Here is a 114,861-nt window from a genome sequence, read left to right as displayed (position 1 = left end):
CACTGCCCTCGGGCATGCCCGAACTGCTGGATCTGGACAACCGAGCGGCCGACACGACCTTTCCAACCCCAAAACCGCCCCCACACACAGCCCCACCCACCCTGGGGGCCTGCCCTGCTCCAGTCTATCGGTGGTGGGGCAGGTGGGGGGTGGTGGCGCGAAAGCTGTGGATGGCTGCGCGGGATGTGGACAAAGTGCGGTCACCGGCGGTGGGGCGACTGTCAGGTCGGCGGCCACGCTGGCGCACGGTCAGCCTGGTCGTCAGGGATGGCAACCGGCCTCCCCGCCACAGACTCGCGCCATAGGCAGGGTGCGGCCAGGTCAGCCTTCGCGGCGGGCGCGGAGTTTGGCCAGCGCTTCGGCCAAGATGGCCTCGCCGTCGGCGTCGGAGCGGCGTTCCTTGACGTAGGCCAAGTGCGTCTTGTACGGCTCGTTGCGCGGCGCCTTCGGGGGGGCTTGTTCGTCCAGCCCGGCGGGCAGGCCGCAGCGAGGGCAGTCCCACGACTCCGGCTTCTCCGCTTCCAGGGCGAACGAGGGCCGGGACTCGTGCCCGTTCGCGCACCAGTACGACACCCGCTGCCGGGGCGCGGACTCGCCGCGCTCGGACTCACCCATGGGACCAGCACCGACCCGGGTACCTCGGATCGCGTTACCACCGGCCATCGAAGTTCACACCCCCACCACGTGGTTCGACACGACGCCGCGCTCGGGCCGTGCCACCTTGTTCGAAGCCATCGTCGGCGGACGCCGGGTCAGACGACCTTGACCAGCAGGCCGAGCCCGACGACGCAGATGATCCAGATCGCGCCGATGAACAGGGTCGCCCGGTCGAGGTTCTTCTCGACGACGCTGGACCCCGACAGGCTGGACTGCATCCCGCCGCCGAACAGGGAGGACAGACCGCCGCCGCGGCCGCGGTGCAGCAGCACCAGCAGGATCAGCAGAAGACTGGTGACGATCAGCGTGATCTGCAGGGTCAGAACGACGTTCATGTCATCCTCATTGTCGAACGATGGAAGCCACAGGCTACCCGGTGCCGCGCCCAGGTTCGACCACCGCCCCGGGTTGCGCGCGTCCGCTCGCTTACCAGAGTTCCCACGGTCCCGCATCTGCACGTGCACATGCATGGCCACCTGCGCCAACGCCGGTCGGGGTGATCGACAGCGGGCCGCGGAACGATCTTCCGCGGCACCGCTGTCGACCTGGTGGTTCGAACCAATTCCGGGACAGATCAGCTACGGCAGCGGGCCGCCCGCGGCCAGCGCGCAGAGCTTGGTGAACTCGTCGGCCTGCAGGCTCGCGCCGCCGACGAGGGCGCCGTCGACGTCGTCCTGCGCGACCAGCTCGCCGATGCTGCCGGACTTCACCGAACCGCCGTAGAGCACCCGGACCGTGCCCGCGACCTCGTCCCCGTACTTCTCGGCGAGGTGCGCGCGCAGCGCCCCGCACACCTGCTGGGCGTCCGCGGGAGTGGCGACCCGGCCGGTGCCGATCGCCCAGACCGGCTCGTAGGCGACGACCACCTTCGCGACCTGCTCGGCCTTGAGGCCCTTGAGCCCGGCGGCGAGCTGCGCGGTGCAGTGCTCGACGTGCGTACCCGCCTCGCGGACCTCGATCCGCTCGCCGAGGCACAGGATCGGCGTGATGCCGTGCTTGAGCGCGGCCTTGCCCTTGGCGTTGACCAGCTCGTCGGTCTCCGCGTGGTACTCGCGGCGCTCGGAGTGGCCGACGGTGACATAGCTGCAGCCGAGCTTGGCGAGCATCAGACCGGACACCTCGCCGGTGTAGGCGCCCGAGTCGTACCGGGACACGTCCTGCGCGCCGTAGCGGAGCAGGAGTCTGTCGCCGTCGACCATGGTCTGGATCGACCGGATGTCGGTGAACGGCGGCAGCACGGCCACCTCCACCTTCGCGTAGTACTTCTCCGGCAGCGCGAAGGCGATCTTCTGCACCAGGGCGATGGCCTCCAGGTGGTTGAGGTTCATCTTCCAGTTGCCCGCGATGAGAACTTTGCGCGCCATCAGTGGTCCAACACCGCGATGCCGGGGAGGTCCTTGCCCTCCAGGTATTCCAGCGACGCGCCGCCGCCGGTGGAGATGTGCGAGAACCCATCCTCGGGCAGCCCGAGCAGCCGCACGGCCGCCGCCGAGTCGCCGCCGCCGACCACGCTGAACGCCTCGGAATCCACAATGGACTGCGCGATACCCCTTGTCCCTTCGGCAAAGGGGGCCAGCTCGAACACGCCCATCGGGCCGTTCCAGAAGACCGTGCCCGCCCCGCGCAGCACGTCGCTGTAGCGCTCGACGGTGATCGGGCCGATGTCCAGGCCCTTCCAGTGTTCGCGGATCTGCGCCACCAGCACCGTGTGGGTGTTGGCGTCGGCGGAGAACTCGTCGGCGATGACCACGTCGGCCGGGAGCATGATCTTGTCCGCGTGCTCGGCCAGCAGCCGCTTGCACGTGTCGATCATGTCGGCCTCCAGCAGCGAGTCGCCGATGCCGAGGCCCTCGGCGGCCAGGAAGGTGAAGCACATCGCGCCGCCGACCAGGATCGCGTCGACCTTGGGCAGCAGGGACTCGATCACCGCGAGCTTGTCGGAGACCTTCGAGCCGCCCAGTGCCACCACGTAGGGCCGCGGGGGTTCGCCCGTGAGCCGCCGCAGCACCGCGAGCTCGGCGAGCACCAGGTCGCCCGCGTACGCCGGGAGTTCCTTCGCGATCTCGACCACCGACGCCTGCTTCCGGTGCACCACACCGAAACCGTCGGAGACGAACGCACCCTCCGGCCCCATGAACTGGGCGATCTCCAGCGCCATCATGCCCCGCGCGGCGGTGACCTTGTGCGTCTCGCGCTCGTCGAAGCGCACGTTCTCCAGCATCGCGACGGCGCCGTCGACCAGTCCGTCCACAGTGGACTTGGCGGACGGGCCGACCACGTCGGCCGCGAGCGCGACCTCGGCGCCGAGCAGCTCGCCGAGCCGCGCGGCCACCGGGGCCAGGGACAGCGACGGGTCCGGCACGCCTTTGGGCCTGCCCAGGTGGGCCGCGACCACGACTTGCGCGCCCGCCGCGGCGAGCCTGGCGATGGTCGGCAAGGACGCGCGGATGCGGCCGTCGTCGGTGATGGTGTCGCCGTCGAGCGGGACGTTGAGGTCGGCGCGCACGAGGACGGGCCGACCGGCGACCCCTTCGGCGAACAGGTCGTCCAGGGTGTTCACAGGAGTCCTCAGAGCTTGGCGGCGACGAGCGCGGTCAGGTCGGCGAGGCGGTTGGAGTAGCCCCATTCGTTGTCGTACCAGCCGACAACCTTGACCTGGTTGCCGTTGACCTTGGTCAGCGGCGCGTCGTAGACGCAGGACGCCGGGTCGGTGACGATGTCGCTGGACACGATCGGCGCGTCGCTGTAGCGCAGGATGCCCGCGAGCGGGCCATCGGCGGCCGCGCGGTAGGCGGCGTTGACCTCGTCGAGGGACGCCTCGCGGCCCAGGGTGACGGTGAGGTCGGTGGCCGAGCCGGTCGGCACCGGCACGCGCAGCGCGTAACCGTCGAGCTTGCCGTTCAGTTCGGGCAGCACGAGGCCGATGGCCTTCGCGGCGCCGGTCGAGGTGGGCACGATGTTGATCGCGGCGGCGCGGGCGCGGCGCAGGTCGCTGTGCGGGGCGTCCTGCAGGTTCTGGTCCTGGGTGTAGGCGTGGATCGTGGTCATCAGCCCGCGCTCGATGGTGAACGCGTCGTGCAGCACCTTCGCCAGCGGCGCCAGGCAGTTGGTGGTGCAGGAGGCGTTGGAGATCACGGTCTGCGAGCCGTCGTAGCGGTCCTCGTTCGCGCCCAGCACGATGGTCAGGTCCTCGCCCTTGGCGGGCGCGGAGATGATGACCTTCTTGGCGCCGCCCTCGTCGACGTGCCTGCGGGCGTCCTCGGCGTTGGTGAAGAACCCGGTGGACTCGATCACCACGTCGACGCCGAGGTCCTTCCAGGGCAGCTTGCCCGGGTCGCGCTCGGCGAGCGCCTTGATGGTCTGGTCGCCGACCTGGATGCCCTCGGCGGTCGCGGTCACCTCCTGCGGGAGGCGGCCCAGCACGCTGTCGTACTTGAGCAGGTGGGCCATCGTGGCCACGTCGCCGAGGTCGTTGAAGGCCACGATCTCGATGTCGTGGTCGCCGGCCTGCACGGCCCGCCAGAAGTTGCGACCGATGCGACCGAAACCGTTGACACCTACGCGAACCGTCACCGTACGTCTCCTTGTGTGTGCGCCTGCCGCGGGATGGGGAGTCACCGCGTCACCCCGGACCCTAGCGTCAGCGAAACCAGCCGCAGGTCACGAGGTCAGCGGTCGCACTGTATCGAATCAGGTCATGGGAGTGATCGCCAGAGCGGCGTGCCAGAGTGTGGACAGGTGCGCCTGACAGCGCAAAACAGCGCAGTGGAGTCCGCCTGCCCCCACGCCGGGCGGACTCCACCGCGCTTCCCCCCGCGGATGCTCCTCCCCCAAGCAGCACCCGCGCTCCCGAGGGAGAAGAGCGCGCGGCCGCGGCCCCGATACATGATGCGACGCAGGTCACATCCGCGAGTCCGAATTCGGTGGTGCGGCCGCCGGTGTGGTCAGGCGGTGTGGGTCAGGCGTCGGCTTCCAGCATGTCCGCGGTGACCGCGGACTCCGTGTCGGGCAGGCCGAGTTCCTTGGCGCGCTTGTCGGCCATGGCGAGCAGCCTGCGGATGCGGCCCGCGACGGCGTCCTTGGTCATCGGCGGCTCGGAGAGTTGGCCGAGTTCCTCCAGCGACGCCTGCTTGTTCTTGAGCCGCAACTCCCCGGCCGCCGTGAGGTGGTCGGGGGCCTGCGGGCCGAGGATCTCCATCGCCCGCTGCACGCGCGCGGCGGCGGCCACGGCGGCGCGGGCCGAGCGGCGCAGGTTGGCGTCGTCGAAGTTGGCCAGGCGGTTGGCGGTGGCCCGGACCTCGCGCCGCATCCGGCGCTCCTCCCAGGCCAGCACGCTGGAGTGGGCGCCGAGCCGGGTGAGCAGGGCGCCGATGGCGTCGCCGTCGCGGACCACGACCCGGTCGGCGCCGCGGACCTCGCGGGACTTGGCCTGGATACCCATCCGGCGGGCCGCGCCGACGATCGCCAGGGCGGCCTCGGGGCCGGGACAGGTGATCTCCAGGGCCGAGGACCGGCCCGGTTCGGTGAGCGAGCCGTGGGCCAGGAAAGCGCCCCGCCACGCGGCTTCCGCGTCGCAGACGCCGCCGGAGACCACGGGGGCGGGCAGGCCGCGCACCGGCCTGCCGCGCAGGTCGAGCAGGCCGGTCTGTCTGGCCAGGCCGTCGCCGTCCTTGACCACGCGGACCACGTAGCGGGTGCCCTTGCGCAGGCCGCCGGAGGTCATCACGAGCACTTCGGCGTGGTGGCCGTAGAGGTCGTGGATGTCCTTGCGCAGCCTGCGCGCGGCCGACCCGGTGTCCAGCTCGGCCTCGACCACGACCCGACCCGCCACGATGTGCAGCCCGCCTGCGAACCGCAGCAGCGAGGACACTTCGGCGCGCCGACAACAGGTCTTGGTCACGGCCAGCCTGCTCAGCTCGTCCTTGACGGCGGCGGTCATCGCCACGGGTCCTCCTCTCCCGGCCCGGCAGCGGGCCCCCCGACGTACGATCCCACCTCGACCGCGTCGGGCGCTCAACGGCCCCTAACTGAACCGATCGCCCGGCGCAGGCTCTCCGCGAGGGCCGCCGGGTCGTGCCGGTCGCGCGGGCCGCCCGCGGTGATGTCGTCGAGCCGCAGGTCGGCGCCGAGTACCCGGGCCGCCTGGCGGAGCCGGTCGGGCGTGGGCACCGAATCGGCGTCGGCGATCACGGCGTCGACCCGCAGCCGCGGCGCGTGTTCGCACAGGACGTCGAGGTGGCGTTCCGGCGAGAACCCGGCGGTTTCACCCGGTTGGGGGACAAGGTTGAGCACCACGACCCGGGTGGCCGCCGACTGCACCAGCGCGTCGTGCAGCTCGGGCACCAGCAGGTGGGGCAGCACGCTGGTGAACCAGGACCCCGGGCCGAGCAGCACCACGTCGGCCCCGCGCACCGCGGCGACGGCCTCCGGGCACGCGACCAGCGGGCCATCGCGGCGCACCGCGCTGTGCAGCCGGATGCGCCGCACCCGGCCCGGCGTGGTGGCCACCGCGACCTGCCCGCGGATGCGGCGGACCGTGGTCGGGTCCTCCTCCAGGCCGGTCACGTCGGCCTCGATGTCGAGCGGTTCGGTGGACATCGGCAGCACCCGGCCGGTGACCCCGAGCAGCCGCGCGGCCTCGGCGAGCGCGGCCACCGGGTTGCCCAGCACCTCGATGAGCCCGGCGAGCACCAGGTTGCCCACGGCGTGGCCCGCGAGCGCGCCCGTGCCGCCGAAGCGGTGCTCGAACACCGTCGGCCACTCGTCCGACCCGGCGAGCGCGGTGAGCGCCTTGCGCAGGTCGCCGGGCGGGAGCAGGCCGAGTTCGCGGCGCAACCTGCCCGACGAGCCGCCGTCGTCGGCGACGGTGACCACGGCTGTCACGTCGGCGGTGAGCCGCCGCAGCGCGCTGAGCGTGGCGTGCAGGCCGCGGCCGCCGCCGAGGGCCACGGCCCGCAGCGGTCGGTCGGCGTCCGCAGCCGTCACTCGCGCCCCAGGTCGCGGTGCACGACCTTGACCGCCATGCCGTCCTCGTCGGACAGCCTGCGGGACAGTTCCTCGGAGATCGCGACGCTGCGGTGCTTGCCGCCCGTGCAGCCGATCGCCAGGGTCAGGTAGCGCTTGCCCTCGCGGCGGTATCCGGCGCCGATGAGGCGCAGCAGCTCGTGGTAGCGGTCGAGGAACTCGTCCGCGCCCTCCTGGCTGAGCACGTAGTTGCGCACGTCGACGTCGCGGCCGGTCTGGTCTTTGAGCTCGGGGATCCAGAACGGGTTGGGCAGGAAGCGCACGTCCATCACCAGGTCGGCGTCCATCGGCAGGCCGTACTTGTAGCCGAAGGACAGCACGGTGACCCGGGTGGCGGTGGCCGCCTCGGTGCCGAACGCGTCCTCGATCTTCGCGCGGAGCTGGTGCACCGACAGCGTCGAGGTGTCCAGGACGAGGTCGGCCTCCTCGCGCAGCGGCATGAGCAGCGCGCGTTCGTCGCCGATGCCCTCGGTGAGCCTGCCCCCGCCCTGCAGCGGGTGGCCGCGGCGGACCGCCTCGAACCGGCGGACCAGCACGTCGTCGGTGGCCTCCAGGAACAGCACCCGGGGCTTGTACCCGCGCGCGTCGAGATCCTTGATGATCGCCGACAGGTCCTCGGTGAACGCCCGGCTGCGCACGTCCATCACGACCGCGACCTTGGTGATCGCGCCGCGCGCCTGCGAGCCGAGCTCGACCATGGTGGAGATCAGCTCCGGCGGCAGGTTGTCCACCACGAACCAGCCGAGGTCCTCCAGGCATTTGGCGGCCGTACTGCGCCCGGCGCCGGAGAGTCCGGTCACCACCGCGACCTCGATACCCGGGCCGCCCTGTTCGCTGCTCACTGGTTCCCTTTGCCCTTCTCCGCGCCCGCGGTGTCGCCCGCCAGCGCCGTGTGCACTACCTGCGCGGTGCCGCGGCCGATGCCGGGCACTTCGCCGATCTCCTCGATGCTCGCCGCCCGCAGTCGCTTGAGCGAGCCGAAATGCTTGATCAGCACGGCTTTCCGGTGCTGGCCGAGGCCAGGGATGTCGTCAAGGACAGACGCGGTCAGCCGCTTGGAGCGCTTCTGCCGGTGGTAGGCGATGGCGAAGCGGTGGGCCTCGTCGCGCACCCGCTGCAGCAGGTAGAGCGCCTCGCTGGTGCGCGGCAGGATCGACGGCTCCGGCTCGGCGGGCAACCAGACCTCCTCCAGCCGCTTGGCCAGGCCGACCACCGCGACGTCGGTGACGCCGAGATCGGCGAGCACGTCGGCGGCGGCGTCGGCCTGCGGGCCCGCGCCGTCGACCACCAGCAGGTTCGGCGGGTAGGCGAAGCGGCGCGGCTTGCCGGTGTCCGGGTCGATGCCCGGGGTGGACTCCTGCCCGCCGGACTCCCCCGCGTACTTGGCGAACCGGCGGCGCACCACCTCGGCGATGGCCGCCACGTCGCCCTCGGTGGCCGCCTCCCGGATGGCGAAGCGCCGGTACTCCGACTTGCGCGCCAGGCCGTCCTCGAACACCACCAGCGAGGCCACCACGTCGCTGCCCTGGATGTGGCTGATGTCGACACACTCGATCCGCAGCGGCGCGGTGTCGAGACCGAGCGCGTCCTGCAACTCCTGCAACGCCGCCGACCGGGCCGTCAGGTCGCCCGCGCGGCGCAGCTTGTGCTGCGTGAACGCCTCCTTGGCATTGCGCTCGACCGTCTCCATGAGCGCGCGCTTGTCGCCGCGCTGCGGGATGCGCAACTGCACCCGGGAGCCGCGCAACTCGGTGAGCCAGTCGGCGATCGCGGGGGCGTCCTCGGGCAGTTCGGGCACCAGCACCTCGCGCGGCACCGCGCTGCCCGCGGTGTCCTCGAACTCGACCTGGTCGCCGTAGAACTGGCTGAGGAACCGGTCGACCAGCCCGGACACCGGGGTCTGCTCGTCGGCGTCCTCCAGCCGGTCGATCACCCAGCCGCGCTGCCCACGCACCCGGCCGCCGCGCACGTGGAAGACCTGCACGGCCGCTTCCAGTTCGTCGTAGGCGAAGGCCACCACATCGGCGTCGGTGCCATCACCGAGGACGACGGCCTGCTTCTCCATCGCCCGCCGCAGCGCGCCGACGTCGTCGCGCAGCCGGGCGGCCCGCTCGAACTCCAACTCGGCCGAGGCCGCGGCCATCTCCTTCTCCAGCCTGCGCACCATCGCGTCGGTCTTGCCGGAGAGGAAGTCGCAGAAGTCCAACACGATCGCGCGGTGCTCATCGGCGCTCACCTTGGCCACGCACGGCGCGGAGCACTTGTCGATGTAGCCGAGCAGGCACGGGCGCCCGATCTGGCCGTGCCGCTTGAACACCCCAGCCGAGCACGTGCGCGCCGGGAACACCCGCAGCAGCAGGTCGAGCGTCTCCCGGATCGCCCACGCGTGCGCGTACGGGCCGAAGTAGCGCACACCCTTCTTGCGGGCGCCGCGGTAGATGTGCAGCCGCGGGTACTCGTCGTCGAGGGTGACGGCGAGCACCGGGTAGGACTTGTCGTCGCGGTAGCGGACGTTGAACCGCGGGTCGAACTCCTTGATCCAGTTGTATTCGAGCTGCAGCGCCTCGACCTCGGTGGACACCACGGTCCACTCGACCGAGCCCGCCGTGGTCACCATCTGGCGGGTGCGCGGGTGCAGGGAGGAGACGTCGGCGAAGTACGAGTTCAGCCTGCCGCGCAGGCTTTTCGCCTTGCCGACGTAGATGACCCGGCCACCAGGATCACGGAACTTGTACACGCCGGGCGCGTCCGGGATGGTGCCGGGAGAGGGTCGGTAGGTGGACGGGTCGGCCACATCCACCACCCTACGGCCGACCACCGACACGGGGACGGACCGGGCTCACCGGTCAATCGCGGCATGAACGGTGGCGGTACCGGCCTGGGCCGAGGTTCACCGTTCCTATGACACGTCGCACACGCGTTGGTACCGTGCGTGTGCGGAACGTCGGCGAGTGACATGGGGAGAGTCGATGACGGGCGACACCGGGGCGGTCGGATCAGGGCTGGCCGCGCAGATAAGCCAGTTCCAACAGGGCGCACAACGCTTCGTCGACTCCGCGACTGCGGGCGGCTTCGGCATCAGCGACAACGCGGGCAAAGCCATGCTTGCCGCCGTCCACTCCGTCCTCGACGGCCTCGACGCCGCCCGCGAAAGTTTTGAGCGAATCAAACAGGACACCATGCTCGGCACCAGCCCGGACGCACAGGTGATCATCGCGTTCAACAGGGAGGTCGCCGCGGGCGACAACTCGGCCAGGAGCAGCCTGCTGGCACTGCGCGACTCCCTCACCCAGATCGAAGCAGGCATCACCGAAGCCATGCGCCAGTACCGCAACACCGACGACGACAACGCCGCGGGCATAACCCGAGCAGACCAGTGAGGACGAGGACACCGTGACCGTCAAGCAGACGATTCGCCGGACTCTGCTGCCGTCCACCACGATGTTGCTCATCGGGTTGATTTCGTCGTGTTCGGAGACACCAGGCCAGGCCGTGCCAATGGACAACAGAACATCCCCGACCGTCTCGGCGCCGGTCCGCACCAGCACGAAACCCCCCGACGGGAACGCGCTCAAGAATCTCGACCCCTGCACGCTTCTGACCGAGGCCGAGGTGAGTCTGTTCGGCGCGCAGACCGGAGTCCGCGACGACACCGCGGCACCTGCCTGCCAGTGGACCGTCCGCGGCCAGGGAGTGTTCAGCGTCGCGATCCGCGCCGAGCAGGGACTCCAGGACATCGTGATCGACAAGGGAACACTCGTTGACCACCCGCTCGCCAGCCACCAGGGCCGCAGGCTGGAGGAAAACAGCGGGGCAGGTGGCTGCATGGTCTCGATCAGGATAAGCGAATCCTCGCGCGTGGACGCGAACAGTGTTGCGCGGTCGGATACGGCGAAGGCGTGTGAGTTTGCGGGGAAGGTCGCGGAGTTGATCGAGCCGAGGCTCCCGAAGGGGGAATGACTATGCCACCGCGTGACGCGTCGGGACAGACTCCGGGCACCAGGACATATGAGGGCACCGTCGACGCCGAACTCCGGGAACAGGCACTCGAACGGGCCCGGCAGGGCCAAGGCGGCACCGTCTTCCACACCGCGCGCGAACTGGGCCAGGCCGACAAGGCCGCCGACCAGTACAGCAACCAACAGCAGCAACCCTGCGCGTGAGCCCCGACAATCAGCCAGGTCAGATCGGTGCCGGTGTGCGCGTGGACCTCATAACGGCATCGGCGGGAACCAACCCGGCCAGGGCGAATCTCACCATTCCTATGACACTCCCGCACGCCGTTCGGTACGGTGTGTACCGGCGGGCCGCCAGCGAGTGACACAGGGGGAGAGTCGATGACGGGCGACACCCGGGCCATCGGATCAGGGCTGGCCGCGCAGACAAGCCAGTTCCAACAAGGCGCACAACGCTTCGTCGACACCGCCAAAGCGGGCGGCTTCGGCATCAGCGACAACGCCGGCAAAGCCATGCTCACCGCCCTCCACTCCGTCCTCGACGGCCTCGACGCCGCCCGAGAAACGCAAAGGCTTATCCAGCAGGACACAAAGCTCGGAACCAGCCCGGACGCACAGGTGATCATCGCGTTCAACAAAGATGTTGTCGTGGGCGACAACTCCGCCGCGACCAGCTTACAGGGACTCCGCGACGCCCTGACCCAAATCGAGGCCGGGATCAACGAAGCTATGCGCCACTACCGCAACACCGACGACGACAACGCAAGTGGCGTCACCAAAGCCAGCCGCTGAGGAAGGACGCGACTGCACCGTGGCCACGGTACCGAATGCCCATCCAACAGCATGGCTAGTCACCGCGACAATTCTCACCCTCGGGCTGACCTCGTGTGCGGAAACCGCAGGTCAGGCCACACCACAACCTGGATCAACGACGGCAACAACCACGCGATCGAGCGATCCAACGCCACCAAGCACAAAGCCCGCCAGCTCCAACGAGCTGGACAAGCTCGACCCTTGCATCCTGTTGTCCGAGTCTGACGTCGCGCAATTCGGCGCAGGAATTGGAGTCCCCAAGAACACCACTCGTTCGCGGGCATGTCAATGGACAGTATCCGGGCAAGGTGTCTTCACCGTCGCGCTCCGCGCGGAACAAGGGCTGGATGACATTGTGGTCTCCCGAGGAACGGTTGCAGACCATCCTGTCGGCGATCATGACGGCCGTAAACTTGAAGCGGACGACGGTCCCGGCGGGTGCATGATCTCAATCGGTATCAGCGAATCTGCGCGGGTGGACACAAGCAGCAGCACACGGTCGGATACCGCGAAGGCGTGTGAGTTCGCGGGCAGGGTCGCGGAATTGATCGAGCCGAAGTTGCCCAAGGGGGAATGACTATGCCACCGCGTGACGCGTCGGGACAGACGCCGGGCACCAGGACATATGAGGGCACGGTCGACGCCGAACTCCGGGAGCAGGCACTCGAACGGGCCCGGCAGGGCCGAGGCGGCACCGTCTTCCACACCGCGCGCGAACTAGGCCAGGCTGACAGGGCCGCCGACCAGTACAGCACCCAGCAGCAGCAAACCCTGCAGGACGCGGGCGTCGAGACGCGGGACGCACCAGCCATGCCTGGCACCTACTACCAGGGATTCGACCATCCGTCGTTGAAAGGGATGGTCAACGACGACATGGACCCCGCCCAGGTCGACGAGACGGGCGCGGCGTGGAATGACCTGGGCAACAGGTTCGTCGAGTTCCGCGAGGCGATGAAGTCAGCCGTCAGCCAGAGCACCGAGGACTGGTCGGGCGAGTCCGGTGACGCCGCCCGTACCTACCTCACCGGTGTCGGCGAATGGATGGGCAGCACCGGTAACGGATTCCAGTTGGCCGCCAACCGCATGCACGCGCAGTCCGAAGCGGCAGGCTCGGCTCGAAATGCGATGCCGGAGCCGGTCGACTTCAGTATGGACGATGCCTTCGCCATGCTCGAACGCGAGCGGAACCCGTTCAACCTGAGCGACGTGGTGGGTCAGATCAATCAGAAGTTCGCCGAGAAGCAGCAGGCGCATGAGCGGGCCGCCGAGGTGATGACCGTGTTCTCGGGTTCGCTGACCGAATCCGGTGCCGGAATGCCCTCATTCGCGCCCGTGCCGACCATGGCCGCCGCAGGCGGTGGGGAGACCGGAGGCACCGAGGACGGTTCCGACGGCCCGCGAGGGTTCGGCGAGCGCGGTGGGTTCGGCCCGTTGGAGCCGACTTCGATGCCACCGACCGCGGTGCCGCCAGGCTGGACGACGCCGGGCGCGGCACCGGATGGCGGCTGGACCGCCGGCCAGGGTTTCCAACCAGGGCCGGGCGGACCGCAGCCGGGCGGGGCGGGTGGTCCTGGCGGGGCAGGTGGCGGGCCGGGTTCGGGTGGACTCGTGGGCGGTGGTCTCCCGGGCGGCTTCGGACCTGGCGGACTCCCGGCCGGGAGCGAGCGTGGCGGTGTGCGAGCGGGCGGACCGGGTTCCGGCCGGGCGGGTTTCGGGCCGGGCGGCGGCGGTCCTGGTGCGGGGCGAGCGGGTTTCGGGCCGGGCGGGGGGAATCCCGGGACGGGCGGACCCGCGACGGGTGCCCGTCCGCCGGGGGCGATGGCGGCCGAGCACGCTGCCGGGCGGGCCGGAGCGGGCGCGGGCAAGGGCGCGGGCGGCGCTCCGATGGGCGGTATGGGCGGCGGCAGGGGCCAGGGCGGCGAGGATTCCGAGCACCAGCGGCCGAGCTACCTTGTCGAGGCGGACCCGGACGACCTGTTCGGCACCGACGAGATCACCGCGCCGCCAGTGATCGGCCAATGACGGTCCGTTCGTTCACCCTGTCCTTCGCGGCGCTGGACATCCTGTCCGAGCGGCTGCGGCTCGGCCGCTCGCCGTTCCCGTTCGAAATCCCCGGCCACGGGCACACCCACGATGAACGGGCAGGCATCCGCCGCGCCGTGTTCGACGACCTGGAACGGCGGGGCCTGGCCAGTCGCGGCCATCCTGAACCGGTGGTGGCGGAAGCGCTCGCCATGCTCGCGCGCCCACAGGTCGCGATCACGGCGTTCGCCTCGCTGGAGGGCGGTCGCAGACTGTTCGCTCGACTCGGCGCGATCGGTGGTCGGGGCATCCTCGCCGTACAACAGCGGCAGGCGCTCTGTTTCGACCACGTCCGGCCCACCGCGCTCATCGACACCGCGGCCGGCCTGCTTCCCGAGCACCGGCCGGGAGTCGGCCAGTCGGTGACCGTCGAGCTCGACACGCCGGCCGGGTCGTCCACCGAGTCCCGGGTCGCCACCGTCGTCCGTCCACCCCGGACAGGGCGCTCTGGCCAGTTGCGGGCGGTGGAAACGATGTTGGCGCCGCCCAGGCTCCGGTTCGGGCAGTTCCGGGTGCTCGCCCGCGACCGGCACGGGACCGAGCGGAACGCGCCTGACCTGTTCTGGTTCGACACCGCGATGGGCCGGTACCTCTCGGTCGGCAGCACGCGCGCGGACGGCACCCGGTGGACCACCTACTCCCCCGCCGACACCCGGCGGATCGGACAGCATCTCGACGGTCAACTGACCGCGTTGGGCGGCTGAGTCTCAGAACGCGTCCGGGTCGCCGGTGTCGAAGAAGTCCTCCACCGACACGAAGTGCTCGGCGAGCAGGCCGACCTGCTTCGGGTCGATGACCGTCTCCGGGCCGTCGCCGCAGCGGATGGTCACCGCGGGCCGGTAGACGGACAGGGTGATCGGCACCTCGCCCTCGACCGTCCAGGTTCGCAGGGGCTCCATCACAGCCGACTTCTCAGTGGTTGTCATGGCGATAATTATGGCATGCCACAATCCGCCACCGCATCGCCCGATCTGGTGAATACGCTGGACAAGCTTGGTGCCAGCAGGTATGACAGTCTGAACCGACGAGACCGAGGTGACCACTCGCATGCGCCCAGGTAGACCCACGATCAAGTCCCGCCAGGTGGCGACCGAGCTACGCCGGTACCGCATAGACGCCGGGCTTTCCACCACCAAGGCGGGCGAACTGCTCGGTATCTCGCAGAGCCAGGTGAGCCGCGTCGAGACCGGCTCGCGCGGTCTCAAGCCGGACGAGATCGCCGCGATGCTCGGCCTCTACCAGGTTCCCGCCGCCCGCCGCGAGGAGATCATGGAGCTTGTCCGGCAGTCCGCCGAGCCGGGCTGGTGGGTGTCGCGGTTCGGCACCCAGCTTCCGCAGCAGTGGCAGGCACTGATCGACTACGAGAAGCGAGCCACCACCATCTCCGACTACGAGATGAGCGGGGTGCCGGGGCTGCTCCAGACCACGGACTACGCCCGCGCCATCATCGAGGGCACCGCCGAGAGACCGCTACCCAGCGCCGAACTGGACGCGAAGGTCTCGGCACGGCTGGGGCGGCAAAGCATCCTGAGTAGATCTACCCCGCCAACGCTTTCCGTGCTGATCCATGAGTCCGCGCTGCGACTTCCGGTGGGTGGGCCGGGAGTGATGCGCCGCCAACTGCTACACCTTTGCGACATGTCAGACCGGCCTGCGGTCTCGATCCAAGTGGTACTGCTGGCGGCAGGCCCACACGCCGGTCTCGACGGCTCGTTTCGGCTGATGGACATCCCCGACGAACCGTCGGTGGTCTATCAGGAAAGCAAGACCCGCAACGCCTTCCTCGAACAGGAAGACGTCGATATCTATAGGCTTGCATGGCAACAGATCGGCTCGGTCGCGCTCCTGCCTGGTCAGTCCAGGGAGATGCTCGCCACGATGGCCGAGGACTATGCCTAGACGTCATGGAGCGATCATGAATCCCCCCGGTCCCACCGCACCCCGCTGGCGCAAGAGCAGCAGGAGCGGAAACACGACCAACTGTGTCGAGGTCGCGCCGCTCGACCGCACCATCGGCGTGCGCGACTCCAAGAACCCCGGCCCCGCGCTCTCCTTCACCCGCGCGTCCTTCGCCACCTTCCTGGCTGCTCGCTGAGGCTGGCACCGCGACTTTCAGGGTAGACCGGACCCGTCCGCGCCTGGGATGATGATCAACCGGATCGCCGAACCCTGGGAGCACGCCGTGGACCGCCGACGCCGCCCGTTGTCCGGCAGGCGAAGGGCCATCGGCATCACGGTCGGCGCCGCGGTGCTGGGTGCGGGGCTCATCGGGCTCGGCGTGGTCCTGCTCCGGCAGGGACTCGACACCGCGGACAAGATCGCCAGCGTGGCCGGCCTGGTCATCGGCGCGGCGAGCCTGGTGGTGGCACTGTTGTCCCTGCGCGGCGGGCGGAAAGCCGGAACGTCGATCTCCGCGGAGACCAAGGTCGGCACGGTGGCGGGCGAAGTCGTCGGGCTGAAGACAAGCCGCACGGCCGACAACATCGTCGGCAAGACCGAGGCTGGCGACGTGGCGGCGGGCGGCTCGGTGATCGGCGTGCACCTGGTCGACGGCACCGACCGGGACCCCAGGGATGCCTGACCCCGAACTGCTCCAGGCGTCCGTGCTCGACCAGTACCTCCAGCGGCGCCCGTTCGTCCGGCGGCGCTGGCTCGCCGCCACCGTCGACCGGCACCTGGACGACGACTCGTGCAGGCACGTGCTGATCACCGCCGAGGCCGGTATGGGCAAGTCGTCGCTGATGGCGTGGCTCACCACCTGGCATCGGCTCAGCCCGCGCTACTTCATCCGGCTCGACAGCCTGGCCCCGTTCGGCAGCGGCGACGCGACCACCCTGCTGGTGGCGATCGGCAGGCAGTTGGCCCACCTGTGTCCCGAGGCGATGACCGACCGACCGCTGCGGATCGAGGTGACCCAGGAGACCGGGCGGGTCGGCGCGGGCGGGCGCTCGGTCGGGCTGCGCACGGGGCGGCTGATCGCGAATCCCTTCCGCCGCACCGAGATCACCGTCAGCCAGCACACCGACCGGGTCGACGGCGTGCAGGTCGCGATCGACGCCGACGAGGTCGTCGACACCGAGTGGCGGCTTGATCCCGCGCTGCTGCAACAGCTCGCGCTGCTCGACCCGGCCCGCAAGCTCGCCGAGCTGGACCCGACCGCGAAAATCATCGTGCTGGTGGACGGGCTGGACGAGCTGCGCCATCAGCCGCCGAGTCCGAGCTGGGACATCGTGGACTGGCTCGTGCACTGCCCGCAGCTCCCGCCGAACGTGCGTGTGGTCGTGGCGAGCCGCCCGGACCCGGAGTTGCTCGGCCGCTACCGGCTGCGCCAGCGCGGACGGCTGCGGGAGATCGCGATCGATCCCGCGGACCGGCACGTCCTGGACGACGTCAAGGACTACGCCGACAGCTTCGCCGACGACCGCAAGCTGCGCCGGACCCTGGAGGGTCGCGGCCTTTCCCTGCGCGACTCGGCGCGGGCCGCCGCGGCGCGCGCGGCGGGCAACTTCCTGTACCTGGTGTCGTGGGCGCGGGCACTCGAACACGCGGTGTCGGCGCGGCGCTGGACCGACGTCGCCCGGCTCGCCGAGCAGGACGGGTTGCCGGGCAGTCTCACCGACCTCTACGACCTGTTCGTGCTGATGCTGCGCGACACGGCGCGGCGCCAGTGGGTGTCGGTGCATCGGCGGGTGCTCGGCGTGTTCACGGTCTCGCGCGGTCCACTGTCGACAGACCAGCTCGCCGTCATGGCGGGGCTGCCCGTGGACATCGTGGACCGCGCGGTCGGTGACATGCTGCAATTCCTGACGGTCTCGGCCGGCCGGGCGGCTATCTTCCACATCAGCCTGGCCGACTACCTGACCGCGGAGGAAACCCGTGTCCGTTCGCCCCTGTCCTGGATCGACGCGGCGGTGAGCAACCGGGAGGTCGCCGCCGAGCTGATCGCGGCCCACGGCGCGGACTGGAGCGCGTGCGCCGACGAGTACGCGCTGGCCAATGTCGTGGCGCACCTGGTGTCCGCGCTGACCGGCGAGCAGAACGACCGGCAGTGGTGCGCCGACGCGGTGGTCGCGGTGCTGGCGGACGAAGGTTTCGTCACGCGCAAGGCGGCCGTGGTCGGGTCGGTGCGCACGGTGGTGGACTTCGTGGACGCCTTCGAGGCGGTGCGCGCGGCCTTCCCCGAACCGGCCGAGCGGATTCCCCGCGCACTGGCGATCCACTGCGTGCGCGGCGCGGAGGCGGCGTTCCCCGCCGACGTCCTGCACGCCGGTCTGGGCTATCGCGCGGAGTTCGACGAGTTCCACGGGCTGGTGCTGACGTACCTGGCCGACCTCGATTTCGTCACGGAGCACGCGCCCGGCGGGTCCGATGTGGACTTGGCGCCGGTGTCGATCTGGGCGGACTTCGCCGAGATCACCGCGTCCCGCCACCGACGGCACAACGACCTCGACGCGGCGCAGGAACTGCTGGAACAGATCACCCACCTGCGCGGCGACCAGTCGCGGGCGCTCTACGAGCGCGGCTACCTGCACCACCTGCACGGCCGGGTGGACGAGGCGCTCGACCACCTCGACGAGAGCGCGGAGGCCGCCGACCAGGCGGGGCGCGGGGTGTCGCGGTGGATCAGCGCCGTCGTCCGCGACGAGATCAAGCTGTTCGCGGGCCGCCTCGACCCGAACGAGTACCGCGGGCAGCTCGACCAGGCGCTGGAGTTCTTCGTCGGCGAGGCCGAGACCGGCAACCCGCACGCCGAGCGCTGGGTCACCAACGTGCACGACAAGCGAATGACCCTCGCCTGCCTCCTCGGCGACGCCCCCGCCGCCGAGCGCGAGTGGGAGGTGCTGCGCGAGGACGGGTGGGCGCGCCGGGAGCGCCCGCTGATGCACGCCCAGTGGCAAGCCCGCCTCGCCCTGGTCCGCGGCGAGTTCGCGCGGGCGAGGTCGCTGTTCGAGACCGTGCTCGGCCCCGACCCGCTGACCGCCGAACCCGCGGCGACCGAGGGTGTCGCGCGGACCCTGTTGGACTACGGGCGCGCACTGGCGGGCGCGGGCGACCGCCGATCCGCCACCCTGGCCTGGCGGCAGGTACTGCGCTGTTCGGACACCAGCGGGGCGTGGCCGTGGAAGGCCCGCGCCCAGGAGCTACTCGGCGATTCCTGACCGGGCGAGTGATCTGTAACGCCCACGCACGCCACCCGGTACCGTGAGTGCCGGGAGCGTGTCAGTGAGTGCGAAACGGGGGGGGCGGCGATGACGGACGCTGTGGGGTCGATCGGGCAGGGCTGGCCGCCCAGATCGGCCAGTTCCACCAGGGGGCACAGGGTTTCCTCAAAGCGGCCAACTCAGGCGAGTTCGGCGTCAACGACCGCGCGGGCAAAGCCATACTCACCGCCCTGCACACCATCCTCGACGGCCTTGAGGACGCCCGAGACAGAGCAACTCGGATCAAACAAGACACGAAACTTGGCACAAGCCCCGACGCCAAGGTGATAATCGCGTTCAACAAGGACGTCGCCGCGGGCGACAACTCGGCCGCGACCAGCCTGCAGGGACTCCGCGACGCCCTGATCCAGATCGAAGCCGGGATCAACGAGGCCATGCGGCACTACCGCAACACCGACGACAACAACGCAGGCGGCATCACCAGAGCAAGCCAGTGAACAAGGACACGAGCGCTGTGACCACCATGCGGAAGGCCCACTCGATCGCGTTGCTTGTCACCGCGACGATGCTCCTCGTCGGAGTGACCTCGTGCTCGGAGACCGCAGGCCAGGCAATACCACAGCCTGAGTCCACCACGGCCACACGATCAACCGAATCGGCCCCACCGGGGACCACGCCGTCGAGCCCCAACGAACTGGACAAACTCGACCCATGCGCGCTCCTGACCGCGGCCGAGGTAGCCCAGTTCGGAGCCGAGGTCGGAGAACGTGATGACACCACCCAGTCCACCGGGTGCCAATGGACGATTCGCGGACAAGCAGTCTTCAGCATCGCCCTGCGCGCGAAACAGGGCCTCGACGACATCGTGGTCGACAGGGGAACCGTGGTCGATCACCGAGTCGGCACCCGCGACGGGCGCAAGCTTGAAGCGAACGACGGTCCAGGCGCGTGCATGATTTCGATCAGCATCACCAGGTCATCGCGGGTGGACGCGAGCAGCAACGCGCGGTCGGACACCGCGAAGGCATGTGGGTTCGCGAGCAAGGTCGCCGAGTTGATCGAGCCGAGACTACCCAAAGGGGAGTAACGGCAACACCGCCCTCGGTACTCCGCGACGACGCCTGATCGGCACGCACGCGACTGCGCCCTCGACGGAGGGCGCGGTGAGTGGTCGGGCATCGCGACCACGAATCGCAGGCACCTGGCCGATCAGCGAAGCGCGAGGACGCCACGACGTCGGCGTGAGTCGCTCCACGGCACCCACTCGGTCAGGGAAGGGCGAGCAGGGTGGCGACGACCTCGTCCAGGGTCTCGGCGACGGCGTGCGGGCGGGCGACCAGGTCGGTGAGGCCGCCTTCGTGGCGGGTGGCGAAGCCCGCGAGAAGGCCGGCGCGGAGGGCGCCGTGGGTGTCCCAAGAGTGGACGGCGACGAGCGCGGTCCGCTCCGGGGCGCTGCCGGTCTGCGCGCAGGCCCAGTGGTAGACGCGGGCGGGCGGCTTGAACGAGGCCAGTGCCTCGGTCGAGAGGACGGGCAGGTCGATGCCCGCCGCGGCCAGGGCCGCGACCGCGACCTCGGCGACGCCGTGGGTGAACGCGTACGCGGGCACCTCGGCGGCGGCCAGCAGCCGCAGCGCGGGGGCGACGTCGGGTTGGGCGGGTAGCTCGCGGAAGCCCGCCAGGATGTGGTCGGCCCGCTCCCCCACCAGGCCGCACGTGGTGCGCAACTGGGCGCGGGCGACATCCGGGAACGGCGGTGCCGCACCCGCCAGGGTGTAGGCCATGCCGTCGCGCAGGGTGCGGGCGAAGAACAGTTCGAGCTCGTGACCGGGCCGACCCACGGCCTCGAAGCGCGGACGCAGCGCTTCGAGTTGGAGCATGGTCTCGAACACGTCGAACAGCACGACCTTAGGCCGGGCGGCGGGCACTGGACTCGTCATGGGCCAAGCATGTCCGCGATGACCCGGCCCCGCAGCCGCAGGGCGGGTGTGTTCGTGTGTCTGGGGTTTCGGATCAGGCCAGGATGACCTGGTCTCCGTCGACGGTTACCGGGATCTCGGTGAGGCCGGTCTTGGCGGGGCCGCCCTTGAGGGCGCCGGTGCCCCCGTCGAAGGTGCTGCCGTGGTTGGGGCAGGCGATGGTGCCGTTCTTGGGCAGGTCGACCTGGGTGCCCTGGTGGGGGCAGGCGGGGTCGAAGGCCCGGACGGTGTCGGCGGCGGGGCGGACGAGCAGGATCTTGCCGCCGCCGCCCGGGTTGTCGACCAGGAGGCCGCTGCCCACCGGGACGTCGTTGAGGGCCGCCAGGGGGCCGGTGGTCGACCCGCCGCCGGGTGCGCCGCCGCCGGTGGTGGTGGAACCCCCACCGCCGCTGGTGCCGCCGGAGCCGCCGGTACCGGTGTCACTACAGGCGGCGACCAGGGCGCCCGGGGCGACGAGCGCCACCATGAGGCCGCACAGGACCTGGCGCCGGGACCGGGCTTCGGGATTCGCGACGGGGGTCGGTTCGAACGTGATGGGGTCGACGGCGGTCACGCCAGTCCTCCTCGGGGGGTGGTGGGAGTAAAGGGTTACACCGTCAGGTACGTCCTCGCCTACCCAAGGGTTCACCCGACTGCCGTACTCACAGGTTCCGCTCAGCTTCTACAACCCCAGATGCGTGCGCAAGGCGTCGTCCAGGCGGGTGAGGACGGCCGGGGGGAGCCTGCCGACGCGGCGGCGCAGCCGGGCCGTGGCCACCGAGCGCACCTGCTCGGCCTGGGCCTTGGAGTCGGACACCAGCCCGCACGCGGCCTTCGGCAGCAGCACCTGGAAGGGGTAGACGCGGTCGGTATTGGACGTGACGGGCACGACCGTCACCACACCGCGGCCGGTGCGCGCGGCGACCTGGTTGGCCGCGTCGTTGCTGACGATCACCGCGGGGCGGACCTTGTCGGCCTCGGAGCCGAGCGCCGGGTCGAGATCGACCAGGTGGACGTCACCTCGACGCATCGGCCGCGCCGTCTTCCGCCGGGCCGACCGGCACCAGCCCGGCCGCCGGACCGTCCGCCACCGGGCCGTCCAGCGCTGTCGCGTCCCACAGCGCGGCCTCGCCCGAGGCGTCCCACTCGGCGAAGGCGTCCGCGTACTCCTGTTCCATCGAGGAATGGCGCAGCAGGCCGATGGCGATCTGGATCACCGAGGACCGCGAGGTCACGTCGACCCGTGCGGAGTACTCGTCGATGAACCGGACGTCGTCCTCCGGGAGGCTCACGCTGAGTTTCATACTGTTGATGCTACCTTAGGTGGTACTGGGGGTGCTACTGACGGGTCGCCGCCCTGTGGAGGCGGCGCAGTTCGCGGATGGCGGCGACCGCGCGGTCGCCGTCGATCGCCTGCACGGCCATCACCGGCACGTACTCGTCGTCGGGCAGTTCGAGCCGGGCGAAGGCGGCGCCGTCCGGGAAGCTGACCGAGCGCACGACCTCCCACGGGTAGCGGGTGGTGCCCAGCAGGTTGCGCACGTCGATACCCGCGGCATCGGCGGACACCTTCGGCCGGGTGAACCACAGCGCCCCGCAGGCCAGCAGCACGCCGATGCCCACCATCGCGATCTGGTCGGAGACCTGGAAGAACACGCCGGTCGGGGTGTTGCGCAGCAGCACGGCCACGACCGTGAACACCCCGACGAACACCACGGCCATGCCACCGGTCAGGTACCGCACCTTGCGCGGACGCGCGGTCACCGGAAGTCCCGCTCGGTCCACGGCTGCCGCAGCCCGCGCACCACCAGCGCGGTCTCCAGCGCCGCGGCGCACGCCTCGTAGCCCTTGTCCTCGGCGGAGCCGGGCAGCCCGGACCGGTCATGTGCCTGCTCCTCGGTGTCCACCGTCAGCACACCGTTGCCGACCGGGGTGGACTCGTCGAGAGAGACCCGGGTGAGACCCGCGGTCACCGCGTCGCACACGTACTCGAAGTGCGGTGTCCCGCCGCGCACGACCACGCCGAGCGCCACGACCGCGTCATGGTGCTTGGCCAGCTCCTGGCAGACGATCGGCAGCTCGATCGCCCCCGGCACGTGCACCACCGTCGGCTCCTCGATGCCCGCCTCCGCGGCCGCGACCAGGGCGCGCTCCAGCAGCTTGTCGGTGATCGCCGCGTGCCACCTGGTCGCCGCGATCGCCAGCCGGATGCCCGCGCACCGCGGCACCCCGATTGTCGGCCTGCCCTCGCCACTCACGCGAGCTCCTCGCCCGCGCTCGCGGGGAGCGTTCGCGGAAAACCTGTGTTCGGTGGTTCGCTCACGCCTTGTCCTCCCCAGCGCCCGCGGCGCTGCCCTCGTAGTGCTCCAGGTTGGTCAGCTCGTGGCCCATCCGGTCGCGCTTGGTGCGCAGGTAGTGCAGGTTCTCCGGGTTCGGCCACACCGACAGCGGCACCCGGTCGATCACCGTGAGCCCGTAGCCCTCCAGGCCGACCCGCTTGGCCGGGTTGTTGGTCAGCAGCCGCATCGTGTGCACGCCGAGGTCGACCAGGATCTGCGCGCCCGTGCCGTAGTCGCGGGCGTCGGCGGGGACGCCGAGGGCGAGGTTGGCGTCGACGGTGTCGTGGCCGTCGTCCTGGAGCTGGTAGGCCTGCAGTTTGTGCATCAGGCCGATGCCGCGGCCCTCGTGCCCGCGCATGTAGAGCACGATGCCGCGGCCCGCGGCGGCGACCGCCTCCAGCGCCGCGTCGAGCTGCGGGCCGCAGTCGCAGCGCAGCGAGCCGAACACGTCGCCGGTGAGGCACTCGGAGTGCACCCGCACCAGCACGTCGGTGCCGTCACCGATGTCGCCGTAGACCAGCGCGACGTGCTCGATGCCGTCGAGCAGGCTGTCGTAGCCGACCGCGCGGAACGTGCCGTGCGCGGTGGGGATGCGCGCCTCGGCGACCCGGGCGACCTGCTTCTCGGTGCGCCTGCGGTAGGCGATCAGGTCGGCGATGGTGATGATCTCCAGGTCGTGCTCGGCCGCGAAGATCTCCAGCTCCTCGTAGCGGGCCATGTCGCCCTCGTCCTTCTGCGACACGATCTCGCAGAGCACGCCCGCGGGCCCGAGCCCGGCCATCCGGGCCAGGTCGACCGCGGCCTCGGTGTGGCCGGGGCGCCGCAGCACGCCGCCCTCCTTGGCGCGCAGCGGCACCACGTGGCCGGGCCGGTTGAAGTCCTTCGCGGTGGACGTCTCGTCGGCCAGCAGGCGGATCGTGTGCGCGCGGTCGGCCGCGGAGATGCCCGTGCTGACGCCGTCCTTGGCGTCCACCGTCACCGTGTACGCGGTGCCGCGGACGTCCTGGTTGGTGTGGAACATCGGCGGCAGGTCCAGCCGGTCGCACACGGACTCGGGCAGCGGCACACAGATGTAGCCGGAGGTGTAGCGGACCATGAAGGCCATCAGCTCCGGGGTGGCCTTCTCCGCGGCGAAGATCAGGTCGCCCTCGTTCTCGCGGTCCTTGGCGTCGACCACGACGACGGCCTTGCCTGCCGCGATGTCGGCGATGGCGCGCTCGATGGCGGCGAAGTCACTCACCAGGGGTCTCCTCTGCGGTGCCGCGCCCGGTGGCTCCGAGATGCGGTGAGGCCAATTTCTCCACATATTTGGCGATGACGTCCACCTCAAGGTTGACCTTGTCGCCGGGCCTGCGGACGCCGAGCGTGGTGGCCCGCAGCGTCTCCGGGATCAGACTGACGGTGAACCAGTCGGGGCCGACGTCGACGACGGTCAGCGAGACGCCGTCGACGGTGATCGAGCCCTTCTCCACCACGTAGCGGGTCAGGTGCGCGGGCAGGCTGACCCGCACCAGGTCCCAGTGCTCGGACGGCTCGCGGGAGACCAGCGCGCCCGTGCCGTCGACGTGGCCCTGCACGATGTGCCCGCCGAAGCGCTGCCCGACCGCGGCGGCACGCTCCAGGTTGACCGCGTCGCCCGCGGCCACCTTGTCGAGGCTGCTGCGCACCAGGGTCTCGCGCATGACGTCGGCGGTGAACGTGCCGCCGGTCAGCTCGACCACAGTCAGACAGACCCCGTTGACCGCGATCGAGTCGCCCTGCTTGGCGTCGCTGGTGACCAGCGGCCCCGCGATGGTGACCCGCGCGGCGTCCGCGAGGTCCCGTACGGCGACGACCTCGCCGCGCTCCTCGACGATCCCGGTGAACACCGTGTCCTCCTCAGTTCCGCGCGGGCGTGGCGGAGATGCGCACGTCCGGTCCGCTCATGGTGACCTGGTCGACCACCAGCCGGTGGGCCGCGGTGACGGTCGACACGCCTGCCGCGCCCAGCGCCACCGGCCCCGCGCCGAGCAGCTTGGGGGCCACGTAGGCGAGGACCCGGTCGACCGCGCCCGCCGCGATGAACGCACCGGCCAGGGTCGGGCCGCCCTCCAACAGCACGTCGACCACGCCGCGGTCGGCCAGCGCGGCCAGCACCTCGGCGGGGTCGCGGGTGCGCAGGTGCAGCGTCTCGGCCGCGCTGTCGCGCACCCGTGCGCCGGCGGGCAGGTCTTCCAGTCCCACGACAACCCGCAACGGCTGTCGGGCGCTCAGTGTTCCGTCTTCGGCGCGGGCGGTCAGCGCGGGGTCGTCGGCGAGCACCGTGCCGCGGCCGACCATGATCGCGTCGACCTTGCGGCGCAGTTCGTGCACCTCGGCGCGCGACTCGGGCGAGCTGATCCACCGGCTGGTGCCGTCGGCCGCGGCGACCCGGCCGTCGAGCGTGGCGGCGTACTTCCAGGTGACGTGCGGACGCCCGGTGCGGGCATGGTGCAGCCACGCGCGCAGCGGGCCGGTGGCCACCTCGTGGGCGAGCAGGCCGCCCTCGACGGCGACGCCCGCGGCGGCGAGCACCCGGGCGCCGCCCGCGGCCACGGCAGTGGGGTCGGCCACCGCGTACACCACGCGCGTGACGCCCGCCGCCAGCAGCGCGTCGGTGCAGGGCGGGGTGCGGCCGTGGTGGGCGCACGGCTCCAGGGTGACCACGGCGGTGCCGCCGCGCGCCCGCTCCCCCGCCTCGGCCAAGGCCACGACCTCGGCGTGCGGACCGCCCGGCGGCCGGGTGCCGCCCGCGCCGACCTGGTGTCCGTCCGCGGCCAGGATCACGCAGCCGACCGGCGGGTTCGGGCTGGTCGTGCCGCGCACGGCCGCAGCGCGCGCGACGGCCGCCCGCATCGCGGCCGTCAGCGTGTCCTCCACGCGCACAGTTTCGCAGCCTCCCGGCTCAGGTCAGGTGGTGGGCGGCGTTCGCGGCCTGGGTGCGCAGCGCGCGCACGGCCATGGCCGGGTCGGCGGCGCTGTAGACCGCGGAGCCCGCCACAAAACAGTCGACGCCCGCCTCGGCGGCCTGCTCGATGGTGTCGGCGTTGATCCCGCCGTCGATCTCGACCAGCAGGTTCAGGTGGCCGGTGTCGATCATGGTGCGCACCATGCGAACCTTGTCGAGCACGTGCGCAATGAACTTCTGGCCGCCGAACCCGGGCTCCACCGACATCACCAGCAGCGTGTCGAACTCCCTTAGCACCTCCAGATACGGCTCCAGCGGGGTGTCCGGCTTGACCGACAGCCCGGCCTTGGCGCCCGCGGCCCGCAGGTCGCGCGCGATGCGCACCGGCTCCCGGGCCGCCTCGGCGTGCACGGTGACGTTGTGCGCGCCCGCCTCCGCGTACCCGATGGCCCAGCGTTCCGGGTTCTCGATCATCAGGTGGCAGTCCATCGGGATGTCGGTGACCTTGAGCAGCGCCTCGACGATCGGCAGGCCGAGGGTCAGGTTGGGCACGAAGTGCGCGTCCATCACGTCGACGTGGAGCCAGTCCGAGCCCGCGACGGCGGCGACCTCGTCGGCGAGGCGGGCGAAGTCGGCGGACAGGATGCTGGGGGCGATCATCGGTGCTCTCGACACAGGTCAGCAGCCTATGCCCAAGCGTCCCGGGTAAGTTCGCGACGTGAGCAGCGAGCAGTCTGGAGCCCCTGTCCTGTCGGTCGACGACCTGCCCGAGGGGCGCACGGCAGGCGTTCGACACCGAGTGACCCGGTGAAGCGCACGACGCGGGTCGCCGCGTACGTGGTGTGCGTCGAGGACGGGAAGGTGCTGCTGGCCCGCTGGGTCAGCGAGCAGGGCAGGCGCTGGACGCTGCCGGGCGGCGGCATCGATCACGGCGAGGACCCGCTCGACGCCGCGGTGCGCGAGGCCGCCGAGGAGACCGGGTACCAGGTCGAGATCGAGGCGCTGCTGGGCATCGACTCCCTTCGCCGGACGTTCGGCTCGGGCACCGACTGGCACGGCGTGCGCGTGGTCTACGCGGCCCGGGTCAGCGGCGGCGAGCTGCGGTTCGAGGAGCACGGCTCCACGGACATGGCCGCGTGGATCGACCTGGCCGAGGTGGCCGCGCTCGACCGCACCGACCTGGTGGACGCCGCGCTCACCCTCGCCAGGATCCGGCCGCCGACCGGGCGCGCCGGAACTGTCGGTGTCCGCGAGTAGCTTGCCGCCCGTGGACACTGGACTCGTCGATGCGGTGCGCGCCGGGCTGGCCGAGGTCGCCGACCCGACCCGCGCGCCGGACATGCGGCGCTACATGAAGTCGGACATGCCGTTCCGCGGCGTGCCCAAGCCCGCGCGGGCCGCGCTGGTGCGCGCGGTGTTCGCCGAGCACGTGCTGACCGACCGCGCCGCGTGGATAGCCACGGTGGCGGAGCTGTGGCACGGCGCGCGGTACCGGGAGGAGCGCTACGTGGCGCTCGACCTGTCCGGGCACCGGCGGTACGCGGACTGGCAGGACGTGGATCTGCTGTCGCTCTACGAAGACCTCGTCGTCACGGGGGCGTGGTGGGACTTCGTGGACGAGATCGCCGCCCGAAGGGTCGGCCCGCTGCTGCGCGCGCACCCGGCCGAGCTGACGCCGACGATGCGCGCGTGGGCCCGCGACGCCGACCGGTGGAAGCGGCGCACCGCGGTGATCTGCCAGCTCGGCGCGAAGGCCGCGACCGACACCGACCTGCTGACCGCCGTCATTGAGTCCACTGTGGACGATCCAGACTTCTTCCTGCGCAAGGGGATCGGCTGGGCGCTGCGCGAGTTCGGGAAGACCGAGCCGGGGTGGGTGCGCCAGTTCGTGCACACCCACCCCGACCTGTCACCGCTCTCGCGGCGGGAGGCGCTCAAGCACCTCTGAACCGCACCGTCACAAGGTGTTCACCCGCCGTGTCCGATTAGGGGTTCTCGGCCCGCCCGCGGACTGCTACCTGTAGATCAAGTGCAGTCCGACTCCCGGGAGAATCTCGATGCGCACGTTGGGGACCCTGCTTTCGCTGATCCTGTCACTGGCCGCGTGCACCGCGTTCGCGGGCACGGCACAGGCCGCCGCGGGCAAGTACGTCGCCCTCGGCGACTCGTACGCGGTGGCGCCCGGCACGTGGACCTATGACAACCCGAACGACCCGTGCAGGCGCGGACCGCTGACCTACCCGCGGCTGTGGGCCGCGGCCCACCCGTCGGTCGCCTTCACCGAGGCGTCCTGCTCCGGGGCCACCACCACCGACGTGCTCACCACCCAGCTTCCGCAGGTCACCCCGGACACCACCCTGGTCACGCTGCAGGTGGGCGGCAACGACGTGGGCTTCGTCGACGTGCTGGTGCACTGCGTGCTGACGATCTCCGACCAGGACTGCGTGAACCGGGTCGCCCAGGCCAAGCAGCAGGCGCAGACCGTGCTGTCGCCCAAGCTGGCGCAGCTCTACGCGGCGGTCCGGCAGGCGGCGCCGAGCGCGCGGATCATCGTGGTCGGCTACCCGCGGCTGTACAAGATCGGCGGCAACTGCTGGCTCGGCCTGAGCGACACCGAGCGCGCCGCGCTCAACTCGGCCGCCGACACGCTGGCCTCGATCATGTCCCGCCGCGCCGCCGCGGCAGGCGTCACCTTCCTCGACGCGCGGCCCGCCTTCGACCCGCACACGCACTGCTCCGGCGGAACGCCCTGGGTGACCAGCCTGGAGTGGAGCAAGCTCAACGAGAGCTACCACCCGAACGCGGCGGGCCACCGGGACGGCTACCTCGCCCGGCTCAACGCCCTGACCAGCGGTCTCCTGGCCTGACCCGACGCTGCCGGGTGCCCAGCGGGCACCCGGCAGCGGGGCTCTTGATGGTGTGGTCCGTTCGGCTCAGCCGCGCAGCGCGGCCCCGTGCCGATCGGCGGCGGCCGCGACCGCCGCGTCCCGCGCCGCCGTGGCCTCCTCGACCGTGAGCGTGCGATCGGGCGCGCGGAACCGCAGCGAGTACGCCAGGGAGCGCTTGCCCTCGCCCACCTGCTCCCCGGTGAACACGTCGAACAGGCTCAACTCCTCCAGCAGCTCCCCGCCGCCCACGCGCAGCGTGTTCGACAGGTCGGCGGCGGGCACCGCGCTGTCGACCACCAACGCCACATCGAGCAGCACCGGCGGGTACGGCGACACCTGGGGCACCGGCCTGCGCTCGACCAGCGGCAGCGCGTCGAGGTCGAGTTCCATCGCACAGGTGCGCTTGGGCAGGCCGAGGGCCTCGGTGACCTTCGGGTGCAGCTCACCCGCGTGCCCGACCGGGAAGTCGCCGACGCGCAGTTGCGCGCACCGGCCAGGGTGCCAGGGCGCCAGGTCCCACGCGCGCACGGTCAGCTCGACGCCCGCGGCGGCGGCGGCGGTGCGAGCCGCCTGCACGGCGTCGGCCCAGCTCGCGGGTTCCGCCGGACCCCACCAGCCCTGCCGCTGCCGGTTGCCCGCGAGGACCGCGGCCACGTGCACCGGCTGGTGGGGCAGGGCGGCGTCGAGGTTCGCGATCTCCGCGTCGCTCGGCCTGCCCGCGACCCCCACCTCGGGCATCGGCACCGGCTGGGCGCGCGGCAGCACGACCTGTCCGATGTGGAACAGCGCCAGGTCGCGCGCGCCGCGGGACACGTTGCGCACCAAGGTGTCCAGCAGGCCGGGCAGCAGCGTGGTGGCCAACTCGCCGCGGTCGGCCTCCATCGGGTTGAGCACCTTGACCGTGCGCCTGCGCACGTCGTCGGCGGCCAGACCGAAGGCGTCCCACACGGTGGGGGCGACGAACGGGAACGGCAGCACCTCGACGTAGCCGTGCTCGGCCATGGCGCGGGACACCGTCCGGCGGCGCCGCTGCTTCGCCGTAGGCCCGCGGCCGGCGTGTGCGGCGGGCAGTACCGCCGGGATAGTGTCATAACCCTGTAGCCGCAACACTTCCTCGACGAGGTCGGCGGGCTGGTTCAGGTCGGTGCGCCAGGTCGGCGGGGTCGCGGTGACCGTCGGCGTGCCGTCGTCGGCCGTGCCGACATCGACGTCGCAGCCGATCTGCTGCAACCGCTGGACCGTGACGCCGCGGTTGTAGCGCACCCCGGCCACCCGGTCGGGCAGATCCATCGACATGACCACCCGACCGGGCAGCACGGGCCGCCCGACGTCGGTGCGGCCGGGCCGGATGCTGCCCTCGCCGTACTCGCGCAGGAGCCGCGCGGCCCGCTCCAGCGCCGCGGGCGGCAGCGCCGGGTCGACCCCGCGCTCGAACCGCTTCGACGCCTCACTGGGCAGCTTGTGCCTGCGTACCGCGCGGGCGATCGAGGCCGGGTCCCAGATGGCGGCTTCGAGCAGGATGTCGGTGCTGTCGGGGCGCACCTCGGTGCTCGCCCCGCCCATGACGCCCGCCATCGAGATCGGGCCGGACTCGTCGCAGACGACGATGTCGTCCGGGTCCAGGGTGCGCTCCGCGCCGTCCAGGGTGACCAGGGTCTCCCCCACCTTCGCCCGGCGGACGGTGATGCCGCCGCTGAGCCGCGCGGTGTCGAAGGCGTGCATCGGCTGGCCCATCTCCAGCATCACGTAGTTCGTGACGTCGACGGCCAGCGAGATCGACCGGATGCCCGCGAGCATCAGCCGCCTGCGCATCCACCACGGCGTCGGCGAGGTCGGGTCGACCCCGGTGACCCGGCGCACGACGAACCGCGGGCACGCCTGCTCGTCCTCGATGTGCACCGGCACGGACTCGCCGTCCGCGGCGGGCACGTCGATGCCCGCCGGGTCGATCAGCCGCAGGTCGAGCGCGCAGGACAGCTCGCGGGCCAGGCCGCGCACCGAGAAGCAGTAGCCCCGGTCGGGGGTCAGCGACAGGTCGATGACCGAGTCGGTCAGGCCGAGCAACTCGATCGCGTCGTCACCGGGGGCGGCCTCGCCGGTGGGCACCACCATGATCCCGGCGTGCTCGTCGCCCAGACCCAGCTCGCGTGCGGAGCAGATCATGCCGTTGCTGACCCGGCCGTAGGTCTTGCGCGCGGCGATGGCGAACCCGCCGGGCAGCACGGCACCGGGCAGCGCCACCACGACCAGGTCGCCCTCGGCGAAGTTCGTCGCGCCGCAGACGACCTGGGTGGTCCCGCCGGGGAACGTGTCGGCGGTGTCGGCGGTGTTCTCGGTGTCCTCGGTGTCCTCGTCCAGGTCGCCGATCTCGACCGTGCAGAACCGGATCGGCTTCTTGAACTCGGCGAGCTCCTCGATCTCGGCGACCCGGCCGATCACCAGCGGGCCCGTGACCGGGCCGAGCGGGATGACCTCCTCGACCTCCATGCCGACCCGCACGAACGCGTCGGCGATCTGCTCCGGCGTGAGTTCCCGGTAGTCCACCGCGAGATCGAGCTGCTGCGTGAGCCAGCTTGCGGGAATCCTCAACTACGCCTCCGTGCCGAAGGGAAGGGTGAACCGGACGTCGCCCTCGACCATGTCGCGCATGTCCGGGATGCCGTTGCGGAACTGCAGGGTGCGCTCCAGGCCCATGCCGAAGGCAAACCCCGAGTACACGTCCGGGTCGACGCCGCACGCGCGCAGCACGTTCGGGTTGACCATGCCGCAGCCGCCCCACTCGACCCAGCCGGGGCCGCCCTTCTTCTCGGTGAACCACACGTCGGGCTCGGCCGACGGCTCGGTGAACGGGAAGTACGACGGGCGCAGCCGGATACGGGCCTCGGCGCCGAACATGGCCTTGGCGAACGCGTCCAGGGTGCCCTTGAGGTGGGCCATGGTGAGGCCCTTGTCGATGGCCAGCCCCTCGACCTGGTGGAACACCGGGGTGTGGGTGGAGTCCAGCTCGTCGGTGCGGAACGTGCGGCCGGGACACACCACGTAGACCGGCAGGTCGCGCTCCAGCAGCGCGCGGATCTGCACCGGCGAGGTGTGCGTGCGCAGCACCATCCCGGCCCCCTCGGGCGCCAGGTAGAACGTGTCCTGCATGGTGCGCGCCGGGTGGTCCTTCTTGAAGTTGAGCGCGTCGTAGTTGAACCACTCGGCCTCGACCTCGGGGCCCTCGGCGATCTCCCAGCCCATGCCGACGAACACGTCGGAGATGCGCTCGGACAGCGTCGTGAGCGGGTGCCGCGCGCCGCGGGGCGTGCGGTCCCACGAGAGGGTGACGTCGACGCCCTCGTCGCGCAGCACGTGCTCGTCGCGCTCGGCCTGGAGCTGCGCGCGGCGCTCGTCGAAGGCGGATTTGACCAGGTTCTGGGCCTCGTTCACCCGCTTGCCCGCCGCGGACCGCGCCTGCGGCGCCAGCGCGCCGATCTCCCGGCGGGCCTGCAGCAGGGGCGACTTGTCACCGAGGTGCGCGGGCTTGACCGCGGCGAGCGCGGCCAGGTCGGCGGCGGCGGAGAACTCCTCGCGGGCCTTCTCGACGGCGGCCTGCAGGGTCTCCGGCGACAGCGCCGCGACTTCCTTCGGGTCGTACGGGTCGTTGACTCCGGACATGGTGGGTGGACAGCTCCCGGGTGCTAGGGCAGGCATTCACCCGATCGGCCGGGTGAGCAGGTCGATCCTAGGTGATCGCCCGTTCGGCCCCACACCGAGTTCGGCACTCGGCGCGGCGCGGCCGGTCACGCGGGGTGATCCGTCCGGTGCGCCGCGCGTCCGGCGGGTGAACGCGGCCGGGCCACGCGGGACACCTGTACTGTCACAGCCGCCGTCCCGCTCCCCCGCACCAGAGGTTCCACTTGGCCCAGACATTCGGCGTCAACCTGCGCGGCGTCATCGATCTGCTCAGCCACCACCTCTACAGCAGTCCCCGGGTGTACCTGCGCGAGTTGCTGCAGAACGCGGTCGACGCGGTGACCGCGCGCAGGCTGCTCGACCCGGCCGCGCCAGGGCGGATCCTGGTGGAGGCGGTCGAGCGGACCGGCGACGGCACCCTGCGGATCAGCGACACCGGCATCGGGCTCGGCGAGGACGAGGTGCACAGCCTGCTGTCCACGCTGGGCGGAACGTCCAAACGCGACGAACTGGGGTTCGCCAGGCAGGACTTCCTCGGCCAGTTCGGCGTCGGGCTGCTGTCCTGCTTCCTGATCGCCGACGAGGTGCGGCTGGTGAGCCGGTCGGCGGCGGGCGGGCCCGCGGTGCGCTGGGTGGCCCACGGCGACGGCACCTACGAGGTCGCGGTCGACGAGTCGGCGCGCGCCGAGGTCGGCACCACGGTGGAACTGGTGCCCCGGCGCGACTGCGACCACTGGATCGAGTACGACACGGTCGCGCCGCTGGCCGCGGAGTTCGGCTCGCTGCTGCCGATCGAGGTGCGGGTCGCGGGCGGCGGCAGTCAGACGCTGGTCACCGACGACGGGTTGCCGTGGACCCGGCGCGGCGCCGAATCCGTCGCCGAGCACCACGAGCGGCTGGCCGAGTACTGCCGCGACACGCTCGGGTTCGAGCCGTTCGACGTGGTGCCGCTGGAGTTCGGCGCCGTCGGCCTGACCGGCGCGGCGTTCGTGCTGCCCGCGGGCGCCCACCCGGGCAACCGGCAGGCGCACCGGGTCTACCTGAAGCGGATGCTCGTCGGCACGGCCATCGAGGGTCTGCTGCCCGACTGGGCCTACTTCGTGCGGTGTGTGGTGGACACCTCCGCGCTGCGGCCGACCGCGAGCCGCGAGGCGCTCTACGAGGACGAGACGCTGCTCGCCGTGCGCGACGCGCTGGGCGCCAAGCTGCGGGAGTGGCTGTTGCGCCTGGACGCCACCGACCCGGAGCGCGCGGGCGCGCTGCTCTCCGCGCACCACATGGGGATCAAGTCCCTCGCGCTGATCGACGACGAGCTGCTGCGGCTCGCCGAGCGCTGGCTGCCGTTCGAGACCACCCGGGGACCGATGCCGCTGCGCCAGTTCCGCCGCGGTCACCCCACCGTGCTGTTCACCCCGGACGTCGACGAGTTCCGCCAGCTCGCCCCGGTGGCCAGGGCGCAGGGCATCGGGCTGGTCAACGCGGGCTACGCCTACGACGTCGAACTGCTGCGCAGGCTCACCGATCTCGACGGCCCGGACACCGCGCGCCGGGTCGAGCCGACCGAGCTGCTGGCCGCGCTGGGCAGGCCGGCCGCGGACACCGAGGCGGCACTGAACCGGACCATGGCGGTGGCGCGCGGCATGCTGGCGGGCCACGACTGCGAGCCGATGCTGCGCGAGTTCGACCCGGTGTCGCTGCCCGCGCTGCTGGTGGCCGACGCCGAGGGCGCCCGGCGGCGCGACACCGCGGACGCCCGGGAACTCAGCGATCCACTGTGGAGCGACCTGCTCGGCAGGCTGGCCGACGAGGGTTCCGGTGCGGCGCAACAGCTTGTGCTCAACACACGCAACCCGCTGGTCGCCCGGCTGGCCGGGATCACGGACGAGGCACTGCTGGCGTCGGCGGTCCAGGCGCTCTACGTGCACGCCCTGCTGCAGTCGCATCGGCCGCTGCGCCCCAAGGACACCGCGACACTGAACGGGTCGTTCCTCGACCTGCTCGACCGCGCCATCGGACACTGAACCCTTTCCCTGGAGGACATCCCCCGTGTCGGAGCCGACCCCGGACGACCCGCGCGCGCAGTTGGCGCACCTTGTGCACGAGGCCGACGCGATGCCCGCCGGGCAGGCCAAGTGCGAGGCCCTGGAGCGGGCGGCGCGCGCCGCCGACGGCGCCGGGCACACCGACCTCGGGGTGACCGCGCGACTGGTCCTGGTGAACGCCCACCGCGAGATCCGCCGCTACGACCTGATGCTGACGCCGTTCGCGTGGCTGCGCGCGACCGAGAAGGCCAGTCCGCAGAGCTTCGACGAGTGGGCGCTGTACCAGTTCACCTGGATGCACAAGTGGCTGCCGACCGGCCTGCTGGGCGACCCGCGGTTCAGCCTGGCCCAGATCGAGTCCGTTGTGGACGAACTCGGCGAGCGCTACCGGTTGCAGGGCTATTCGCCGCACCCCGTGCACGACAAGCGGCGCACGCTCGCGCAGCACATCGGCGACACCGCGGCCGCGGACAGGCACTTCGCCGCGTGGCGGGCCGCCGAGCCCGACGACATGAGCGACTGCCCGGCGTGCGTGGTGGACAGCCAGGTCGCCTACTTCGTCTCCCGCGACCGGCACGAGGAGGCCATCGCCGCCGCGCACCAGGTGCTCACCGAGGAGTCGGACTGCACCGAGCAGCCGCACGGCGTGATGACCGCCCTGCTCGACGCCTACCTCGCCACCGGCAGGCTCGACGACGCCGCGAGCGCGCACCTGGTGTCCTACCGGGTTGTGCGCGACACCCCGCAGGCCCGCTCCGCGCTGCACGCGCACCTGCGGTTCTGCGCCGTCACCGGGAACGCGTCGCGCGGCCTGGACATCCTGGCGCGCAACCTGGACGTGCTCACCGACCCGCCGAGCCCCAAGGTGCTCCAGGACTTCGCGGCGGCCGCGGCGGTGCTGCTCGACCGGGTGGCCGACCGCGCCGAGCGGACCTTTACCCTCGGCGACCGAACGCTGACCGGCGAAGAACTGCGCGCGCACTGCGTCGACACCGCGCGCCGGACCGCGCGGGCGTTCGACCGTCGCAATGGGACGGACGCGGTGTCCACGCGGGTCGAGCGGGCCCTGGCGCTGCCCGACGCCGAGCCCGTGCTGCTGGCGGTGCCGGGGTCCGCGGTGCCCGCCACCCCGCTCGTCGCGGCACCGGCCGACCCTGCCGACCTGGCGCTGCGCGCGTGCGCGGCGATGGACGAGGGCGCCCTGTTCACCGGCGCGCGCCTGCTCGCCGGACTCCCGGCCGACCTCGACGCCACCCTGCCGGAGGGCCTCGCCGCCCGCGTCGCCGTGCACCGGGTGTGGCTGGCCTACGCCAGCGCGCCGGAGGAGCTGATCGACCGGCTGCGCGGCGTGCTGGCCCGGCTCGCGGTGGCCGGCGAGGACGCGGCGGTGGCCCGGCTGCACGCGTTCCTCGCCGACCTGCTGTCCTCGGCCAACGAGCCGGAGGAAGCCGCCGAACACGCCCGGCTCGCGCTGAGCGAGGCCGAGCGGCTCGGCGACGTGCTGGCCGTCATCCGCGCCCGACTCGCGACCGCGGACCTGGTCTCGACCACCGACCCGGTCGCCGCGCAGTCCGAAGTGGACGCCGCGGAGCTGGTCGCGGCGGAGCTGGCGCCGGACCGGTTGGGCAGCGTGCGCAAGGCCCGCGCGGAGTCGCTGGAACGCGCGGGCGACCGCGCGGGCGCGCTCGCGATCATCGAGGAGCTCACCGCCGAGGCCGACCGCTGGACCGAGTCGACCCGGCTCGCCGTGGCGGGCCAGCGGGCCCGGCTGCTCGCGGCGGCGGGCCGGGTCGAGGAGGCGGTCGAGCAGTTCGCGCGGTTCGTGGCGCTGGCCAAGACCTATCCGGGGCCGTGGGTCGCCGAGGCGCTGATGCAGTCGGCCAGCCTGGTCGACCAGGCCGATCTCGCGGGCGAGCACCTCCCGGTCCTGCTCGACACCGTCGCGGCGGCGCGGAGGTACCTGCCCGCCGCCGGCGTGGCGCAGGCGTGTCTGCACCTGTCGTCGGGGTATCTCGCCGCCGGTCGGGACGTGGAGGCCGCGGAGACGCTGGAAGAGGCCCTGCGGCTGATGCCCGCGGCGTACGAGGGCCCGGTCGCCGACATCCGCTACCGGCTCGGGATCGCGTGCCGAAATCTGGGTGAGACCGACACCGCGGCGGAGCACTTCGCCGCGGTGCTCGACGCCACCGAGGAGTCCGACCACGCCGTCCGCGGCCACGTCCTCTTCCAACTCGGCGACGCCCGCCTGGAATCCGGCGACTATCCGGGCGCCGCCGCCGCGTTCGAGGAGTCGGCCACGCTGTGGCGCGCCGCCGAGAACCCGATCGGCGCGGGCGAGGCCCTGGTCAAGCTCGCCCACGCGGTGGGCATGGCGGACATGCCCGCGGGCCTCAAAGCCCTGGACGACGCGGCCGCCCTGGTCGCCGACGAGTCGGCGCCTGGCGCGCTCGACCAGCTCGCCGACGTCATCGGCTTCCGGGTCGCTTTGCTTGCCCACCACGAACATTACGCGGACGCGCTCGCAGACAACCTGCGCGCCGAGGAGTACGCCGTGCGCCTCGGCAACAGCGAATGGCACGCCTTCCTCGCGGGCCGCGCCGCCCGGCTGCGGCTCGACCTGGGCGACCCGGCGGCCGCGGAGTCCGACGCCCGGCGCGCGGCGGCGCTGCTGCCGCAGGACGCGGAGCAGGACACGGTCGGCGCGGTGTTGGGGACGTTGGCGCGGACGTTGGAGGAACAGGGAAGGCCGGTCGACAGCGATCCCCTGGTCCGCACCCTGACGGCCCGCCTCGACGACTGACCGGGGCCCGCCGGTCACCGTGGCAAGGTGGCTGCCGCCACCTCGTTCACCGGACAAGGACGAGACCGCACGGGGCGCGACCACGTTCCCGACCGGGCAGGCTTGAGCACTACTCACCCGGCAGCTCGGAGCCTGGTCCGATCGGGGCATTGTGACCGAACGTGCCCGGACGACTACCCGGTAGCGGTATCGTTTGTTCGGGCGCTTGGGGCGAAAGGGGAACGGGCATGGGGATGCCGGACGTGGCGGGGGCGCCTGAGCCGACCGAGGTGGTGCCGGGCGTCGCCGCCGAGCGGCAGGTCGAGGTGCAGATCGCGCTCGGCAGGGTCAAGAACTGGGTGGGCGGGCTGTTCGGCCGCGAGTGGGACACCACGGTCGGCGGCGGCGGCGCGGGCGGGGAGTACCAGTTCGCCGACCTCGCCGAACTCGACGAGATCACCACCCTCTGGCGACACGAGTACGACGCCATCTACGCCGACGGCCTGCGGATACGCCAGGCGATCCAGCTCGTGCGGGCACCGGCCGAGGACGAGATGAGCACTGGCCAAGCCCGTGCCTTCGCCGACTCGCTCGAGCGACTGTACGAACACAACAAGGCGATGCTCGCCTACGCAGACGGCTACCTGACCAAGCTCCGGGCGGCGCGGGAGCAGATGGCCGCGACCGAGGACGCCAACACCTCGGCACTGCGCACCATCGACGGGATCGGCCAGTGAGCACCAGCCGACACCGCGACCGGATCCGATACCGCGACCGGGTCCTCGCCCTCGCCGCGGGAGTCGTGCTCGTCTCGACGGCGTGTTCGACCATCGCGACCGGCACCGCCGTGCCCGCACCGGGACCAACCACCCGCCCGAACAGCGACACGACCGGACCCGGGTCGACCACGTCAGCCGGTGCGAACAAGCGTTACGGCGCTCCCCCGGTGACCGTCCCACTCGACGCGAACCGATACCTGGCCGAACCCTGCGCCCTGCTCACCCCCGCGCAGATGGCCACCTTCAACATCACCAACCCCGGCATACCCGTCACCACCGGCGCGGTCGCCGAGTACGTCGGCCCGTACTGCAGTTGGCGAAGCGACGACACCCCCCGATCCCGGGGCTTCGTTGTCGGGCTGCTGCCCGGCAACAAGAACGGCCTTGCCGACACCTACCGCGGCCGCGGCCAGTTCGAACACTTCGAACCCACCACCGTCGACGACTACCCGGCGGTATTCAACAACTCCCCCGACCTGCGCAGCAAAGGCGACTGCAACATCACCGTGGGCATCTCGGAGACGTTGACCTTCAACGCGGCACAGAATTCCACTTTCGATACCGCCCAAACGGCGTGTGACGGGGCCAAGAAGTTGGCGTCCGCGGTGATCGCGACACTGAAAGCGGGGGGCTGAGGTGACGATGTCGGCGGAGCAGATCTACCGGAACTTCCGCGACGGGGCGGGCGGAACCGGGCTGGAACAGGCCGCCGCCATCGTGCGGGAACTGGCCGAGGCCTACGAGCGGCGGGCGGACTCGATCACCAGGTTGACCGGGCGGATGGAGTCGGTATGGCAGGGCGACGCGGCCGGTGCCGCGCAGCGCGGCGCGGGGCCGCTCGCCGTGGAACACGCCTTGGCGGCGCCGGACATGACCACCGCGCAGGACCTGACCAGCAGGCAGGTCGGCTCGTTCGACCACGCGCGCAACTCGGTGGTGCCCGTGCCGCCGATGCCGGACAAGCCCAGCCCGTGGGAGAACCTGCGCACTCTCGGCGGCGCGAACGACACATACGAGGACAAACTCGGCGAGCACAACGCCGCCGCCGAGCACAACGTCGCCGTGATGCGCGGCTACGCCGACGCCAGCGACCACAACACCGGCGCCATCCCGACGTCCTACGGAAGCCTGCTGGCCGACGAGGCCAGTGTTGCGGTGGCCGCACCGGCCACTTCGGACGGTCGAGTGGGCGGATTCCTCAACGAATCCACCGAATCCCGCTCCCCTGGCGACGACAGCCGACCGCGCGGCGCCGACACCGACCAGACCGTCACACCGTCCTACACGGACTCACCCAGCACGGTCACCCCCGCACCCGGCGCGACGGCGCCGAGCAGTCACACACCAACACCCGGCACTGGACCGAGTCCACACCAGCCCGCCGGGCCAGGCGGTGGAACCGCCGCCGGTTTCGTGCCCGGCGCGGGTCAACGCCCGGACGGCGGCGCGGCCGCGAAACCGCGCCCAGGCAGCGGACCCGGTGGCGGCAGGCCACCGGGATCAGCGGCTCCGGGCGAGGGTCGCGGCGCTGCCGGTGGTCCGCCGCAGGGCATCCGCACACCGGATTCGGGCCGCGGTACGGGAACCGGCGGGCCGGGCGCACGCGGCGGGTTCGGCCCCGGCCCGATCGGGGACGACGGCGCGCGTGTGGGCGGTCCGCGCGCGGGAGTCGCACCGTTGCCGACCGCGGGCGGCACGGAGAACACCGCGAGCCGGGGTGCGGCGGTGAACCGGGGCGGTACCGGTGTCGGTGTCGGTGGGATGGGCGCCGCGAGTGGGCGTCCGCCCGGCGGCGAGGACGCCGAGCACGAGCGGGCGCCGTTCCTGTTGGCGCGCGACCCGCACGAACTGTTCGGCACCGACGAGATCACCGCCCCACCGGTCATCGGCGCGTGACTGTCCACAATGGTGCTCGCGCGCAGGCTGGAACTGTCGGTGGATGTCCTGGCGTGGCTGGTCGCCTGGGCGAATCTGGGTGAACTGCACCGCACACTCGCCCCGACGCACAGGTGGCACCCGAAGTCCACCGGCCACGAGACTGCCGAGTTCGCCCGCGCCACCGTGGCCGAACTCGGGCTGGTGGACCGGCGTGACCGGTTGGACGTGGAGACAGCGGCTTCGCTGAGCGTGCTGTGCCGACCGCGAGTCGAGTTCTACGGCTGGATACACGACGGAGCGCGCACCGCCGGGGTGCTCGCCGCCGCGATCGGCGGGGAGGCCGTGTTCGCCGTCCGCGCAGGCGGCACCGTGTGGATCGGTCGAGCGCAGCCGAACCGGCTCGCGAAAACCCTGGTCGACCAGACTCCCGACGTGCGCGCCGGTCGCGGCGAGCCGGTGACCGTGTCGCGGCTCGACGCGGTGGCCGGGATCGGCGGCACGCGGCGCACCGCGAGCGGGATCGGCACTCGACCGGCGAGCGCCGAGGTCCGGCTCGCGCACCGGATCGCCGAACTGCCGTTGACCGGGTCCGGCGAACTGCATGTCGCGGTCCGCGACGACACGGGACGGCGGCGGCAGGCACCCCGCCCGTTGCGCTTCGGCGACACCGCGCACGGCCGGTGGCTCAACTTCGCCGTCGCCGGGCCCGGTGGGGACGACCGGATTCTGCTCGCCCCCGCGGGCAGGCCCGAGCTGGCCGCGAAGCTGATGGACATGCGCCGGGCACTCAGGTAGCCGCCTGTTCGTCGAGCAGGTGCAGGCACGATGAGCACGCACGCACCCTGGTGGAGTCGGTCGGGTCTGGTCCGGGCGCGATCAGCCAGGTGCCGCACAGCGCGAAGCCCGCGCCGCCGTCGGACACCGCACCCGCCGACCAGGCGTGCACCACGTCTCGTTGCAGCACACCGGTTCCCCACTGTCCACTGGGGATCGTTCGAGCTGGAACGGACGCGGCGCAGTCAGCACAGTTCGGCCAGCGTGCCCAGATCCGGCGCACGTCGGGAGCGTGCAGACAGGGCGAGCCGCACACCGCGTAGTAGGTGACGCCGAACTGGTGCGAAGTGGACCGCGCGTCGGGTTCGACCCAGTGCCGCAACTGTCGAAACACTCCCGCCATCCAGCCAACGGGCGGTTCGGCGAGGATGCGATCTAGCTCCGCCATGTCGGGTCTCCCCGGCGGTCGGCCAGTCGGTCGCCGACGATGAGCTGGCAGGCGAGGCAGCGCGGTCCGTCGTCTGCGCACATCACCCGGGTGTTGGGCGCGGTGTGCGAGCACTCCGCCCAGTGCGCGATCTCGGTGTCGAGGTTGCGGTAGAACGCCTGCCGCCGCCGGTAGCCGCGCGCCCAGGCCGCCAGCACCGCGCCGACACCCGTGCCCGCGACCAGGCCGAGGAAGCCGACCACCAGCCAACTTTGCGTCATCGAGGTGCCCTTTCGTCGTATCGGCGGACAGGGCGGCGCCGGGACGCCGGTTTCGGGGGCAACCGTCCCGATGGAGGAGGACTGCCCTGTCCGCTCAGGGCCGACCGGGCCACGGGCCGCTTCACCACCAAGCGGAGGGCCGTCCCGTGAGGGGTGTGACCCGGTCGACCTACACACGGGTACATCTATGCAACTGCACACTTCCATATCTCGAAAGAGTGAATCGCGCGAGCACGCGTCTTCGGTAGGCTGCTTGCATGGCAACTCCGACGCGAGCCAAGAAACGCCTGGGCCAGTTCCTCGGCGAACTGCGCAACCACGCGGGAAAGACGCTGCTGGACGCGGCGCGCGAACTGAAGACCTCCGACAGCACGGTGAGCCGGTACGAGTCCGGCGACGTCCTGCCGGTCTGGTCCTCGGTCAAGGCGCTGATCGACTACTACAAGGCCGACGACGAGGCACGCCTGGCGGCGGTCCGGCTGTGGGAGACCGCCGACGACGAACCCGCGCCGGTGCGGCTGCCACTGGGCACCTCACGAGCGTTCCGTCGATTCGTCAACGCGGAGCGCGAAGGCACCACCGAGCGGATCATCGCCCCGGTGGTGGTGCCCGGCCTGTTGCAGACCGAGCGCTACGTGCGCGCGATCAACGCCAACATCCCTCGATACCACAATCCAGACGCTCGCATCGAAGGACATGTCACCTCAAGACTCAACCGTCAGCGGCAACTCGAAGGCCCGGACGCGCTTGTCCTGCACGCGGTGATCGACGAAGCCGTCATCCGGCGCGAGGTCGGCGGCCGGGATGTCATGCACGAGCAACTGGCCCGACTGCTCGTGCTCGGTGCCCGGCCGAACATCACCGTGCAGGTCCTGCTGTTCGGCGCGGGTGTCTACGGCACCATGTCCGGGCCGTGCATGATCATCGACTTTCCCGAGCCCGACGATCTCGCGGGCGTGTACCTCGAATACCCGGCCGGTGGCGCGTGGGTGGAGAATGACGACGATGTCAGACGCTTCACCACCATGTTCGAGGACGCGTCCGCCGCCGCGCTGTCACCAGGCGACACGGCGGACCTGATACGTCAGAAGATGAGGGCATTCGAGAACCATGACCAACCGCACTACGAGGTGGCGAACGAGTAGCAAGTCAGGCAGCGCGAACGAGTGCGTCGAACTGGACCGCGGGGCGGAACGCACGGCGATCCGGGACAGCAAGGCACCCGGAGCGGGTCTGCTGGCCTTCGGCGACCAACCGTTCCAAGCGTTCCTGCACACCGTGCGGGCCGCCGTCGCGAACCGCTGACCACGTGCCCTGGTGGTGCCCGTCGAGACCGTGAGTTGTCCTGGCGGGCACCATCAGGCAGCACCGCCCCGGCCTGCCTGCTCAGTGCCTGCGCTGGGCTCTGGCCCCCGCGTAGAGGCAGACGGCGGCGGCAGCGGCCAAGTTGAGGCTCTCGGCGGCCCCGTACAGCGGGACCCTCAGCACGGAGTCCATGTCCCCCAACACTTCCGCGGTCAACCCGTGCGCCTCGCTGCCGAACACCCAGGCCGTCGGCTGGGCCAACTCCCCGGTGTCCTGCGCCTCGTCGAGATCACGCGCCACGTGTCCATCGGCCGCGACGAGGCGTAGGCCCGCCGCCCGGCAGGCGGTGAGAACTGTTGGCACGTCACGGGATCGGGCCAGCGGCAGGTGGAAGACACTGCCGGTGGACGCGCGGACGCACTTGCCGTTGTGCGGATCGACGGTGTCGCCCGCGAAGATCACCGCGCCCGCTCCCGCCGCGTCGGCCACCCGGGTGACGGTGCCCGCGTTGCCGGGGTCGGCGACGCCAACGAGGACGGCGACCAGCCTCGGTGCAGCCGACAGCGCGTCGGCGAGTGGTCGGTCGATGAGGTCGCAGACGGCGACGATGCCTTGCGGGGTAATGGTTTCCGACAGACCGGAGGCGGCCTTGTCGGTCACGAACGACACGGTGACGCGGGCGCGCTCGGCTTCGGCGAGCAGGTCGGCGTTGCGCTCGGCGGCGGCCTCGGTGACGAACAAGTCGTGCACGTGCCCGTGGAGCAGGGCCTCGCGAACCGCCTGGGCGCCCTCGGCGAGGAAGCGGCCCGCCTTCTCCCGGCCCGCGCGGCGGGTCAGGTGTCGAGCGGCAGCGACCCGGGGCGTTCGTTCGGTGAACGCCCCGGGTCGCTGAACCGTGCTCAGGAAGCGGCCTTGCCCTGGGTGCCCGCGTTGCCCCGGGCCAGGTCGACCAGCGCGGCGAACGCGGTCGGGTCGCTCACGGCGAGTTCGGCGAGGATCTTGCGGTCCACCTCGACCTCGGCGACGCGCAGTCCCTCGATGAACCGGTTGTAGCTCATGCCGTTCTGGCGCGCCGCGGCGTTGATCCGCTGGATCCACAGCTTGCGGAAGTCGCCCGTGCGGGCGCGACGGTCCCGGTAGGCGTAGTTGAGCGAGTGGAGCACCTGCTCCTTGGCCTTGCGGTAGAGCCGCGAGCGCTGGCCGCGGTAACCGCTGGCGAGCTCAAGAGTCGTGCGGCGCTTCTTTTGGGCGTTGACCGCCCGCTTGACGCGTGCCACGGTTCCGTCCTGTCGATCTAGTGGGCGGGGGTGACCCCACCCGGGTGGTCATCGGGTCTGGGTGGCCTCAGCGGCCGAGCAGCTTCTTGAGCCGCTTGACGTCCGGCTTCGCGACCTCTTCGGTGCCGGAGAGCCTGCGGGTCAGCGACGTCGGCTTCTTCTCCAGCTTGTGCCGGAGACCGGCCTGCTGACGGCGAAGCTTGCCCGTGCCGGTGACGCGAACGCGCTTGGCGGTCCCGGAATGGGTCTTCATCTTCGGCATGATCAATCCTCGTCTCGTGCCGCCATCGAGCCCACTCGTGGCGACCTTCGGGGTGTTCTCCGACCGGGTCTCCCCGGTCACTCCTCGGTGGAGCTCGCGCTCGGTTCTTCGGAGTCCGCGCTCGCCGGGGTCGCCTTCGGCTTCGGCTTCACGTTCTTGTGGGGTGCCAGCACCATGATCATGTTGCGGCCGTCCTGCTTGGCGGACGACTCGACGAAGCCCAGCTCCTGCACATCGTCGGCGAGCCGCTGCAGCAGTCGGAAGCCCAACTCGGGGCGGGACTGCTCGCGGCCGCGGAACATGATGGTGACCTTGACCTTGTTCCCGTGTTCGAGGAAGCGCACGACATTGCGCTTCTTGGTCTCGTAGTCGTGGGAGTCGATCTTCGGTCGGAGCTTCTGCTCCTTGATGACGGTGAGCACCTGATTACGCCGAGACTCGCGGGCCTTCTGCGCGCTCTCGTACTTGAACTTCCCGAAGTCCATGAGCTTGCAGACGGGCGGGCGAGCCTGGGGTGCGACCTCGACGAGATCAAGATCCGCTTCCTGCGCCAGTCGGAGCGCGTCCTCGATGCGGACGATTCCGACCTGCTCGCCGTTGGGTCCGACGAGTCGGACCTCCGGCACGCGAATGCGGTCGTTGATGCGTGTCTCCGTGCTGATGGGGCCTCCTAGGTCCGTTGCGATCCCCGCCTGCCTGTCGGAGGCAGACGCGTCACCCGAATGCGGTCATTCGCGTGACGTGCGCGCGGCGCGTGAGGTCCCCTGAACTGCGTCGGGCCCCGTCGCCGCACTGGCGTGACGAGGCCCGCTTCCTACCGATCCCCGGCTTGACGCCGAGACACCACAGCCCCCACCGGAAATCCGGGGGGTCGTGGCGACCGGACCCGGCCGCCTCGCGGTGACTCGGGTGGGAGCGGGGGCTCCACTTTGCCGCCCCCGCGCATACGGGGGCTGGTCGCGCATGGAATGGTAGCAGACCGTGAACAACACCTCCGCCACCACCGGGGACAACCACCGTGACCTGGTCGACATTCCCAGCGTGGAGGTGATCAGCCGGGCGGCAGTGCTGCTCATGTCGGCCGCCGCCGAGCGGCTCGGCCTGTCCGACGCCGATCCCGACACCAGCCCGCACCGCGACCTGGACGAGGCGCGCAGGCTCATCACCGCGCTCGCGGGGCTGGTCACGGCGTCGGTGGAGTACCTCGGCCCGCACGCGGCCCCGATCCGCGACGGGCTGCAGTCGCTGCAGCGGGCGTTCCGCGAGGCGTCCGCGTTCCCCGACGACCCCGGCCAGGGCCCCGGCGAGAAGTTCACCGGCCCGGTGCACACGGCCTAGCCCAGCGGTACCAGACCTCGGGGCGCCCGACCGTGCCGTACTGCGGCTTGCGCACCGCGAGGCCGTTGTCGGCCAGGTACTCCAGGTACCGCCGCGCGGTGACCCGGGAGACGCCGACCACGTCGGCCGCGGCGCCCGCGGACAGGCCATCGCCCGCCGCGCACACGGCGGCCCGCACCGCGTCCAGGGTCTGGCCGCTCATCCCCTTGGGCAGGGCGAGGCCCTCGGAGCCGCGCAGCGCGCCGAACGCCTCGTCCACCTCGGCCTGCCCGGCGACCTCGCGCCTGCCGCTGACCCGGTCGCGGAACTTCGCGTAGCCGTCCAGCTTGTTCCGCAGGCCGGCGAAGGTGAACGGCTTGAGCAGGTACTGCACCACGCCCGCGGACACCGCGGCCCGCACGACGGCGAGGTCGCGCGCGGAGGTCACCGTGATCACGTCGGCGGTGCGGCCTGCGGCGCGCAGTGCCCGAACGACCTCCAGGCCATGCGTGTCGGGCAGGTAGAGGTCGAGCAGCACGAGGTCGACCGGGTTCGCGTCGAGAAAGCGCAGCGCGTCGCGGCCGGAGTGCACGACGCCCGCCACGGTGAACCCGGGCACCCGCTCGACGTAGTTCCGGTGCGCGTCGGCCGCGACCGGGTTGTCCTCGACCACCAGCACCGTGATCACGCGGGCAGCCGCACCGTGAACACCGCGCCGACGTCGCGGCCGACCTCGATCGCGCCGCCCGCGCGCCGCACGGCCTGGCCGACGAGCGCGAGGCCCAGCCCCCGGTCGCCGCCCTGCTTGGTGGACCAGCCGCGGCGGAACACCTGGTCGACCGCGTTCGGCTGCAGACCGCGACCGGTGTCGGACACCCGCAGCACCAGCTCGCGGGCCTCGATCCGCGCGGACACGAATACCTGCGGACGGCCCTGGTCCGCACCGTCGACGGCCGCGTCGACGGCCGCGTCGACGGCATTGTCGATCAGGTTGCCCAGGATGGTGACCAGGTCGCGGGCGCCGATCGCGGTGTCGGCGATCTCGGTGTCGGGCGACACGACCAACTCGACGCCGCGCTCGCTGGCCGCGGCGGCCTTGCCCAGCAGCAGGGCGGCGAGGACCGGCTCGGACACCGCGGCCACCACCTGGTCGGTGAGCCGCTGCGCGATCGCCAGCTCGCCGGTCGCGAACTCGACGGCCTCGTCCGGGCGGCCCAGCTCCACCAGCGACACCACGGTGTGCAGCCGGTTCGCCGCCTCGTGCGCCTGCGACCGCAGCGACTCGGCGAACCCGCGCACCGAGTCCAGCTCGCCGGTCAGCGCCTGCAGATCAGTTCGATCACGCAGGGTCACCACGGTACCCAACGCGCGGCCGTCGAACCGCACGGTCGAGGAGTTCACCACCAGCACGCGGGTGTCGGTCAGGTGCAGCTCGTCGCGCATCTCTGTGCCCGCGAGCAAGCTCTCCACCAGCGCTTCCGGTAGGCCGAGGTCCTCGATACGCCTGCCATCGGCGTCCGGCGGCAGGTCGAGCAGGGCGCGCACGCCGTCGTTGCACAGCGTCACCCGGTGGTTCGGGTCGACCAGCACCAGGCCCTCGCGCACGGCGTGCAGGATCGACTCGTGGTACTTGATCATCCGGGTGAGCTGGGCCGGGGCGAGGCCGCCGGTCTGCCTGCGCAGCCGCCTGCTCACCAGGTAGGTGCCGAGCGCGCCGACAGCCAGCGCCAGGACCGCGATCCCGATCAGCGGCAGCACCCGGTCGGCCACCTGCGCGCTGATCGCCGAGAGCGTGATCCCCGCGCTGACCAGCCCGACCACCCGGCGGTCGGCGCCGAACACCGGGACCACCGCGCGCACCGACGGGCCGAGCGTGCCCGTATAGGTCTCGGTGAACGCCCGGCCCGCCAGCGCCTCGCGGGTGTTGCCGAGGAACCGGCCGCCGATCATCGCCGGGTTGGGATGGGTGTAGCGCACGCCGTCCGGGCTCATGATCGTGATGAAGTCGACGCCGGTGTCGGCGAGCACGGTCTGCGCGTAGGGCTGCAGCATCGCGCTCGGGTCGGGCCCGGTGACCGCGTCGACCACCGACGGCGCGTCGGCGATCGCCCTGGCCAGCGCGGTGACATTGGCCGCGCTGGCCTCCTGCGCCCGGTCGGCGACGTCGACCCAGGCCAGCGCCGCGCCACCGGCCACCAGCAGGCCCACGATGACCACCTGGAGCACGAGCAACTGCCGCGCCAGGCTCCACTGCTTGCGCCCGTTCATGCCGACAGTGTGACCGTAATGAACGCAATGGTGACCGGGGCCACACCAGCGGGGATGGTCATCGCCATTCCCCCGGACCGAGTCCCCACCGGGTCCGCCCCAGAGAGGCAGGACTGTGTCGACACCGCACTCCGACCGCGCCGCGCCCCGGCGCAAAGACCGGACGCACTACCTCTACATCGCTGTCATAGCCGCTGTCGTGCTCGGTATCGTCGTCGGCTTCGCCGCGCCCGAGTTCGCCAAGTCGCTCAAGCCGCTGGGCACCGGCTTCGTCAACCTGATCAAGATGATGATCAGCCCGATCATCTTCTGCACCATCGTGCTCGGCGTCGGCTCGGTGGCCAAGGCCAAGCAGGTCGGCCGGGTCGGCGGGATGGCGCTGGGCTACTTCCTGGTGATGTCGACAGTCGCACTTGCCATCGGCCTGATGGTGGGCAACCTGCTGCACCCCGGCGACGGCCTGCAGCTCACCGACGCGCTGCGTGCCAAGGGCGAGGCGCAGGTCAAGACGGCCGAGAGCACGACCGAGTTCATCCTCGGCATCATCCCGACCACGCTGGTCTCGGCGTTCACCGAGGGCGAGGTGCTGCAGACGCTGCTGATCGCGCTGCTGGCGGGCTTCGCGCTGCAGACACTGGGCACCAAGGGCGAGCCGGTGCTGCGCGGCATCGGACACCTCCAGCGGCTGATCTTCCGCATCCTGGCGATGATCATGTGGGTGGCGCCGATCGGCGCGTTCGGCGCGATCGCGGCGGTGGTCGGCGAGACCGGCGGCGCCGCGCTCAAGAGCCTCGCGGTAATCATGCTCGGCTTCTATGCCACTTGCATAGTCTTCGTCGTCGGCGTGCTCGGCGTGCTGCTGTGGGTGGTCGCGCGGGTCAACCTGTTCGCGCTGCTGCGCTATCTCGGCCGCGAGTTCCTGCTGATCCTGTCGACGTCGTCCTCGGAGGTGGCGCTGCCCCGGCTGATCGCCAAGATGGAGCACCTGGGCGTGAGCAAGCCGGTCGTGGGCATCACGGTGCCGACCGGGTACTCGTTCAACCTCGACGGGACCGCGATCTACCTGACCATGGCCACCCTGTTCGTGGCCAACGCGATGGGCACGCCGCTCTCGGCGGGCGAACAGATCTCGCTGATGGTGTTCATGGTGATCGCGTCCAAGGGCGCGGCGGGCGTCACCGGGGCCGGCCTGGCCACCCTGGCGGGCGGACTGCAGTCGCACCGGCCGGAACTGGTCGACGGCGTCGGCCTGATCGTCGGGATCGACCGGTTCATGTCCGAGGCGCGGGCGCTGACCAACTTCGCGGGCAACGCCGTGGCCACCGTGCTGATCGGCACCTGGACCAAGGAATTCGACCGCGATCAGGCCGACCGGGTACTCGGCGGCGATGACCCGTTCGACGAGTCCGCACTGGCCGACGACGAGCACGGCACGGTGCCCGGACCCCGCCCGGAGGGCGAGAACCAGAAACCCGCACAGCCCGCGGTGCAAGGTGCACATTAGGGCGTAGCCTGCCCGCACAGCGATCGTTGAACGAAGCGAACCGCCCGCGTCCGATGCCCCCGGACCGGGCGGTTCGGCATTTCCGCGCCCCGTGGTGATAGAACTGAGTGAGCATCGCTCGAAAAACAGAGCAGTGATCTCCCGCTCGGCCTGGCAGGCGTCCGGGCGGCACTGGGCGGCACCCGCGCGGCCACGGCAGGCTTCGTCCTGGCCCACCTCGGCGCGGGCCTGATGCTGCCCTATTACGGGGCCGAGACGTTCGGGCTGAACGCGGTCGGGCAGCAGGCCGTGCGCTCCGGCGACGTCGGCGTGCTCGACCTCACGGGCCTGATCCGGGACGGCGGCGTGCAGCTCGGCCTGTTCGGCGCGGGCCTGCTGGTCTTCGCCGCCGCCGGGGTGCTGGTCGCGGTCGCGCTGTGGCACTCGGGTGCGGCTGCCCGGTGGTCGGGCGTGGTGTTCGCGGCGGGCCCGGTCCTGTACCTGCCGCAGTTCTTCGGCCCGCCCGCGCTGCGGATGGCGCACGGCGTACTCTTCGCGGTCGGGTGCGTGCTGGTCGCGTGGGCTACAGCCGCACGGACACGATCTTCTGCCCGTCGGTAGTCACCACGTCGACAGCGGCGACTTCGGCCGGGTCCACCAGGGCGGCGCCGTCGAGGGTGGTGCCCTCGCGGGAGCCCTTCTCCGACACCAGCCAGCTCCCCGCGACCACCGGATCGCCCGTGCGCGGCACCACGCGCAGCAGGCAGCGGGCGCCAGTGGGCGCGCCCTTGACCGTGACGTTGACCCGGACCCAGCCCCCCTGTGGGACGAGCCGGACGGCCATTACCGCACCGGAGTCGGGGTCGGTGGCCTCGGCGATCCGGGCGTTCGACGGCACCGGCGCCGCGATGCCCGTGTCCGGGGCGGTGCCGCGGCCGACGACGAAGCCACCGCCGAGGGTGATCGCGGCGAGCACCGCGACTCCGGCGGCCACCAGTGCCCGCGAGCGGCGCGGCGGCGCCTGCGCGCTCATCCGCCGCAGCGTGCGCTGTAGCACCAGGTCGTTGTCGGGCGGGCCGTCGAGGAACGCCTCGGGCGGGATCTCGTCGAGCGCGCCGCGCAGCGCGGCCAGGTCGGCCACTTCGCGGCGGCAGTCGGGGCAGTTCGCGAGGTGCGCCCGCACCGCCTGGGCCTCGCGCGGGTCGAGGGCACCGAGGACGTAGGCGCCCAACTGCTCGCGGTTGTGCTGGGGCGCGCTCATCTGGTCACCTCCGTCTCGCCTGGACCCATGACGCCGCGGAGGGCGCGCAGGGCGTGGTACGACCTCGATTTCACGGTACCCGGCGGTATCCCCAGGACCCGGGCGGCTTCGGCGACCGACCGGCCCCGGTAGTACAGCTCCACCAGCACCGCTCGGTGCTCCGGGGAGAGGTGGTCCATGGCGCCGAGGACGGCCATCGAGTCGACCACGTCCTGGGCGTGGTCGCGCTCGACACCGGGCACGTCCAGCGGCTCCCCGACCTCCTGGGGCCGCGCCGCCCGGGCGCGAACCCGGTCGGTGACGATGTTGCGGGCCACGGTGAGCAGCCAGCCGCGCACCGAGCCCTTGCCGTCGTCGGCGAGCTTGTCCGCGTGCTTCCAGGCCCGCAACAGCGTCTCCTGCACGACGTCCTCCGCGGCGGCCCGGTCGCCGGTCAGCCGGGTGGCGTAGGCCAGCAGGGCCCGGCCGTGCTCGGCGTAGAGGAATCGGACCAGGTCCTCGCCCGCCACCGGCTTGCGGCGGCGCGGCCGCAATCCTGGGAACGTCACCCCTGCCCTCACCTGCCCCCGGCACTCGGCTCGTCGGAACGCGCCGAAGGGTAGCGGAGCGGGCAGGGCAACCATGGTCAGTAGCCCGATTCCGCTGCCGCGACGGCCTTCTTGCCCTCCGGGGTCGCCGCGAACCAGGTGCCGCCGACGCCCTGGCCCTTCGCGTCGCCGGGCGCCTTGTCCTTGGCGAACCGGTAGAGCGGCCACCCGTTGAGGGTGAGCTGCTGGGCGCCGTCCGCGCGGGTGACGGTGCCCACCAGGGTGCGGTCGATGCCGGTGAGCGACACCTGGCCCGTGCCCGCGAGCGCGGGCGGCCACGCCTTGGCGCAGTCACCGTCGCAAGTGGACTTCGACGGCTTGGCCCTGTCCTTGTCGAACCGGTAGAGGGTGTAGCCCTTGGCGTCGGTGACGATCGTCCCGAGCGAGCCGACCTCCTTGGCGGACAAGCGAACCGCCGCTTGGTCGCCCGCCTTCTTGCCCTCGGGCGTCGCGGCGAACCAGGTGCCGCCGACGCCTTGGCCCTTGGCCTGCCCCGCGGCCTGGTCCTTGGCGAACCGGTACAGCGGCCACCCGTCGAGGGTGAGCTGTCTGGCGCCGTCCGCGCGCTCGACCGTCCCGATGAGACTGTCGTCCACCCCCCTGACGGCGACCTCGGTGTCGCCCGCCAGCGCGGGCGGCCACGCCGTCGCGCACTCGGCGACACAGGTGGACGTCGGCGGCTTCGCCTTGTCCTTGTCGAAGCGGTAGAGCGTGCGGCCGTCCTGGTCGGTGACGACCGTGCCCAGCCCGTCGATCTCGGCCGCGGCGAGCCGCACCTGAGCGACCTCCGTCTCGGTGGTGGGCAGGGCGGACCCGTCGGTGCTTTGGGCCACGCACGCGGTCAGCGCCATCACGCTGAAGACGGCGGACGCGGCGAGAACGGTGGCGCGGGTGCGGTTCATCTGAGACCTCCTGTTGTGGTTGCGACACCACACACACGGGCCCGGACCCGCGCCGGTTCAGCCGTCGCGGGATTTTCGGTCGACGGCGTCGCGGCGACGGATCACCAGATCGGGTGCACGTTTCGCCGGTTCGGCGGCACCAGGGCCGAGCGCAGCCTGCCGACCGGCGAGCGGTCGTAGCCGTGGCCGTAGCTGATCCCCTGCAGATCGGGGCTGACCGCGCGGACCACCCGGAACGGCCCCATGGCCACGTCCGCGCTGGTCACGTCGACCACGGCGACCCGGATGCCCGCCGCGCCCAGCACGTCGGCGAGATCCTCCACCGACACCTCGGGGATCGGCTCGACCAGGTCGCGAAGCTGCGAGGTGCCGCCGCAGCGCAGCCGGTCGAACGCGGCGACCCGGTGCGGCGGGAAGTAGTAGGCGGCGTGGTCGAGCATCTCGCGCACGGCGTCGGCATGGGGCGGCACCGGGTGGGCCCGCTCACGCAGCAGGACGGCCAGGTGCGGCGCGGTCTGAGCCAACTCCACCAGCGCGGTGCGGATCGCGCCCCGCGGCGACCGATCGGCGCCGAGGCCGAGGACGGCCCCGGGCCAGCGTCTGCCGTCGCCGATGGCCAGTGCGGCGGCGGTGGTGCCGTAGGTGCTGGTGGGCAGCAGGTAGACCTCGACGGTCGGCCCCCGCTCGGTCAGCGCGGCGACAATGGCGCGCAAGTCGTCGTCCAGGGTGTCGTCCAGTTCGACGTAGCGCCCCTTCGCCCCGGTGAGCCACGCCGCCATCATCGCGTCCCGCTCGACGAGTTCGAGGGTCGCGCGGGCGGTCGCCGAATCGGCGTCGCCGCCCGCGGCCAGGCCGTTGGAGGTGCCCTGGCAGATCAGGTGCTCGGGGAGCACGGTCAGCGCCAGGTAGCTGAACACCGCGGGCACCCAGACCGGCTGCTCGGTGCCCAGCCACGAGCCCCGCACCCACGGGTGGTCGACGCGCCGGTCGAAGGGGACGAGCCCGAAACCGTCGGCGGCGTACTGCTCGGGTTCGTAGAGGGCGAACTCGCGCGGGTCGAGCACCTCGCCGTCCAGATCGGCGGGCCGCGCCCAGACCAGCCGCGCGGCGTCCGGGATGGACGGCGCGTACCGCTCGATGGCCTCCCCCACCGCGGAGATGATCGCCGTACACCGCGTGGTCCCCTTCCCCCACCCGATCGGCGACGGCACCGGCACCCCGTCGGCACCGAGCCGGTGCGGCGGCGCGGCGCCTGCGACGTAGGGCAGGCCGGGGCCCTCGCCGAGGGGCTGTCGCAGGGTGATCCAGGGGATGACGCCGGTCAGCGGGTCCACCCAGCCCGCGAGGGCTTCGAGCAACTCCGCCGGGTCGTCGCCGGTGGGCAGGCCGACCGTGCCGATGCCGTCCGCGCCGCCGCACACGGCGCAGGTGGGCAGGGGGATCACCCGGTGCCACACGGTCCGCCCCTGCACCACCTCGGCGAGGTGGTCCAACAGCCCCCGGCCACCGTCGCGCAGCAACTCCACCACCCGGTCGACGTCGACCCCGCGAGCCACCCCGTCCCGCCCACCTGCCTGTCCCGCGACTCCCGCCTCGGTCCCGCTTACGGCTCGGGCCACCCCCGGCGACCCACCTTCCACCCCACGACCCGCGCGCTCGACCCCGCGGGGTGCGCCTTCTGGCCCCGGCAACCCGCCGACATCGGTCCGACCCACCACACCCGGCACCCGCGACCCGCCGACCACCTCGGCAGCCGCCCGACCCACCACACCCGGGCCCGGCGGCGCGCCTTCGGTTCCCGGAACCCGACCGTCCGGGGACAACGCCTGGCCACTCGCCGCCGCGGCGGCGAGTCGGCGGGTGCGGGCGCACTCGGCGCAGCCGGGGCGGCCCGGGGTCGCGAGTGGACCGACAAAGGCCGTGGCGCCGTGCAGTTCCACCACCACCGCGGGCAGCCGCGCGGCGCGCGCCCAGCGGGCGAACTCCACGACCTCCACCCGCAGGCCGACCGCCACCCGCACGGCGAGACGAGCGGCGGGGGGCACCGGGCCGCCGTGGATCGCGATCGTGTCGCCGAATTCCGCGCGCAGCCGCTCGCTCAGCGCGGTCGCGATCAACGGGCGGGTCGCGTCGACCGTCCGGTTCACCTCGGCCACCGGCTCAGCCGGCACGTACCGCCCCCATCTCCCGGGCACGACTGTCCGCTTCCCGACCGCCGCGGCCCGCCACCCAGGCACGACCATCCGCCCCCCGGACACCACGGCCCGCCCCACCACCATCACGACCCGCCACCCAGGCACGGCCATCCGCTTCCCGACCACCGCGGCCCACCTCCGGGACACGACCATCCGCCTCCCGGACACCACGGCCCGCCCCACCACCATCGCGACCCGCCACCCAGGCACGGCCATCCGCCACCCAGGCACCACGGCCCGCGTCCCAGGCGTGGCCATCCATCCCCCTGGCACCGTGGCCCATCTCCGGGGGACGACCGTCCGGCTGCCGGGCACCGCGGCCCATCGCCCGCGGGTCGTGCTCGGCCAGGGTGAAATCCGCGGGCGTGGTGATCCCCTTGCGGATCTCCAAGCAGCGTTCCTCATCCCCGCCGACCAGGGACTGGGCGGCGGCGGTCGACCGGCGCGGCGAAACCACCCTGGCCGCCAGCACCTGCCCTGGGTCCCCGGGTCCGGGCATGTCGTCCTCCTCGTCGCGTCGGGCAGCTATGAGGAAAGAGTCGCCTGGGGCTCGGCGGATACATTCCGCCGCAGGTCACATCACATGCGCCAGGAACTCCCCCGTGTAGCTGCCCTCGGTCTTCACCACGTCCTCCGGCGTGCCCTCGGCGATGACGATGCCACCGCCGGAGCCGCCCTCGGGCCCCATGTCCACGATCCAGTCCGATGTCTTGATCACGTCGAGGTTGTGCTCGATGACGATCACCGTGTTTCCCTTGTCCACCAAGCCGTTGATCACGCCGAGCAGCTTGCGGATGTCCTCGAAGTGCAGGCCGGTGGTCGGCTCGTCGAGGATGTAGACCGTCTTGCCGGTCGACCGCTTCTGCAGCTCGCTCGCGAGCTTGACCCGCTGCGCCTCGCCGCCGGACAGGGTCGGCGCGGGCTGGCCGAGTCGCACGTAGCCGAGGCCGACCTCCACCAGCGTCTTGAGGTGCCGGTGGATCGACTTGATCGGCTCGAAGAAGTCCGCGGCCTCCTCGATCGGCATGTCGAGGATCTCGGCGATCGTCTTGCCCTTGTAGTGCACCTCCAGCGTCTCCCGGTTGTACCGGGCGCCCTTGCACACCTCGCAGGGCACGTAGACGTCCGGCAGGAAGTTCATCTCGATCTTGATGGTGCCGTCGCCCGCGCACGCCTCGCAGCGGCCGCCCTTGACGTTGAACGAGAAGCGGCCGGGCAGATAGCCGCGGACCTTCGCCTCGGTGGTCGAGGCGAACAGCTTGCGGACGTGGTCGAACACGCCGGTGTAGGTGGCCGCGTTGGACCGCGGGGTGCGGCCGATGGGCGACTGGTCGACCTGGACGAGCTTGTCCACCTGTTCGAGCCCGCGCACCCTGGTGTGCCGCCCGGGCACCTGGCGGGCGCCGTTGAGCTTGTTCGCCAGCACGGTCGCCAGGATGTCGTTGACCAGCGTCGACTTGCCCGAACCGGACACGCCCGTGACCGCCACCAGGCAGCCCAGCGGGAACGACACGTCGATGCCGCGCAGGTTGTGCTCGCGCGCGCCGACGACGGTGAGCTGGCGCTTCTTGTCCGTGGCCCGGCGCACCGCGGGCAGCGGGATCTCGCTGCGGCCCGCGAGGTAGGCCCCGGTCAGCGACTCCTTGTTCTTCAACAGGTCCTTGAACGTGCCGCTGTGCACGACCCTGCCGCCGTGCTCGCCCGCGCCCGGTCCGATGTCGACCACCCAGTCCGACGAGCGGATGGTGTCCTCGTCGTGCTCGACGACGATCAGCGTGTTGCCGAGGTCGCGCAGCCGCGTCAGGGTCTCGATGAGCCGGTGGTTGTCGCGCTGGTGCAGGCCGATCGAGGGCTCGTCCAGCACGTAGAGCACCCCGACCAGCCCGGAGCCGATCTGCGTGGCCAGCCGGATGCGCTGCGCCTCGCCGCCGGACAGCGTGCCGGACGGGCGGTCGAGGGAGAGGTAGTCGAGGCCGACGTCGAGCAGGAACCGCAGCCGCGCCTGGATCTCGCGCAGCACCGCGCCCGCGATCATGGTCTCGCGCTTGCCGAGGGTGAGGCCGTCGAGGAAGCCCGAGCACTCGCTGATCGACATCGCGGAGACCTCGGCGATCGACCGGTCGCCCTGGTCGCGGTGGGCGAGGGTGACCGCGAGGATCTCCGGTTTGAGCCTGCTGCCCTTGCACTCGGGGCACGGGACCTCGCGCATGTACCCCTCGTACTTCTCCCGCATGTACTCCGAGTCGGTCTGCTCCTGGCGGCGTTCCAGGAACGGGATCACGCCCTCGTAGGCGGCGTAGTACGAGCGCTCCCGGCCGTAGCGGTTCTTGTAGCGGACGTGCACCTGCTCGGCGACGCCGTGCAGCACGGCCTTCTGCGCCTTCGCGGGCAGCCGCCGCCACGGGGTGTCGATCCGAAACCCGATCGTCTCGGCCAGCGCGCCGAGCAGCCGGACGAAGTACTCCGCGGTCTGCCCGCCCGCCCACGGCGCGATGGCGCCGTCGGCCAGGGACAGCTCGTCGTCGGGGACGACCAGCTCCGGGTCGACCTCTTTCTTGACCCCGATGCCGGTGCACACCGGGCAGGCGCCGTAGGGCGAGTTGAAGGAGAACGACCGCGGCTCCAGGTCCTCCACGCCCAACGGGTGGCCGTTGGGGCAGGCCAGGTTCTCGGAGAAGCCGCGCACCCGGTGCGGGTCGCCATCGGGCAGGTCGACGAACTCCAGCTCGACCAGGCCGTCGGCCAGGCGCAGCGCGGTCTCCACCGAGTCGGTGAGCCGCTGCTTGGCGCTCGACTTCACCGCCAGCCGGTCGATGATGACCGCGATCTCGTGCTTCTCCTGCTTCTTCAGCTTGGGCGGCTCGGTCAGCGGATGCACCGTGCCGTCGACCAGGACGCGCGAGTAGCCCTGGCTCTGGAGCTGGGCGAACAGGTCGACGTACTCGCCCTTGCGGCCGCGGATGACCGGCGCGAGCACCTGGAAGCGGACGCCGTTGTCCATCGCGAGCACCTGGTCCACGATCTGCTGTGGCGTCTGCTTGCTGATCGGCTCGCCGCAGGTGGGGCAGTGCGGTTTGCCCGCGCGCGCGTAGAGCAGCCGCAGGTAGTCGTAGACCTCGGTGATCGTGCCGACCGTCGAGCGCGGGTTGCGGCTGGTCGACTTCTGGTCGATCGAGACCGCGGGCGAGAGACCCTCGATGAAGTCGACGTCTGGCTTGTCCATCTGGCCGAGGAACTGGCGGGCGTAGGCCGACAACGACTCGACGTAGCGGCGCTGGCCCTCGGCGAAGATGGTGTCGAACGCGAGGCTGGACTTGCCGGAGCCGGACAGCCCGGTGAACACGATCAGGCTGTCGCGGGGCAGGTCGATGTCCACGCCACGCAGGTTGTGCTCCCGGGCGCCGCGAACGACGAGGCGGTCGGCCACTGAGATCCCTTCGGTAGTGCGCTGAGCTGGGCGGGGGTCGGGCGGTGATGCGTGCTGGCAGGTCCAGGGCAGCGCGTCATCCGGGTGGGTCGCGCGCGACGATGGGTGGCCACGGGGCGGCCACGAGTGGCCGGGGTCCATGCTAAAGCGGGGCACCGACAATTCTCGCGGAGTGCCCGCCGCGATGCACCCGCCAAGTGGTACCCGCTGGTAACGCGGCTCCCCTACGCTGGGTGGCGGGAGCCGCACTGCTCCGTTCACACCAACCCGAGTCGCCAACACAGTCAGGGGTCGGGATGACCTGGTCGAGCACGTCCGCGAACAGCACGGTGAGCCACGGCGACCTGCCCGGCCAGCGTACGTCCGGCGGACCCACCCCCGAAGCGCGCGCCGCCACGGTGCTGGTGCTGGTCGACGAGGCCACGGCGGTCCTCGCCGAGGTGGTGAACGGGTTCCGCGAGGGCGACTGGGCCGCGCCGAGCCTGCTGCCCGGCTGGACCCGCGGCCACGTGGTCAGCCACCTCGCGCGCAACGCCGACGCCCTGGTCAACCTGCTGACCTGGGCGCGGACCGGGATCGAGCACCCCGCGTACCCGAGCCGCGCCGACCGCGACGCGGACATCGACGCCGGGGCGCGGCGGATGGGCCAGATCCAGCGCGAGGACCTGCTGGCCGCGGGCGACCGGTTCCACGCCGAATCCACCCGAATGAGTGACGCCGACTGGGCGGCCAGGATCGTGCACCCCTCCGGCAGGCCGATGTCCGCGGCGGAGATCCCCGAGGCGCGGCTGTTCGAGGTGTGGACGCACCTGGTCGACCTCGACGCGGGCCGGGATTTCGGCGCCGTCATCCCCGCCCACCTGGACCACCTGCTGGACACCGCCCTGCGCGGGGCGCTCGCCCGCACCGACGGCGAACCGCTGCGCCTGCTGGTCGAGCTGCCCGACGGCCGTCAGCGGACTTGGGAGCCCGCCATCGCGACCCACTCCAGTTCCCGCGAGCTGAGCGGGCCCGCCGCCGCCGTGCTGGCGTGGCTGACCGGCCGCGGCGACGCGTCGGGGATCACCGGGACGCCGCCGGAGCTGGGCGCCTGGGGCTGAGCGGGCACCTGGGGCAGGTCGCGGACGGCGTCCACGACCGCCGCGGCCGTGCCGCGCGTCCGCGTCCACAGGTCTGGGGCGGAGACCGTGAGCCAGCGGTGCGCGGGCCGCTCCACCAGGCGCGTCATGCCCCAGCCGAGCGCGATGGCCATCGCCACGCAGGCCACCAGCCTGCCCCACGGGCCGACGCCCGCGTCGAGCAGGAATCTGGCCAGCACGAACCCGAGTTCCTGGTGCACCAGGTAGACGCCGAACGAGATGCCGCCCAGCCAGGTGATCGGCCGCGCCAACCGGCGCAGACCGGGCAGGGTCCAGTCGGGACCGCCCGCGGCGGCCACGATGCCCGCCAGGATCACCCCGAAGGCGATGGTGGACGGGGTGTCGGCGAAGGACGAGTGCGCGTCCTGCGCGATCAGCACGGCACCGGCATAGCAGGCGAGATGCTTGCCGGACAGGCGTTTGCGCGTCCACAGCCAGATCGCGGCGCCCACACCGAACAGCGCCACCCGGTGCAGCGCGAGCCCGTCGAACAGCGACTTCACCCACTGCGCCGCGTCGTCGTGGCGCCACGCGAACCGGATCACCAGCGGCACCACGACGAGTGTCCACAGCAGAATCGGCAGCGCCGGGCCGCGGTGCCTGCCGCGTGGCCAGAGCAGTGCGGCCGCGACGAACGCCATGACCTGCACGGGAAGCGTCCAGTACGAGGCGTCGATCCAGTGGAAGCCCGGCGACCAGGCTTGGACGAGGAACAGGTTCGCGGCCAGGTCGGTGATGTTCGGCACATACCAGCCGAACGCGGGCGCCACGGCCCGCGAGACGCCGTAGGTCACCACGACCGCGAGCAGGTACGCGGGCAGCAGCCGCGCGAGCCGACTCCACAGCCAGCGGCCCGTGTCGCCGCGGCGCACGGTGTGGCAGACGAAGAACGCGGAGATCACCAGCAGCGTGCTCGCGCCGAACTGCAACGGCAGCACGAACGGGTAAGGCCCCAGCTCAGGGTGGTTGATCGGGGACTGGTGGGTGACGTGCTGGACGACCACGGAGTAGACGGCCAGCACGCGCAGGAGGTCCCAACTGATCTTGCGCGGGGACCGTTTCGGGTTAGCTGTCTCAGTGGTCTGCACGAGCTCACAGGTGTCGGCGACAGGGATCGGTTTCAGGTCTCGCTCAGGTAACAGGATAGGTCGCGCGCCGACGGTCCGCTCGCGGAGGTGGAACCGGGGGTGGTCCGGGAGCTACCGTCAGCGACCGTGGACCCAGTCGACGAATACACCGGCCATGTCGAGCCGGGCGGCCCCGCGGCGCGCCGCACCCTGGACGCGCTGACGATCACCAAGGTGTCCGTCGGGCCGATGGACAACAACGCCTACCTGCTGACCTGCCGCGCCACCAGCGAAGCCCTGCTGATCGACGCCGCGAACGACCCGGAGCGGCTCTCCGACGTCATCGGCCACGGCCAGGACCGCCCGACGCTGCGCACCATCGTGACGACGCACCAGCATGGCGACCACTGGCAGGCGCTGGGCGCGATCGCGGGCGCGTTCGGCGCAGGCACCATCGCCCACCCCGCCGACGCCGCGCCCCTGCCCGTCCCCCCGGACCGACTGGTGGAGCACGGGGACACGATCGAGGTGGGTGAGATCACGCTGGAGGTCATCCACCTGCGCGGCCACACGCCGGGTTCGGTGGCGCTGCTCTACCGCGACCCCACCGGCCACCCCCACCTCTTCACCGGCGATTCACTGTTCCCGGGCGGTCCTGGACGAACAACCGATCCCCAGGACTTCACCAGCCTCATGAACGACCTGGAATCCCATGTTTTCGGCGAACTGCCTGATGACACGTGGTTCTACCCCGGCCACGGGGACGACTCGACCTTGGGCGACGAACGCCCCAAGTTGAGCGAGTGGCGCGAGCGTGGCTGGTAGCCACTCATCGAGCGGGCGCCATCGTCAGGAAACCGACGTAGGTGCGGAGGTGTCGGGCGGTCAGGGAATCTCCGTGGGCGACGAGATCGGCGGGGGTGCCGGTGAAGACGACCCGGCCGCCGTCCTGGCCCGCGCCGGGGCCGAGGTCGATGAGCCAGTCGGCGTGGGCCATGACGGCCTGGTGGTGTTCGATGACCACGACGGTGTTCCCGTCGTCCACCAAGCGGTCCAGTAGGGCCAGGAGTTGGTCCACATCGGCGAGGTGCAGGCCGGTGGTCGGCTCGTCCAGGACGTAGGTCGTGGCCTTCTCCGCCATCCTGATGGCCAGCTTGACCCGCTGCCGCTCACCGCCGGACAGGGTGGTGAGCGGCTGGCCCAGTCCGAGGTAACCCAGCCCGACGTCGGCGAGCCGGTCGAGGATGGCGCGGGCGGGCCGGGCGGTGAAGAAGTCGCGGGCCTCGGTGACGGACATGGCCAGGACCTCGCTGATGTCCTTGCCGTGCAGCTTGTGCGTGAGCACCTCGGGGGTGAACCGCTTGCCCTCGCACTCCTCGCACACCGACGCCACCCCGGCCATCATCGCGAGGTCGGTGTAGACGAGGCCGATGCCCTTGCAGTTCGGGCAGGCGCCCTCGGAGTTCGCGCTGAACAGCGCCGCCTTGACGCCGTTGGCCTTGGCGAACGCGGTCCGAATCGGGTCGAGCAACCCGGTGTAGGTGGCCGGGTTGCTGCGCCGCGACCCGCGGATCGGGGACTGGTCGACCACGCTCACGCCGTCGCGGCCGGGCAGCGAGCCGTGGATCAGCGAGCTCTTGCCCGACCCGGCGACGCCCGTGACCACCGTGAGCACCCCGAGCGGGATGTCGACGTCGACGTCCTTGAGGTTGTGCCGGTTGGCGCCCTTGATCGACAACTGGCCCTGGGGCGACCGGACCTTGTCGCGCAGGCGGGCACGGTGGCCGAGGTGCCGCCCGGTGAGCGTGCCGGACGCCCGGAGGCCGGGCACGTCGCCCGCGAAGCACACGTGGCCGCCGGACGGGCCAGCCCCGGGGCCAAGGTCGACCACGTGGTCCGCGATCTCGATCACCTCGGGCTTGTGCTCGACGACGAGCACCGTGTTTCCCTTGTCCCGCAAGAGGACCAGCAGGTTGTTCATCCGCTGGATGTCGTGCGGGTGCAACCCGACCGTCGGTTCATCGAAGACGTAGGTGACATCGGTCAGGCTGGAACCGAGGTGCCGCACCATCTTCACCCGCTGGGCCTCGCCGCCGGACAGCGTGCCGGACTCGCGGTTCAGGCTCAGGTAGCCGAGGCCGATCTCGACCAGTGAGTCGAGGGTGGCGCACAGGGTGGCCAGCAGCGGCGCCGCCGAGGGTTCCTCGATGTCGCGGACGAACTCCGCCAGGTCGCTGATCTGCATGGCCGAGCACTCGGCGATGGTGCGGCCGCCGACCTTGCAGGACAGCGCGGCCGGATTGAGCCGGGCACCCTCGCACGCGGTGCACTCGGCGAACGCCACCGCCCGGTCCACGAACGCCCGGATGTGCGGCTGCATCGACTCGCGGTCCTTGCCGAGGAAGAGCCGCTGCACCTTCACCACGAGGCCCTCGTAGGTGGTGTTCATCTTGCCGATCTTGACCTTGGTGGCGGGCTTGTGCAGCAACGCCTCCCACTGCTCGGGGGTGTAGTCCCGCAGCTTGACGTCGGGGTCGACGAAGCCGGACTGGGTGAATCCCTGCACGTACCAGGCGTCGACGGTGAAGCCGGGGACGGTGATCGCGCCCTCGTTGAGCGAGAGGTCGACGTCCACGAGCTGGTCGACGTCGATCGCCGAGACCCGCCCGAGCCCCTCGCAGTCGGGGCACATGCCCTCGGGGCTGTTGAAGCTGAACGCGAGCGACGACCCGACATGCGGGGTGCCGAGCCTGCTGAACAGGATCCGCAGCATCGTGTGCGCGTCGGTCGCGGTGCCGACGGTGGAGCGCGAGTTGGCGCCCATCCGCTCCTGGTCGACGATGATCGCCGCGCTCAGGTTGTGCAGTGCGTCGACGTCCGGCCTGCCCTGGCTGGGCATGAACGACTGGATGAACGCCGTGTAGGTCTCGTTGATCAGCCGCTGGGACTCCGCGGCGATGGTGCCGAACACGAGCGAGGATTTCCCGGACCCGGAGACGCCGGTGAACACGGTCAGCCTGCGTTTGGGGATGTCGAGGGAGATGTCGGCCAGGTTGTTCTCCCTGGCGCCGCGCACCTGGATCACGTCGTGACTGTCGGCCGCGGACCGCGGACCAGCCGTCATCGGAAACTCTTCCACCCCAGTACCACCCCTTCGGACGCCTTCGGCGAGAGAACCTTAGGCCATCCGAGGTCGGCGCAGCTCCCGCTGGACCCGCTCGATGAACGCGGGCGGGAGTTCTTCCGGGGGCGTGAGGTGGAGCCTGGCCTGCACGGCGAGGGCGTTGCCGGTGAGGTGCGCCTCGGCGTAGCAGGTGACGCCGACCTCCTGCAGCGGCCGGACCAGCGACATCACCTTCAGCGAGGTCTGCCTGGTCAGCTCGCCGATCTCCTGCCCGTCGACGCGGACCGCGACCACGTGGCTGGTCGAGCGGGGCCGGACCCGTTCGGTCACCAGCAGGCTGGCGAACGCCAGCGCCCGGCCTGGCAGGTAGGCCCGGTCCATCAGCGGGCCAAGGACGTCCATGTGCTCGTTCTCGTGGGTGACCTGGAAGAACCGGCCCACCGGGACGAGCAGGTGCGGCGAGTCCTCGTCCACGGTGTTGATCGGCAGCAGGACGGCCGGGTCGGCCAGGTCGAGCGACACACTGGCGATGAAGTCGTCGCGGTCGTGGGACCACCAGAGCCGCGCGCGGCAGGTGGCCGTCCGCCCGGTCCGCGTCACCCGGTCGAGGGCGACGTGGTACTCCCCGGCGACCTCGCGCGGCAGGTAGCCGACGGTTCGGCCCTCGACCACCACCTGCACGGCGTTGCCGTCGTGGCGGTTCTCTGGCTCGCGGCGCAGTTCGGCCGTCGTCTCCCGTTCGCCGGAGGACGCCCGGCCCGCCAGGATCCGCAGCGCGCGGAAGTACTGCGACTCGCCGACCACGTCGCGGTTGAAGTAGCCGCTGCCACGCAACAGGATCTCCGCCGCCCGCGGTTCCGCCGCCGGACCAGCGGCGGCGCCATCCGCGCGGGCGGCGAGCAGACCTTGGCTCAGTTGGGCGAAAGCGGGCTGCTGCGCGCGGGTGAAGTGCAGGTGATAGCTCAGCCCGGTGCGCACCACGAGGTCGAGCCTGCCGTTGCGGAGGAGCCCGGCATCGTGCAGCGAGACCGACGAGACGTCGCCCGCCGCCACGACGAGCCTGCTGATGCCGAGGGCGACCTCGGCCGAGGCGTTGGTGGGCAGGACGACGAGCCGGTGGCCGTCGAACTCGACGGAGATGCCGAAACCGTCCACCGCGCACTCCCCTGCGACCATGGACTTTCCATTGTCCCACCCGTCCGGCGTTCGGGCACTGATCGCAACGGGTGAACTCAGCCGGTGAGCGTGGCCAGATCCTCCTGACCGGACACGGCGTCGTCGCCCGCCAGAAGTTGGGTGGCGGCGAGTTCGCGGTAGAGGTCGTCGGACCTGACGAGTTCCGAGTGGGTGCCCAGGGCGCGGACGCGGCCGTGTTCGAGCATGACGATCTGGTCCACGGCGGTCACTGTGGACAGTCGGTGGGCGATGAGGACGACCGTGCAGTACTCGGCCGCCTGGGTGATCGTGTCCCGCAGCGCCTGCTCGTTGCGGGCGTCGAGTTGGGCGGTGGCCTCGTCCAGCAGGAGAACCTCCGGTTTGCGCAGCAGCGCCCGGGCGATCACGAGCCGCTGACGTTCACCGCCGGACAGCGCCACGCCGCGGGTGCCGACCTCGGTGTCGAGGCCCGCGTCGAGGCGGTCGACCAGGGTGTCGAGGTAGGTGACGCGCAGCGCCTGCGCGATCTCGGCGTCGGTGGCTTCCGGCGCGGCGTAGCGCAGGTTGTCGCGGATCGTGCCCGCCATCACCGGGGTGTCCTGCTCGACGTAGGCGATGCGCCTGCGGACCTCGGCGCGGGTCAGCGTGGCGATGTCGACGCCGTCGATGCGAATCGTGCCCGCCGAGGGCTCGTAGAACTTCTGCAGCAGGGCGAACATCGTCGTCTTGCCCGCGCCGGAGAGGCCGACGAGCGCGGTCTGCGTGCCGCCGGGCACGGTGTAGGAGATGCCGCGCAGCGCCGGGGAACGACCGAAGTAGGAGAACTCGACGCCGTCGAACTCGATGGTCGGCGCGACCTTGCGGCCCGCGGGGGGCAGCAGCGTGGCGTCGACGTCGTCCTCGGTCCGCATGTCGGCGACCTCGGCGATCCGGCCGACCGCGCCGAGCCCCTGCTGGAGCTGGCTCAGCCCGGACACCAGCGAGGCGATCGGGTTCGCGAGGAAGAACACGTAGAGCAGGAACGCGATCAGCGCGGGCGCCGAGAGGTCGCCCGCGGCGACGAGCGCGCCACCGAAGCCGAGCACGACGAGAAACGCCGCCTGGATCGACATCCCGGACAGGATCTGCACCACCGCGCGGTACCGGGCGCCGACGAGCCCGGCCTCGTAGGCGTCCTCGACGGCGAGGTCGGCGAGCGCGGTCTCCCGGCCCTCCGCGCCGTTCGCCTTGACCGTGCGGGCGGCGCCGAGAGTCCGGTCGAGTGCCGCGCCGATCGCGCCGACCGACTCCTGCGCGCGGGCCACGGCCGCGCGGATTCGGGGCAGCACCAGGGTCATCACCACGGCGACGACCACCAGCACGGTGAGCGTCACGGCCAGAAGTCCGAAATGGACAGTTCCCATCAGCACGACCGCGCCGACGAAGGTGAGCGACCCGTTGGCCACCAGGATCAGGCCGTCGGTCGCGGCGTTCTGCAGCAGCGTGCTGTCCGCGGTGACCCGCGCGATGAGGTCACCGGGCGGTCGACGGTCCAATTCGGACACTCGGAGCCGGATCAGCCGGTCGATCAGGCCGCGGCGCACCTGCCGCACCACGCGCTCCGACGTGCGCTGCTGCAGCCACGACTGCATCCCGGTGAGCACGGCCCCGGCGACCACCAGCGCGCCGAGCAGCAGGATCGGCCCGAGCAGGCTCGCGTCCGAGCCGAGCGCCTCCAGCACGTCCTGCGCCACCAGCGGCTGCACCAGCCCGGACGCGCTGGCCGCGAGGGTCAGCACCAGGGTGAGCGCCAATACGGCCCGGTGCGGCCGGGCGTACCCGAGCAGCACGCGCAGCGTGCCGCTCCCGGCCTTGGCGGTGGGCGGACCTGCGGGTGAATCGGGTGTCATGTGTAGTCCAGACGCTGATCAGTCGGCCGATATTCCGATGTTCTCACGGACGGCGAGGTGGTCGAGGAGATCGGCGGCGGCGGTGACCCCCGCCGCGGCCCGGAAGGACCGGCCGACTGCCTCGGCGGCGGCCCGGAACCCCGCGGTGTCGTCCAGGACCGTGTCGATCGCGGCGGCGAGCTGGGTGGCGGTGACGCGGCCGAACCGGACCCGCACGCCCGCGCCCGCGGCGACGACCTGGCCCGCGATGATCGGCTGGTCGTCGCGGATGGGCGCGACCACCAGCGGAACGCCGTGCCACAGCGACTCGCACACGGTGTTGTGTCCGCCGTGGCACACCACCGCGGCGACGTGGCCGAGCAGGTCGAGCTGCGGGACGTGCGCGCGCACCAGGACGCCGTCCGGCACGTCGGTCAGGGTGTGGCCCGGGTCGAGCACGATGCCCTGGACCCGGTCCGCCGATGCGGCCAGCGCGGCGACCGCCTCGCGCAGGAACCGGGCGCCCGCGTCCATGTTGACGGTGCCGAGGGTGACCAGCACGGTCGGCCGCGCCGGGTCGAGCAGCTCCCACGGGAAGTCCGATGTGGACGGTCGGGACGAGATCACCGGCCCGACCAGGTGCACGCGGTCGTGCGCCGGCTCGGCGGCGCCGAACAGCTCGCGGGTGGTGAACGCGAGCACGCCGTGCGGGGAGAACCGCGGGTCCGCGGTGCCCGCCGGGTCACCGATCCGCGCCCGCAGCTCGCCGAGCCGGGTCCGCACCCAGTCGGCGACCTTCGGCAGCGTGGCGAGCGGGTCGACCAGTTCCGCCGACGTCGTCGCCGAGGTGACATGGGGGACGCCGTAGCGCTCGGCGACCAGCGCGCCCGCCACCGCCTGCTGGTCGGCGACGACGACGTCGGGCTCGAACGCCTCGATCGCCGCCGCCACCCCGGGCGCCATCAGGTCGGCAAGCGGAATCAGGAATTCCGCCCACAGGAACTGGAACGCCGCGGGCCCCTTGAGATCGGCGGTGCGCCGGAGGCCGCCCTCCGGGATCGGACACGGGAACACCACCGCGTCGGCGCCGGCGTGCTGGCGGATCTGCTCGGCGTAGCCCGCCCAGGCGACGTCGTGGCCGCGGCGGGCCAGTTCACCGGCCACCCCGACCGCGGGGTTGAGGTGTCCGACGAGTGGCGGGACCACGAACAGGAACCGGCTCACCCTCGGGTCCCGACCAACTCCGTGGCGGTGTGGTCGCGCAGCCAGGCCAGGATGATGTCGCGGGTCTCGTCGGTCCGCTCGACCAGCACCGAGTGGCCCTGGTCCGGCAGCACGACCGTCCGGCAGCGGTCCAGTTTGGACTCCAGGTCGGGCACCTGCGCGGCCAGACCGGACTCGTCGCCGAAGATCGCGAGCACCGGGCAGGTGATCTCGGCCAAGCTGTCGTCGATCACCCGGCTGTGCGCGACGTCCTCGGCCATGGTGGTCGTCTGCAGGATGCGGATCGCCCCCTTGGACAGCCGGGCGGTGTGCGCGCCGTGGTTCGCCGCGATCCAGCCGATCGCGTCGTCGTGGGCGAGTTTGGCCTTGGCGTCGGCGAGACCGACGGCCATGTGATGAGTCCAGGCCGCGACCGGCGGCTCGGCCTCGATCATCGTCACCGTCGCCGTGTGGTGCGGGAACCAGGCCGCGAGTCCACTCGCGACACTGCCGCCGAAGGAGTTGCCGATCACGTGCACCGGCTGCCCGAGGTCCAGCTCGTCGAGCAGCGCGGCGAGGTCGGCCACGAACCGTTCGAGCTGGTAGCCGGTGCGCGGCCGGTCGGTGCGACCGTGCCCGCGCAGGTCGTACATGATCACCTCGACACCCGCGGCGGCGAACGCGGGACCGAGGGTGAAGTAGTAGCTGGCCAGGCTGTCGGTGAGCAGCCCGTGCACGAACACCACGACCGGCGGCGGCCCGACCCGGTCCGGCACGGGCGCGGCGGGCAGCCGCTGCACGTGGGTCGTCAGGTCACCAGTGCGGATCTTGGTCATGGTCAGCCTCGTTCGGCTTCGCGCAGGGACGCCGACACGTGGTCGACCAGCCTGCCGACGGTCAGTTCGATGATCTCGTCCAGTTCCAGCTCCGCGATGAACATCGCGAAGTTGACCCGGTCGCCGTAGCGCTCGCGCAGCGTCCCGGACAGCCCGACGAGGTCGATGCTCTCCAGCTCCAGGTCGTCGTGGAAGGTGGTGTCCCTGGTGATGTCGACGTCGTCGAGGCCGTGTTCGTCGAGCAGGGCGCGCAGCATCGCGGTGATGTCGGCGAACACGTCCGCGCTGTCGGACTGCACGGGGGCGGTCAACTCGGTGCTCACAGATTCTCCTGTTCCTCGTTGGGGACGGCGGAACCGTCCTCGGCTGTCCACGCGACCACGTACTCCCGCACGGGAAGGCCGGGCGGGTTGGCGACCTGTCGGACCAGCACGTCCGACACCGTGCCGTCGACCCGCACGCGCAGCCGGTCGCCGTCCGCCGCGATCACCTGGTAGTCGGTCGGCCTGCCGCGCAGCCCGGTGCCCCTGGCCTTGGCGACGGCCTCCTTCGCGGCCCAGAACCTGGTGAACCACAAGGCTTCGGGGTCGTCGGTGGCGGCCACGAGGTCGCGCAGCAGGGCCTGTTCGGCCGGGCCGAGCGCCACGTCGAGGGTGCTCCGCGGCCGGTCGGTGATCTCCTCGATGTCGATGCCGCACACCCCGCGCCTGGCCAGCGCGACGCCGGCCTCGCCGCGGTGGGCGATCGAGACCGTCAGGTCACCGACCTCGCACCCGTGCTGACCGCCGACGTGCGGCTTGCCGTGTTCGTCGTTGTGCACCAGCAGTTCGGCCGGATAGACCTCGCCTGCGCCCTCTGTCCACAGCAGACCGCGCACGGCGTCCTTCGCCGCGATGCGGCCGAGCAGCCACTGGCGTTTCCCGTTGGGCCGCAGGCCCGCGTAGCGCACCCGCTCGGCGCTGCCCAGCATGTTGCGCATGATCAGCTCACGGGAGGCGAGGTCCGGCCAGCGCTCGTGCACCAGCGTCCAGCCCTCCGGCTGCCTGGTCGAGAGCGTGTTGCTGCCCGGAAACCGGTCCACCGCGCGGATTCCGGGGTCGGTGTCGAACCGGCGGTCGCTCCAGCCGGTGAACTCCGCCCACACCGTGCCGTCGCGGACGAGCTGCATGTCGGCGGTGAGCGTCGTGTCGGTGACGCCGGTGATCCTGATGAGACAGTCCACTCGCGAGCCCGCGGCGGGATGTGGCCCGTGAAAGGCGATCCGCGCCATGTGCACCGGGAACACCGTGGTGCGCTCGGGCAGCACCGCCATGATCCAGTACCCGAGGAGCTGGCCGACGTTGTCCAGCAGCGCGCCGGGCGCGGGCGGGGTGGTGAGCACGCCGCGGACGTGCCGGTCGCCGATCGCGGTCAGCTCGGTGACCCCTTGGAATCGGGGGCCGTGGAACATCCAGCGCTCGCCGTAGAGCTGGTGGGCGGCCAGTTCCGGGGTACGCTCGGTCGCCGGGTCGAACCGCCACGGCCGCGGCGGCGCGGCGTAGCCGGACGCCAGTTCGACCACCGCGCGCGAATACCCGACGAGCGCCACCTCGACCCGGTCCGGGCCCTGCGGTGTGATCGACACCGGCACGTCGACCGACGGGATAGCGGTGATCCACTTGGTGAGCCGGACGTCGTGCACCGCGACGGCGCGCCTGCCGGGGACGGCGCGTTCGGCGATGTCCATCAGGTGGCCGATCACCGTGGTGGCGGGCACGATCGGCCAGCGGTCCACGTCGTCGGGCCAGTCCGGGCGCTGCCGGAAGAAGCAGTGGTCGAGCAGGTACGGCATCTCCTCGACGGAGATCCGCAGCACATCGGGCCGCTCGACCGGCGGCGGCGGCCCGACCGGCCTCGACGGCGGGGCTGTCCGCCGCCCGGCGCCCGCGGTGATCAGCTCCGCCGCGACGCTCGCGGTGTCGTGCAGCAGCGCGGACAGCTCCGCGGCGACCGGGAACCGGGTGCCGACCTCGCCGAGCCGCGCCAGCACCGAGCCGTCGCCCGCGGGCACGAGCCCCCGGCCGGGACGCAACCCGGCGGCCAGGGTCGACCGGGTCGACGCGTCCAGTGAGACGAGCGCGCCGCCGAGATCCACGCGCACCCGTGAGTCCACAGTGGACCTCTTGGGCAGCAGCGGAGCCACGTCGGGTTCGAGACCCTCGGCCCACAGCGCGGTGACGACTCGGCGAAGCTGGGTGAGCCCGTCGCGCACGGTCGAGTGCGCCGAGACGACGAGGTGGTCCCGGCCGGTGAGCGTGTCGCCGATCAGCGAGCCGAGCTGACCGGCGCCGAGCTGCACGAACGCGCGGAACCCGGTCGCGTGCATGGCCTCGACCATCGGCCGGAACCGAACCGGTTCGAGCAGGTGCCGCACGAACAGGGTGCGCACCGCGGCGCTGTCGGCCGGGTACCGCGCGGCGAGCGTCGCCGACCAGACCGGCACGGTCTGCGGGTGCAGCGTGAAACCCTCGGCCGCGCGCCGAATCGGGTCGAGGTAGGGCGCGAGCATCGGGGTGTGGAAGCCGGACCGGAACGGCAGCACCTGCGCGATCACGCCCGCCGCGCGCATCCGCAGCACGATCTCCTCGACGGCCCCGTCCGGCCCGCAGATCATCGCCTGGTTGGGCGCGTTGTCGTGCGACAGCACCACATCCGTCTGCCCGGACAGCTCGTCGAGCACCTGGGCGGCCGGTGCGCCGAGCACGGCGAACACCGCTCCGGGCACCCGCAGCGCGTCCGGGTCGAACGTGGCGAGGAACGCGTCGAGGTCGCCCGCGGCGTGGATGCCGCCGCACGCCATCGCGGTCCACTCCCCCACGCTGTGCCCGGCGACCGCGTCCGGGACCACACCGAGCCTGCGCAACGCGGTGTCGAGGAGTCGGCCGAGTTGGAACACCGCGGTGCCGTGCCTGCCGATGTCGCCGACCTCGGCGCCATCGGGCGACCAGTCGAGCCCGAAGCGCTCGGCCAACGCGGCGACCTGGGGGTCGAACTCGGCTTCGAGGCCGGGGAAGACGAACGCGGTGCGGCCGCCGCCCGGGCCGAGCAGCGGGCGCGGCGCGAACCAGACGTCGTTGCGGCCGCGCCAAGCCTGGCCCCGGGCGACCGCTTTTCGTGCCAGGGTAAGGCGTCTGGCGGTGGGGTCGACGATGCCGAGCCTGGTCGCCCCGACCGCGGGCGCACGCTCGTCGAGTCCGGTGGCGAGCACGGCGGAATCCTCGGCGTCGAGCAGGACGGCGAGCGCGGTCGGGTCCGGCGCGGCGAGTCGCAGCACGCGTTCGGGTTCGCGCACAACGGTTCCGGCGACCAGCGACGTCGGCCCTTGTTCGAGCACCACGTGGGCGTTGATGCCGCCGAACCCGAAAGCGTTGACGCCCGCCCGGCGAACCGGCTGTGCGGCGGTCGTTTCCCAGGGGCGGGCGGTGGCCGTGGGCGCGAACCGGGTCAGCGCCAGCGCCGGATTCGGCTCGTCACAGTGCAGAGTGGGCGGCAGGACGCCGTGGTAGATCGCGAGGGCGGCCTTGACCAGACTGGCCACGCCCGCGGCGGGCATCGCGTGTCCGATCATGGATTTCACCGAGCCGATCACGGCCCGCTCGCCGGTCGCCTCGCCGAAAACCGTGGCCAGAGTGGACAGTTCGGCGGCGTCACCGGCCGGTGTCGCGGTGCCGTGGGCCTCCAGCAGTCCGATGGAGTCGGCGGCGGCCGGGTCGAGGCCCGCGGCGTCCCACGCCTGGCGCACGGCCCGCACCTGGCCGCCGGGGTCGGGGTTGAGCAGGCTCGCGGTGCGGCCGTCGCTGGCCACGCCGGTCCCGGTGACGACCGCGTACACCCGGTCGCCGTCGCGCTCGGCGTCGGCCAGCCGCTTGAGCACGACCGCGCCGGTGCCCTCGCCGATCAGCACGCCGTCGGCCCGGCGGTCGAACGGCCGGATCCGTTGGCTCGGCGACAAAGCGCCGAGCTGGCTGAAGACGCTCCACAGTGTCACGTCGTGGCAGTGGTGCACCCCGCCCGCGAGCATCACGTCGCACCGCCCGGAATCCAGCTCCCGCACGGCGTGGTCGACCGCGACGAGCGACGACGCGCACGCCGCGTCGAGGGTGTAGGCGGGGCCGCGCAGGTCGAGCCGGTTGGCCACGCGCGAGGCCGCCAGGTTCGGGACCAGCCCGATCGCCGACTCCGGCTGCTCGGGGCCGAGCTGGTCGGTGAACGCCCGGCGGACCTGGTCGAGCCGCTCGTCGTCCAGTTCGGGCAGCAGTTCGCCGAGGGTGCGCACGAGTTGCGTCGCGGTGCGCACCCGCTGGTCGAGCCGGACGAGCCCGGGCGTGAGGTACCCGCCCCGGCCGAGCACGATGCCGACCCGCTGCCGGTCGGCGGGCAGCACCCGGTCGCCGCCCGCGTCCTGGACCGCTTGCGCCGCGACGTGCAGCGCGATCAACTGGTCCGGCTCGGTGCCCGCCACCGAACTCGGCATGATGCCGAACCGGGTGACGTCCACTTCGGTCCGCTGGTCGACGAAACCGCCGCGCCTGCAATAGATCCGGTCGGCCCGCCGCTCGCCAGAGGGGGCGTAGTGCGCCTCGTCCCAGCGCCCCGACGGCACGTCGGTGATCGAGTCCACGCCGCCGACGATGTTGCGCCAGTAGGTCGGCAGATCCGGTGCGCCGGGCAGCAGCACCGCCATGCCGACGATCGCGACCGGGGTGGTCGTGGCCATCCCCGTCACCACCCTGACGCGGTGTAGACCACCGCGTGCACCGACCGCGGGCCCCAGGCCAGCTCGCGCAGCAGGCTCAGCACGCCCTCCTCGGGGTCGATCAGCGCGATGCCGCGCGCGGCATAGGAGCGCATCAGTTCCGGGGTCACCATGCCGTCGTTGGTGCCGGTGGGCGCCCACGGTCCCCAGTGCACAGTCAGTCCGCGACGGTCCACAGTGGACCAATCCTGCGCCAGCTCCTCCAGCGCGTCGTTGGCCGCGGCGTAGTCGACCTGCCCGCGGTTGCCCAGCGCGGCGGCGATGCTGCCGAACAGCACCGCGAACCGGGGGCCGTCGGGCAGCGCGTCGACCGTGTCCAGCAGCGTGCGCGCACCGTCCACTTTGGTCCGGTAGACCCGGCCGAAGGAGTCCGCGGACTTCTCGGCGATCAGCTTGTCCTCGATGACGCCCGCGGCGTAGACGATCCCGTCGAGCCTGCCGTGCTCGGTGTGGATCTCCTTGACCGTGGTGCGCACGGCTTCCTCGTCGAGCATGTCGACCGAGTGGTACCGCACGGCGCTGCCCAGGTCTCGCACCCGGGCCAGCGTTTCGCGCACCTCCCGCTCGGCGAGCACGGCAGTGGCCGCCCGCTCGATCGCGGCGGGCGAGGTCAGGCCCTGTGCGATGAACGCGGCCCGCAACTCGGCCCGGCCCGCGGCCGAAGCGGTGGCCGGGTCTTCGACAGCGGGGGGCACGGGCGTGCGGCCGAGCAACTCGATCCGGCAGCGGCTGCTCGCGGCGATGGCCAGCGCGAACCGGGCCGTGATCCCCCGGGCGCCGCCCGCCAGCAGCACGACCGAGTCGCGGTCGAGTCCGATGGCGGCCGCCTCGGCGACGCCGTCGCCCGCCGGACCCGCGCCCGTGCTGCCGAGCAGCCCGAGGTCGGTGATTTCCAGCCGCAGGCCGCGCCTGCCGCCGTCCGCCAGCACGACCGGCTCGGTGTCGCCCGCGGTGAGTTCGGCGAGCACCGCGTCGGCAACCGTTGCCGCGTCGGCGTTCGCGCCGACCTCGACCAGGGCCGCGACGGTGTCCGGGTACTCGCGCGCGACGGTCCGAAAGAACCCGCGCAGGCCGCTCGGCTGCCCGGTGCCGCGCCGATCGGCGGCGATCAGCCACTTCGGACTGTGCGCGAGCACGGCCTGGAACACCGGGAACGCGCCGGGGAGCACGGATTCCGTCGCGTCGAGCGCGTCCAGGAACACCACGCCGCTGCTCGGGCCGACCTCGGCGGGAACCTGGCCGCTCGGCACGAGAACGGGCACGGCACCAGCCGACCGCAGCCGCTCGGCGACGGTCTCGGCGGTGCCGCCACCGCCGAGGAGCAGCATGGTCACGCCGGTCAACGCGGTGCCGTCGGCCGACGCGGGCAGGTCGAACTCGGCGAACTCCAGCCGTTGCGGCGCGATGATGCTCGGTGGACTGCCGGTGTCCACTGCACCGGTTTCCACTGCTGCAACACTTTCGACGGACGAGGTGGGCGCCAGCCTGCCGACGATCAGGTCGGCTATCCCGGCAGCGGTCCGCGCCTTCGACAACTCCTCCACATCGGCGTCATCGACCGACGGCAAACCCAACCGCACCGCCAACTCACCCGCGATCTCCGCCCGCTTGATCGAATCCACACTCAGATCCGCTTCCAGATCCAACTCCGGCTCGATCATGTCCACCGGATACCCGGTCCGCTCCGCGATGATCCCCAACACCGCGGCCAACACTCCAGCCGGGTCCACTATGGACTTCGACGGGACGGGCGCGGGTTCGACCGCGGCGGGGAGCGCCGTCTGGACGTACCGCGGCGCGGCACCAATATGTCCATTGTAGACATGTGCGGTCGGCGCGGTCGCGGTCGCGCCGAGGTAGGAGAGCAGCACGTCGCGCTGCGCGGCGATCATCTCCCGGCTGGTGCGCAGGAACTCGGCGACGAGGGCGTCGGCGCCACCCGCGGCGTCGACAGGGTTCCCGTTGGACACAGTCAACTCCTGGATGCGGCGGGCGGGACGCAGGGCGGTGGCCGGGATGGTGCCGTCGGCGAGACGGACCAGGTGGCCGTCGACGGTCCAGCCGATGGGCTTGGCGGCGGCAGCGGTGGCCGGGTCCGCGGCGTCCCGGCCGCGGAAGAGCCAGCCGGTGCGCAGTTCGACGCCCGCGACGGCGAGGCGGGCCAGCGCGGCGAGGAAGCCGGGCAGGCCGGTCCGCCGGTCGCCCTCTAGCGCCACTGTCTGGTATGGACGGTCGCCGAGCACGTCGGACACCAGCCGGGTCAGCACCGTGCCGGGTCCCACCTCGACGAACGTCCGGGCACCCGCGGCGTACATCGCCTCGATCTGGTCGGCGAACCGCACGGGGGCGCCGACCTGGGCGGCGAGTTCGGTCCGCACCTCGTCGGGCCCGGTCGGATACGTGCCCGCCGTGCGGTTGGACCACACCGGCACCTCGGGAGCGCGCACGGCCAGTCCACCGAGCACGTCGGCGAAGGCGGCGGACGCGCCCGCGACCAACGGACTGTGGAACGCGCACGCCACGGGGATCGACTTGGCGCCGAATCCGGCGTCGCGCAGTTGGCGCACCGCGGCGGCCACCGCGTCGGTCGGCCCGGAGATCACGGTCTGCTTGGGCGAGTTGCGGTTCGCGGTGACCACGCATCCGTCCAATTCGGACAGTCGGAGCACCTCGTCGACCTGGTCGGCCCCGGTGTTGATCGCCGCCATCGCGCCCGCGTCGCCGTCGCGCACCTCGGCGAGGATCGCCTCGGCCCGCGCGCTGCTGGCCGTCAGCAAGGTGTCGGCGTCGAGCGCCCCGACCGCCGCCAGCGCCACGAGTTCGCCGTAGCTGTGCCCGGCGACCATGTCCGGCCGCACGCCCGCCTTGCCGAGCAGGTCGGCCGCGGCGAGTCCGACGATGCCGAGCGCGGGCTGGGCGACCGTGGTGTCGGTGATGCGGGCGAGCTGGTCCGCGCGGGATCGCTCGTCGAACGCGGCGGGCGGGTACAGCACGTCGGCCCAACGGGCGCCGAGCTGCAAGTAGTGCTGCAACTCGGGGAAGGTCACGAGCAGCTCGGCCAGCATCCCCGGACGCTGACTTCCCTGACCGGGGAACAGGAACGCGACCTCGCCGCCGTCGGGTTCCGTGCCGGGGGCGAAGATCCCGGCCGCCGGGTCGTGCGCGCCGTCGATCGCGCGGCGCAGCAGGCCGGGCAGCTCCGCGAGATCAGCGGCGACGACCGCGATCCGCACCGCCTCACCGCGGCCCGCGGCACCGTCGCTGCGCCGGGCCGCGCTGTGCGCGAAGTCGCGCAGCCGCCACCCTCCCCCGGCCTCGACCAGGTCCAGAAGGTGTTGCGCCGCACGGCTTGCCGCCGCCAGGTCCGCGCCGCGGAAGGTGAACAGCTCCACCGGCCACTCGTCGAGGGTGTGCTCCGGCGGCGCCTGGTCGTAGGCACGCAGCACGACGTGGAAGTTGGTGCCGCCGAAGCCGAACGCGCTGACCCCGGCGACGCGGCCCGCGGGCTCGGCGGCCCACGGTCGGGCAGCGGTGTGGAAGACGAACGGGCTGGTGGCGCGGTCCCAGGCCGAGTTCGGCCGCTCGATGTGCAGCGTCGGCGGCTTGACCCCGGTGTGCAGCGCCAGCACGGTCTTGATCAGCCCGGCGAGCCCCGCCGCGCACTTGGTGTGCCCGATCTGCGACTTCACCGAGCCGACCGTGCAGCTCTCCGGCGCCGCGCCCGCCTCGATGAAGACGTCGGTCAGCGTCTGCAACTCCGTGCGGTCGCCCACAACCGTGCCGGTGCCGTGCGCCTCGACCAGACCGACCTGCGCCGGGGACACGCCCGCGTTGCGGTAGGCCCGGGTGAGCGCGGCCCGCTGCCCCTCCGGCCGCGGCGCGGTGAGCCCGAGCGACCGCCCGTCGCTCGCGCTGCCGACGCCGTCGATGACCGCGTAGATCCGGTCGCCGTCGCGCTCGGCGTCGGCGAGTCGTTTGAGGGCAACGCAGGCGACGCCTTCACCGAGGGCGATGCCGTCGGCGGCGGTGTCGAACGTCGCGGACCGCCCGGTCGGCGAGAGCGCGTGCACCGAGGAGAACAGCAGGTAGTCGTTGATGCCGTTGTGCAGGTCCGCGCCGCCGCAGAGCACCAGGTCGCTGGTGCCGGTGACGAGTTCCTTGCACGCGACGTCGACCGCGGCCAGCGAGGACGCGCACGCCGCGTCGACGGTGTAGTTCGCGCCGCCGAGGTCGAGCCGGTTGGCGACCCGGCCCGCGATGACGTTGGCGAGCATGCCGGGGAACGAGTCCTCGGTCAGCTTCGGCAACTGCTCGTCCAGCGCGGCGGGCACCGCGCCGAGGTACGCGGGCAGCACGGTGCGCAGCGTCGTCGCGTTGGACAGGTCGCTGCCCGCCTCCGCGCCGAAGACGACCGACGTGCGGGAGCGGTCGGCATCGGGTCCGGCGTAGCCCGCGTCGGCCAGGGCGCGGCGCGCGGCCTCCAAAGCCAGCAACTGCACGGGTTCGATGCTCGCCAGCGAGGCGGGCGGGATGCCGTAGCGCAGCGGGTCGAACGGGATCTGGGGCAGGAACCCGCCCCAGCGCGACGCCGTGCGCTCGCCCGAACCGTCCGGCGCGTAATAGATCTCCGGGTCCCACCGGTCGGCGGGCACCTCGGTCACACTGTCCTTTCCTGACAGGATGTTGGCCCAGAAGGTACCGAGGTCGGGCGCGCCGGGGAACATGGCGGACATGCCGACCACGGCGATCCGCAGCGGCTCGGGGGCGGGCGCTTCCGCGACCCGGACGCCGAGTTCGGCACGCAGTTCGGCGGCCCGCGCGGTGAGCAGCCGCGCGGCGCCCGCGGTCACCGACTCGTGCAGGGCGCCGATGGTGGTGATCGCGTCGCGCAGCACCGCGACCTCGCCCGCCATGAACATGCCCTCGGTGAGCTGGCGGTCCTCGCCGACCGCCAGCAAGTCGTCGCCGACCCGCTCGATCCCCTTGCTCGCCAACCGCAGCCTGCCGACGTTGAGCTTCTCCAGCCGCTCCCAGACTTCCCGGTCGGGCACACCGTCGGCGCGGAAATCACCCTTGAGCTGGGCGAACTCCGCAGTGAATCCACTGTGGACACAGCGGGTGGCGTGCCCGGGCGCGGTCTCCAGCAGGTCGGTGCGTTCGGCGGCGACAACCTGCCGCTGGAACAGCGGGGTGATCGCGCCCGCGCGCACGGCCTCCTCGGTGAACAGGTACGCGGTGCCCATCAGCGAGCCGACCGCGACGCCGCGCGCGGTCAGCGGCGCGGCCATCGCGGCCACCATCGCCGACGAACGCTCGTCGTGCACGCCGCCGGCGAACAGCACGGTCAGCCCGGTCGCGTCGGCGGCACCCGCGAGGAACTCGGCCAGCACCGCGATCTGGGCCTCCCAGAGCGGAAAGCTGTTGCGGGGACCGACATGGCCGCCGCACTCGGAGCCCTCGAAGATGAACCGGCGCGCGCCCGCGGCGAGGAACTGGCGCAGCAGCCCGGGCGAGGGCACGTGCAGGAACGTGACGATGCCCGCCGCCTCCAGCGCCGCGGCCTGCGCGGGCCGCCCGCCCGCGATGATCGCGTGCGTCGGGCGGATCTCGGCGATCAGCTCCAACTGCGCGGCCTTGATCTCCTCGGCCGCGAAGCCGAGCACGCCCACGCCCCAGGACGCCGCGCCGAGGCTGTCCCTGGTGCGTTCGAGGACGGTCCTGGTCTGCTCGCGGCCGGACAGGGCGAGCGCGATGAAGGGCAGCGCACCCTCCGCGGCGACGGCGGCGGCGAACTCGGCCTGGTCGCTGACCCGGGTCATCGGCCCCTGCGCCAGCGGCAGCGCGGTGCCCAGCGCCCGCGCCGCGAGCGAGTCGGCCCCGAGCGCCGCGGTGGCGTCGTCGGTGCGGATCGCGGCCACCACGGCGGCCCGAATCCCTTGTACGGCGGCGCTTACCGTGCCCCAGCGGTCGGCGAACCAGCGGGCGAGGAAGCCGTCCTGGCCCACCGGGACGAACTGGGCGCGCAGGTCGGTGCCGCCGATCATGGCCAGGAACTCGGCCCGGTCCGCGGGCAGCGCGGGGACTCCGGGGCCGCGGCGCAGCAGGACGCGGTGGCCGTGGTGCACGACGCTCTCGGACCCGTCGAGGCCCGCGAGGGTCTCCGCGACCTCGACCGGCAGGTCAGCCTCGGCCAGCAGCGCGAGTTGCGTGTCCAGCACGACGCCCGCCGCCCCGCCCGCGACGGCCGCGGCGGCGGTGTGCGGGCCGATGCCGCCCGCGGCCCAGACCGGCACCGCGACGTCCGGGTCGGCGAGGAGTTGCTGCAGCAGGATGAACGTGCTCAGGTCGCCGACCCGGCCGCCGCACTCGGAGCCGCGCGCGATAAGGCCATGCGCGCCCGCGGCCACCGCCCGCACCGCCTCGGCGCGATCGGTGACCTCCACCAGCACGCGGCGTCCGTCGAACTCGGCGGCGGACCGGGCCGGGTCGGCGAGCAGGACCGCGCGCACCTGGTCGGGCAGGTCCGCGACCGCGCAGCCGGGACCGATTCGCACCCCGAACGGGCCGGTCGACCAGCGCACCGTCCGGGCGAGCGCGGCCTCGACGCCGCGGCGGTCGCCCGCGCCGAGGTCGAGTACGCCCAGCGCGCCCGCCCGGACCGCCGCCGCAGTCAGCCGTGGGGACGGGCGGTGCACGGGGTTCAGCGCGATGACCAGCTCCGCACCCGCGGGCCCAGCGGGCATGCCAAGTCCCGACACATGCATTTAACTCTCCCCGACTGACAACGAAACAAATGTGGGCGTCGAGTTCCCAGTTTGTCGACTACTGGTCCCAACTCGCGTCAGCCGACTCAAACAGAACGACACGGCACTGCCAACCCCTACCTGTGTCACCCCCTACCCGACAGATAGGGGGTGAACTGGTATGTGGCTTCTGGCCAGTGGTCCAAATCACGTCCAGCGGGCCGGATTCGACCGCCGATGAAACGTATTCGCAATACCCGTTTGGCTACCCCGACCCAGGTGGAGCCCCTGGCAGGGGGTCTGCGAAACTGTCCCGCGCGAGGCCGCGTCGCGGACCTACCGGTGTATTTTCGCGTACTTTTGATTTGCCATCGGCGAAACCCGGGGGTTCGTCGGCCGCCCTTTTCGGTGTCAAGAGTTCATTGGTGTGCACTCCACCACGACAAAGGCTAGTCGGGCCATACTTTAGTAGTGCCCGGCCGATCGGAAGTCGCGGCCCCGGCGTGGTGATCAGTTTCACGTTCACGTACCGAAATGCCCCCGTGATCGGCGCTCCAGGGGACGGCGACACGCCGCGCATCGCGGGCACGACCGCCGGTCAGATGCCGATCACGGTGACCAAGTCGTCCAGGCCCGCGAAGTCGGCCGCGTTGCGCGTGTAGAGCGGCAGATCCCGCGAGGAGGCCACGGCGGCGATCATCAGATCCATCCTGCGCGGCCGGGGATCGCGGTTGGCGGACACCGTCAACGCGACCAGGGTTCCGTAGCGGGCCGCGGCGGCGCGGTCGAACGGGAGGGGGTCGAACTCGACGATCGCGGCACCCAGCTTCTCCGTCCGCGCCGCGCGGATCGCGACGTCCTTGGCCATGGCCACCCCCTGGTACAGCTCCGCCATGCTCACGGCGGTGATCTCGGGGATCGCGGGCAGCATCGCCGGATCTATCAGGTCGAGATCGATGTAGGCGCACGTGTCGAGCACCCCGGACTCGTGCCGCTCAGCCACGCGCGCGCTCCCAGGGGTCGTCTTCGCCGACTCGGTCCGCGGTGCCGAAGAACTCGTCCGCCTCGGCTCGCATCGGCGCGTATTCGACCCGAGGGAGCCCGCGGTGCCGCTCCACCAACTCTTCGGCGGTGAGCCTGCGCCTGCGCGAGAGGGGGCGGAGTTCGGCGACTTCGACGCCGTTGCGGGTGACGTGGTAGACCTCGCCCGCCTCGACGGCGTCCATGACCGCCGCGGAGTTGTTGCGGAACTCCCGCTGCGTGATGATCTTCACAACCCATTGTAGCCCGCCGTAGCGCCATGCGCTACGGGCGAGTCCGGCGACCGGGAGCCCGCGCGGGCGGACTCCCGGTCGTCCGCGTCAGTTCCAGATGGCCGAGGCCCACTCCGGGTGGTCGATGAACGGGTTCCGGTTGCGCTGGTAGGAGTCGAAGATGACCTGGTTGCGGCGCCGCTCGAAGGTGTCCGGCGGGTCCTGGGCGTGCCACGCCAGCAGCACGGACCGCCTGCCGTGGAAGGGGTTGGTGCCGTTGTTGACGCTGTCGTTGAGCTCCAGGTCGGCGAACCCGTCGCCGCCTTCGTAGCGCACGGCCATGTAGAAGATCATCCGGGCGACGTCGCCCTTCACCGCGGCGCGCGGCTCCCACGAGTCGGCGTCGGTGAAGTTGCCCGGGGCCTCCCCGACCGGCGAGCCGCCGTTGTCGAAGTCCTTGTTGCCGCGCTCGGCGTTGACCGACACGTCGGTCGGGCGCAGGTGGTGGATGTCGGTGCCGGGCCCGGTCGCGGTGCCGAAGTCGCCGTGCGACTTGGCCCAGACGTGCTCGCGGTTCCAGTCGTTCGGGTCACCGCCGTTGCTGGTCTTGCTTTGCGAGCGGCCGGTGTAGAGCAGGATGACGTTGGCGGAGTTGTTCGGGTCCTGGTCGGTGACCTTGAGCGCCTCCCACACCTGCGCGTACGACAGCTTGGTGTTGGTCCTGATGATCTGGTGCAGGGCGGCCTCCAGCTGCGGGCCGGTCTTGCCGATGGCGTCGCGGTAGTAGTCGTCGCCCGGCGGCGGGGGTGGGGGCGGCGGCGGCGTGCTGCCCGCCGGGGCGAACGCGGTCGGCGCGGTGAGCCCGGCGTGCGAGAAGTACGCGCTGAGCTTGCCGGTGACGTCGAGCAGTTGCCCCATCCGGCTCGGGTTGGTGCGCAGGCCGTAGCCGGACCGGAACGCCGAGGGCACCTGGACGTAGATCATCCGGGTGGTGTTGGTCTCGGCGGCCGTGTCGGCGAGGGCGATGGCGTAGTCGGACGGGAAGTTCGACCGGACCACGGTGCTGGTGGCGGTCGGCTGGCCCACGACGTAGCCGCGCACGGTCGCCGACGCGCCGGTCTGCTGACCGATGGCCTGGGCGACGGTGAGCGGCGCGGCCGCCCCGGCGGGCACGTGGAGCGCGAAGACGACCGTTAACAGACTGATGAGCAGGGCTAATGGTTTCCAGCGACGGATCTGCACGGGCATGTCCTTCCCCGACGGCCGACGCCCTGGAGTGACGTCGACACAGCGTGACAAAAACTCACGATCGAGTGAAGAATGCCAGATGATCACGCACTGTGGAGTGAACGGCGTGGAGCGTTTTCCGGTCCGTCACATGGCCGCGCATGGCCAGACGGGGGTGCGCCGGAGTTCTCCGGCGGACGCGGCGAGCAGGGCGGGCGGTCCCGGGAACGAGAACGCGGCCCTGCCGTCGGGGGGGACAGGGCCGCGATGATGAATTCGCCGCAGCCCCGTCCAGCGTTACCGCCGATCCGCCGCCGGGCGGGTCGCCGCGCGTCGTCCGGCGGGTCGGGAGAGGATGACCCCGATCGTTTCGTCGAAGCAGCGAGGAGTGCAGCATGGCTTTGCAGAAGCCCGAGGTCGACCCGATCGAGGGTGCCCCGCCCACCGACCTGGTGGTCGAGGACATCACCGTCGGCGACGGCGAAGAGGCCACGCCGGGTCAGCAGGTGACGGTGCACTACGTCGGCGTCGCGCACTCCACCGGCGCGGAGTTCGACGCGTCGTGGAACCGCAACGACACGTTCAGCTTCCCCCTCGGCGGCGGCCGGGTCATCGCGGGGTGGGACCGGGGCGTCGCGGGCATGAAGGTCGGCGGCAGGCGCAAGCTCGTCATCCCGCCGCACCTGGGCTACGGCGACCGCGGCGCGGGCGGCGCCATCAAGCCGGGCGAGACGCTGATCTTCGTGGTGGACCTCGTCAGCGTGCGGTGACAGTCGGATCTGCCCCTCACCCGATCGGGTGAGGGGCAGATCCGGCCCGACCTACCAGGCCGCGCGCAGCCGCTCGACCAGCGCAAGCAGCGCGGCCGGGTCGTCGACGTGCGCGTTGTGCCCCAGTCCGGCCAGGATCACCGGGTCCGGCACGAGCGCGCGCAAGTGCTCTCCCTGGCTCATCGGGTCGGTCTCCCCCGCCGCCAGCGTCACCTCCGCGCGAGCCGCCGCGAGCAGGCCGGGCAAGTCCGGCCTGCCGACCGCGAACGCGCCGGGGTCGAGCGCGAGCCGCCAGCCGTCGCCGTCAGCGGCGATGAGCCGGGCGTCCGGTGAAGCCGTGGGCAGGCCTGCGACCCTGGCCGCGCGGTCCAGCGCCTCGGCGGCGGTGCCGAACACCCGCGCGGGCTTGGCGGCCAACGCCGCGGCCTTGGCCAGCTCGGCGGGCGCCCAGCTCACCTTGATTCCCACCCCGCACGCCGCCACCACCCGCACGCCGAACCAGCCACTGGCCAGCGTCAGGCCGACGACACCGCCGAGCGAGTGCCCGAGCACCGCCACCGGACCCGGCCCCACCGCGCGGGCCACTTCGGCGGCCAGCGCCCCGAAGGAGTACCCCGGCAGCGCGGACGAGCGGCCGTGGCCGGGCAGGTCCGGGATCACCCAGCCGCCGGGCCACGCGTCGGCCAGCAGGTCGCGCAGGCCCGACCAGACGTCACCGGTGGCGCCGAGGCCGTGCAGCAGCACGAGCGTGGGGCCAGGGGTGCCGCCGCGCTCGACGAAGAGTCCGTTGTCCACGGACCCGATCTTGCCGCACCAGGCTCCGGCGGGAGCAGAATGCCGCCATGGCCACCGACGCCGCACCGATCCTCGACCCCGACACCTACCTCGACGGCGTCCCGCACGACCTGCTGGCCGCGCTGCGCGCCGAGGCCGCGGTGCGCTGGGTCGAGGAGCCGGACGGGCCTGGCTTCTGGGCGGTGCTGCGGCACGCCGAGGTGCGCCGCGTGCTGCGTTCGCCCGAGGTGTTCTCCTCCCGGCTCGGCGCCACCCAGATCCGCGACCCGGCGACGCCCGCGGCGCTGGCGTTCGTGCGCGAGATGATGCTCAACCAGGACCCGCCCGACCACGCGCGGCTGCGCGGGCTGCTGACCAAGGCGTTCACCCCGCGTGCGGTGGCCAGACTGGCCGACCGGATCACCGGCTGGGCGCGCGAGCTGGTGCGCGCGGGCGCCGAGCGCGGCCAGGTCGACTTCGCCAAGGACGTGGCGGCCGACCTGCCGCTGCTGACCCTGGCCGAGGTGTTCGGCGTCCCCGCGGCCGACCGGTGGCTGATGTTCGACTGGAGCAACCGGGTGATCGGCTTCCAGGACGCCGAGTACGCGGTGAGCCAGGCCGCGGGCGCGGGCGTCACCGACCTGGCGCGCCGCGCGCTGGCCCTGCGCCCCTGCCCCGGGCCTGACGGCCGGATGCCCGACCCGCGCACCCGCGAGGGCATGCCCGACCTCTACGCCTATGCCCGCGACCTCGGCGAGGTCAAGCGGGCCACCCCCGGCGACGACGTGATGAGCGTGCTCATGTCGCATGTGGACGGTGCGGGCGGGCGGGTGTCGATCGCCGAGTTCGAGAACCTGTTCTGGCTGTTTTCCGTGGCGGGCAACGAGACCCTGCGCAACGGCATCCCCGGCGGGATGGCCGCGCTGATGTCGCATGTGGACGCTTACCGGGCGCTGCGGGCCGATCGGGCGCTGCTGCCTGGTGCGGTCGAGGAGATGCTGCGCTGGTGGACCCCGGTGATGCACTTCCGTCGAACGGCCACTGTGGACACCGAACTGGCGGGCACCAGGATTCGCGCGGGCGACAAGGTCGTGGTGTGGTTCGCGTCGGCGAACCGCGACGAGCGGGTCTTCGCCGACCCGGACGCGTTCGACGTCACCCGCGTCCCCGGCGAGCACCTGACCTTCGGTCACGGCCCGCACTTCTGCCTTGGCGCGCACCTCGCCCGAGTGCAGCTCCGCGCGATCTTCGACGCGGTGCTCGACCTGCCCGGACTGGTCGAGCCCGCGGGTGCGCCGGTGCGGCTGCGGTCGAACTTCCAGAACGGGCTCAAGAGCCTGCCCGTCCGCATGGGCGGACAAGCCGGTTGACAGTCCGATGTGGACTGCCAACCGGCCGGCCAGTGGCTCAGCAGCCGCCGCAGTTGTAGTAGGTGACGTCCCAGTGGTTGCTCTCCAGGAAGTAGATGTTCCCGGAGCCCGAGCGCCACTTGTTGCCGCCGATGTAGGTGAAGGTGTTGCGGATGTAGCTGCCCAGGCACGAGTACAGGCTGTAGTCGAGCTTGTAGCCGTTCCAATGGCTGTAGGTGCCGCTCGCGTGCCCGACCTCGGTCCCGCCGGTGATGTTCATCGCACAGCCGCTGGCCCGCTTGAGCGTCTCCGCACCCTGCACAGACGTCAGGTTGATCTGCTCGAAGGACGTGCAGGTGGAGTTGTAGCGGTTGCTGCAGTTGCCGCTGGAGGACCAGGTGATCCCGGCCGCGCGGAACCGCGCCGTCGCCTGGGAGTGGGTGAGCTTGGTGACCATGACCGAGATCGGCGTGTCACCGGAGGGGGTCATGACGGGGTCCTTCTCCACCACCGCGGGGGCGGCAGCGGCCATGCCCGCGGTGAGGATGGCGCAGGTGACGGCCGCCGTGGCGACCGTGGCTAAGCGGATGAGTGCGGTTCGCATCAGGGAGATCCCTTCCGATGGGCAGCCCTCGCGGACCCGGGGGCTCCGGGCCTCGTGGGACATGCGGCAACGACGGGAACGCGGACCGCGCCGGACCCCCGGACGTACATCGGCAGGGTGGGTAGCCCGGCGAGTCGGTTCCAGCGAGTAGCGTAATAGTTACTGTCACGATCGCCCAGGGGTTGTACGGATATTTTCCAACTGCAACCGCCGGGATCACCACCGGTTGGACCGTTCGGCCGCACCCGTCCGCGGGTTCGGACGGCGTGCGTCGGGTCGGAAATTGCCGAAAGTGCGCCGGAATGCGGGCTCGTCTCGATCTGATCTCGGTTATGCCCTACAGTCGATGACGGTTTCCCGCTGCCCATTCGGCGCGGAAAGACAAAGGAGCTGTCCGACATGTTCCGAAAGACCTGCGCGCTCGTGCTCGCCATCACGGCCACCGCCGCGGTGACCCCCAGCGCCTCGGCCAGATTGGCCACGTCCTACCTCATGCTCACCGTCGCCGGGGAGAACCAGCCCGCGCGGATGGGCACCCTGCGCTGCGACCCGGACGGCGGCACACATCCGCAGGCCGAGTCGGCGTGCGGCGAACTTTTCCTGGTCAGCGGGGATTTCGCGGCGCTGGCCGTCGACCCGGAGCAGGCGTGCACCCTGCAGTACGACCCGGTCGCGGTCACCGCGCGCGGTCGCTGGGAGGGCCGGTTCGTGGACTACCGCGAGAGCTTCGGCAACGCCTGCGAACTGGCCGTCCTGACCGGGTCGGTATTCGCGCTCTGAATTCTCCTGCGGGTCAATTCACCACAAAGTGTGTCACCAATTCGGGTGATGACCGGAATTCGCGTAACCGCCAAGGCGCCTCGCCGAACCCCATTCCAGCAGTGCCGGGGTCGGGTAATTCGGCGCTGTGTACCGCATGCGGTCCGGCAGGCAGCGGCGTCCACGGGCGCGTGGCTCGGGGCCGTCAGTGCTGGGTCAGCTCACGGGCGGGTGACGTCCGATCGAGTGAGGCTCGGGCTCGGGGTCCCGCGCGTCCGCTAGGTTCTCGCGGGTGACCGGTGAGATCTGGACGCTCCCCCGCCAGCTCGACCTGCCCGGGCCGCCCGAACCCGCCCGCGGCGGGCTCGCCGACCCCGAGGAAGCGACCGAGTTCCTCGAACTGTTCCACGCGGAGAACCCCGACGCGGGTCCGGCGGCGTCGCGGATCGGCTGGGTGCGCGCCGAGATCGAACTGACCGGCACCTACCAGCACACCACCGCGGAGCTGGCGTTCGGCGCCCGGGTCGCGTGGCGCAACAGCGCGCGCTGCATCGGCAGGCTGTACTGGCGCAGCATGCGGGTGCGCGACATGCGCGCGGTCCGCACCGCCCGCGAGGTGGCCGCGCACTGCGTCGAGCACCTGCGGATCGCCACCAACGACGGCCGGGTCCGGCCGCTGATCACCGTGTTCGCCCCGGACGCCCCTGGCAGGCCCGCGCCGCGGATCTGGAACGAGCAGTTGATCCGCTACGCCGCCCATCGGCGCCCGGACGGCACCGTGCTCGGCGACCCGCGCTACCTGGAGTTCTCCGACGCGGTCCGGGCGATGGGCTGGCGCCCGCCGGGGGTGCCGTCGCCGTTCGACGTGCTGCCGCTGGTGGTGTCGACCGCGGACGAGCCCGCGCACCTGAGCGTGCTCCCGCGCGCGGCCGTGCGCGAGGTCCCGCTGAGCCACCCCGATCACCGATGGTTCGCCGAGCTGGGCCTGCGCTGGCACGCGGTGCCCGCGATCAGCTCGATGCGGCTGTCGATCGGCGGCGTCGACTACCCCGCCGCACCGTTCAACGGCTGGTACATGGGCACCGAGATCGGCGCCCGCAACCTCGCCGACCACGACCGCTACGACCTGCTGCCGACGATCGCGGCCCGGCTCGGCCTGGACACCACCACGGAGACCTCGCTGTGGCGCGACCGCGCGCTGGTCGAACTGAACGTCGCGGTCCTGCACTCGTTCACCGCGGCCGGGGTCACGATCAGCGACCACCACACGGAGTCCGCGCGGTTCGTCAAGCACGTCGAGCGGGAGGCCCAGGCGGGCCGCAAGTGCCCGGCGGACTGGAGCTGGATCGTGCCGCCGCTGTCAGGCGGGCAGACCCCGGTGTTCCACCGCTACTACGACACCGAGCACCTGCGGCCCGAGTTCGTCACCGACGACAGCAGCCTGCGCGCCGCCCTGCGCGGGACGCCGCCGCCGTTCCCGGTGACGGACGGACGTCCCGCGCTGTGGTCGTATCTGCGCGCGGCCTCGGTACCCGCGGCGCGTCAGCCGAACGGCACCCAGGCGAGCTGAGCCAGACTGTCCATATCGGACACCAGCAGGCCGGACGCCGACACTGTCCACAGTGCACCGCCCGCGACCAGGGAACGGCGAATCCGGTTGTCCACCATGGTGTTGCGCACGTCGGGGTGGGCCAGCACGCCGGCCTCGGTGAGCGCGTCGCCGCTGAGCCGCAGCACGAGTGCGCCGCCGTTCGAGGTGCCATCGGACTTGTAGCGGTCCAGCGGCACGACGATGAGCCCCTTCTCCTGCCAATACAGGAAAGCGTGCGGGTCGAACTCGGCCTCCGAGCTGGCGCCGGGAAGCTGGTACTGAGTGACCCGACGGGCGTCGGCGCGCGTGGCGGTGTCGAACAGCGACACCTGGGTACCGGTCGTCCGGCCCTGGTCGGTGGCCTCCTGGCCGACGCCGAGCAGCCTGCCCGCGCCGACCGGGTGCAGGTAGGCCGAGTAGCCGGTGATCTTCAGCTCGCCGGTGACCCGCGGCCGCGCCGGGTCGGCGAGGTCGATCGTGTAGAGCGGGTCGGTGCGCCGGAAGGTGACGACGTAGCCGGTGTCGCCGAGGAACCGCACCGAGTAGATCCGCTCCCCCTTGCCCAGCCCGCCGACCCGCCCGACCACGGCGAGCGTGTCGCCCCGGCGGGTGAGCACGGCGACGGCGCTCTCCGAGTTCGGCGTGCGGTCGCAGCACCGGGTCGGGTCCTCGGTGGTCGTGGCGACGCGCAGGTTCCCGTTGTGCTCGGAGAGCGAGTACTGGTTGAGCAGCGAGCCGTCGACCGCGCCCGAGGCGAGGTACACCGGCTTGCCGGGCTTGGCCACGTCGAACTGGTGCACCTCGGTGCGCGGCGGCCCGGACCGCTCGGGCGCGGCGATCCGGCGCGGTTCGGCGGGCAGGATACCCACCCGCGGGTGGTGGTCGTCGGCGACGTAGAGGCTGGTGCCGGTGCCGTAGACGGTGTCGCCGTCGGCGGCGATCCCCACGGCGTCGCCCGTGCCGAGGTCGGCGCGCAGGTCGAAGGTCAGCACGCTGAGCACGGCGGTGCCGGTGTGGCCCGCCGAGCGGCTCAGGGCCGGGCAGTCGAGGAGTTGCCCGCTGGTCCGGTCGGACCCGCGTTCGAGCTGGTAGCGGGGCAGCCAGTCGGCGGCGGTAGAGCGCTCGATGATCTCTCGGTTGCGCCGGGTCGCCTCGGCCTCGCCGACGTCGCCCATCGGGTAGCCGAACTCCAGCCGCGGCCCGGAGCGGACCACGACCCGGGCCACCGACCCGACCTGGCGGGCGTCGATGTAGGCGCCGTCGACGGTCAGCGAGCCCGCGACCCGGGCGCCGCCCGCGAGGTCGACCAGCACCAGCCGGGTGTTCAGGCCGCTCGGCATGGGCGTCGCGCGGCCGGTCGTCGGGCCGTCGGTCATCGGGAGGTCGGTGATCACACCGCCATCGGGTTGCACGGTGACCAGCGCGCGGTCGCCGTCGAGCAGGAGCTGGGTGGGGTAGCCGCCGGGCACCGCGAGCGTCGCGGTCACCTTGCGGGACGCGGTGTCGACCACCCGCAGCTTGCCGTCGACGACGCTCACGATCCGCTTGCCGTCGGTCTTCACCAGGTCGGGTTCGTCGGCCGCGGCCTCGTGGGCGTTGGTGCGCGAGTAGCCGGTGTCCTTCTGCTGGGACCGGCCCTCGGCGGGCGCCGCGGCCGAGTCCTCCGCCGGAGCGCCCACCGCGCCGCGCTCCATGATCGAGTTGCCGCCGTCGAGGCCCCACGGGCCGACCCTGGCCAGGGCCGTCCGCTTCAGTTCGGCGAGGGCCGCCTCGCACGAGTCGAACGCCACGAGGCGCACGGCGCCCGGGGCGAGCACCGTGGTGGTCGGGCTCGTGTCAGGAGGGCTGTGCTGGGTGCCGACCCAGTAGGCGGCGCCGATGGCGGCCGCCCCCATCGCCGCGATCGCCACGGTGGCCACCCCTGCACGGGGCCACCGACGTAAGTCACTGGTCATGCCGCAAGGACGGAGCGCTGTCCCCCAAAGGTTGCACTACGCTGGTACGACTGTCCGTGTTCGATCGTGCGCGATCGGTGTCGGTCTCGGTGAGTTCCCGCACAACCGCGCACGAAAGCGCACATCCGGGATAGTCTGGGCGCATGACAGCCGCGCTGGAGTCCGTACTCGCCGAGGCGGGTCTGCGCATCGACCCGGCGGAGTTCCTGAAACTGGTCGCCGAGGCCGCGGGCAGACTCTCGCCCGCCACCCCCGACCCGGCGGACTACTTCACCGCCGAGCAGCGCGACACCCTGACCGGCGTCGGGCTCGACCTCACCCCCCGCAGACCCGACGAGGTCGACTCCCGGGCCCGCGCGGTCGCCGCGCGGGCGGTCCTGCGCGACTCCGCGCTCACCGTGTCCGCCGCCGCGCACGCCGTCGGCGTGGACACCAGCCGCATCCGGCACCGACTGGCCGCGGGCAGGCTCGCGGGCTGGAAGGACCGCGGCGGCTGGCAGTTGCCCGCGTGGCAGTTCGCCGCCGCCGGCGTGCTGCCCGGCCTGGAGGTCGTGCTCCGCGCGGTGCCCGAGGACCAGCCCCCGCTCGTGGTGGCCGCGTTCATGACGACGCCGCAGGCCGACCTGCGGATCAGCGACCGACCCGCGACGCCACGGCAGTGGCTGCTCGCCGGCGGCGATCCCGGCCGTGTCGCCGCTGTGGCCGCGACGCTCGGCACCCCGGCCTGACCACTCCCGGACGACTGGACCCCTATCCCGATGTCACGGCTTCCCCAGCCGCCCGCTCCCGCTGCCATGAAGACCCTGCTCCGGCCCGACGAGGACGTCGTCGCGCTGCCCGCCGGGACGCCCCTGGTGCGGGTCTTCGCCGCGGCCGGTCTGCACGAGCAGCGCTGGAACTCCTTTCGCGCCACCGGTCCGCTGCCGCACGCGCGGTTCGACCCGCACCCGCCCGGCCCGACCGGCGCGCCCGCGACCGCGCCCGGCCACGGGGTGCTCTACTTCGGACTCTCCGTGCGGACCAGCGTCGCCGAGGTGTTCCAACAGACCTCGGTGGTCGACCGCGCCACCCGCCGACCGCACCTGGTGGTACTGCGGCCCAGCCGGACGCTGCGCCTGTTGGACCTCTGTGGACTGTGGCCGACCCGGGCGGGCGCGTCGCAGGAGATCAGCAGTGGCACCAAGTCCGTCACCCAGGCGTGGGCGCGCGCGATCCGCGAGGCCCACCCCGACCTCGACGGCATCTGGTATCGGTCCTCTATGGACAGTGGTGAGCCCGCGGTCTGCCTGTGGGACCCGCCCGCGGGCCACGCCCTGCCGAGCGCGCCGGATGTGTTGCTGCCGCTGGACTATCCGGGGCTCGACCTGCCGCTGGCCCGCGTCTGCGAGGAGCTGAACTACACGCTGCTGTGAGCGGTCACAGGTGCCGCGACCACCAGTCCAGCACCGCGTCGAAGCGCTGCCTGCGGTGTCGCGGACTGCCCGACCGGGTCAGCTCGTGGCCTTCGCCGGGGAACAGCAGCAGTTCCGCTGCGACGCCGTTGCGGCGCAGCTTCACGAACATCCGCTGCGCCTGCTCCACCGGGCACCGCCAGTCGTGTTCGGAGTGCACGACGGCGAACGGCATCCTGATCTTGTCGGCGTGCGTGAGCGGGCTCATCTCGTGCTGTGCTGCCGGATCGGGGCCGCAGTACGCGTCGGCGAACCACCAGCCGATGTCGGAGCCGCCGACGAAGGAGTCCCACGCGTTGACCGCGCGCTCGCTCCACGCCGCCGTGAACCGCTCACCGTGGTGCGCGGCGAGCCAGCCGGTCATCCAGCCGCCGTAGGAGCCACCCATCAGGCCGACGCGGCCCGCGTCGAGGTCCGGCCGCTCCAGCGCGGCGTCCAGCACGGACAGCACGTCGTCGACGTCGACGGTTCCCATGGCGCCGATGATCGCCCGGCCGTGCTGTTCGCCGTAGCCCGCCGAACCGCGCGGATTCGGCAGCACGACAGCGTATCCGGCCGCCGCGTAGACCTGCGCCTCGTCGAACAGGCCCCAGCCGTAGTACATGAACGGGCCGCCGTGCACCGAGAGGATGACCGGGTGCGGGCCCTCGCCCTCGGGCAGCACGAGCCAGCCGTGCGTGGCGTAGCCGTCCGGCGCCGACGCCTTGATCTCGATCAGCGGGCGCACCCCGCGGTCGCGCAGGGCGGCGGAGAAGTCGGTGAGCCTGCACGTCTCGTCCCCGGCCACCAGCACGACCTCGCCCGGCGTGTCCCAAGTGGACAGCGAGCAGACGACCCGGTCGCCGTCCGCGGCGAAACCCTTGACCATGCCCTGTTCCCCGGCCACCAGACCGAGTTCCGACAGCGTCGCGCCGTCCGCGCCGATCGCGACCCGGCGCAGCTCCACCGCGCCGCGGTTGCGCACCGCCACCAGCACGCCGGTCGCGGTGACCAGCGGGCGGCCCGCCGCGCCCTCGCAGTCGACGGTCTCGGGATCGGTGAGCCTGCGCGGCAGGCCGGGCACGCCGTCCAGGCGCAGCGGCACCGCCCACACCCCGAGGTTGCGCGCCACCGATTCCGTGCCGGGGAAGTCGTCGCCGAGGTAGACGACCATGCCGTCCGGGGTGACCACGGGGTGGTCCGTCGACCCGGCGGACCGCGCCACCAGGATCGGCGCGCCGCCCTCGGCGGGCACCGCGTAGAGGTCGACGTTGAGGGTGTCCGCGCTGCCCCAGTCGCGCTTGGCGCCGACGAGCACGTGGTCGCCCTCGGGCGTCCACGCCGGGTCGGCGGGCTCGGCGAGACCCTCGGTCAGCCGGACCGGCTCGGCGGCCGGGTCGGACGTGTCCACCACGAACAGGTGCGGCGGCCGGTCGAGCAGGAAGCCGACGTCGTCGAGCCGGTAGTCCAACCGGGTGATCCGGCGCGGCGCCTCGGCCGTCGAGCCGTCGGTGCCGTAGCGGCCGGGCTCGGGAACCCGTGCGATGAAGGCGATCCGCCGCGAGTCGGGCGCCCAGACCGGCGCGCCCACGCCGAGCGGCAGGTCGGTGACCTGACGGGCCTCGCCGCCGTCGACCGGCATGACGTGCAGCTGCGCCTTCGCCTCCGGGCCCGCGGACCGCAGGAACGCGACCTGCCCGCCGTCCGGCGAGATCGCCGGGGCGACGTCGCGGAAGCCGCGGGTGAACTCACGCACCTCGCCGCCGTCGAGTGGGACGCGGTACAGGCCGCCGCGGTAGCCGTCGGCGTGGAGATCCGGTGTGGTGACTCCGACCAACACCAGGTCCCCACACATCGCGGGCGCACCGGGCGCCGCCAGCAGTTCGATGTCCTCTGGGCGCACTCAACGACCGTACCCGACACTTAGCAAGCCTCAGGAACGTCGATTATTCCCACTCGTCCACAGAAGTACCGGCGCCGCGCGCGGTCAGTGCTGCTGCTCCACCGGTTCGAACGAATCGGCGGTCACGCCTTTCGCCTCGTCCCGCCGGGACTTGATCAGGCTCGCGACCGTGGTGACGGCCAGCACACCCACGATGACCGACAAGGACAGCGCGATGTCGATGGTCGGCACACCAAGGGGTTCACCGCCGTTGATGAACGGCAGCGTGTTGGTGTGCAGCGCCTCCAACACCAGCTTGACGCCGATGAAGCCGAGGATGAGCGCGAGACCGACCGACAGGTAGACCAGCCTGCGCAGCAGCCCGCCGAGCAGGAAGTAGAGCTGGCGCAGCCCCATCAGCGCGAACGCGTTCGCGCTGAACACCAGGAACGGCTCCTTGGTGAGGCCGAAGATGGCGGGGATGGAGTCCACCGCGAAGAGCAGGTCGGCGGTGCCGATGGCGATCATCACGATGAACATCGGGGTGACGAACCGCCTGCCGTCGAGCTTCACGAACGACTTCGCGCCGTGGTAGGTGTCGGTGACCGGGAACAGCCTGCGGGCGACCCGGGTGAGCGCGTTCTCCTCGTACTCCTCGTCCTCGCCGAGGCCGGTGCGGGCGAGCTTCCACGCGGTGTAGACCAGGAAGAAGCCGAACAGGTAGAACACCCAACTGAACCGGGCGATCGCCACCGCGCCGACGGCGATGAAAATGCCCCGCATGATCAGCGCGAGCACGATGCCGATCAGCAGCACCTTGTGCTGGTGGATCTTCGGCACCGCGAACGCGGACATGATGATGAGGAAGATGAACAGGTTGTCCACCGACAGCGAGTACTCGGTGATGTACCCGGCGAAGAACTCGCCCGCGTACTGACCGCCCGAGAAGAGCCAGACCGCGCCACCGAAGGCCACGGCGCAGGCGATGTAGAACGCCACCCACCGGCCCGCCTCGCCGACGGTCACCTCATGGGGCTTGCGGTCCACGATGAACAGGTCGATCGCGAGCAGCGCGATCAGACCGCCGATCGTGGCGATCCAGACCCATGCGGGGATAACCATTGATCAAACCTCCGGGTGTTCGGGCGCGCGGCCGACAACCGGAGGTCTCTTCCGCCGGACACTGTCCGGCCACCGGCCCCGGGACCGCGAACGGTCCGTGCTGACGACACCGGTGCGAAGGAATACTCCCCTCCGACCAAACTCACTGCACGTCGATTGTTCCTTGTCTGAGCTCAACACACCAGCCGAACCTATCCTTCCCGGGGTTGCGCTTGGTCACAGGCGCCTCCCGCCAAGGGTGACCCGCCTGGTCGCCGGTGGGAACCAGGCTCACCCGTTCGATGAGCAACACCGCCTCCTGGGAGGTCTCTCAGGAAAGGTCGAATACCGTCACGGCGTGCCTCGGATACCTCGCCCCCGACCGCGTCAAGTGGTCACCGCGCTGCTCGCCCTCGTCGTCGCGGCCGCCGGACTCGTCTGGCTGAACAGCGGCGACGCCGCGCCGCCGGTGTCGACCCGCGACGCGATGCTCACCGTCGCGGGCGGCCCCGGCCAGCCGGTCGACCTCGACACCACCCTCTACCTGCCCGAACGCACCCCGGCGCCCGCGGTGCTGGTCGCGCACGGGTTCGGCGGCAGCAAGCAGAGCGTCGAGTCCGACGCCCGCGAGCTGGCCCAGCGCGGGTTCGTCGTGCTGACCTGGTCGGCGCGTGGCTTCGGCCGCAGCGGGGGCAAGATCGCGCTCAACGCCCCGGACGCCGAGGTCGCCGACGCGAGCGGCCTGGTCGACTGGCTGGCCGAGCAGCCCGAGGTGACGCGGGACGGTCCGGGCGACCCGAAGGTCGGCGTCACCGGCGGCTCGTACGGCGGCGCCCTCTCGCTGCTGCTGGCGGGCACCGACAAGCGGGTCGACGCGCTCGCCCCGGTGATCACCTACAACGACCTGGGCCAGGCGCTGCTGCCGAACTCGGCCACCACGGGCGAGCTGCCAACGTCGGCATCGGCCAACGCGTTCGGCGCCGACGGGGTGTTCAAGCGGTCCTGGGCGGGCATCTTCTTCGCCGCGGGCATGGGGGCCGCGGGCCTGGCCAACCCGACCGGCGACGCCACGGAACCGGGCACCGAGGACAACGGTGACTCGGGCGCGATCGCGGGCGCGGGCCAGATCCCCGGCGGCGGCGGTGCGCCGACGCTCGGCGTCGACAACCCGTGCGGCCGGTTCACCGAGGCGGTCTGCCGGGCGTACGCCCAGGTGGCAACCACCGGGCGGGCGGACCAGCGGACGGTCGACCTGCTGCGGTCGGTGTCGCCGGTCTCGGTCACCGACAAGATCACCCAGCCGACAATGCTGGTACAGGGCGAGCAGGACACCCTGTTCGGCCTCGACCAGGCCGACGCCACCGCCCGCCAGGTCAGCGCGGCGGGCGCCCCGGTGAAGGTCGTCTGGTACACCGGCGGCCACGACGGCGGCAGGCCCGGCCCCGAGCTGCGCGGCAAGATCGCCGACTGGTTCGACTTCCACCTGCGCGGCCAGGGCGGCGACCCGGGCACCGGGTTCGAGTACGCGGTGCAGGGCGCGCTGCGCGCCCAGGGCGCGCCGTCGGTGCGGACGGTCACCGCGGGCGCGTACCCGGGCCTGACGGGCGGCCAGGCCGCCGAGCGGCGCCCGGTGCGGGTGTACGGCGACGAGCAGACCGTGGTCAACCCGCCGGGCGGCAACCCGGCGTCGATCAGCAGCATGCCCGGGCTGGGCGCGGTGATCAGCGGCTCGTCCCGGCTCAACGGGCGGATCGCGATCGACCTGCCCGGCCAGTCGGCCCGCTTCGCCAGCAGGCCGCTGACCCAGCAGTTGCTCATCGCGGGCGCCACCACGGCGAAGCTGCGGGTCTCCGCGGTTCCCGGCCTGCCCGCGACCGACGGGGCGGTGCTGTTCGCCAAGCTCTACGACGTCGGCCCGGACGGCGTGCGGACCCTGCCCGGCTCGGCCGTGTCGGCGTTCCGCGTCCCGTCGCTGCCCGCGGACGGCTCGCCCGCCGAGGTCACGGTCTCGCTGCCGGGCATCGTGCGGCCCATCGAGGCCGACCACCGGGTCGAGCTGGTGGTCTCCACGACCGACCAGGCGTACGCCACGCCCGCGCAGGCCGCGGCCTACCGGATCGCCCTGGCGGACGCCACGCCGCTGGCCATCCCGGTCGTCCCGGGCGCGCGGTCGAGCTCGGCGCCGCCCGCGGGCCCGCTGATCGGGATCGGCGTCGTGCTCGGACTCTGCGTGCTGGCCGCGGTGGCCGGCGCGATCCGGCGCAGGCGCGCCGACGACGTGGACCCGGACCTGGCCGATGTGCCGCTGGTGATCGAGAACCTGTCGAAGTCCTACCCCGGCGGGCTCAAGGCGGTCAACGCGCTGTCGTTCCGCGTCGGGCGGGGCCAGGTGCTCGGCCTGCTCGGCCCCAACGGCGCGGGCAAGACGACCACCCTGCGGATGCTGATGGGCCTCATCAAGCCGTCCGAGGGCCACATCCGGGTGTTCGGCCACCGCATCCGCGCGGGCGCCCCGGTGCTGTCCCGGATCGGGTCGTTCGTGGAGGGCGCGGGCTTCCTGCCGCACCTGTCCGGCCGGTCCAACCTGGAGCTGTACTGGGCGGGCACCGGTCGGCCTGCCGAGCGCGCGCACTTCGAGGAGGCACTGGAGATCGCGGGCCTCGGCGGCGCGGTGGACCGCAAGGTCCGCACCTACAGCCAGGGCATGCGCCAGCGGCTCGCCATCGCCCAGGCGATGCTCGGCTTCCCGGACCTGATGGTCCTCGACGAGCCGACCAACGGCCTCGACCCGCCGCAGATCCACCAGATGCGCGAGGTGCTGCGCCGCTACGCCGCGACCGGGCGCACGGTGCTGGTGTCGAGCCACCTGCTGGCCGAGGTCGAGCAGACCTGCGACCACGTGGTCGTCATGCACCGCGGCAAGCTGGTCGCCTCCGGCGCGGTGGACGACATCGTCGCGGGCGGCGGCGAGGCCACCTTCCGGGTGGACGACCCGGCGGCCGCCGCCGACGCGCTGCGCGGCGTCACTGGGGTCAACAGCGTGACGGTGGAGGGCAACCTGGTCCACGCCGACCTCGACGGCGTCCCCCGCTCCGCGGCCCTCGGGGTCCTGGTGCGGGCGGGCGTCGCCGTCGAGCAGGCGGGCCCCCGCCGCCGCCTGGAGGACGCGTTCCTCCAGCTGGTCGGAGAGGAATCCCAGCCATGACCGCCGACAAGCACACCGAACCGGCACACCGGTCCGCCGGACAGGAGAACCAGGAATGAGCCAGAACGGGCACAAGCAGCCGCCCGGCGGCGCGCTGGTGACGGGGGCGCGCGAGACGGTGTCCACCGTCCACACCGACCCGGCCGCCATCGACGACATGGAGGTCGCGGCCAACCGCGAGTCGACCGGGTTCGGCGCGGACGGTGCGGTCGAGGGGTTCCGGGCGGGCCGCACCCTGCCGCTGTGGGTCGAGCTGAAGCGCCAGCTCAAGCGCAGGCGGACGCAGTTCCTGCTGGGCTTCCTGGTGCTGCTGCCGTTCATCCTGTGGGCGGCCTTCGAGTTCGGCTCCGACAGCAGCGGCAGGCGCTCCGGCGGCTTTGTCGACCTGGCCACCGCGAGCGCGCCGAACTTCGTGGTGTTCGTGCTGTTCGCGGCGGGCAGCTTCCTGCTGCCGATGATCGTCGCCCTGTTCTTCGGGGACACGATCGCGTCGGAGGCGTCGTGGTCGAGCCTGAAGTACCTGCTGGCGATGCCGATCCCCCGCCACCGACTGCTCCGCCAGAAGGCCGTCGCGTCGGCGCTGCTGTCGGTGTTCGCCTTGGCGCTGCTGCCTTTGGTGGCACTGGTCGTCGGCGTGGTCTTCTATGGCGCCGGTGAAGCGGTAAGCCCCACCGGCGACGCGATCTCGTTCTCCGACTCGATGCTGGCAATGCTGTTCGCGGTCATCTATATCTCGGTGAACCTGCTGTGGGTGGCCGGACTCGCGCTGTTCCTGTCGGTCACGACCGACGCGCCGCTGGGCGCGGTCGGCGGCACCGTGCTGGTGGCGATCCTGTCGCAGATCCTCGACCAGATCACCGCCCTGGGCGGCCTGCGCGACTTCCTGCCCACCCACTTCGCGTTCGCCTGGTCCGACCTCATCTCCACCGACATCGACTGGTCGAACATGACCCAGGGTGCCTTCTCCGCGATCACCTACGCGGGCATCTTCGGCCTCCTGGCCGCCCGCCGCTTCCGCACCAAGGACATCACGAGCTGACCGCACAGCCGGGCTCGGCGGAGCGGTAGCCTGCGCCGGGTCCGAGTCCGGCAGTGGGAGGTTCGGTGGCAGGCAGCGTGATCGTCGTCCACGCGGGCGAGGAGCCACCGGCGAGGTGGACGGCGAGCCTGTTCCTGGCTGGCCCGACCCCGCGCTCCCCGGAGGTCAAGTCCTGGCGGCCCGCGGCGCTGGCCGAGATCGAGGCGCGGTGGGGCGGCGACGGGCCGCTGGTGGTGTTCGTGCCCGAACCGCGCGACGGGACGTGGCCGCGGTACGAGCACCAGCGGACCTGGGAGCTGCGCTGGGGCGACCGCTGCGACGTGGTCCTGTTCTGGATCCCGCGCGGCCCTGGCCTGCCCGCGCTCACCACCAACGACGAGTGGGGCCGCTGGAAGGACAGCGGCCGGGTCGTCCTCGGTACGCCGGTCGGCGCGGAAAGTGTGCGCTACCAACGGGACTACGCCGCGGATCACGACATCCCGGTCGTGGACACCCTGGCGGACACGGTGATCGCGGCCCTCGCGGAGATCGGCGACGGCGCCGACCGGGCCGGTGGCCAGCGGTTCGTCCCGCTGCTGGTCTGGCGGACCCCGTCGCTGCAAGGGTGGGTGGCGGCGATGGACGGCGCGGGCAACGAGCTGCGGGACGCCCGGCTGGAATGGACCTTCCGCACGGGTGACCGGCGCGACCGGGTCGTGTTCTGGGCGCTGCACGCGCACATCCACGTCGCGGCGGAGGGGCGGGTCAAGAGCAACGAGGTGGTGCTGTCGCGCCCGGACACCGCCGCCGTGCTGGCCTATCTGCCCGCCGAGGACCCGTGGGACACCGAGGTCGTGCTGGTGCGGGAGTTCCGCTCGCCGTCGACGTCGGCGGACGGGTTCGTGGTGGAGCTGCCCGGCGGCTCGCATCCCGGGCCGATGGCGCCGGACGAACTGGCGGCGATCGAGTTCCGCGAGGAGACCGGGCTGGCCGTCGCGGCCGACCGGCTCGTCGCGCACCGGTCGCGGCAGCTCGCGGCGACCGTGACCGCGCACCGGCAGGCGCTGTTCTCCGTACGGCTCACCGCGGCCGAGATGGACCGCGTGCGCGCGAGCGGCCCGCACCGCGACAAGTGGGGCTCGGAGATCACCTACCCGGTCGTGCGCCGGGTGGGTGAGCTGATGGCAGGCGCGGACGCCGACTGGACCACGCTCGGCGCCGTCGCCGAGGTGTTGCTGCGCCGACCCGGGACATGATCACCGGCGGCGCGGTCCGCTACGGTTTGCGGCGCCGACTAGGAAGGTGCGCGGGTTCCGGTGGACGTCGACTACTACGAGCTGCTCGGGGTGCGCCGGGACGCGTCGCCAGGTGAGATCAAGTCGGCGTATCGGGCGCTGGTCAAGCTCATGCACCCCGACGCGGGCGGCACGTCGGGCACGTTCCGGCTGCTGAAGTCCGCCTACGAGACGCTGTCCGACACCCACCGCCGCGCCGAGTACGACCGGGCCACGCGGGCGGTGCCCAAGCCGCGGCAGCCGCGGCCCCGGCGCCGGATGTACCACGACGAACCCGCGTTCGTGCCGCCGCCGTGCGACGTGCCGCCCGCGTCGCTGCCGTGGTGGCACCTGACCAGCCACCAGCCGCGGGTCGGGTACGCGCGGACGCCGGGCCACGCGCCCGCGGCGGCGGTGCTCGCGGGCGGCGCGCTGCTCGCGCTGCCGCTGCTGCTGCCGGGCACGCTCGCCCCCGCCGTGCTGGTGTGCTGGCTGGCGGTGGTCGCGGGCGCCGCGGCGGCGGTGGTGCGGCTGGCGCGGTCCTACCTCGCGGCGGCCCGCGCGCACCGGGCGGCGCAGGCGGAGTTCGGCGAGCGCACGGTGTTCGGCGTCGCCGACGAGGAACCGGTCGGCGAGCGGCGCACGGCCGAGCTGCTGGTCGACTATCTGGCTCGGCTGCCCGGCGCGCGCGTGTTCCACGGCCTGTCGCGCCCGGGTTCGGTGTTCGCCGACGTCGACCACGCGGTGCTGTGCGGGCACCGGCTGGTGCTGGTCGAGTCGAAGCTGTGGCTGCCGGGCCATTACGAGGTCGACGGCGACGGCGCGCTGTGGCGCAACGGGCACCCGTTCCGCGGCGGCACGACCGGGCTGGTCGCCGCCGTGGCCGCGTTCGCCGACCACCTGCCCGATGTGGACGTGCGCGGCGCACTGCTGATCTACCCGAGCAGGCGCGGCGAGCTGACCACCGACGACGCCCCCGGCCACGGCGTGTCCGCGATGCTGCCCGCGCAGTTCGTCCGCGACGTCGGCGACTGGCTCGCCGCCGACTGCGCCACGGTCGACCACCGTGTGCTGCGCGCCATGCGCGCCCGCGTGGTCCGCGAACCCGCTACCGCGTGACGGGAAACGCTCAGGCGCTCAAGGCGGTGGACAGTGGACCCAGTCGGTCGAGCACGTCGACCTCGGCGGCCACGGCGGCGAACCGGGCCCGCTCGGGGCCGGGCAGGTCGCCGACCGCGGCCGCCAGCCGACCGAGACCCGCGTCGTCCAGGCAGGCCAGCAGCGGCAGCACGTCGCGGGCGAGGTCGTCGGCGGTGACCACCGCCGCGATCACGGCCGGGAGCCGGTCGTCGGTGATCATCGCGAACAGGGCGGGGAAGCGCTCGTCGTTCTCGCTGAACACCGCCGTGCGCAGCAGCGCCTCCTCCGCCAGCGCCGCCACGGTCGCGCGCAGCGACGCCTCGGGCAGCGCCCCGACGAACCGACCCATCGTGACGAAGTCGGCCCGGCGCACCAGTTCCTCGCCGACCGGGACGATCTGCGCCGGCCGCAGCCGGGCGAGCACACCGCCGACGCGGCGCGGGTCCAGTTCGGCGGCGACGTCGGCGAGGAACGTGACCGGGAGCCTGCCCGCGATGTCGAGCGCGCGGTCCGGTTCGAGCACGCTCGCGACCCGCGCGCACAGCAGCGGGCCGAACGCGCGCTGCGCGATGCTCGCGGTGATCGCCGCGGGCACCAGCTTGCTGGCCGCCGCGATGCGCTCGAACAGGGCCAGGTTCGAGCCGAACAGCACGTCGGTGGCCTGCGCGCGCACCCGGCGCAGGTCCGCCTCCGGCAGGTCGGCCAGGTAGTGGAAGCGCTCCGGCTCGTCGCCGAGCAGGCGGGCCAGTCTGACGATCTCGGCGCGGGCGCGGGTGCTCAAAACCCGATCACCTTGCGTACCAGCGGGCGCAGCAGCCGGGGCAACTGCGCGAGCGACTCCTCGGTGGCCGCGGTCAACTGCGCGTTCTGCCGCCCGCGCGCGTGGCGCAGGGCCGCGGCGAGATCGCGCGCCGACGCCGGGTCGAGCGCCTCCACGCTGCCGGGCAGCGGGCCGCGGAACTGCTTGCGCAACTCCTCGACCGCGCCGTGGTCCTGATCGGCCACCTGACCTCCCCAACTCGGACTTACCAGAGAGTAGGTCATCACCGCACACGAAACGCCGGTAAAGCGCGAATCCGTAACCGAGAGCAACCGTCCCAGCCGGATCGGCCGGACGGGCCAGCCGGTCACCCGGCGTGGAGATTCCGCGACGGCGACCCCTCCAGCCTGCGACCTTACGGCCACAGACCGACAAAACGAAGGCGACACCAGGGCCTTTCGTCCCTGTCGATCGCCGCGTGACCCACCTAGCGTGCATGAACGTTCGCACTACAGCCAGTGAACGCGAGTCGGCCGAAAATGCACGTATTCATCAGCTATGCCAGGCGAGACCAGACCTCGATCACCCGACTGCGCGCCGACTTCGAGCAACTCGGCTACCAGGTCTGGTTCGACCGGGAGAGCCACGGCGGCCAGGAGTGGTGGGACGACGTCGTGCACCACGTGCGCGGCTGCATGGTGTTCGTGTTCGCGCTGTCGCCGGACTCGCTGCGGTCCAAGGCGTGCCTGGCCGAACTGCGCTACGCCCTCGCGCTGCGCAAGGCGGTGCTGCCGGTCGTCGTGCGCGACATCGAGCAGTCGGCGGTTCCCGCGGAACTGGCAGGCAGCGGGTTCGTCGACTACCTGAACCGGACGCCGGAGACGGTGATCTCCCTGCGCAAGACGTTCAACGCGCTGCCGGGCGCGAAGGCGCTGCCCGCCCGTTTACCGAAGGAGCCCGAGATCCCCACGTCCTACCTCAACGCCTACCTCGACCGGATCGACGCGGCCGACCTGGACGAGGGCGCCCAGCGCGACCTGTTCGAGCAGTTGCGCGCCAGGCTGGCGAACGAGGACGAGCGCGCCGAGGTCTGGGACCTGCTGGTGCGGCTGCGCCCCAGGGTGGACGACGCCGCCGTGGTCGAGGAGATCGAGGAGCTGCTCGCCCCGGGCTGGCAGCCGGACCCGCGCCAGCGGTTCGAGGCGCGGTTCTGGGACGGCCAGAGCTGGACGACGCTGGTCTGGCAGCACGGCAGGCAGTTCAACGACCGCAGCCAGCCGCCGAAGGTGCACGCCCGGCTGCCGCGGCGGGAGGTCTCGGCCACCGCGGACACCGCCGAGGTGCCCACGGTCACCCAGCACCAGCGGGTGCGTGACGTCGACGAGTCGCGCGGGCGCTCCCTGCCGTGGCTGGTGGGCGCGGGCGTCGCCCTGGTCGCGGGCGGGGTGACCGGCGGCATCCTGATCTTCGGCGGCGGTTCCGACCCGGGCGCCGCGACCCGGACCGCGCGCAACTTCGTCGACGCGGTCAACACCCATGACCAGGCCGCGGTGCAGAACTTCGTGTGCGGCAAGGACCTGGTGGAGAACGCGCACCTGTACGGGGCGTTCTTCGACACCGGGACCCTCACCCTGGAGCGGGTCGACGCGGGCGGCGCCGATCCGAGATTCACCGTGCTCGCGGACCGCACAGTGGGCAACTCGTCGGTTAGGTTGAGCATCCCGCTCACCGAGGAGAACGGCGAGTGGCGGGTGTGCGACATCAGCCGGGCGTTGTCCGGGCGCTGACCGCCGGAGTTGGACCATGCACGTGTTCGTCAGCCACGCGCCACCGGACCGGGACGCCGCGATCCGGCTGCGGGCCGACCTCGCCCAGATGGGCAGGCAGGTGGCGCTCGACCGCGGGGAACCCGCCGGGTCCGAGTGGTGGACCGGCGTGCTGTCCCGAGTCCAGCGGTGCGCGGTGTTCGTGCTGGTGGTCTCGCCCGACTCGGTGCGCTCGCGCGGCTGCCTGGCCGAGCTGCGGTACGCGCGGACGCTGAGGCGACCGATCCTGCTGGTCCTCGCCCGGCCGACGCCGCTGCCGCCCGACCTCGCCGACGCCCCGGTGTTCGACCCGGCCAGGGCGGGCGCGGACCGCGTCGCGCGGCTGCGGGCCGCGCTGGTGGCGCTGCCGGAGGCGCCGCCGCTGCCCGACCGGCTGCCCGCGGACCCGCCGGTCCCCTACCTCGACACCTACCGCGACCGGCTCGACCAGCCCGCGCTGGACCAGATGAGCCAGCGGGAGATCCTGCGCGACCTTCGCCTGCGGCTGCGCGACGACCACGACCGTCCGACGGCGTGGGGCCTGCTGGTGCGGCTGCGCTCCCGGGTCGACGTGGCGCCGCCGGTCGCCGCCGATCTGGAGAAAGTGCTGGCGCCGGGCTGGCAGCCCGACCCGGAGCGGCGGATGGAGCGCCGCTACTGGGACGGCCAGACGTGGACGACCCTGGTCCGGCACGAGGGCCGCGAGTTCAACGAGCGCCGGGTGCCGCCGCCGGAGGCCACCTGGCCGAACGAACCCGCCGCGCCCCCGCGGCCCGCGCAGCCCGCGCGGTCGAGCCGGGTCCCGTGGCTGCTGATCGGCGGCGGCGTCGCGGTGGCCGCCGCGGTGGCGGCGGGCGCGTTCTTCCTGTTCGGCGACCAGGCGACCGATCCGGTGAACACCGCGCGCACGTTCGTGGACGCGGTGAACCTACGCGACGTCGGCGCCCTGGGCCAGGTGACCTGTGACCGGGACCGCGACCGCGCGGGCGAGCTCTTCCTCGGCGGCGGATTCCGGCTGACGCTGGAGAGCGTGGACCAGTCCGGCGATTCGCCCACCTTCACGGTCCTCGCCACTGACGGCTCGACCGGCGGCTCCGATCGGCGCACTTTCCCGCTGATCAGGGAATCCGGCCAATGGCGGGTCTGCACAACCTGAGCGGTCACTACTGCCGGGGGCGCCGAGTTCGCAGGTAGTCGCCGACCACGGCCGAGCCCAGCCCGTCCAGGTCGGGCGCGACCACCCGGCCGCCGCTGCGCCGGGCGATGAGGTCGACGAACGCGGCCAGGCTGGGGTCCTCCCCCAGCATGAAAACCGTCACCGACGCGCCCAGCTTGGCCAGCGAGTCCACTTCGGCCAGCGTCTTGCGCAGCGTGCGCGGTGTGGTCGGGTAGTGGAACTCGGCGTGGCCGTCGGGCTCCAGGTGGGCGGTGGGCTCGCCGTCGGTGACCACGAGGACCACCGGCTGGGCGTCGGGGTTGCGGCGCAGGTGGCGGCCCGCCAGCAGCAGCGCGTGGTGCAGGTTGGTCCCCTGCTCCCACACGCCCTCCAGCGCGGTGAGACCGCCGATGTCCACTGTGGACGCGTGACGGCCGAAGGTGATCAGCGACAGGTCGTCGGAGCGGAAGCGGGTGCTCACCAGGTGGTGCAACGCCAGCGCGGTGCGCTTCATCGGCACCCAGCGGCCGTCCTGCACCATCGACCACGACGTGTCCACGCACAGCGCGACCGCCGCCCGCGCCCGCTGCTCGGTCTCCACCACCTCCACATCGGACACATCCAGGCGCACCCGGCCCGTGCCCGCCGACACCGACCGCAGCACCGCGTTGCGCACGGTGCGCGGGACGTCCCACGCCTCGGTGTCGCCGAAGCGCCAGGGCCGCGACGAGCCGATCGGCTCGCCAGCCGCGCCAGCGTTGGCGGTGTCCCGCTCGCCGCGACCAGCCCGCAGCGCACTGACCACATCGGACAGTGCGGTTTCGCCGAGTCGGCGCAATGCTTTGGGCGACAACCGAAGTGAGCCGTCAGCGGCGCGTTCGAGCAGTCCCTGGGCGCGCAGCTCACGCTCCAATTCGGACAGTCGGCGGGCGTCAACGCCTGCGTCGTCGCCGAGCTGGCGCTGCAGCGCCTCCAGGTCGATGTCCTCCAGCCGGGCGCCAGGATAGGACTGGGAGAGCTGCTCGGCGAGCGCGTCCAACTCGGCGAGGTCGGCCATGGCCTGCGCGCCCTCGCCGAGGCCGAGCGGGTCCTGGCCGCGGAAGCGCGCCGAGGACGTCCAGTCCTCCCCCGGCCGCAGCGCGCGCAGGTTCGCGTCCAGGGTGGCCACCTGCTCGACCAGCCGCGGGTCGCCGAAGGCGTTGCCCATCAGCTCGGACAGCTCGGCGCGCTGCTGGGCGCTCATCGAGTTCATCATGCGCTGCGCCGCGGCGGCGCGGGCGGCGAGCGCGTCGATCAGGTCCTCGACGGTGCGCGGGTTCTCCGGGAAGAACTCGCCATGCCTGCTCATGAAACGGGCGAACTGGTCGGTGGTGTCGTCGCCGCGCAGGTGGGCCAGCAGCAGGTCGTTGAGGTCGGCCATCATCGCCCGGATGCGCTCGGCGTCCTCGGGCCGCATCTCGCTCAGGGCCTGTTTCATGCCTTGGAACCGCGACTCCATCAGCTCCTGGCCGAGCTTGTCGCGGATCTGCTGGTACGCCTCACGTGCCTCGGCGGAGCGCCAGTCGTAGTCGGCCAAGTCTCGGACGGCGCCCGCGGTGCCCGGCGGGAGCGCGTCGAGCCGCGCCTCGCGGAACCGCGCGTCGTCGGACGGGTCGGGGAACAGCGCGGTCCGCTCGGCGGCCAGGGCGCGATCGAGCAGTTCGCGCACCTCGCGCAGCGTGCCGTCGAGGTTGTGCCTGCGCTGGATACGGGACCGACGTTCCCACAGTCTGCGGGTCAGCTCATCGAGCCCGGAGGTGTCGTCGGTGCCGCGGCGCAGCAACTCGTCGAGCGCCGAGCGCGGCGAGCTGCCGTCCATCACGTCCCGGCCGAGCTGCTCCAGCGCCGCGCGCAGGTCGACCGGGGGCGCCAGCGGGTCCGGGCCGTCGTGCCACGGCCCGTAGCTGTACCGCCCGGCGCTCATGGCATCCCCTCGCAGGCTCCGTGATGCCGCTCGCGGACGCCCTGTGACACCGACTCGCTCGCAAGCTCGCTCATGACATCCCCTCGCAGGCTCCGCGATGCCACCCGCGGACACCCTGTGACACCGACTCGCTCGCAAGCTCGCTCATGGCCCGTACACCGTGATCCCGGGCCCGTGGGCGCCGCCGTCCTGCGAGTCCTTGGCCAGTTTCCGGCCCAGGTACAGGTATTCCAGCGCCAGCTCGACCGCCGCCGCGATCCGGCCGGGCGGGTCGGTGGCGGCGACGTCGAGCCGCGCGGCGACCTCGTGCAGCACCGGCAGTTCGGGCAGCGCGGCGAGCACCTCGGTGCCGGGCACCCGCTCGCCGGTGGCCACCAGGTGGCCGTCGACCACGGCGTCCACCAACGGTTTCAGGTCGAGCCCGGCGAACCGGTCGCGCGCGGTCTCCGACACCGCGCGGCGCAACAGGTGCGTGAGGTGTTCGGTCTCCCTGCCCTCCTCGCCGGACTCGAACTCCAGCTTGCCGCGCAGTACCGCGGGCACCGACTCCAGGTCGATCGGCCGGGCCACCGCGGGCTCCTCGCCGATCAGCGCGGACCGGCGCAACGCCGCCGCCGCAACGGTTTCCGCCGCGGCCACGGCGAACCGGGCGGACACCCCGGAACGCTGGTCGATGGCGCTGGAGTCGCGCAGGTTGCGCACGAAGCGGGCCAACACCTCCAGCAGCGGGTCGCCCACCTCGGCCACCAGCTCCGCTTCCTGGCGCACCATGGTGACCTCGGCCTCGACGCTGAGCGGGTAGTGCGTGCGCACTTCGGCGCCGAAGCGGTCCTTGAGCGGGGTGATGATCCGGCCGCGGTTGGTGTAGTCCTCGGGGTTCGCGGTCGCCACCAACAGCACGTCGAGCGGCAGCCGCAGGGTGTACCCGCGGACCTGGATGTCGCGCTCCTCCATGACATTGAGCAGCGCGACCTGGATGCGCTCGGCGAGGTCGGGCAGCTCGTTGATGGCCACGACACCGCGGTGCGCGCGCGGGACCAGTCCGAAGTGGATGGTCTCCGGGTCGCCCAGGGTGCGCCCCTCGGCGACCTTCACCGGGTCGACGTCGCCGATCAGGTCGCCCACGGAGGTGTCCGGGGTGGCCAGCTTCTCGGCGTACCGCTCGGACCGGTGGCGCCAGGCCACCGGCAGGTCCTCGCCCAACTCGGCGACCAGGCGCCGCGAGGCGGGCGTGATCGGGTCGAGCGGGTGCTCGCCCAGTTCGGCGCCCGCGATCACCGGCGTCCACTCATCGAGCAGGCCGACCAGGGTGCGCAGCAACCGGGTCTTGCCCTGGCCGCGCTCGCCGAGCAGCACGATGTCGTGTCCGGCCAGCAGCGCGCGCTCCAACTGCGGCAGCACGGTCTGCTCGAAGCCGACGATGCCGGGCCACGGATCACGCCCGGCCCGCAGCGCGGCGAGCAGGTTGTCGCGGATCTCGGTCTTCACGCCCTTGGGCGAATGCCCCTGCGCGCGCAGCTCCCCAGCGGTCCCGGGCAACGACGGCGGAGGCGTGTTCACAACGGTCACGCCTCGACGCTACGCAGATTCGGCCGAGCGGTCGACGTGGAGCGCACTCCAGGGCCGGCCGCCGCGACCGCGCGGATGTGCGATCCGTCAGGCGTTGGGCAGGTAGAACATCTCCCGACCGGCGGGCCGATCCCGAACAGCGGACCGGTTACGCGCCGTGGTCATCACGTTGTCACTACACGTCGGGTAACTGAGCGACCACCCCTCCCTGTCCCCATTGGAATCAACCTCATAGATCAGCTCCGTGGTATCGGCACCCGGCTTCCACCGGAACAACCGCGCCCGATCATAGTCATCCACATTCGGCGCCCGCCAATACACATGCTCCCCACACGACGCCACACTGGCCGAGACCATCACCGCCGCAAGAGTCACCGTCCGATCACCATTCCGCGCACTCAACACCGAGAAACTAAAAAAGTTCTCCGCATCGTCCTTGGCAGGCACATCCCCCCAGACATCCCACCCCCCATGCCGCGCATGATCAAAAACATGACAACTCCGATCCCCACCCAGAACATGCGGACTCACCGTGGGAACCGCAGGCACCGGAACCCAATACGCGGTCCGACAACTCGCCAACGTCTCCGCGGCGGTCGTGAGAAACGTAAAACCAGAAGCGCTCCCCCGAACCGAAGATATGCGTCCAGGCTGCTCCCTCGGCAGGCAGAAAACATCGAAACCAGCACCTGTCGCCAGATCGAACACATGCAGACAACGGTCCTTCTGACCGTCCTTGTCAATGCCCGCAGCGAACTGGTCGCCCGCGAGCGCAGCCGCCGACAGATACGCCATCTTCCGCCCGTCGGCGGGTTTCATCTCCGTCCGAGCACCACTCAGCAGGTCATACCGCCACAAATGCAGCCGACCACCGTCATCACCGGTATCAATATCGGTGATCTCCTGCACGATGGCCACATCCCGCCAGAAGAACACCCGATACAACAACCGATCCGGCGCCGACCGGACATACCTGGCGACCACCTTCCGGTCCGCTACCCGAACAATCGTCGTACCCTCGCCACTATTCTCCACCGACGCTCTCGGGTCCGTCACCGACATGTACTTGACGCCGATCTCGCTATCCCGCCGCGCATACCGCTTGTCCGCCACCTCGAACGGAACCGTCACCGCCCGAAACGGCAACCCCACGGGCAACACCTCGGTACTCATCGTGGTCGACGGCGTGCCCGTACTGGTCGAACGCGCCGCGGACGACGACCCGCCTGCCGCACCAGGTCCCGGATCACCAGTGCATCCGGCAACAACTCCGCAGGCCACCAACCCCGACAGGACACGCCGCCAACCACTCATTCAGCTCAACTCCCCTTCCGACACCGAAGCGAGATCAGATCGCGATATTCCGTTGCGGGTGATTCTCATTGGCTTCAATGACATTCTGGTGCGTCTCCCAGTACGACACCGGAACAGTGCTACCGCCAGCAGGCTCGTACACGCTGATCCGCCAGGTTGGCTTGTTCGGGTCGAAGTCATACCCCCGCCCCACATTGAGGTGCCCGCCGGTTCTCATGCCGAATGAGTTGTTGGTCGGGTTGAGTACGACGTGGAGCTGTACCGGGGCGCCTCCCGCACTGGTGCCCGACGTGCGGCCAAAGTGATCCCGCCACATGTTCTGCCAGTTCACCGTTTCCCAAGTGGCGTTGCTGATCACGATGTAGGGGCCGACGCGGTTCTTCCACGTCAAGTGCTCGTTGATCTGGTCTTTCAGGTCGCTTATGGCGGTGGCGCGTTGGGCGTCGGTCTTGAGTCGGTCATCACGCGCCCAGAGCTGCTGGGTGAAGCCGTTGGCCGGGCTCAGCTCGTTGCCCCGCAAGGGGTCGTTCCACGCGAACGCCACCATCGACGTAGGCCCGCAGTAGTGGCTTGTGCTCTGCTTCTGCCCCCGATTCGGGTCACCCGTCGTCGCGACACTGAAGTAGCGCGGAAACTCGCTGTCCGCACCCGTCGTGGTGACCTCGGACTTGCCCCACGCCACGGTCTCCGGATACCGCGCCCAGAATTCCTCCGGCACCGACTTGCCCGCGATCCAGTAGTCGTAGAGCTTCACCTTGCCCAGCGCAGCCCGCGCCGCGTCCAACTCGGACCGTTCGTCGGCCAGGCGCTGCTCCGCACTCTTCGCTGCCCACAACCGAACCTGGTCGGCGAAAGGCAGGTCTCCGGCGGACTCCGAACGCTCGGACGCCGCGTCCGACGAACGCACCCGATCACTCAGCTCCGCGGCCGTGGGGGCGGCGTCCACCCAACCCAGTTGCAGGCAGTACGTTCGCTCGTCCAACGACACACAACGGACGGCCTTGCTCGCCACCGCAACATCGGACAAATCGGACAAGTCCGCATCCGATGGCGAGGCGGCGAGCACCGACCGCACCGCGGCGTCCAACTGAACACGATGGTCAGCGGCCTGCGCGGAACCCGCGGGCACCGCCACCAACCCAACGGCAAGCGCGGTCACCGACACCACAGTCCACGCGCGACCTAACCAGCTACGTCTCATCCGTCACTCCCCAGTCATCCATCGGGCCAGCTCACAACCGGCCGAACGGACCCTACGGAGCATACGCATGCCGCTACTAACCGTTCACTAAACGTGCGCGGAGCGGTGGAGTCAACGCAACCGGTGGTCGGTGTCGGCGGGCTCCTCGTCCGGCTCGTGCGAGGAGTGCCGGAGTTCGTCGCGCGCATCGCGGAAGGTGATCCACTCGTAGCCGATGAGGCTCACCAGCACGGCGGTGAGCACGCCGAGCGAGGCCAGCGCGGGCACCAGCGCCAGCAGCGGCGTCAGCGCGAGCAGCAGCACGCCCACGGCGATGCGGTAGGGCTTCAAGACGCGGCCGCACCGCCACGCGATGGCCGCGTAGGCGAACAGGTAGAGCGCGGGGCCGCCGGTGAGCGCCCACAGCGGTGCCCCGTAGAGCGGGTCGGACACCGTGTGGCCGTCGACGCCAGCGACGTAGTTGAGCACCTTCTTCAGCCCGAGCGCGAGCATGACCACGCCGACGATCAGCGGCAGGTGCAGGAAGGTGAACGCGGTGCGCGCCATCCGCACCCGGTCGATGCCGGTGGCGCGGGCCAGTTCCCGTTCGATGAGCAGCACGTGCGTGTCGAAGTACGCCCACCACAGGCACGCCGAGACCGCGAGGCCGAGGATGGCCGCGCCGAGGATCGGCCACGAGATGGGCAGCGCGGTGACGCCGACCCCGATGGCCACAATGGACTCGCCGAGCGCGATGAGCACGATCAGGCCGTGCCGTTCGGCGAAGTGCTTGGCCGAGTTGAGCCGCCAGCCGCGCGACCCGATGATCAGCGTGCCCCCGTAGTCGGCGGCGACGGCGGCGACCCAGAGCAGGACCTGCGCGGTCCCCGAGGTCTGCGCCGCGACGAGCAGCATGGCGGTGCCGCCCGCCATGGTGAGCGCGAACCGGACGAGCTGCGCGCGCAGCCCGGCGTCGCCGCCCGCGACTATCCAGAACAGCACGAGGTGGACAAGCCGCACGAGCAGGTAGCAGAACGCGAACACCATCGGCCCGGACAACCCGCCGGGCAGGTCGACGAACGACTCGGGAATGGCGAGCGCGAGGAGGAACATCGCCCCCATCGCGGCCAGCATGGCGGTGCGCGCGTGGCCTTCATCGGCCTTGACCAGGTTGGACAGCCACGAGTACCCGACCCAACACCACCACACCACCGCGAGCAGCAGCGCGCCGCGGCCCAGCCCCGCCCAGCTCGGATCCAGCGCCATGTGCGCGGTGACCTGCGTCAGCGCGAAGACGAACACGAGGTCGAAGAACAACTCCAGGCTGGTGGCCGTGGACGTCTCGGCCACCCGCTCCATCCGAGACCGAAGCGGCTTGCTCATGGGACAGATGGTGTCACTGCCCACGGTCCCCACCCATCCGCAGGGTCGACGTCGCGGTGAATGCCCGCGGAGGTTCCCAGTGGGTCTTGCCCCGCTAGGTTCTTCGGCATGGTCCGTATCCGACTGCGCTGGGACCCGGAGCCCGCGGACTGGTCCGACGGCGTCCGCGCGGTGCTGCCGTTCGCCCGCTGGGTGCCGTGGTTCGCGGCCGCGTTCGGGGCGTTCTCCGTGGTGCTCCTCGTGATCGGGCAGACCTGGCCCGGTGTGTTCGGGCTGGTCTGCGCGCTGGTCATCGCGGGTCTGCCGGTCGTGGGCGTGCGCCTGTCGTTTCGGCGGAATCCGGTGGCGGGGCGGACCGTGACCGCCGACGTCGACGAGCACACGATGCGGATGATGACGGTCGACGGCACCGCGTACAGCGACGTCGTGCTGGCCGAGCTGGCCGGGTGGGCCGAGACGGACCGGAACTTCGTGCTGCGCACCGAGTCCGGCGCGGTGCACCCGGTACCCGGCCGGGCGTTCGCCAGTCCCGAGGACATCGACCGGTTCCGCGACCTGCTGCACCGCACCCTCGGCCCCGCAGGCGGGAGCTGACCGTCCGACTGTCAGCCGGGTCGCGTACCCTCGGTCCCCGTGTCAACTCCGAGTGCGACATTCGCCGTGTGGGTTTCGGCCTGGCTCAACGGGTCCGCGGCCCCGGACGACGTCCTGGACGCCCTGGCGCACTGGGCGGAACTGCACGACGTGGTCGCCGTTGACGAGACCACCGCTGCCGCCCTGGACATCCCGCTCCGCGGCGAGGCGGGCGGCCAGGTCGCCGCGCTGCTCGCGGCGGTGCGCCGGGCGGAAGTGACCGGCGGCAGACTCGTCCTGCCCGTCCCCGGCGACGTACGCGGGCTGGGCACCCGCAGCGAGTTCGCGGGCACGGCGCTGCACGCGGGCGAGGCACTGGCGCTCTACGGCGCGCCGCTGGGCCTGGTGCCCGAGCCGATCGCCGACGGCGTGCTGCGGTGGACCGTCTTCGACATCGGCGACGCGCCCGCGGCCGAGCACCTGCCACTGGGCGAGGCCGAACACGAACTGACCGGCGCCATGCGCGTCGCGGCGGGCGTGCTGACCGAACTGGGCGTGGCCAAGCACCGCGCGGGCGTGCGCGAAGAGATCACCGCCCGCATCGCGCACCGGTCGAGCGCGCCGTGGCCCGAGGGCACCCCACCGCGCGCGTTGCGGGTGCTGCAACGGGCCAACGAGGTGTCCGCGATCCTGGAGCTGGCCGGCGAGGACTCCCCCGGTGGCGCCCTGTCCTCGTCATCGGCCAGCAGACGCGCCGACGCCCTACGCCCCCTCTTCGACGCCGTCCGCGTGGCGCGGCTCGCGGCGGTCGAGGAGGCCGTCCGCGTCTTCTCCGACCACGCCGACAAACACTGACCCCTCAGGCGACGCACCGCACCACGAGGCAACAGCCGGAGGGGTGCAAATTGGGCCAGGAGAAGACGTGGGCCGGCACCAACTCCGGTGTCGCCGGCTACGGAACAGCCCCGCGTGCGCGGGGAAGACGGCAATCTCGGCGGCGGCGCCATGCCGGTCCTGGGAACAGCCCCGCGTGCGCGGGGAAGACGGGCTCGACGACGCGCGGCAGGTACGGCGGGGTCGGAACAGCCCCGCGTGCGCGGGGAAGACCCGGTGTCGCCCGCATCTATGTTGAGCGCTGCCGGAACAGCCCCGCGTGCGCGGGGAAGACCCCACCCTGGATTTGGGCATGATCGATGAGGCGGGAACAGCCCCGCGTGCGCGGGGAAGACGACGCGTCGCCGTAGGCTGTCTGCTGCCGCATTGGAACAGCCCCGCGTACGCGGGGAAGACTGGAGCATTGGCGCGCTGGCGATGATCCAGCACGGAACAGCCCCGCGTGCGCGGGGAAGACCCAGCTCCCGCAATCGGAACCGTGATCCTCGTTGGAACAGCCCCGCGTGCGCGGGGAAGACCGCGGGTCGTGTGCGACCAGCATCAGAGCGCGGGGAAGACCTCCAGATCGGCGCCGCGGACTGGTGGTCCTACGGAACAGCCCCGCGTGCGCGGGGAAGACGCCGCGCACCTGCTTTCCGCGATCGAGGCCACCGGAACAGCCCCGCGTGCGCGGGGAAGACCGGGCGCGTCGGGTGCCTCCGTAGACGGCGGTCGGAACAGCCCCGCGTGCGCGGGGAAGACCTGCGTGCCGACTCCATCGATCCTGACCATCGGGGAACAGCCCCGCGTGCGCGGGGAAGACGGGTGTTGACCGTCGCCTGGATGTTCGTCCTTTGGAACAGCCCCGCGTGCGCGGGAAGACGCGGAGTGTGAGGCGGGTGCGCGGCGGCTGGTGGGAACAGCCCCGCGTGCGCGGGGAAGACACCGTCCAGCCTGCTGCCCGCGCGGTCGGCTGCCGGAACAGCCCCGCGTGCGCGGGGAAGACGAACTCGCCGCGCTGGGTGTGCCGCAGGTCCAGGGAACAGCCCCGCGTGCGCGGGGAAGACTCGGTCGGACACACCTCAGGTGTGTCTGTGCCGGGAACAGCCCCGCGTGCGCGGGGAAGACCGCCACAGCCTGTGTTCAGCAGAGGTCTAGATGATTGATTCCAAGGGGTGCGAGGTAGGACGTTGGCGAGGTGCCTGCTGGGCAGGTCCTTTTCCAACGTCCCCCTCCCGAACCGGACTGGCCCGTTTCCGGGCATCCGGCTCTCCAGTGACTACTGCGTGAGTGTCGCGGCGG

General features: G+C 71.8%; 101 protein-coding genes, 1 pseudogene and 2 CRISPR repeat arrays. Of the genes and pseudogenes, 43 read left to right on the top strand and 59 right to left on the bottom strand.

The genetic code is table 11. From position 1 onward, the window contains the following. Positions 1-321: 321 nt before the first annotated feature. From ACT4N7_RS10275 to uvrC, 9 genes are all read right to left on the bottom strand, one after another. The gene (locus tag ACT4N7_RS10275; protein WP_092780347.1) at positions 322-663 is read right to left on the bottom strand and encodes an RNA polymerase-binding protein RbpA; all 342 of its coding nucleotides are present in this window, start codon (positions 661-663) and stop codon (positions 322-324) included. Between the two features lie 89 nt (positions 664-752). Continuing rightward, a complete protein-coding gene (secG, locus tag ACT4N7_RS10270; RefSeq protein WP_444828404.1) occupies positions 753-992 on the bottom strand; it encodes a preprotein translocase subunit SecG in 240 nt (79 codons plus the stop codon). A 243-nt stretch (positions 993-1,235) separates the two neighbouring features. Then, positions 1,236-2,021, bottom strand: coding sequence for a triose-phosphate isomerase (gene tpiA / locus ACT4N7_RS10265; protein WP_444828403.1), 786 nt, complete (start codon positions 2,019-2,021; stop codon positions 1,236-1,238). Further along, positions 2,021-3,217: a phosphoglycerate kinase gene (locus tag ACT4N7_RS10260; RefSeq protein ID WP_444828402.1), complete on the bottom strand. Its 1,197-nt coding sequence runs from the start codon at positions 3,215-3,217 to the stop codon at positions 2,021-2,023. The genes tpiA and ACT4N7_RS10260 overlap by 1 nt, the downstream gene beginning before the upstream one ends. 8 nt (positions 3,218-3,225) lie before the next feature. Beyond that, the gene (gene gap, locus ACT4N7_RS10255) at positions 3,226-4,230 is read right to left on the bottom strand and encodes a type I glyceraldehyde-3-phosphate dehydrogenase (protein WP_444828401.1); all 1,005 of its coding nucleotides are present in this window, start codon (positions 4,228-4,230) and stop codon (positions 3,226-3,228) included. 385 nt (positions 4,231-4,615) lie between these two features. Further along, on the bottom strand, positions 4,616-5,602 hold the full coding sequence (gene whiA, locus ACT4N7_RS10250; protein WP_444828400.1) for a DNA-binding protein WhiA: 987 nt from the start codon (positions 5,600-5,602) through the stop codon (positions 4,616-4,618). A 68-nt stretch (positions 5,603-5,670) separates the two neighbouring features. After that, on the bottom strand, positions 5,671-6,615 hold the full coding sequence (locus ACT4N7_RS10245) for a gluconeogenesis factor YvcK family protein (RefSeq protein WP_444828432.1): 945 nt from the start codon (positions 6,613-6,615) through the stop codon (positions 5,671-5,673). Between the two features lie 23 nt (positions 6,616-6,638). Continuing rightward, positions 6,639-7,523 (bottom strand): RNase adapter RapZ, encoded by an 885-nt coding sequence (rapZ, locus tag ACT4N7_RS10240; protein WP_444828399.1) that lies wholly within the window; start codon positions 7,521-7,523, stop codon positions 6,639-6,641. Then, entirely contained in the window at positions 7,520-9,475 is a 1,956-nt protein-coding gene (gene uvrC, locus ACT4N7_RS10235; RefSeq protein WP_444828398.1) for an excinuclease ABC subunit UvrC, read from the bottom strand. The genes rapZ and uvrC overlap by 4 nt, the downstream gene beginning before the upstream one ends. A 175-nt stretch (positions 9,476-9,650) precedes the next feature. Here uvrC and ACT4N7_RS10230 point away from each other — a divergent pair, with 175 nt between their 5' ends. The 7 genes from ACT4N7_RS10230 to ACT4N7_RS10200 all read left to right on the top strand — a co-directional run bounded on the left by ACT4N7_RS10230 (position 9,651) and on the right by ACT4N7_RS10200 (position 14,236). Next, positions 9,651-10,061, top strand: a complete 411-nt coding sequence (locus tag ACT4N7_RS10230) for a hypothetical protein (protein WP_444828397.1) — start codon at positions 9,651-9,653, stop codon at positions 10,059-10,061. A 13-nt stretch (positions 10,062-10,074) separates the two neighbouring features. After that, positions 10,075-10,641 carry a DUF3558 family protein gene (locus ACT4N7_RS10225; protein ID WP_444828396.1) on the top strand — a complete coding sequence of 189 codons (567 nt, stop codon included), beginning with the start codon at positions 10,075-10,077 and terminating at the stop codon, positions 10,639-10,641. Positions 10,642-10,643: 2 nt separating this feature from the next. Beyond that, positions 10,644-10,844 carry a hypothetical protein gene (locus ACT4N7_RS10220; RefSeq protein WP_444828395.1) on the top strand — a complete coding sequence of 67 codons (201 nt, stop codon included), beginning with the start codon at positions 10,644-10,646 and terminating at the stop codon, positions 10,842-10,844. Positions 10,845-11,018: 174 nt separating this feature from the next. Then, entirely contained in the window at positions 11,019-11,429 is a 411-nt protein-coding gene (locus ACT4N7_RS10215; protein WP_444828394.1) for a hypothetical protein, read from the top strand. 19 nt (positions 11,430-11,448) lie between these two features. Beyond that, positions 11,449-12,027 carry a DUF3558 family protein gene (locus tag ACT4N7_RS10210; protein ID WP_444828393.1) on the top strand — a complete coding sequence of 193 codons (579 nt, stop codon included), beginning with the start codon at positions 11,449-11,451 and terminating at the stop codon, positions 12,025-12,027. 2 nt (positions 12,028-12,029) lie between these two features. Continuing rightward, on the top strand, positions 12,030-13,472 hold the full coding sequence (locus ACT4N7_RS10205; RefSeq protein WP_444828392.1) for a PPE domain-containing protein: 1,443 nt from the start codon (positions 12,030-12,032) through the stop codon (positions 13,470-13,472). Next, positions 13,469-14,236: an ESX secretion-associated protein EspG gene (locus tag ACT4N7_RS10200; protein WP_444828391.1), complete on the top strand. Its 768-nt coding sequence runs from the start codon at positions 13,469-13,471 to the stop codon at positions 14,234-14,236. Before ACT4N7_RS10205 ends, ACT4N7_RS10200 begins: the two co-directional genes overlap by 4 nt. A gap of 3 nt (positions 14,237-14,239) precedes the next feature. Here ACT4N7_RS10200 and ACT4N7_RS10195 read toward each other — a convergent pair whose 3' ends face one another. After that, positions 14,240-14,458: a hypothetical protein gene (locus ACT4N7_RS10195; protein ID WP_444828390.1), complete on the bottom strand. Its 219-nt coding sequence runs from the start codon at positions 14,456-14,458 to the stop codon at positions 14,240-14,242. Positions 14,459-14,615: 157 nt separating this feature from the next. Here ACT4N7_RS10195 and ACT4N7_RS10190 point away from each other — a divergent pair, with 157 nt between their 5' ends. The 6 genes from ACT4N7_RS10190 to ACT4N7_RS10165 all read left to right on the top strand — a co-directional run bounded on the left by ACT4N7_RS10190 (position 14,616) and on the right by ACT4N7_RS10165 (position 19,781). Continuing rightward, on the top strand, positions 14,616-15,431 hold the full coding sequence (locus ACT4N7_RS10190) for a helix-turn-helix domain-containing protein (protein ID WP_444828389.1): 816 nt from the start codon (positions 14,616-14,618) through the stop codon (positions 15,429-15,431). A 16-nt stretch (positions 15,432-15,447) separates the two neighbouring features. After that, positions 15,448-15,627, top strand: a complete 180-nt coding sequence (locus ACT4N7_RS10185) for a DUF397 domain-containing protein (protein ID WP_444828388.1) — start codon at positions 15,448-15,450, stop codon at positions 15,625-15,627. 51 nt (positions 15,628-15,678) lie between these two features. Next, positions 15,679-16,113, top strand: a complete 435-nt coding sequence (locus ACT4N7_RS10180) for a hypothetical protein (RefSeq protein WP_444828386.1) — start codon at positions 15,679-15,681, stop codon at positions 16,111-16,113. Beyond that, positions 16,106-18,691, top strand: a complete 2,586-nt coding sequence (locus tag ACT4N7_RS10175) for a hypothetical protein (protein WP_444828385.1) — start codon at positions 16,106-16,108, stop codon at positions 18,689-18,691. The genes ACT4N7_RS10180 and ACT4N7_RS10175 overlap by 8 nt, the downstream gene beginning before the upstream one ends. A 68-nt stretch (positions 18,692-18,759) precedes the next feature. Continuing rightward, the gene (locus tag ACT4N7_RS10170) at positions 18,760-19,191 is read left to right on the top strand and encodes a hypothetical protein (RefSeq protein WP_444828384.1); all 432 of its coding nucleotides are present in this window, start codon (positions 18,760-18,762) and stop codon (positions 19,189-19,191) included. A gap of 26 nt (positions 19,192-19,217) precedes the next feature. Beyond that, complete coding sequence (locus ACT4N7_RS10165) at positions 19,218-19,781, top strand: DUF3558 domain-containing protein (protein WP_444828431.1); 564 nt, start codon at positions 19,218-19,220, stop codon at positions 19,779-19,781. A gap of 181 nt (positions 19,782-19,962) precedes the next feature. On the opposite strand, the gene ACT4N7_RS10160 is transcribed toward ACT4N7_RS10165, so the two are convergent. The 10 genes from ACT4N7_RS10160 to rpe all read right to left on the bottom strand — a co-directional run bounded on the left by ACT4N7_RS10160 (position 19,963) and on the right by rpe (position 26,574). Further along, positions 19,963-20,631 carry an HAD family hydrolase gene (locus tag ACT4N7_RS10160; RefSeq protein ID WP_444828383.1) on the bottom strand — a complete coding sequence of 223 codons (669 nt, stop codon included), beginning with the start codon at positions 20,629-20,631 and terminating at the stop codon, positions 19,963-19,965. A gap of 73 nt (positions 20,632-20,704) precedes the next feature. Continuing rightward, positions 20,705-21,223 carry a Rieske (2Fe-2S) protein gene (locus ACT4N7_RS10155; protein WP_444828382.1) on the bottom strand — a complete coding sequence of 173 codons (519 nt, stop codon included), beginning with the start codon at positions 21,221-21,223 and terminating at the stop codon, positions 20,705-20,707. A 108-nt stretch (positions 21,224-21,331) separates the two neighbouring features. Continuing rightward, positions 21,332-21,679, bottom strand: coding sequence for a type II toxin-antitoxin system PemK/MazF family toxin (locus ACT4N7_RS10150; RefSeq protein ID WP_444828381.1), 348 nt, complete (start codon positions 21,677-21,679; stop codon positions 21,332-21,334). After that, positions 21,666-21,953, bottom strand: a complete 288-nt coding sequence (locus ACT4N7_RS10145) for a ribbon-helix-helix domain-containing protein (RefSeq protein WP_444828380.1) — start codon at positions 21,951-21,953, stop codon at positions 21,666-21,668. Before ACT4N7_RS10145 ends, ACT4N7_RS10150 begins: the two co-directional genes overlap by 14 nt. A gap of 34 nt (positions 21,954-21,987) precedes the next feature. Then, positions 21,988-22,371, bottom strand: a complete 384-nt coding sequence (locus tag ACT4N7_RS10140; RefSeq protein WP_444828430.1) for a PH domain-containing protein — start codon at positions 22,369-22,371, stop codon at positions 21,988-21,990. A 38-nt stretch (positions 22,372-22,409) separates the two neighbouring features. Further along, positions 22,410-22,907, bottom strand: a complete 498-nt coding sequence (gene ribH, locus ACT4N7_RS10135; protein WP_444828379.1) for a 6,7-dimethyl-8-ribityllumazine synthase — start codon at positions 22,905-22,907, stop codon at positions 22,410-22,412. A gap of 61 nt (positions 22,908-22,968) precedes the next feature. Beyond that, complete coding sequence (locus tag ACT4N7_RS10130) at positions 22,969-24,228, bottom strand: bifunctional 3,4-dihydroxy-2-butanone-4-phosphate synthase/GTP cyclohydrolase II (RefSeq protein WP_444828378.1); 1,260 nt, start codon at positions 24,226-24,228, stop codon at positions 22,969-22,971. Further along, a complete protein-coding gene (locus tag ACT4N7_RS10125; RefSeq protein ID WP_444828377.1) occupies positions 24,221-24,856 on the bottom strand; it encodes a riboflavin synthase in 636 nt (211 codons plus the stop codon). The genes ACT4N7_RS10130 and ACT4N7_RS10125 overlap by 8 nt, the downstream gene beginning before the upstream one ends. Before the next feature lie 10 nt (positions 24,857-24,866). Next, a complete protein-coding gene (ribD, locus tag ACT4N7_RS10120; protein ID WP_444828429.1) occupies positions 24,867-25,862 on the bottom strand; it encodes a bifunctional diaminohydroxyphosphoribosylaminopyrimidine deaminase/5-amino-6-(5-phosphoribosylamino)uracil reductase RibD in 996 nt (331 codons plus the stop codon). Positions 25,863-25,911: 49 nt separating this feature from the next. Then, the gene (gene rpe / locus ACT4N7_RS10115; protein ID WP_444828376.1) at positions 25,912-26,574 is read right to left on the bottom strand and encodes a ribulose-phosphate 3-epimerase; all 663 of its coding nucleotides are present in this window, start codon (positions 26,572-26,574) and stop codon (positions 25,912-25,914) included. A gap of 147 nt (positions 26,575-26,721) precedes the next feature. Between rpe and ACT4N7_RS10110 the strand changes: the two genes are divergently transcribed. The 3 genes from ACT4N7_RS10110 to ACT4N7_RS10100 all read left to right on the top strand — a co-directional run bounded on the left by ACT4N7_RS10110 (position 26,722) and on the right by ACT4N7_RS10100 (position 28,781). Beyond that, positions 26,722-27,171, top strand: a complete 450-nt coding sequence (locus ACT4N7_RS10110) for an NUDIX hydrolase (protein ID WP_444828375.1) — start codon at positions 26,722-26,724, stop codon at positions 27,169-27,171. Between the two features lie 10 nt (positions 27,172-27,181). Continuing rightward, the gene (locus ACT4N7_RS10105; protein WP_444828374.1) at positions 27,182-27,862 is read left to right on the top strand and encodes a DNA alkylation repair protein; all 681 of its coding nucleotides are present in this window, start codon (positions 27,182-27,184) and stop codon (positions 27,860-27,862) included. Between the two features lie 109 nt (positions 27,863-27,971). Beyond that, on the top strand, positions 27,972-28,781 hold the full coding sequence (locus tag ACT4N7_RS10100; protein WP_444828373.1) for an SGNH/GDSL hydrolase family protein: 810 nt from the start codon (positions 27,972-27,974) through the stop codon (positions 28,779-28,781). 66 nt (positions 28,782-28,847) lie between these two features. Here ACT4N7_RS10100 and pheT read toward each other — a convergent pair whose 3' ends face one another. Further along, positions 28,848-31,391, bottom strand: coding sequence for a phenylalanine--tRNA ligase subunit beta (pheT, locus tag ACT4N7_RS10095; RefSeq protein ID WP_444828372.1), 2,544 nt, complete (start codon positions 31,389-31,391; stop codon positions 28,848-28,850). Further along, positions 31,392-32,459 carry a phenylalanine--tRNA ligase subunit alpha gene (gene pheS / locus ACT4N7_RS10090; protein ID WP_444828371.1) on the bottom strand — a complete coding sequence of 356 codons (1,068 nt, stop codon included), beginning with the start codon at positions 32,457-32,459 and terminating at the stop codon, positions 31,392-31,394. Between the two features lie 242 nt (positions 32,460-32,701). On the opposite strand from pheS, the gene ACT4N7_RS10085 reads away from it, so the two are divergent. From ACT4N7_RS10085 to ACT4N7_RS10060, 6 genes are all read left to right on the top strand, one after another. Beyond that, the gene (locus tag ACT4N7_RS10085) at positions 32,702-34,498 is read left to right on the top strand and encodes an HSP90 family protein (protein ID WP_444828370.1); all 1,797 of its coding nucleotides are present in this window, start codon (positions 32,702-32,704) and stop codon (positions 34,496-34,498) included. A 25-nt stretch (positions 34,499-34,523) separates the two neighbouring features. Then, the gene (locus tag ACT4N7_RS10080; RefSeq protein WP_444828369.1) at positions 34,524-37,319 is read left to right on the top strand and encodes a tetratricopeptide repeat protein; all 2,796 of its coding nucleotides are present in this window, start codon (positions 34,524-34,526) and stop codon (positions 37,317-37,319) included. A gap of 227 nt (positions 37,320-37,546) precedes the next feature. Continuing rightward, positions 37,547-38,035 (top strand): hypothetical protein, encoded by a 489-nt coding sequence (locus tag ACT4N7_RS10075; RefSeq protein ID WP_444828368.1) that lies wholly within the window; start codon positions 37,547-37,549, stop codon positions 38,033-38,035. Next, complete coding sequence (locus tag ACT4N7_RS10070) at positions 38,032-38,712, top strand: DUF3558 domain-containing protein (RefSeq protein WP_444828367.1); 681 nt, start codon at positions 38,032-38,034, stop codon at positions 38,710-38,712. Before ACT4N7_RS10075 ends, ACT4N7_RS10070 begins: the two co-directional genes overlap by 4 nt. Positions 38,713-38,719: 7 nt before the next feature. Further along, entirely contained in the window at positions 38,720-39,973 is a 1,254-nt protein-coding gene (locus ACT4N7_RS10065) for a hypothetical protein (protein ID WP_444828366.1), read from the top strand. A gap of 9 nt (positions 39,974-39,982) precedes the next feature. After that, positions 39,983-40,750 carry an ESX secretion-associated protein EspG gene (locus ACT4N7_RS10060; protein WP_444828365.1) on the top strand — a complete coding sequence of 256 codons (768 nt, stop codon included), beginning with the start codon at positions 39,983-39,985 and terminating at the stop codon, positions 40,748-40,750. Here the strand turns inward: ACT4N7_RS10060 and ACT4N7_RS10055 are convergent. Both ACT4N7_RS10055 and ACT4N7_RS10050 read right to left on the bottom strand, forming a co-directional pair. Then, entirely contained in the window at positions 40,743-41,177 is a 435-nt protein-coding gene (locus ACT4N7_RS10055) for a hypothetical protein (RefSeq protein WP_444828364.1), read from the bottom strand. The genes ACT4N7_RS10060 and ACT4N7_RS10055 overlap by 8 nt on opposite strands. After that, positions 41,165-41,437 (bottom strand): hypothetical protein, encoded by a 273-nt coding sequence (locus ACT4N7_RS10050; RefSeq protein ID WP_444828363.1) that lies wholly within the window; start codon positions 41,435-41,437, stop codon positions 41,165-41,167. The genes ACT4N7_RS10055 and ACT4N7_RS10050 overlap by 13 nt, the downstream gene beginning before the upstream one ends. A 257-nt stretch (positions 41,438-41,694) precedes the next feature. Here ACT4N7_RS10050 and ACT4N7_RS10045 point away from each other — a divergent pair, with 257 nt between their 5' ends. Further along, entirely contained in the window at positions 41,695-42,582 is an 888-nt protein-coding gene (locus ACT4N7_RS10045; RefSeq protein WP_444828362.1) for a helix-turn-helix domain-containing protein, read from the top strand. Next, positions 42,548-42,742 (top strand): DUF397 domain-containing protein, encoded by a 195-nt coding sequence (locus ACT4N7_RS10040; protein WP_444828361.1) that lies wholly within the window; start codon positions 42,548-42,550, stop codon positions 42,740-42,742. Before ACT4N7_RS10045 ends, ACT4N7_RS10040 begins: the two co-directional genes overlap by 35 nt. A gap of 81 nt (positions 42,743-42,823) precedes the next feature. On the opposite strand, the gene ACT4N7_RS10035 is transcribed toward ACT4N7_RS10040, so the two are convergent. The 4 genes from ACT4N7_RS10035 to infC form a co-directional block, all read right to left on the bottom strand. Continuing rightward, a complete protein-coding gene (locus ACT4N7_RS10035; protein ID WP_444828428.1) occupies positions 42,824-43,645 on the bottom strand; it encodes a TrmH family RNA methyltransferase in 822 nt (273 codons plus the stop codon). Then, complete coding sequence (gene rplT, locus ACT4N7_RS10030; RefSeq protein ID WP_444828360.1) at positions 43,642-44,019, bottom strand: 50S ribosomal protein L20; 378 nt, start codon at positions 44,017-44,019, stop codon at positions 43,642-43,644. Before rplT ends, ACT4N7_RS10035 begins: the two co-directional genes overlap by 4 nt. A 67-nt stretch (positions 44,020-44,086) precedes the next feature. Further along, positions 44,087-44,281, bottom strand: a complete 195-nt coding sequence (gene rpmI, locus ACT4N7_RS10025; protein WP_444828359.1) for a 50S ribosomal protein L35 — start codon at positions 44,279-44,281, stop codon at positions 44,087-44,089. A 77-nt stretch (positions 44,282-44,358) separates the two neighbouring features. Beyond that, positions 44,359-44,967, bottom strand: a complete 609-nt coding sequence (infC, locus tag ACT4N7_RS10020) for a translation initiation factor IF-3 (protein ID WP_444828427.1) — start codon at positions 44,965-44,967, stop codon at positions 44,359-44,361. A gap of 295 nt (positions 44,968-45,262) precedes the next feature. On the opposite strand from infC, the gene ACT4N7_RS10015 reads away from it, so the two are divergent. Next, positions 45,263-45,619 carry a DUF1844 domain-containing protein gene (locus ACT4N7_RS10015; RefSeq protein WP_444828358.1) on the top strand — a complete coding sequence of 119 codons (357 nt, stop codon included), beginning with the start codon at positions 45,263-45,265 and terminating at the stop codon, positions 45,617-45,619. On the opposite strand, the gene ACT4N7_RS10010 is transcribed toward ACT4N7_RS10015, so the two are convergent. Both ACT4N7_RS10010 and ACT4N7_RS10005 read right to left on the bottom strand, forming a co-directional pair. Beyond that, the gene (locus ACT4N7_RS10010) at positions 45,594-46,286 is read right to left on the bottom strand and encodes a response regulator (RefSeq protein WP_444828357.1); all 693 of its coding nucleotides are present in this window, start codon (positions 46,284-46,286) and stop codon (positions 45,594-45,596) included. The genes ACT4N7_RS10015 and ACT4N7_RS10010 overlap by 26 nt on opposite strands. Continuing rightward, positions 46,283-47,866, bottom strand: a complete 1,584-nt coding sequence (locus ACT4N7_RS10005) for an ATP-binding protein (protein WP_444828356.1) — start codon at positions 47,864-47,866, stop codon at positions 46,283-46,285. The genes ACT4N7_RS10010 and ACT4N7_RS10005 overlap by 4 nt, the downstream gene beginning before the upstream one ends. 115 nt (positions 47,867-47,981) lie before the next feature. Here ACT4N7_RS10005 and ACT4N7_RS10000 point away from each other — a divergent pair, with 115 nt between their 5' ends. Beyond that, a complete protein-coding gene (locus ACT4N7_RS10000; protein ID WP_444828355.1) occupies positions 47,982-49,370 on the top strand; it encodes a cation:dicarboxylate symporter family transporter in 1,389 nt (462 codons plus the stop codon). 231 nt (positions 49,371-49,601) lie between these two features. Further along, on the top strand, positions 49,602-49,970 hold the full coding sequence (locus ACT4N7_RS09995) for a hypothetical protein (RefSeq protein WP_444828354.1): 369 nt from the start codon (positions 49,602-49,604) through the stop codon (positions 49,968-49,970). Here ACT4N7_RS09995 and ACT4N7_RS09990 read toward each other — a convergent pair. From ACT4N7_RS09990 to uvrA, 5 genes are all read right to left on the bottom strand, one after another. Continuing rightward, positions 49,933-50,610: an anti-sigma factor family protein gene (locus ACT4N7_RS09990; RefSeq protein WP_444828353.1), complete on the bottom strand. Its 678-nt coding sequence runs from the start codon at positions 50,608-50,610 to the stop codon at positions 49,933-49,935. The genes ACT4N7_RS09995 and ACT4N7_RS09990 overlap by 38 nt on opposite strands. After that, positions 50,607-51,158 carry a sigma-70 family RNA polymerase sigma factor gene (locus ACT4N7_RS09985; RefSeq protein ID WP_444828352.1) on the bottom strand — a complete coding sequence of 184 codons (552 nt, stop codon included), beginning with the start codon at positions 51,156-51,158 and terminating at the stop codon, positions 50,607-50,609. Before ACT4N7_RS09985 ends, ACT4N7_RS09990 begins: the two co-directional genes overlap by 4 nt. 77 nt (positions 51,159-51,235) lie before the next feature. Continuing rightward, the gene (locus tag ACT4N7_RS09980; RefSeq protein WP_444828351.1) at positions 51,236-52,099 is read right to left on the bottom strand and encodes a hypothetical protein; all 864 of its coding nucleotides are present in this window, start codon (positions 52,097-52,099) and stop codon (positions 51,236-51,238) included. Positions 52,100-52,200: 101 nt separating this feature from the next. Further along, on the bottom strand, positions 52,201-54,270 hold the full coding sequence (locus ACT4N7_RS09975; RefSeq protein ID WP_444828350.1) for a YcaO-like family protein: 2,070 nt from the start codon (positions 54,268-54,270) through the stop codon (positions 52,201-52,203). A 598-nt stretch (positions 54,271-54,868) separates the two neighbouring features. Beyond that, entirely contained in the window at positions 54,869-57,721 is a 2,853-nt protein-coding gene (uvrA, locus tag ACT4N7_RS09970; protein ID WP_444828349.1) for an excinuclease ABC subunit UvrA, read from the bottom strand. Between the two features lie 296 nt (positions 57,722-58,017). Here uvrA and ACT4N7_RS09965 point away from each other — a divergent pair. After that, positions 58,018-58,707: pseudogene (locus tag ACT4N7_RS09965) on the top strand (maleylpyruvate isomerase N-terminal domain-containing protein); the annotation flags it as partial. Here ACT4N7_RS09965 and ACT4N7_RS09960 read toward each other — a convergent pair. Further along, positions 58,674-59,948, bottom strand: a complete 1,275-nt coding sequence (locus tag ACT4N7_RS09960) for an acyltransferase family protein (protein WP_444828348.1) — start codon at positions 59,946-59,948, stop codon at positions 58,674-58,676. The pseudogene ACT4N7_RS09965 and the gene ACT4N7_RS09960 sit on opposite strands and share 34 nt — an antisense overlap. 126 nt (positions 59,949-60,074) lie before the next feature. On the opposite strand from ACT4N7_RS09960, the gene ACT4N7_RS09955 reads away from it, so the two are divergent. Beyond that, positions 60,075-60,752: an MBL fold metallo-hydrolase gene (locus tag ACT4N7_RS09955; RefSeq protein ID WP_444828347.1), complete on the top strand. Its 678-nt coding sequence runs from the start codon at positions 60,075-60,077 to the stop codon at positions 60,750-60,752. 4 nt (positions 60,753-60,756) lie between these two features. Here ACT4N7_RS09955 and ACT4N7_RS09950 read toward each other — a convergent pair whose 3' ends face one another. The 11 genes from ACT4N7_RS09950 to ACT4N7_RS09900 form a co-directional block, all read right to left on the bottom strand. Further along, positions 60,757-63,051, bottom strand: a complete 2,295-nt coding sequence (locus ACT4N7_RS09950; protein ID WP_444828346.1) for an ATP-binding cassette domain-containing protein — start codon at positions 63,049-63,051, stop codon at positions 60,757-60,759. 54 nt (positions 63,052-63,105) lie between these two features. Beyond that, a complete protein-coding gene (locus ACT4N7_RS09945) occupies positions 63,106-64,227 on the bottom strand; it encodes an HIRAN domain-containing protein (protein ID WP_444828345.1) in 1,122 nt (373 codons plus the stop codon). A gap of 56 nt (positions 64,228-64,283) precedes the next feature. Next, entirely contained in the window at positions 64,284-66,095 is a 1,812-nt protein-coding gene (locus ACT4N7_RS09940; protein ID WP_444828344.1) for an ABC transporter ATP-binding protein, read from the bottom strand. A gap of 18 nt (positions 66,096-66,113) precedes the next feature. Then, positions 66,114-67,298, bottom strand: coding sequence for a nucleotide disphospho-sugar-binding domain-containing protein (locus ACT4N7_RS09935; RefSeq protein ID WP_444828343.1), 1,185 nt, complete (start codon positions 67,296-67,298; stop codon positions 66,114-66,116). Further along, positions 67,295-68,113 carry an alpha/beta fold hydrolase gene (locus tag ACT4N7_RS09930; protein ID WP_444828342.1) on the bottom strand — a complete coding sequence of 273 codons (819 nt, stop codon included), beginning with the start codon at positions 68,111-68,113 and terminating at the stop codon, positions 67,295-67,297. Before ACT4N7_RS09930 ends, ACT4N7_RS09935 begins: the two co-directional genes overlap by 4 nt. A 2-nt stretch (positions 68,114-68,115) precedes the next feature. Further along, positions 68,116-68,436 (bottom strand): acyl carrier protein, encoded by a 321-nt coding sequence (locus ACT4N7_RS09925; protein ID WP_444828341.1) that lies wholly within the window; start codon positions 68,434-68,436, stop codon positions 68,116-68,118. After that, on the bottom strand, positions 68,433-72,869 hold the full coding sequence (locus ACT4N7_RS09920; RefSeq protein WP_444828340.1) for a beta-ketoacyl synthase N-terminal-like domain-containing protein: 4,437 nt from the start codon (positions 72,867-72,869) through the stop codon (positions 68,433-68,435). The genes ACT4N7_RS09925 and ACT4N7_RS09920 overlap by 4 nt, the downstream gene beginning before the upstream one ends. 5 nt (positions 72,870-72,874) lie before the next feature. Then, positions 72,875-79,651, bottom strand: a complete 6,777-nt coding sequence (locus ACT4N7_RS09915) for an SDR family NAD(P)-dependent oxidoreductase (protein WP_444828339.1) — start codon at positions 79,649-79,651, stop codon at positions 72,875-72,877. 598 nt (positions 79,652-80,249) lie between these two features. Continuing rightward, positions 80,250-80,654, bottom strand: a complete 405-nt coding sequence (locus tag ACT4N7_RS09910) for a type II toxin-antitoxin system VapC family toxin (RefSeq protein ID WP_444828338.1) — start codon at positions 80,652-80,654, stop codon at positions 80,250-80,252. Then, complete coding sequence (locus ACT4N7_RS09905) at positions 80,647-80,925, bottom strand: type II toxin-antitoxin system Phd/YefM family antitoxin (RefSeq protein WP_444828337.1); 279 nt, start codon at positions 80,923-80,925, stop codon at positions 80,647-80,649. The genes ACT4N7_RS09910 and ACT4N7_RS09905 overlap by 8 nt, the downstream gene beginning before the upstream one ends. Positions 80,926-81,012: 87 nt before the next feature. Further along, complete coding sequence (locus tag ACT4N7_RS09900) at positions 81,013-82,152, bottom strand: endonuclease (protein WP_444828336.1); 1,140 nt, start codon at positions 82,150-82,152, stop codon at positions 81,013-81,015. Between the two features lie 374 nt (positions 82,153-82,526). Between ACT4N7_RS09900 and ACT4N7_RS09895 the strand changes: the two genes are divergently transcribed. Further along, a complete protein-coding gene (locus tag ACT4N7_RS09895; protein ID WP_444828335.1) occupies positions 82,527-82,901 on the top strand; it encodes an FKBP-type peptidyl-prolyl cis-trans isomerase in 375 nt (124 codons plus the stop codon). Between the two features lie 51 nt (positions 82,902-82,952). On the opposite strand, the gene ACT4N7_RS09890 is transcribed toward ACT4N7_RS09895, so the two are convergent. Then, a complete protein-coding gene (locus ACT4N7_RS09890; RefSeq protein WP_444828334.1) occupies positions 82,953-83,696 on the bottom strand; it encodes an alpha/beta fold hydrolase in 744 nt (247 codons plus the stop codon). A 47-nt stretch (positions 83,697-83,743) separates the two neighbouring features. On the opposite strand from ACT4N7_RS09890, the gene ACT4N7_RS09885 reads away from it, so the two are divergent. Continuing rightward, positions 83,744-85,045 carry a cytochrome P450 gene (locus tag ACT4N7_RS09885; protein WP_444828333.1) on the top strand — a complete coding sequence of 434 codons (1,302 nt, stop codon included), beginning with the start codon at positions 83,744-83,746 and terminating at the stop codon, positions 85,043-85,045. Between the two features lie 37 nt (positions 85,046-85,082). On the opposite strand, the gene ACT4N7_RS09880 is transcribed toward ACT4N7_RS09885, so the two are convergent. Continuing rightward, positions 85,083-85,628, bottom strand: coding sequence for a hypothetical protein (locus ACT4N7_RS09880; RefSeq protein ID WP_444828332.1), 546 nt, complete (start codon positions 85,626-85,628; stop codon positions 85,083-85,085). A gap of 399 nt (positions 85,629-86,027) precedes the next feature. Between ACT4N7_RS09880 and ACT4N7_RS09875 the strand changes: the two genes are divergently transcribed. Beyond that, positions 86,028-86,408: an SSI family serine proteinase inhibitor gene (locus tag ACT4N7_RS09875; protein ID WP_444828331.1), complete on the top strand. Its 381-nt coding sequence runs from the start codon at positions 86,028-86,030 to the stop codon at positions 86,406-86,408. Between the two features lie 271 nt (positions 86,409-86,679). Then, positions 86,680-87,957, top strand: coding sequence for a nitric oxide synthase oxygenase (locus ACT4N7_RS09870; RefSeq protein WP_444828329.1), 1,278 nt, complete (start codon positions 86,680-86,682; stop codon positions 87,955-87,957). Here the strand turns inward: ACT4N7_RS09870 and ACT4N7_RS09865 are convergent. Further along, entirely contained in the window at positions 87,930-89,888 is a 1,959-nt protein-coding gene (locus tag ACT4N7_RS09865) for a beta-propeller domain-containing protein (protein ID WP_444828328.1), read from the bottom strand. The genes ACT4N7_RS09870 and ACT4N7_RS09865 overlap by 28 nt on opposite strands. A gap of 188 nt (positions 89,889-90,076) precedes the next feature. On the opposite strand from ACT4N7_RS09865, the gene ACT4N7_RS09860 reads away from it, so the two are divergent. After that, positions 90,077-90,661, top strand: a complete 585-nt coding sequence (locus ACT4N7_RS09860; protein WP_444828327.1) for a DNA-binding protein — start codon at positions 90,077-90,079, stop codon at positions 90,659-90,661. A 30-nt stretch (positions 90,662-90,691) separates the two neighbouring features. After that, the gene (locus ACT4N7_RS09855) at positions 90,692-91,345 is read left to right on the top strand and encodes an RES family NAD+ phosphorylase (protein ID WP_444828326.1); all 654 of its coding nucleotides are present in this window, start codon (positions 90,692-90,694) and stop codon (positions 91,343-91,345) included. Between the two features lie 4 nt (positions 91,346-91,349). Here ACT4N7_RS09855 and ACT4N7_RS09850 read toward each other — a convergent pair whose 3' ends face one another. Then, complete coding sequence (locus ACT4N7_RS09850; RefSeq protein ID WP_444828325.1) at positions 91,350-93,266, bottom strand: prolyl oligopeptidase family serine peptidase; 1,917 nt, start codon at positions 93,264-93,266, stop codon at positions 91,350-91,352. A gap of 84 nt (positions 93,267-93,350) precedes the next feature. Then, the gene (locus ACT4N7_RS09845) at positions 93,351-94,367 is read right to left on the bottom strand and encodes a TerC family protein (protein WP_444828324.1); all 1,017 of its coding nucleotides are present in this window, start codon (positions 94,365-94,367) and stop codon (positions 93,351-93,353) included. Between the two features lie 337 nt (positions 94,368-94,704). Here ACT4N7_RS09845 and ACT4N7_RS09840 point away from each other — a divergent pair, with 337 nt between their 5' ends. From ACT4N7_RS09840 to ACT4N7_RS09825, 4 genes are all read left to right on the top strand, one after another. Further along, positions 94,705-97,551, top strand: a complete 2,847-nt coding sequence (locus ACT4N7_RS09840) for an alpha/beta fold hydrolase (RefSeq protein ID WP_444828323.1) — start codon at positions 94,705-94,707, stop codon at positions 97,549-97,551. Positions 97,552-97,708: 157 nt separating this feature from the next. Continuing rightward, a complete protein-coding gene (locus tag ACT4N7_RS09835; protein ID WP_444828426.1) occupies positions 97,709-98,590 on the top strand; it encodes an ABC transporter permease in 882 nt (293 codons plus the stop codon). Between the two features lie 65 nt (positions 98,591-98,655). Next, a complete protein-coding gene (locus ACT4N7_RS09830; protein ID WP_444828322.1) occupies positions 98,656-99,825 on the top strand; it encodes a nucleoside 2-deoxyribosyltransferase domain-containing protein in 1,170 nt (389 codons plus the stop codon). Positions 99,826-99,885: 60 nt separating this feature from the next. Next, entirely contained in the window at positions 99,886-100,962 is a 1,077-nt protein-coding gene (locus tag ACT4N7_RS09825) for a J domain-containing protein (RefSeq protein WP_444828321.1), read from the top strand. A gap of 10 nt (positions 100,963-100,972) precedes the next feature. On the opposite strand, the gene ACT4N7_RS09820 is transcribed toward ACT4N7_RS09825, so the two are convergent. Together ACT4N7_RS09820 and ACT4N7_RS09815 are read right to left on the bottom strand one after the other, a co-directional pair. Further along, on the bottom strand, positions 100,973-101,764 hold the full coding sequence (locus ACT4N7_RS09820) for a hypothetical protein (RefSeq protein ID WP_444828320.1): 792 nt from the start codon (positions 101,762-101,764) through the stop codon (positions 100,973-100,975). After that, positions 101,761-101,988, bottom strand: a complete 228-nt coding sequence (locus ACT4N7_RS09815; protein ID WP_444828319.1) for a hypothetical protein — start codon at positions 101,986-101,988, stop codon at positions 101,761-101,763. The genes ACT4N7_RS09820 and ACT4N7_RS09815 overlap by 4 nt, the downstream gene beginning before the upstream one ends. Before the next feature lie 294 nt (positions 101,989-102,282). Between ACT4N7_RS09815 and ACT4N7_RS09810 the strand changes: the two genes are divergently transcribed. Both ACT4N7_RS09810 and ACT4N7_RS09805 read left to right on the top strand, forming a co-directional pair. Beyond that, positions 102,283-103,530: a toll/interleukin-1 receptor domain-containing protein gene (locus ACT4N7_RS09810; protein WP_444828318.1), complete on the top strand. Its 1,248-nt coding sequence runs from the start codon at positions 102,283-102,285 to the stop codon at positions 103,528-103,530. Between the two features lie 16 nt (positions 103,531-103,546). Then, complete coding sequence (locus ACT4N7_RS09805) at positions 103,547-104,704, top strand: toll/interleukin-1 receptor domain-containing protein (protein WP_444828317.1); 1,158 nt, start codon at positions 103,547-103,549, stop codon at positions 104,702-104,704. A 7-nt stretch (positions 104,705-104,711) separates the two neighbouring features. Here the strand turns inward: ACT4N7_RS09805 and ACT4N7_RS09800 are convergent, their stop codons facing one another. The 5 genes from ACT4N7_RS09800 to ACT4N7_RS09780 all read right to left on the bottom strand — a co-directional run bounded on the left by ACT4N7_RS09800 (position 104,712) and on the right by ACT4N7_RS09780 (position 112,113). Next, positions 104,712-106,667, bottom strand: a complete 1,956-nt coding sequence (locus ACT4N7_RS09800; protein ID WP_444828316.1) for a vWA domain-containing protein — start codon at positions 106,665-106,667, stop codon at positions 104,712-104,714. A gap of 144 nt (positions 106,668-106,811) precedes the next feature. Next, a complete protein-coding gene (locus ACT4N7_RS09795; RefSeq protein WP_444828425.1) occupies positions 106,812-108,227 on the bottom strand; it encodes an ATP-binding protein in 1,416 nt (471 codons plus the stop codon). A gap of 96 nt (positions 108,228-108,323) precedes the next feature. Continuing rightward, complete coding sequence (locus ACT4N7_RS09790; protein WP_444828315.1) at positions 108,324-109,409, bottom strand: hypothetical protein; 1,086 nt, start codon at positions 109,407-109,409, stop codon at positions 108,324-108,326. Positions 109,410-109,584: 175 nt separating this feature from the next. After that, positions 109,585-110,709 carry a hypothetical protein gene (locus ACT4N7_RS09785; protein ID WP_444828314.1) on the bottom strand — a complete coding sequence of 375 codons (1,125 nt, stop codon included), beginning with the start codon at positions 110,707-110,709 and terminating at the stop codon, positions 109,585-109,587. A gap of 153 nt (positions 110,710-110,862) precedes the next feature. Further along, positions 110,863-112,113, bottom strand: a complete 1,251-nt coding sequence (locus tag ACT4N7_RS09780) for a low temperature requirement protein A (protein WP_444828313.1) — start codon at positions 112,111-112,113, stop codon at positions 110,863-110,865. Between the two features lie 108 nt (positions 112,114-112,221). Here ACT4N7_RS09780 and ACT4N7_RS09775 point away from each other — a divergent pair, with 108 nt between their 5' ends. After that, positions 112,222-112,707, top strand: a complete 486-nt coding sequence (locus ACT4N7_RS09775; protein ID WP_444828312.1) for a YcxB family protein — start codon at positions 112,222-112,224, stop codon at positions 112,705-112,707. 39 nt (positions 112,708-112,746) lie between these two features. After that, positions 112,747-113,541, top strand: a complete 795-nt coding sequence (locus ACT4N7_RS09770) for a hypothetical protein (RefSeq protein WP_444828311.1) — start codon at positions 112,747-112,749, stop codon at positions 113,539-113,541. Positions 113,542-113,642: 101 nt separating this feature from the next. After that, a CRISPR array of direct repeats spans positions 113,643-114,098; the repeat unit is 28 nt; unit sequence GGAACAGCCCCGCGTGCGCGGGGAAGAC. A gap of 72 nt (positions 114,099-114,170) precedes the next feature. Continuing rightward, a CRISPR array of direct repeats spans positions 114,171-114,687; the repeat unit is 28 nt; unit sequence GGAACAGCCCCGCGTGCGCGGGGAAGAC. Between the last annotated feature and the right edge of the window lie 174 nt (positions 114,688-114,861).

Source organism: Actinokineospora sp. (genome assembly GCF_052390155.1).
GTDB lineage: Bacteria > Actinomycetota > Actinomycetes > Mycobacteriales > Pseudonocardiaceae > Actinokineospora.
This window is presented reverse-complemented; position numbering and strand designations above follow the sequence as displayed.

Coding starts and splice junctions, on each gene's coding strand:
- ACT4N7_RS10275 (WP_092780347.1), bottom strand. CDS start 663: ATGGCCGGTGGTAACGCGATCCGAGGTACCCGGGTCGGTGCTGGTCCC.
- secG (WP_444828404.1), bottom strand. CDS start 992: ATGAACGTCGTTCTGACCCTGCAGATCACGCTGATCGTCACCAGTCTT.
- tpiA (WP_444828403.1), bottom strand. CDS start 2,021: ATGGCGCGCAAAGTTCTCATCGCGGGCAACTGGAAGATGAACCTCAAC.
- ACT4N7_RS10230 (WP_444828397.1), top strand. CDS start 9,651: ATGACGGGCGACACCGGGGCGGTCGGATCAGGGCTGGCCGCGCAGATA.
- ACT4N7_RS10220 (WP_444828395.1), top strand. CDS start 10,644: ATGCCACCGCGTGACGCGTCGGGACAGACTCCGGGCACCAGGACATAT.
- ACT4N7_RS10215 (WP_444828394.1), top strand. CDS start 11,019: ATGACGGGCGACACCCGGGCCATCGGATCAGGGCTGGCCGCGCAGACA.
- ACT4N7_RS10205 (WP_444828392.1), top strand. CDS start 12,030: ATGCCACCGCGTGACGCGTCGGGACAGACGCCGGGCACCAGGACATAT.
- ACT4N7_RS10200 (WP_444828391.1), top strand. CDS start 13,469: ATGACGGTCCGTTCGTTCACCCTGTCCTTCGCGGCGCTGGACATCCTG.
- ACT4N7_RS10195 (WP_444828390.1), bottom strand. CDS start 14,458: ATGACAACCACTGAGAAGTCGGCTGTGATGGAGCCCCTGCGAACCTGG.
- ACT4N7_RS10185 (WP_444828388.1), top strand. CDS start 15,448: ATGAATCCCCCCGGTCCCACCGCACCCCGCTGGCGCAAGAGCAGCAGG.
- ACT4N7_RS10180 (WP_444828386.1), top strand. CDS start 15,679: ATGATCAACCGGATCGCCGAACCCTGGGAGCACGCCGTGGACCGCCGA.
- ACT4N7_RS10175 (WP_444828385.1), top strand. CDS start 16,106: ATGCCTGACCCCGAACTGCTCCAGGCGTCCGTGCTCGACCAGTACCTC.
- ACT4N7_RS10165 (WP_444828431.1), top strand. CDS start 19,218: ATGCGGAAGGCCCACTCGATCGCGTTGCTTGTCACCGCGACGATGCTC.
- ACT4N7_RS10160 (WP_444828383.1), bottom strand. CDS start 20,631: ATGACGAGTCCAGTGCCCGCCGCCCGGCCTAAGGTCGTGCTGTTCGAC.
- ACT4N7_RS10150 (WP_444828381.1), bottom strand. CDS start 21,679: ATGCGTCGAGGTGACGTCCACCTGGTCGATCTCGACCCGGCGCTCGGC.
- ACT4N7_RS10145 (WP_444828380.1), bottom strand. CDS start 21,953: ATGAAACTCAGCGTGAGCCTCCCGGAGGACGACGTCCGGTTCATCGAC.
- ACT4N7_RS10140 (WP_444828430.1), bottom strand. CDS start 22,371: ATGGCCGTGGTGTTCGTCGGGGTGTTCACGGTCGTGGCCGTGCTGCTG.
- ribD (WP_444828429.1), bottom strand. CDS start 25,862: ATGCGGGCGGCCGTCGCGCGCGCTGCGGCCGTGCGCGGCACGACCAGC.
- rpe (WP_444828376.1), bottom strand. CDS start 26,574: ATGATCGCCCCCAGCATCCTGTCCGCCGACTTCGCCCGCCTCGCCGAC.
- ACT4N7_RS10100 (WP_444828373.1), top strand. CDS start 27,972: ATGCGCACGTTGGGGACCCTGCTTTCGCTGATCCTGTCACTGGCCGCG.
- pheS (WP_444828371.1), bottom strand. CDS start 32,459: ATGTCCGGAGTCAACGACCCGTACGACCCGAAGGAAGTCGCGGCGCTG.
- ACT4N7_RS10075 (WP_444828368.1), top strand. CDS start 37,547: ATGGGGATGCCGGACGTGGCGGGGGCGCCTGAGCCGACCGAGGTGGTG.
- ACT4N7_RS10065 (WP_444828366.1), top strand. CDS start 38,720: ATGTCGGCGGAGCAGATCTACCGGAACTTCCGCGACGGGGCGGGCGGA.
- ACT4N7_RS10060 (WP_444828365.1), top strand. CDS start 39,983: ATGGTGCTCGCGCGCAGGCTGGAACTGTCGGTGGATGTCCTGGCGTGG.
- ACT4N7_RS10055 (WP_444828364.1), bottom strand. CDS start 41,177: ATGGCGGAGCTAGATCGCATCCTCGCCGAACCGCCCGTTGGCTGGATG.
- ACT4N7_RS10050 (WP_444828363.1), bottom strand. CDS start 41,437: ATGACGCAAAGTTGGCTGGTGGTCGGCTTCCTCGGCCTGGTCGCGGGC.
- ACT4N7_RS10045 (WP_444828362.1), top strand. CDS start 41,695: ATGGCAACTCCGACGCGAGCCAAGAAACGCCTGGGCCAGTTCCTCGGC.
- ACT4N7_RS10040 (WP_444828361.1), top strand. CDS start 42,548: ATGACCAACCGCACTACGAGGTGGCGAACGAGTAGCAAGTCAGGCAGC.
- rpmI (WP_444828359.1), bottom strand. CDS start 44,281: ATGCCGAAGATGAAGACCCATTCCGGGACCGCCAAGCGCGTTCGCGTC.
- ACT4N7_RS10005 (WP_444828356.1), bottom strand. CDS start 47,866: ATGAACGGGCGCAAGCAGTGGAGCCTGGCGCGGCAGTTGCTCGTGCTC.
- ACT4N7_RS09995 (WP_444828354.1), top strand. CDS start 49,602: ATGCTGCCCTATTACGGGGCCGAGACGTTCGGGCTGAACGCGGTCGGG.
- ACT4N7_RS09990 (WP_444828353.1), bottom strand. CDS start 50,610: ATGAGCGCGCCCCAGCACAACCGCGAGCAGTTGGGCGCCTACGTCCTC.
- ACT4N7_RS09980 (WP_444828351.1), bottom strand. CDS start 52,099: ATGAACCGCACCCGCGCCACCGTTCTCGCCGCGTCCGCCGTCTTCAGC.
- ACT4N7_RS09950 (WP_444828346.1), bottom strand. CDS start 63,051: ATGACGGCTGGTCCGCGGTCCGCGGCCGACAGTCACGACGTGATCCAG.
- ACT4N7_RS09945 (WP_444828345.1), bottom strand. CDS start 64,227: ATGGTCGCAGGGGAGTGCGCGGTGGACGGTTTCGGCATCTCCGTCGAG.
- ACT4N7_RS09940 (WP_444828344.1), bottom strand. CDS start 66,095: ATGACACCCGATTCACCCGCAGGTCCGCCCACCGCCAAGGCCGGGAGC.
- ACT4N7_RS09930 (WP_444828342.1), bottom strand. CDS start 68,113: ATGACCAAGATCCGCACTGGTGACCTGACGACCCACGTGCAGCGGCTG.
- ACT4N7_RS09920 (WP_444828340.1), bottom strand. CDS start 72,869: ATGGCCACGACCACCCCGGTCGCGATCGTCGGCATGGCGGTGCTGCTG.
- ACT4N7_RS09915 (WP_444828339.1), bottom strand. CDS start 79,651: ATGCCCGCTGGGCCCGCGGGTGCGGAGCTGGTCATCGCGCTGAACCCC.
- ACT4N7_RS09900 (WP_444828336.1), bottom strand. CDS start 82,152: ATGCCCGTGCAGATCCGTCGCTGGAAACCATTAGCCCTGCTCATCAGT.
- ACT4N7_RS09895 (WP_444828335.1), top strand. CDS start 82,527: ATGGCTTTGCAGAAGCCCGAGGTCGACCCGATCGAGGGTGCCCCGCCC.
- ACT4N7_RS09885 (WP_444828333.1), top strand. CDS start 83,744: ATGGCCACCGACGCCGCACCGATCCTCGACCCCGACACCTACCTCGAC.
- ACT4N7_RS09880 (WP_444828332.1), bottom strand. CDS start 85,628: ATGCGAACCGCACTCATCCGCTTAGCCACGGTCGCCACGGCGGCCGTC.
- ACT4N7_RS09875 (WP_444828331.1), top strand. CDS start 86,028: ATGTTCCGAAAGACCTGCGCGCTCGTGCTCGCCATCACGGCCACCGCC.
- ACT4N7_RS09860 (WP_444828327.1), top strand. CDS start 90,077: ATGACAGCCGCGCTGGAGTCCGTACTCGCCGAGGCGGGTCTGCGCATC.
- ACT4N7_RS09855 (WP_444828326.1), top strand. CDS start 90,692: ATGTCACGGCTTCCCCAGCCGCCCGCTCCCGCTGCCATGAAGACCCTG.
- ACT4N7_RS09845 (WP_444828324.1), bottom strand. CDS start 94,367: ATGGTTATCCCCGCATGGGTCTGGATCGCCACGATCGGCGGTCTGATC.
- ACT4N7_RS09835 (WP_444828426.1), top strand. CDS start 97,709: ATGGAGGTCGCGGCCAACCGCGAGTCGACCGGGTTCGGCGCGGACGGT.
- ACT4N7_RS09810 (WP_444828318.1), top strand. CDS start 102,283: ATGCACGTATTCATCAGCTATGCCAGGCGAGACCAGACCTCGATCACC.
- ACT4N7_RS09805 (WP_444828317.1), top strand. CDS start 103,547: ATGCACGTGTTCGTCAGCCACGCGCCACCGGACCGGGACGCCGCGATC.
- ACT4N7_RS09800 (WP_444828316.1), bottom strand. CDS start 106,667: ATGAGCGCCGGGCGGTACAGCTACGGGCCGTGGCACGACGGCCCGGAC.
- ACT4N7_RS09790 (WP_444828315.1), bottom strand. CDS start 109,409: ATGAGTACCGAGGTGTTGCCCGTGGGGTTGCCGTTTCGGGCGGTGACG.
- ACT4N7_RS09780 (WP_444828313.1), bottom strand. CDS start 112,113: ATGAGCAAGCCGCTTCGGTCTCGGATGGAGCGGGTGGCCGAGACGTCC.
- ACT4N7_RS09775 (WP_444828312.1), top strand. CDS start 112,222: ATGGTCCGTATCCGACTGCGCTGGGACCCGGAGCCCGCGGACTGGTCC.